Source organism: Enterobacillus tribolii (assembly GCF_003363015.1).
GTDB classification, from domain to species: Bacteria; Pseudomonadota; Gammaproteobacteria; order Enterobacterales; family Enterobacteriaceae; genus Enterobacillus; species Enterobacillus tribolii.
The window spans coordinates 519,044-615,755 of sequence record NZ_QRAP01000002.1; the positions used below are offsets into that span (position 1 = coordinate 519,044).

Genomic DNA, 96,712 nt, shown 5'->3' on the forward strand with positions numbered 1-96,712 from the left:
GAAACGTTCAACGAGGCAGTGGCTGAACTGGACGTCCTGGAAGAGAAGCTGGGCCAGCTGGAGTTCCGCCGTATGTTCTCCGGCGAGTATGACAGCGCTGACTGTTATCTCGACATTCAGGCCGGTTCCGGCGGCACTGAGGCGCAGGACTGGGCCAGCATGCTGCTGCGTATGTACCTGCGCTGGGCGGAAAGCAAAGGCTTCAAGACCGAAGTTATTGAAGAATCAGAAGGCGAAGTTGCGGGGCTGAAATCCGCCACGATCCGGATTGCCGGCGACTACGCTTATGGTTGGCTGCGTACCGAAACCGGCGTGCACCGTCTGGTGCGCAAGAGTCCGTTCGACTCCGGCGGTCGTCGCCACACCTCGTTCAGTTCCGCGTTCGTGTACCCGGAAGTGGACGATGATATCGATATCGAAATCAACCCTGCCGATCTGCGCATCGACGTATACCGCGCCTCCGGCGCCGGCGGGCAGCACGTTAACCGTACGGAATCCGCGGTGCGTATCACCCACCTTCCGACGAATATCGTGACCCAGTGTCAGAACGATCGTTCCCAGCACAAGAACAAAGATCAGGCAATGCGTCAGCTGAAAGCCAAGCTGTACGAATATGAAATGCAGAAGAAAAATGCCGAAAAACAGGCGATGGAGGATAACAAGTCCGACATTGGCTGGGGCAGCCAGATCCGTTCTTATGTGCTGGACGACGCCCGCATCAAAGATTTGCGCACCGGGGTTGAAACGCGCAATACACAGGCCGTGTTAGATGGCGACCTGGATAAGTTCATTGAGGCAAGCTTGAAAGCCGGGTTATGAGGAAACAATATGTCTGAACAACAGTCACAGGGTGCCGAACAGGCACTGGATCTTAATAACGAAATGCAAACCCGCCGCGAAAAACTGGTGGCGCTGCGTAAGGAGGGAATCGCGTTTCCGAACGATTTCCGCCGTGATGCTACTTCGGACAAGTTGCATAGCCTGTACGGTGAAAAGGACAACAAGGAACTGGAAGACCTGAACGTCACCGTTTCCGTGGCCGGCCGTATGATGACCCGTCGCATTATGGGTAAAGCCTCTTTCGTGACTTTGCAGGATATGGGCGGCCGCATTCAGCTGTACGTCGCCCGTGACGATCTGACGGACGGCGTCTATAACGAGCAGTTCAAAAAATGGGACCTGGGCGACATCATCGCCGCGCGCGGCAAGCTGTTCCGCACCCAGACCGGCGAGCTGTCGATCCACTGCACCGAGATCCGTCTGCTGACCAAGGCCCTGCGTCCGTTGCCGGATAAATTCCATGGCCTGTCCGATCAGGAAACCCGCTATCGTCAGCGTTATCTGGACCTGATCGCCAACGAAGAGTCGCGTGAAACGTTCCGCACCCGTTCTAAAATCCTCGCCGCCATCCGCAGCTTCATGGTGGGCAGAGGCTTTATGGAAGTTGAAACCCCGATGATGCAGGTGATCCCGGGCGGCGCTTCCGCGCGTCCGTTCGTTACGCATCACAATGCGCTGGATATCGATATGTATCTGCGTATTGCGCCGGAGCTGTACCTGAAGCGTCTGGTGGTGGGTGGCTTCGAACGCGTGTTCGAAATCAACCGTAACTTCCGTAACGAAGGGGTTTCTCCGCGTCATAACCCGGAGTTCACCATGATGGAACTCTACATGGCGTACTCAGATTACAAAGACCTGATCGAGCTGACGGAAGATTTGTTCCGCACCATCAGCCGTGACGTGCTGGGCAATACCGTGGTGCAGTACGGCGATCAAACCTTTGACTTCGGCAAACCGTTCACCAAGATGACCATGAAAGAAGCGATTGGTCACTACCGTCCGGACATCAACCTGGCTGATTTGGATGATATGGAGAAGGCGTGCAAGATTGCCGAATCTCTGGGCATCAAGATCGAGAAAAGCTGGGGGCTGGGCCGCGTGCAGTGCGAGATTTTCGAAGAGACTGCCGAAAGCCAGCTGATTCAGCCGACCTTCATCACCGAGTACCCGGCGGAAGTTTCCCCGCTGGCGCGCCGCAACGATGACAATCCGTTCATTACCGATCGTTTTGAATTTTTCATCGGCGGCCGTGAAATTGGTAACGGTTTCTCCGAGCTGAATGATGCGGAAGATCAGGCCGAGCGTTTCCTGGATCAGGTGAAAGCCAAAGATGCCGGCGACGACGAAGCCATGTTCTACGACGAAGACTACGTGGTTGCGCTGGAGCACGGCCTGCCGCCGACCGCGGGCCTGGGCATCGGTATCGACCGTATGATGATGCTGTTCACTAACAGCCACACCATCCGCGACGTGATTCTGTTCCCGGCGATGCGCCCGGTGAAATAAGCAAAGCGGCTGGTATTTATACGCGCAGAAGCCCCGCCGTAAACGGCGGGGCTTTTCTTTGTGCATAAAGGTTTAACTGCCTAAATTCTATGCGGTTAGTGCGTCTCTTCGCTTGCCGACGGGCAAGAAGTGATTATAATGGTTGGCAGCTTCCCGATGCGGGCGTAGTTCAATGGTAGAACGAGAGCTTCCCAAGCTCTATACGAGGGTTCGATTCCCTTCGCCCGCTCCAGACTTCTCTCTTTTCTACTGATAATTATAAAATTATATTTATCAGCTAGTTATCATCAACCTCATTCTGAGGTACAACAATAACTACCCATTGAACTACGCCCGCACCTGTCGCATTTGTTGTGAGTAACGGCTTGGGCATACCATCAAGACGATAATGGTTAAACATGTTTAAGTATCATCTTATTGCTTTGCTGACTAAAAAACGCTCTTATCATCGTTTCCATAGGACTAGGCGATTTCTTGATGGGACAGGAGCACAAAGAGGGAACACAACGACCACTCACAATTGGTGAGGTAGCGTTAGCCCGGTCTGTATACGGCAATTCTATCGATTACAGACGTGTAGTTGTGCATTGTGATTCATATTTTCCTTTCGGACAGCAGCCATCTAATTACGCAATGGCTCCGAATGGTGAGTTGTGGTACAGGAAAGAAAGATATTTCACCGACTTTTCAACAGCTCCCCGTGTTGATCAACATGACTATATCCACGAAATGGCTCACGTTTGGCAACATCAAAAAGGTATGTGGGTTAGAACCAGAGGGCTTTTTAGTCGGCTTGTTGATTACCGTTACCGTCTCGACGGTAAAAAGGTATTGAAAGATTATGGGATGGAACAACAGGCTTCAATCATTGCAGACTATTGGTTCCTAAAAACCTTTGGGCATAAAGAATGGTTAGATGCCATTGGGTCTGGAGTACGTTTCCAAGGGGTAACTGATAAAGATATGATTAAGAAATATGAGTACACTTTATCCCAGTTCCTCAAGCAACGAGGGTAATCGAATGAAAAGGACTTTATTGATTAGTGCATTAAGCTTTTCTATTACCGGTTGTGGGCTTATGTATGACAACAGGCAACCTCCTCGTCTAAATGCTTCTATCACTACCATTAATAACAATGTATGTGTTTTGGTTCAGCCAGAAAGCGATGAGATTGTAGCATCCGTCTATATTGAAGAAGCCGGTAGTGATAAGAATAGATTCTCTAAAAACAATCTAAATGCGCCTATCAAAAGTGACCAGTGTGTTTCAGATTTTGGTTATAAATTTGAACCAGGGATCATTTACCATTTCACTACAACACTTGAGTCTCCTAGCAAAAAGAAACAAGGTGCTGAACCATATGCTCGTTTCTATGTTGTCAGTTTCATCTTGCAGAACAACAACGGTAAACTAGAAGCGACTACCCCATACTAACTTTTTGATTTATCATAAGAACCGGGCTAGGTGTGACCTACGATCCGGTTTTTTTGTAGCTATATGAAACTTCTCAATATCTGAGGGACTACAATAAGACTAAATTCTGGAGGGACTACACAAGGGCTTCCCACTTCGCCTTTACGCAGGAGTAACTCACAGCCGCAACTGGCGCATGTCCAGTGCCCGGTGATATAGGAGGCCTCAGCGGCTTCCTTAGCGTTCACATCTTGATTGCGGTCGTTAAGGATTCATTACTTGTGTGAATATTACCATTCTAACATAAAATGTTAGAATGGTGACTTTTTGGCGCTATCTGTTTGCACTGTTGTGATCTTTGTCACTTTAAAGATATTCATTGTTGTTATAGTTCTAACATTGATTATGTTGATGATTCAGATGTATCTAACGGACATCTTCAGGAATCCGTCAGCTGAAGCTGAAGATTGTTAGGGAAAAAGATGAAGTATCTTATTGGTTTTACGAGTTTTTTAGTGATTTTCGTTCTCGCGGTCCTGGCCAGTAATAACCGAGGAGCTATCCGTTATCGGCCATTGGTTGTGATGCTAATCTGTCAGTTCATTTTTGCCGGTTTGTTGTTAAAAACAAGCGCGGGTAACCAAGTGATAGCTGTTATTGCTGGCGTGTTTGCCAATTTAATGGCCTATGCGAGTGAAGGCGTTAACTTTGTCTTTGGCGGTTTGCAAAACAAAGGTGAGCTCTCTTTCTTTATTGGCGTGCTCTTACCTATAGTTTTTATTTCCGCTCTTATTGGTATCCTTCAACACCTGAAGATACTGGGCTTCCTTATTCGTTACATCGGACTGGGACTAAGTAAGATTAATGGCATGGGGCGTCTTGAGTCTTATAATGCGGTTGCCTCTGCAGTACTAGGTCAATCAGAAGTCTTTATTTCAGTTAAGCAACAACTGGGGCTTCTTCCTCAGCATCGTCTCTATACACTGTGTACATCTGCGATGTCGACTGTATCAATGGCTATTGTCGGTGCTTATATGGCAATGCTGGAACCTCGCTATGTAGTAACCGCTCTGGTGCTTAACCTGTTTGGCGGATTTATAATTGCATCGGTACTTAATCCTTATAAGGTCGAACCCAACGAGGATATTCTCACTGTATCCAAAGGCCATCAGAGCTTCTTCGAAATGTTAAGTGAGTATATTTTAGATGGTTTTAAGGTAGCGCTCATTGTTGGGGCTATGTTAATTGGTTTTATTGCGTTAATCACGATGATGAACGCTATATTTACCGCTATATTCGGTATCTCATTTCAGGCTCTTCTGGGATATCTGTTTGCTCCAATGGCCTATCTGGTTGGGGTTCCATGGTATGAAGCCGTGGATGCAGGTAGCCTGATGGCAACCAAGATTGTGAGTAATGAATTTGTAGCGATGCTGAGCCTGCAAAATATGGCAGCTGAATTCTCCGTTCGTACTATGGCTGTTCTTTCGGTATTCCTGGTATCGTTTGCTAACTTCTCATCTATCGGAATTATCGTTGGTGCGATTAAGGCTCTGAATAATGATCAGGGTAACAGTGCTGCTCGTTTTGGCTTAAAATTATTATATGGGGCAACGTTGGTCAGTTTCCTCAATGCGACGATTGTTGGCTTGTTTTTCTAAAGCTTACAAAGCAATCAAATAATAATGTGTAATCATTATGTCTCAACATGTTAAATGTTGGGCCCTTACTCGGCTTTAGTAATGAATAAGCAATACAAGGGATTGTCGATATGTTAAATTACTGTTTTTCAAATAAGCCTCTGGCTATATTTTTATTAATGTCTGCATCAATTTCACCGACATATGCAGCTGAGGAATCGAGGGGTGGAATATCAAATAGTGTAAATAAAATTATAACTGACAGTAGTGCAGATATTTCATTAAGAAATCAATTCAAAAACCTTAACACTTCTGACTATGGCGAAAGGTCAGTACAAACTGCCTGGGGGCAGGGGGTAACATTAGATTTCCGTTCTGGGTATTTAGCTGATGTCATCGGTTTTGATACATCGTATTACCAGGTTTTTAAATTGGCGGCGAGTGATGAATTCGCTGGACGTAGTATCTTATATAATGATAATGGAAAAGCGAAGGGGTTTCATAAATTTGGCCAGCTATATGCTAAATTGAAATTTGACGGTGAAGATAGTTATTTCAGGCTATATTCTGGTTGGCAGATTATCAATAAATGGGGGGCGTTGACGAATTCGAGTCGTGCGATACCCAGTACCTATCAAGGTTGGAGGATGGATAGCGAACTTGGACGAGTCGCTTTTCGGGGCGCATGGGTTGACCGATACAGCGATCGTGGTTCCCCTGATCAGGTTCATTTCCAGACTGCCGATCGTAAGAAAAATATAAGCTACTTAGCCACCGGAGAACTCAGCTATAAACAAAAAGATTACAGCGTGCTCTATTTCTATGGCGAAAGTCATAACTATATGCAACGGCATGGCGTAGAAGTAGGCTGGCAACCTCAGTCTTTAGCTAAGAATCAGGGCCGGGTACTTACAATGTTATATATGAACCATGGTCTCAAAGATTTCAAAGCGATGAGTTCTGATTATCGTCCATTCAATAATGATGCATGGCACGCTGCATTTTACCTGGACTGGAAACAGAATAAATGGAAAAATAAGTTGGGTGCATCCTGGACGAAGGCTAATTCTTCAGATGATCACCTTGGATATTTTGAGCGACATATGGCGAAAAATAGTCGTGGTAGATTTAATTCCATGGCTGATGCATGGGGTAATGACTACGTCGGTAATAATGAAAAATCAGTAGCGTGGACGACGGAATATAAAATATCACCAGAAGTTAACATCGGTTTACAGAGCGCCATTGGTTGGGGGATGAAATACCACTCCCGATCAATTGAGCGTGGTGAGACTATTTTCTTCTCCAGATGGAAACCCTCATGGGAAAATAATTTAAGTTTCCAGTTGTCCGGAGGTCCTTCATGGAATTATCAAAGTAAAAAAAATCGACCAATTCTGACTGATGATGGTAGGCCAAAGCGTGCTGTTAACCATTCTGTTGAATTCCAGATCGATTATGCATTTAATCTATTCTGATTGTTAACCTGTTTGAGGGAAAATATCCATGTATAAATATAAAATGGCTCGCTCTGCGGCATTAATTAGCGCTCTTATTTTCACTGCGCCAGCTTTTTGTGCTAATCCGACTTCACCTGTTGCCAGCATCGGTGCAACGTTGCAACAGATGACCAAACAATATCCGATTCATCTCATTTCAATAGAACAAATTGCAGAGGAGTTAAAGAATAAACCGCCGATGGATATCGGTTTTGATATTGATGACACCATCTACTATTCTACCCCTGCATTTATCCATGGTCAGCGAGCGTTATCGCCTGAGAGTAATGACTTTCTGAAGAAAAGTGAGTTCTGGGATCAACTTAGTAACGGTTGGGATAGTTTTTCCGTTCCCAAAAAATCTGCATCTGCATTGATTAAGCTGCATATGGATCGCGGAGACCGTATTTGGTTTATTACCGGCCGCCCGAAACCTACAAGCGGAAAAGAGACTGTGACTGAGCTGTTGGGAAAAGATTTCTCCATTCCGCAGGAAAAGCTGAATAAAGTTATTTTTGCCGGAGAAGACAAAGGGGCGAAAATACAATATATCCGTGATCGGAACATCAAATATTATTATGGGGATTCTGACGGTGACATTAAGGATGCCCGTGAAGCTGGCGCAGAACCTATTCGTGTGATGCGTGCACTGAATTCCTCTAACCAACCGATGCCTCGCAACGGCTCATTAGGCGAAAAAGTATTGATTAACTCTGACTACTGATTGATTCATTTTCCTGTTAGTCCCCCACCAGTCAGGGTGGGGGATTATTGAGAACTGAGAAAACTATTTCTGGGACGCTGCTAATTACTCTCGAATTTAGCAAGTATGGAAACACTCGAACCATTGGAGCAACAGGCAAGCATAATCGCCGATTACTGATTCTTGAAAAAGTATGGCTATCAATGAAATTGGTAATGATAAAAATAGATTAAGCAAATATGATCTAAACGAAAAAATCACGACTGGTGATTGCGTACCAACGTTCGATTACAAGTTTGACGCAGGGAAGATATATACCTTTGATATTTATCTTACTTCAGAAAACAAACTAAAGAACCATACAAAACCAGCTGTGCGTTTTTATGGAGCGAGTTTTACTCTGCAAGATAATAATGGAAAGCCGGAGGCGACGACACCCTACTAAACCGCTAGAGTCATGCCTGGTCGTTTACCTCTATCCACTGAAATCCTTGCGCTATCGCATTCCGTAACCGTGCTGGCGACATACCAGACATTGCGCGGTGTGCTCATCCCATGAAAGAAATGTCCGGGAGCATGTCTTACACTGTGTATTGTGCAGAGGGTAAACAATTTCCTCTGCTTTACGCGCCTCAGGCGTAATGGTGATGGCATCGGCTGGGCATACCGCCTTGCATGCATTACAACCATTGCAAGCATTGGTTATAACGCTCAGGCTTTCACCCCCAAGTAACAAGGCTTTTTGCGGGCACACCCGTACACATGCCGCACATAAAACACAATCTGCGGTATCTAACTGTGGTGTGTGAGTGCTGAACTCGGGGAAAATATTCCATGAATCATCAGGATCCATCGCCGCAGAGCAGGCTGAGGCGTCGCGTACATGGAGCAGGTTACGCCGGCTGATATTTAATCCATTACTTTGCGGTGGATAAATCTGCCAGCCATGTTCCCCAAATTCACGCAACTTAAGATTCAGTGCTGCGATGGATAATCCCCACTGCGGAAAATCATCGAGTTCGATCGCCACCCCCCGGATATGCTGTTTCGTATGCCACAGTAAGAGTTCGTTGAGTGTGGGGGGCAGTAGCGTAAAGGGCTCCACCAGGCACTGATCCCGAAAATATCGCACCGGCGGTTTCAGGTTCACCAATGCTTTTCCGGGGCATACATATAAACAATTTCCGCAGTGAAGGCATTGCTCATCAGTCAGTGAAATGCCCTGGGGGGTTACCGTCAGGGCTCCGACAGGGCAAACATCAACACAGGCGCGACAGGAAGCGCGCCGAAATTTGTGGTAGAGACAAGACTCACCCACCCGGGCAGGTGGGGAGTCTGGCAAAGAGAAGCGAATCATTAGCTGATGCTAAAAAAGGCAAATCGCAGCAAAACTTCCGCCACTACCAACATTGCCCCGCCCAGGAAAAGCGATCCCTTACGGGCGCGGAATACCCCGCCAACAAAAGCGCAGGCCCCGACAACAGACAGAACCCAGCCGGTCAGACGTACATAACTCGTGGCGTGGAATGCTGCCAGAGGGTTGTGCGGAAACGTCAGGGCATCGTTGAGTCCGGCCTCAGAGAGCCAGGTCATGTAGGGGATCTGCGTCAGCAAGCGAACCAGCACGACACCAACGATTATCACCACCATCAGGCGCGACATTCTGGCATTGGATGGCGATAGCAGTAAACTGGCCATCACCGCACCGATAATTCCCACCGAGCCATAGAACATCACCAGAGTATTAAAATGCATCCATGTCGCCACTGAGGTATGGATGTAGATCTCACTCATGCAGAAAACATCTATCAGGCCCAGCAGCAGCGCTAACGGAATAAAACCTTTCCACAGTCTACGCTTAAACAGCAATGCCAGCAGGCTTATCCCCGCCGCAGCAAGAAACAGACTGGCAAAAACGATTTCACGGCTCAGCCACGAACTGCTGATATGCCGCAGCGCATTGAAAGCGTTAAGCGGATACCCAAGATGGAATACTGATGCCAGCAACCCGCAGCCAGCCATGACACAGGCTGAAAATACCGGCAAAAGCAGCCGTTTTTGCTCCCCATCAGAAACATTTCCGCAGCACGGTTTCAGCGAAAGAAACAACGTAAGCCCTACCGCGCCCTGCAAAAGGAGCGTAAAAATCAACAGCGGCCATTCATGCATTGCGTTTCTCCTTTTTTTCCGCTCCCTGATGCGCTTTGATCACCAGATTAGGCCGCGTGATCGCAGAATCTGGCAGCCCGTTGACATCGCAAAGGGCGCCGAACTTCTTACGCAATTCATCAATAGGGCCAAACTGAATGGCACCAAGCGGACACGTCGCCACGCATATGGGTTGCTCTCCCTGCGCCTGAAGATCAACACAAAAATCGCATTTGGACATTTGTCCGGTTTGCTCATTCAGCTGTGGCGCGCCGTAAGGGCAGGACCATGCACAATAGCCGCAGCCAACGCATTTGTCCGTGTTTACTCTGACGATGCCGTCGCCGGGTCTTTTATGCATTGCCGTCGTCGGGCAATTTTTGGTACAGATGGGGTCTGCACAGTGGTTACAGGAAATTGACAGGGTATATGCGAACACGTTGTTCTGCATTCCCCCCTGTCCGGTTGGCATGAAGCCGCCGCCTTTCACTTCGTACACCCGGCGAAAGCGGCGACCCACTTCGAGATTATTTTTATCTTTACAGGCCACCTGGCAGGCTTTGCACCCGGAGCAACGTGACGAATCGATAAAAAAGCCCAGCTGTTTATCACTTACCGGGGCATAATCCTTAAACTGATTCATGCTTCCCTACCTCCACCAGCATGGTTTGATGTGAATTACCTTTCGCCAGAGCAGTTATTCTCGACGAGCTCAGTACGTTGGCGCACCCGCCATGGTCCACGCCTTGCGCATCAGGTTGCCACCATGCCCCGGCCTGCATGGCCACCACGCCAGGCATTATGCGCTGAGTGACTTCAGCATCCACAAGGCTGACTCCGCGCTCGTTATGGATTCGGACCTTATCGCCCTGTTGAATGCCCCGCGGTTGCGCATCCAGTGGGTTTATCCACAATTTTTGCGTCTGAACCTCCTGCAGCCAGGGGTTGGCATACTGCGTCGAGTTTGCGCGATTTTTCCCTTTCCAGGTGATCAGCTGTAACGGATATTGTTTCGCCAGAGGATCTTCCGGCCCTTCGTGCGCCGGCACATAGTGCGACAGCGCCGGAATTTCCGGATGTTGCATGTCATAGAGCCGTTTTGAGAAGATCTCTATTTTTCCGGAAGGCGTAGGGAAAGGATGATTTTGCGGGTCGCGGATGTTTTCTTCAAAGGCGATCCAGGGAGCGCTTTTGAACAGATGGCGACGTTTGACCTGCAACTCTTCGAAAGTTGGCAGTTTCTCATCAGGCATCGCCTGACGCGTTTTTTCCCAGATATGCTCAATCCACTGCTTCTCGTCACGCCCCTGGCTAAACTCGGCTTCCACCCCGAGTTTCGCGGCCACTTCACGCTGCCATTCATAGTCGCTCCGGCGTTCGAATTCCGGCTCAATCACTTTTTCAGACAGTACCAGATAACTTCCCGTCCCCCAGGTTTCACCGATGTTCCAGCGCTCCATAAAGCTGGTTTCAGGCAGGAGCACGTCGGCATAGCGGGCACTTGGCGTCATATACAGGTCGCTGACGACGATAAACTCGATTTTCGACTCATCTTCAAGCACTTTAGCCGCTTGATTGACATCCGGATTTTGGTTGGCAAGGTAGTTACCCGCCAGTGAGAAAAGGATACGAATATTACTTTTCAGTTTTTCCGCACCGACCAGGCCATCTTCCTGAGTCACTTTGCTGGCATCATCCGCCGCCTGAACCCAGTTCATGATGGAAATCTTTTCTTTCACTGGATTATCCAGGGTTTCCGTTCCCGTGGTAAATTTACGGTTTGCGCATCCGCCGTAGCCGGCTGCCCACCCGCCCATAATTCCCACATTACCGGTGATCGTCGCCAAAATCGTAGAGCCGCGGGCTGAACGTTCCCCACAGTTATGCCGCTGTGGCCCCCAGCCCTGAATAAGCGCAGCGGGTTTGGTCGTCGCATAATCCCTGGCTAACTGGCGAATTGTCTGTGCGGGGACGTGGGTTATTTTTTCCGCCCATTCGGGCGTCTTGACCACGCCATCTTTCTGTCCCATCAGATAGGCGACCAACGACTCATTTTCCGGAACGCCTTCAGGCATCGACGCTTCATCAAATCCGAGCGTGTAGCGGGTAATGAACGCTTTATCGTGGAGGTTTTCGCTGATGATGACGTACATCATTGCGTCCATCAGCGCATTGTCGGTCGTGGGTAAAAGAGGGATCCACTCGTCAGCAAGTGAGGAGGCCGTATCCGAATAGCGCGGGTCCACCACGACAAAACGTGTGCCGTTTTGCTTCATCTGCTGAAAATAGTGGTTGGTATGGCCGAATATACTTTCAGTAGGATTATGCCCCCACAGAATAACCAGTTTAGTCTCTTTCAGGGTATCAAGAGAGTTACCACTTGCCGCTGCACCATATGTATACGGTGTTGCCGCAACGGTATTGCCCAAACTGACGGAGTGATAGTAAGAGAGATACCCTCCGGTTATATTCAGCAGGCGTTTCATCATTCCGTCACCGGAAAACGCGCCGCCGCTTGTCGCGGTATTGTTATGCATAAAACGCGACTCAGGGCCATACTTGGCCGTAATGCGCTTCAGATTATCCGCAATCAGCGTTGTTGCTTCATCCCATGAAATCCGCTGGAATTTTCCTTCACCACGCTTACCCACGCGCTTCATCGGATATTTAAGACGATCAGGGTGATAGACGAACTTCCGGTATCCACGCCCACGCACGCAGGCCCGCATAATCGGCATCTCAGGATCTAGTTCATTATCAGGGCGGGTAGTAATTCGGGTTACTATCCCCTCTGAGACATGTGCACGGATATCGCATTTGCCCCCGCAATCGAAAGTGCTGCACGTCGCAATCACTTTTTCTGCGGGGACAGTGTTGGATTTCTCTGGTTTTTCTGAAGCAGAAGCTGCACCGGCACTTACTGAGACGAAGGGCAAGGTCAGAAGTAATGACCCTGACTTAAGGGCATCCCGGCGCGAAAGACGTAGAAAATTCTCGTCTTCTGTTGTTTTATTTTGTTCTCCCACAATCACTCTCCGGTATTAGGTCAGGAGAGGATTTTTGCTTACTCCTCAGGGAAGACTATTGATGCGCGTCAATGGTGCTTAAATAATAATTCTTTTCGGGTAGTTCTCCTATAAAAGCGACACGGCAGGACTGTGGTGGTGAAGTCTAATTTATTGTTCCGGCGGATATGATTATTTATAAACATTCAGTTTTTGTATGTAAATGGGGATGTTCAGACTGAGTGCCTCAATGGGGGCAATTGCCTATTGTTGGCGCGATGCCCATTAAGGGCGCAACCGGTATGATATCCCGGTATTAAATGCATTGCTGCCGGTATTCGGATTCCTGCTGGTTCTGCAAATAATGTTTAAGAATAAAACGTTGGCTATTCGCGCAGCAGATAAAGCGATAAAAGTACAGCACTAAAAACATCTCAAACTAACATCAGGAAAATGAGCTTCTGCACAGGGCCGGAGCGTCATGGATTGAGGGAGTATTTAGGATGCAACCGTGACATCCCTCTTTTTTCATTATTTTTACCACGTGCTGATAGCCCGGGAAGAGAGCCGTCAGCAGACCCTTCCCGTCTTCTATAGGCATGCAAAACGAAACAGGTATTCATTTATCGATAATTTGTGCCTATTTTTCGCAACAGGTTTCCATCCCTCAACGGAGTTGTTATAACACTATCGTTGGAAGCACTTATCTAATAATTACAAATACCCTATATAAAGGAATAGCCATGTCTGTAATACGTCAACGTATTCTGGCGGATATGCAAAGATTCTCCAGAGCAATGATCGGGGCTGTCTTGTTCTTGCCGGTTATTGGATTAATTCTGGCATTAAGTTCAGTATTAACCAATCCGACGCTTATTTCTGAAACCAGTTTCTTACACCAGGTCGGTCAACTCCTTGGCGATACCTTCTGGCCATTGTTTGGCAACCTGGGCCTGCTTTTTTGCGTTGGCATCAGTTATGGCCTGGCGAAGGATAAAAAAACCGAGGTCGCGCTGGTTGCCGTCATGTGTTTTATCATGTTTTTAGGTGCGAACCACTCCTGGCTGGAATACACTCACACCATTGCTGAGAAAGTAAACGGCGAATATTACGGCACCGGGCAAACACAAATATTGGGTTTTGTGGTTGTCGATATGGGAATGTTTTTAGGGATTATTCTTGGCTGCACCATTGCCTGGGTACACAATAAAGTCTCTGAAATAGAACTGCCCGGCGCACTGTCTATGTATGGTGGGGCAAAACTCACCTTAATTGTCATGACGCCGGTAATTATCTTATATGCCATTGCCTTTACCTGGTTCTGGCCGATCATGACCCACGGTATTGCCGCCTTAACCGGTTTTATGAAAAATGCCGGGGTCGCCGGTGTTTTCGTTTACGGCTTCTTTGAAAAATTCCTGATCCTGACGGGCCTGCACCACTTCGTCTGGTCGCCGTTCCAGTTAACCCAGATTGGCGGAAGCCTGAGCGTTGACGGGCAGACGGTTTCCGGTACTCAGGCCATCTTCCTGGCTTATATGCGCCATCCGGATCTTACGCCGATAATGAATGAAGCACTGCGTTTTTCACAGCAGGGCATGACCACTATCTTTGGCCTCTCCGGCGCGGCGCTGGCGTTCTATCATACCGCCAGTCCTGAGAAGAAAATGATGGCGAAGGCAATTCTGCTGCCGGCGATTATTACCTCGATCCTGACCGGAATTACGGAGCCCATTGAGTTTACATTCTTATTTATTTCACCGCTGCTGTGGCTGATTCACTCCACGCTGACTGCGGCCTCCCAGGCGCTCTGCGACCTGCTTACCGTACGCCCGTGGGGAGCTTCCGGCCTCATTGAGTTCCTGGTTTATAACCTTCCGCTGCCGGTAGCCCTAACTCGCTGGCCGGTGTACGTCTTGATTGGTATCGGACAATTCGCCGCTTACTATGTGATATTCCGTACCCTGGTCATCAAACTGAACCTGAAAACGCCGGGTCGCGAAGATGACGGTGAAGTGAAGCTCTACAGCAAAGAAGATTACCGCAACAAAAAGGCCAATGCAGGTCAGGCCGTTACCGATGAGATTATTAGAGGATTAGGCGGTAAAGAAAACATTATATCTGTTGATAACTGTTTTACCCGGTTACGCGTCGCGCTCCATCATCCCGAACATATTGATGAGGCTTTATTAAAAAGTACCGGAGCCAATGGTGTCGTGCGTAATCAAAATGAAGTTCAGGTTATTTACGGTGTGAAAGTTGGGCAGGTCCGAGCCCGGGTAGATAACTGGCTGGCAAATAATTAATCAGGAGTTGTTATGAAATTGACCGTATTAGGCGGGGGCGGCGTTCGTTCCGCATTCCTGGCGAAATCACTGGCATATAATGCGCATCGTATTGGTTTACAAGAAGTTGTATTTCTCGACAACTCGGAAGAGAACCTGAAAAATTTTGGTGAAATCGCCCGCTATGTATTTGCCGCTATTCGCCCTGATATTCATTTTAGCCTGACGACAGACCCGGTATCCGCATTAAAGGACACCAATTATGTCATCACCACTCTGCGCGTCGGCGGCGATGAAAGCCGCGTGCGTGATGAGCGTATTGCGCTGAACCATAATACGCTGGGGCAGGAGACGACGGGAGCGGGCGGTTTTGCCATGGCGATGCGCTCAATTCCTGCCATTCTCAATTACTGCCGTCTGATTGAAGAACATGCTGCGCCGGATGCCATTCTGTTTAACTTTACGAACCCCTCCGGGCTGGTAACCGAAGCCATTATTAAATCCGGATTTAAACGCCGGGTTTACGGCATCTGCGACGCGCCTTCAGAACTGATTCGCGAGCTTCCGAGTATCCTCGGCTGCGACGAGTCGGATCTGAAAGTAGAATGCTACGGTCTGAATCACTTCTCATGGTTCACTCACTTCACTGTAAAAGGCGAGGATGTGACTGACAAGCTGGTGAGCAACCCGGAACTGTACAGCAAAACGGCGATGCAGTACTTTTCGCCGGAGCTGGTTCAGCTTTGCGACAAACAATTGCTGAACGAATATCTCTATTACTACTATTATCGCGAAGTGGCTCTGAAGGCGATTCAGGACGCGCCGGAAACGCGCGGTGAGACGATCGCGCGGATCAACCATGAAATGCGTGAAGAACTCCGGCGCGTTGATGCGAAAAAGGATCCGGAAGCGGCATTTGATATCTGGATGAAACACTACCTGCGTCGTGAAAATAGCTATATGCAGAGTGAGTCGCAGCAGGAAAAATTCAACACCCGTGAGCCGCTCACGCTGCAGCAGTTTATCGAAGAGCCGGATACCGGCGGTTACGCCGGGGTGGCGCTGGATATTCTCGAAGCCGTCAACAGCCCCACCACTAAACGCATCGTCGTTTCACTGCAAAACAACGGAACACTGGATTTCCTGCGCCCGGACGATGTTATTGAGATCAGCTGTGACCTCAGTAAAGAGGGGTTGAAGCCTGTTACGCCTGTTCACGTACCGGATGCTCAGAAAAATATGATTTCCTGCGTGAAAGAATACGAGCGCCTGGCCGTGGCCGCCATTATGCAGAAAGATAAGTCACTGGCGATCCGTGCATTAATGGCGCACCCGCTGGTTGGCTCCTGGTCGCTGGCGAAAGAACTGGTTACCGAATACCTCAGCGAAGCGCATTTCAGCGACTGGAAATAATCGTTCCCGGGGCGTCGGCTGGCGCCCCGGAAGGATTTTGCATAAACCACAGCTTCAGCAGATGTTCGAAACCCAGGATGCAGTAGCCAAAGAAAGGATTGCTCCAGTAAATATCATCATCAAATTTTTGCGGGTCATGGATGATGACGGCGGTGTCCGCAGCCTGCGCCAGCGGGCTCTGATAGTCACCGGTAAAGCAGACAAGGTCGGTATTTTTGCCTGCCAGCGCCTTTACCCAGTTCAGTGCCGAGCTGCTGCGCCCTGATTTAGACACCAGCCAGATAGAGTCAAATTTTGCTGCTGTTTCTTGTTCGAGTATTTCATAGTCCGGCCACAGCGCCAGACTGGCATTCACGCCAATCACCAGGAATTTATTATAAATATATTGTGCAATAAGTTGAGAGAAGCCGCTGCCATGAATAAGAATGCGATCGTGACGCAGGCGGTTTAATAACGGAGTCAGATTTTCGGCCGGCTGGATATTCATAAAATTAACATCGTTAGTGACGTCAAGCTTCGGCATTGTGATATTAAACTTGATGAAATAGACCAGCTCCAGCCAACCGCTGAACTTGAGCTTCTTCGCTAACCTGACCAGCGAGGAGGGATTGCTGTAGCAGCGTTCCGCTACGGTTCGGATGCCCTCGCGAATGCATTGCTCGGGGTCATCCTGAATGAAGCGCAAAACGGTTATTTCTGTCTTACTCAACTTAACATCACGAAATACGTTTTCCAGTTCCATGCTCTGCTCCTGTGTGTGCAGAATAAATTTATCACTAATTTAAGCCATTGGTCTGTGCAATGGGTCACTGCATAATGCATCTCATCGTGAATAGTTAAAATGAATAAAAATCTGACATTACTGGGTACGGTATTTTTCTTGTGGGGAAATATAACAGCAATTAACAGCGTGCTGATCATTTTTTTCTATCAATATTTTCACCTTTCATGGCAGCAATCTATTTTAATCACCGTTATTTTTTACGTAGCTCCCTTTCTCACCTGTTTGCCTTGCTCAGCGCTGATTGCGCGCCGGGGATACCGGACGGTGCTACTGCTGTCGTTAGCGCTGTCGGCCATAGGATGCCTGATGTTGACGCTGGCGTTACAGCAGGATTCATTTATCCTCTCACTGATTGCGATGTTTGTCGTCGCAACCGGCGTGGCGGCAATGCAGGTTGTCGCGAACCCTTACCTGACGCTGCTCAGCGCGCCGCATAAACGCATTGGTAATCTCTGCCTGGCCTCCGCCGTCAATTCACTGGGAACAACACTGGCTCCGCTGCTGGTTGCGCTGCTCCTTGAACTTTCCCCTGTCGATATCCCGGCGCGTGAAGAACCTATCAGCATGCTCTGGCTTTACCTCGCGGGCTTCTCGCTGGCACTCATTGCGGGCGTTTTTTTGTTGCGTTTGCCGGACGTGGAGCGCCCGGAGAAAACCGCGTCAGGCACGCATCACTCCTGGCATAACCGGGAATTAATGTTCAGTGTGGCAGCGATTTTTGTGTATGTCGGCGTCGAAGTGGCCCTGGCGACCAGCCTGGTGAAATATCTCGTCACCATCAGCGGATGGAGCACTACGATCGCCATGTCACTGGTTTCCTTCTACTGGGGTGGTGCGCTGGCAGGGCGTTTTTTATATGGGCTGTTTGCAGACAGGATCGGTAATTATTATCCATTTCTGGTAGCGACTCTTACCTGTGCGATCGCCGTCGTCATGGCGATGTATCTGAACGATCTTTCTGGCGGGTATTTACTGATCCTGACCGGCTTAGGGAATTCGATTCTGTATCCCATTATCTTTGGGCACACCATCAACAAAAATCCGGCTATCGCCAACCTCTCAGCGGCAGCGATGGTAATGGCCGGTATTGGCGGTGCTGTTATCCCCTGGTTACAGGCGATCTGCATTGACGAAATCAATCTGCGGGCCAGCTTTGTATTGCCGGTGGTGCTATACCTGATACTGGCGCTATGGGGGCAACGGAATCTGCGCCCCGGTAATGCAGTGATATGTGCGGAGAAGGGGAGAGCTTAGTTATTACTGTAAATGCATGGCAGCTACTTTGTTTTGAGACTCGTTAAAAGAGCTGAGAAGCATTATGTAATACCTCTCAGCCTGTTTTCCTACCTTACCAACGGAACTTTAATTTAAGAGCGGATGAATGCAAGCAGGTCGGCATTAATGACATCTGCGTGAGAAGTATGCATGCCATGCGGATATCCAGGATAAATTTTGAGGGTACTGTTCGTTAACAGTTTATCCTGCAACAACGCGGCATTTTTATACGGGACAACCTGGTCATCATCGCCCTGCATAACCAGCGTCGGTACTGTGATAGCCTTCAGATCTTCGGTCTGGTCCGTTTCTGAAAACGCCTTAATGCCTTCGTAATGGGCTTTAGCGCTTCCCTCCATCCCTTGCCGCCACCAGTTACGAATAGTGCCCTGAGAAACCTGTGCGCCCTCCCGGTTAAAACCGTAGAAAGGCCCGGAAGCCACATCCAGATAAAATTGAGCGCGGTTGGCGGCCAGCGCCTTACGGAAATCATCGAATACCGCGAGAGGCGTACCTCCGGGATTGCTTTCAGTCTTGAGCATCAGTGGCGGAACCGCGCTGATCAGAACCGCTTTGGCAACGCGTCCCTGAGGCTGGCCATATTTAGCTACGTATCGTGCAACCTGACCGCCGCCAGTCGAGTGCCCGACATGTACGGCATTTCGTAAGTCTAAAAATTCAACAACGGCCGAAACGTCTGCGGCGTAGTGATCCATGTCGTGACCGTCGCTGACCTGATCTGAACGACCGTGACCCCGGCGGTCAGTGGCAATAACCCTGAAGCCTTTTGCCAGGAAGAAGAGCATCTGCGTGTCCCAATCATCCGCGCTTAACGGCCATCCATGATGAAAAACAATAGGTTGCGCATCTTTCGGTCCCCAGTCCTTGAAGAAAATATTAACGCCGTCTTTGGTCTTAACAAATGACATAGTATGTACTCCTCGATGAGGTGAAGCGGGATATTGCTTGTTTGGGTCAGTATGCTGTGTTGTTAAACGATGATTTCCCGAACATTTCATGGGATTCTTTAGCTTGCATTAAGTCAAAATAGCGGTCGTAATGGCGTAGTTGTCGCGGATACGCATGACGATCACATCGTGAATCCCGATGAATAGCGTAGTTAATAAAACACGGTGTTGCCATAATGTATGTGCGCATTCCATGCTTCATTCCGGAGTTGAAGACCCATTGTTACGGTATCCGCTCTCCACTGGCGATTAGGGGAAATAAGTTATATCAGTAAGCGCTTTCTATACAGCCGGCCTCATACTGCGGTGGAAGATATTATCGATATAGTGGTATCTGAATAGATGGCGACCGAAAAATACATAAGAATTGAGAAATGATTGGTGTTGTAATTATTCACATATTTATCAGGTATTCTTGAGTGAAACAATAGACCACCTGCATATTTTACGAATAAAGATATGACTTGAGGATGGCACTGAAATGCGTGGTTTTTTCTTTAATAACGGTAAATATTAACATTAATATGTTTTTAAAAGTAAAATCATCAGCATTAAATTGGAAGTGCTGCCATATTTGCGATGTTGGGAATAATACGCCAACCCTCTGTTTTGATGACAAAATGATTGATTACAGGTTCTGTTATCCTGTTCAAAAAAAATAAATTCAGGATTAATTTAGCATTCAATTTTTTTACTTCATGAATTATCATATTTAACTAATGGATAATGCATACATATGGTAGGTTGGTCCCCTAAATCACCAAACATTTCGTCTGACTTGAAACAAGGGGTAGTTCCGGAGTGATGTTTAATACGTTTCACAGCAATAAGATAAACGATGATCTTTCAGCGCCTGAGGGATATAAGAATCTTACTCCTTTGGACAGAATAGCTTTTATCCTGCAAATGAGAGTGACCGTGATGAACATGGCTGATGGTTTTCGCATCAGTGCCAATCAAAATGCTGAGTGGCGCAGGCGACGACTTTTTAATGGCTGTTAGCATGCCTTCGCCTTAAAACTGACCGCAGTAACCAAGTCTGTTCGTGAACTGCGGCTTAGCTAAAAAAAGACAATGGAAGTCAATACTCTCTAAAAGTAGTCATGCGTAGCCATGATAAGAGAGTGCTTTGTTTTTTTTACGAGAAAAATCAGGTGATTTTTTGAGATAACAAATTTCAGTATATAGAGTAACATACAGATGGAGTAATGATAATGAAGATCTTGTTTGTCGATGGAATACAAAAAACTCTGCATTGTGACAATAAAAATATCGCCCTGACAACAAAGGAGTTTTTAATGTTGGAATTCCTATTAAACAAGAGAAAGCATCGCTGTATTCCTATAGAGGAAATCATTAACCACGTTTGGAATGGAAGAGGGAGTACGATAGGCAAGGGGAATATCTCACAGTTATCTTATCGCCTGAGAAATAAGCTGTCGATTATAGGAAATACGATTCAAATATCAATCTCAATGAACGGTGGTGGGCGATGTAAAGTACATCGGAATACAATAACCATCATTACAACAAATGACGGTATTTTGTATTCTTTACTTAAGCTGTTTCTAAATATCAACAGGGGCGAGGTCATGTAGCCTTAATCATAGGCAATCTTTAGCCTCAAGTAATAAATCCGTACTGAGCGTGGCTAAATATTACTGAAACAACAGGGTTGAATTGGCGCTAACGTAACGCGCACTGTCCATTATCTGTCGAAATGATGGAGGTGTAAATATTGTACATAATAAATGGAGGCACACCATGTCACCAAAGACACCAATAGATACACAGTTTATTATATGGGTTATTATTGGTATCTTTTCTGCCTGGGGAGGATTGGTTAGATACCTTATGGACATTCAAGGCGCCCGCTATAAATGGCGTTGGATGGGAGCAATCAGCCAGGTAATTATATCAAGCTTTACGGGCCTGTTAGGCGGATTATTAATTTTTGAGAGTGGTGCCAGCTATTATATGGCATTCATTTTCTCCGGATTGTTTGGTGCAATGGGGAGTACGGCACTGAGTTACATATGGCGCTATTTATTCCATTCCTCGAAAAAGTAACTTCCTCGTCAACGACCAAATATACCACCCGAAAAAATGCTCACGGAAGAGCTCTTCTTGCATAATACATCCTTCCGCATGTTATTGTTAGAATCTATCATTCCTCAGCAGTTTTCATTCATCTCTCTCCATAAAGTAACGCCTCAAACATCGCTTAACCGGTAATTAATAATACATCAGCTCAGTGATAATGCTTTTCATGCAAGGCCAATTACCTGCCTGATACTATATTGAAAGTCTATAACCAGGTGAATGTAGTGTTATTTCAAAATTACTTCCGTTAAAAATGACGGTTATCCATTTTGACCTAATGTTGATTTTTATTTTTGTGGTTCATTGAATAATCTTCTGAGACCAACGCTACGGTTGGGATAATGTAAGGATTTTACTATGAATAAAGTGGCTGTCACGATTAACGCTGAGTCTATCAATAAAATTGATGAGGCAAGCGTTGAGAATCTGGCTTTAATTTTCAGCATGAGTGAAAGGTGGGGCGTATGCAGAAATTGCTGCAGACTCAAGCAATGAGGTTTTTATCAGAGCACGCCAATTATTCCTGAGGTCCGCCGGGATGTGCTTATTACTAATTTATCGGCAAAAATAATGAAATAAGTCAACCGGGCAATAGAGGGCTAAGATAGCTCAGCTTTCTATCCGGCTAATTAGAAAGGAAATAAAATGAATAAATTAACTCTGGCTTTATTGCTATCTTCTATTATCTCTTCCGTTTATGCGGCGGATAATGATCATTTAATATCTGAAACAAGTGTTCCGCCGGAAAAAAGCACGCTACGTGCTTTCGGTAATGGCGATACCTATACTTACATTAAATGTGTTTATCGGAAAAATAAAGATAAGGCTTTCGATGCAAGCTCCTCCTGGGAGTGGGGAAGGGCTGATAATGCGGCCAATGATTATGCGACGGTTAATGGTCATTGGTATTCAGGCGCTATTCTGACTAATATGTTCTATACAAAATCCAGTTATCAGGATATCGAAAATGTTTGTATTAATACATTAAACAAGAAGGGAATAAGCTACAGTGATATGATTCCTTATGCTTCTGATTATACGTTATCGTACTACTACTCATTTTGGAATGAAGGCGACAGCGTTCCTACGATTGATGTTGGAAATAAAAAATTGGACAGAATGGTTGTTTTCGGCGACAGCTTGTCTGATACGATTAATGTCTATAACGGTTCTTATGGAACTGTACCAAACAGCACGACCTGGTATTTAGGCCACTTTTCCAACGGCCTCGTTTGGCATGAGTACCTGAGCAAGAAACATATTAAGGTACCCAGCTATACATGGGCAACGGGCAACGCCGAGAGCGGGGGGAACCTGATATTCTCTGGTTTTGATCAGCAACTGGATTCGTTTGATGCTTATATTAAAAAATCCAGCGGATATGATATCAACAAAACGCTTTTTCTTGCCTTGTTTGGTGGTAACGACTTTATTACCGGCAATAAGTCACCTGACCATATTATTAATAACTATAAGGCATCTTTGGTTCGACTGAAAAATCTGGGCGCTAAGCAGATAGTGGTTCTCACGCTTCCTGATTTTTCAACTGTCCCGGCGGTTAAAAGCAAGAGTCAGGCAGAAAGGGACAAGTTAAAGAACAAATCTGTCGAATTCAATATGAAACTCAGTTCGCTGATTGATTCTTTAAGAGCAACTTACCCTGATGTCACATGGATTATGCCGGATCTCAACGCTGCGTTTGATAAAATCGTCAAAAACCCTGCCGATTTTGGTTACGTGAATACGACAGATACCTGCCTTAATTTATGGGGCTCAAGCATTGACTATATTGCCGGTTCATCCCCAAGAGATGAATGTAAAAACAGCAATGGCGCATTTATTTTTTGGGATAATATGCATCCGACAACTAAAACGCATGAAATTCTCAGCGATATTTTGGCGGGTGAAATTAAATCCTCTCTGTAATCACAAACGAAGGAGGTAAATAAATACGATAAACGGCGTATATTGGGTGTGCTGGATATACGCCGTTATACTTACTGTGTCACACCCGCCCAACAAGATTTTTTGACAGGCTTTTTTATCTGCCGGCGCGCATTGCCGTTTGTTGGAAGTCAGTCAGGACATGGCCTTCCTCTGCGGCCCAGCCTGGCAGATTCCCCGCAGCCTGAACGCAATCATAATCAATCACCGGGGAATGGTAATTTAATGTTTTTTATATGATTATTTTGAGAGTGGCTCCCCCGCCCAAAGAGTAAGGTCAGCCCGATTTGTTATGAAAGGGGAGGCACTCGCCACGCGGGAAAATGCGTGTCCGTGATGCGCTGCGTTAATGACGACGCCATGAAGCCGTCGCCGGTTATTAGCCTTTGGTGGTTACCCTGTTACAATATGGCTTACTATAGCCACATTCCCTGTCTTCCATCAGAGCCTTATGAAACAACCACAAACGACCCTCGCTGAATCTGTCACGCAGCACATTGCCTGCCGGATCCTGCATGGCGATCTGATCCCGGGCCTTGCTTTACCGGGGGAAAATGAACTCGCTACGGAATACAGCGTTTCCCGGACCTCTATCCGTAATGCCTTGCAGTTCCTTGCAGCGAAGGGCCTCATCTCTATCCAGGCCAAAAAGCGCACGACCATAAACAAGCGCGAACAGTGGAATTTGCTGGATGCCGATGTGCTGGGCTGGCTGGCGAAGGGGAAAGTTGACCAGCAGCTGGTTGAGCAGTTAATGGTGACCCGTTTGATCTTTGAGCCTAACATCGCCACGTTGGCGGCCCTGAACGCGACCGGCCATGATCTTGCTGCGATGGAAGATGCCCTGCAACTGATGCGCCAGGGGCAGCATACCGCTCAGGCCGATACCTTCGAACAGGGCGATCTGGCCTTCCACCATGCATTATTGCGTGCCACGCACAATCCTTTTCTGCAATCACTGGGCAATGCCCTGTCTTCCGCGATGGCGCTCTCCTTTCAGCAAACGCTGGAAGAGGACGTCCGCCAAACGCGGGATGCCGTTGATGAACACTCGCTGTTGCTGGAGGCCGTGCGCCTGAAGCAGCCGGAGCGTGCCCGCCAGCAGATGAGAACTATTCTGCTCAACGCCGCCCGTAAACATATCTGGCAGGATCAGCCTGAACTGCTCAATCTGATCGTTTAATCGCCTGTTGATGTAATTTCGATCTATTTCACAGATCGCGCTTTTCTTTTGTCTTAGCATTCTTGTAATACAAGATTGATTGATATGTATCACATGAAAGGAAAGAGCAACTGGATAGCCATTGACTGGGGAACCACTAACTTCCGCGCTTTTTTGCTCGAGGATGAGCGCATCATTGCTCGCCTTGCAGAACCGTGCGGCCTGCTGTCGGTGGAAAACAAACAGTTTGGCGCGACGCTGCAACGCCTGTTGGCTCCGTGGCTGGAAGAGCGGTGCGCATTGCCCGTCGTCATGGCGGGCATGGTTGGGTCGCAGCAGGGCTGGCAGGATGTTCCGTATGCCACGCTCCCGGCCGGCGCGCAGAATCTGGTGCGCGGGACATATACCTTCACGACGCCATGGGGCAGCCCGGCCTGGATTATTCCGGGAGTAACCGGCAACAGCCGTTACGGCCAGCCGGACGTGATGCGCGGCGAAGAGATCCAGTTGCTGGGGCTGGCGCAATGCCATCCGGCACAAGAACATTTCGCGCTGCTGCCGGGCACGCACAGCAAACATGCGCGGATGCGCCAGGGCGAGATTGTTGATTTCACCACCTTTATGACCGGTGAACTGTTTTCCCTTCTTTGCCAGCATTCGCTGCTGGGAAGGGACCTCCCGGAGCAGGAGCCGCACGACCCCAGCTTTGCGCTGGGCATTGATACCGCCAGTGAAGGCACGCCATTCAGCCATCTCATTTTTTCAGCACGTACGCGCCGCCTGGCGGGAGAGATCGCCCTGCCTCATATTCATAGTTACCTGTCCGGTTTATTGATCGGTCATGAACTGGCAACGGTTGATGGCGGTCAGCCTGCCTGGGTGGTTGGCTCTTCCGCGCTGACGGCCCGCTATCAGCAGGCGGCAGGGCGGCTGGGGCTGAAACTCAACGCCGTGGATGGCGATACCTGCTTCCTGCAAGGTCTTAACTCACTTCGTTCATTGGTTCAGGAGATTGCATGATGACCCCGGAACATTTTTTCGCCCGCTGGCGTGACGAGCCTCTGCCGTTGATCGCGATTCTGCGCGGAATTACGCCGCCGCAGGCGCAGGAAGCGGCTGAAATCCTGCTGTCATGCGGCTTTCACTGGCTGGAGGTTCCGCTGAACAGCCCGTCGCCGTTTGAGTCTATCCGTCTGATGCGGGAAATCGTTGGCGAACGCGGGTGGGTCGGCGCCGGAACCGTACTAACAACGGAGCAGGTTGACCGCGTTGCCGAATGCGGCGGACAACTGATTATTTCGCCTGACTGCAAGGCCGGCGTAATTCGTCGTTCGCGCGAACGTGGGTTAATCAGCCTGCCGGGGATTATGACGCCAAGCGAAGCCTTTACCGCCCTGGATGCCGGCGCCAGCGGGTTAAAATTTTTCCCGGCCGAGCAGGTTTCCCCGACGCTGCTCAAGGCCTTTCGCGCCGTACTGCCAGCTAACGTGGCCTGCATGCCGGTTGGCGGTATCCAGCCTGACGCGCAACAGATGCAGCGCTACCTGCAGGCCGGCGCCAACGGGTTCGGGCTTGGGGGAGGGCTGTATCAGGCCGGAATGCCCATGCCAGAACTGCGCAACCGGGCGATGGCCTATCGCTGCGCCTGGGATAGCCTGGCAGGAGCCCTCTGATGGACGGCCGCGTCAGCCGCAGAATTCAGCCCCTTGGCGACTATCGCGCGCAGCTTGGCGAAACGCCGGTGTGGTGTGGCCTCAGCCGCTCCCTGCTGTGGGTCGATATTCTGGGCGGCAAGCTGCTGCGCTACTGGCCCGGCGAGCGGGAACGCACGGAAATCCGCACGATGCCGCGTTTCACCAGCGCCGTGTTGCTGACCAGCGAGCCGGAGCGGTTTTTGGTGGTCAGCCAGAGTGGAATCAGCCTGTATCACTATGCGGCTGAACGTTTTTCTGCGCTGTGCGACTGGCCGGAAAGCGATGCGGAGACGCGCCCGAACGAAGCGGCGATCGCGCCGGATGGCGCGCTATGGTTCAGCTCAATGGACCCTGCGGCGCAGAACGCTATCGGCAGCTGGTATCGGCTGGCGGGCGGCCAGACACGCCCGCAAAAATTGCTGGGAAACCAGTGGGTGCCGAACACGCTGCAATGGTGGGGGCAACACGTTTGGTTTGCCGATTCGCTGCGCCACCGCATGTATTGCGCCAGCCTGGTCAACGAATGTCTGGATATTGCACATGCCTTTGACGTCGAAGGTATTCCTGACGGCTCCACCCTGACGCAGGATGGCATCCTGATTAACGCCCGCTGGGGCGATGCCCGCCTTGCTTGCTGTCAGCTGGGCGACGGTTCATTCCGGGAAACCGGCAGCGTCATGCTTCCGGTACAGCAGCCCAGCAGTTGTACGTTCGGCGGCGATACGCTGTCCGATCTTTATGTCACCTCCGCACGGGATGGCCTTACCACGCCTTCGCCCGTTGACGGCGCCCTACTCAGAATAACGACACAACTGACGGGCGCACCCGCCCGCCGTTTCCGCCTTTAAGGTAATAATATTTAAGGTGTTATTATGAACACACTGACATCCCCTGCACAGACGAACCGGCAGACTATCCTCGTCTGCTTCCTTGCCGCCCTCGCGGGGTTGTTGTTTGGCCTTGATATGGGGGTGATTGCAGGCGCTTTACCGTTTATCGCCACCGAATTCGACCTCAGCAGCCATAGCCAGGAAATTGTGGTCAGCGTCATGATGTTTGGCGCGGCGTTGGGCGCACTGGGCAGCGGTCCGATGTCTGCTTCGCTGGGTCGCCGTAAAAGCCTGCTGCTGGGCGCGCTGCTGTTCGTCATCGGTTCTGTTGGTTGCGCCGTTGCCCACAATCTCGAAATCCTGGTGATTTCCCGCTTCATCCTCGGCCTTGCCGTTGGCGTAGCGTCATTTACCGCGCCGTTGTACCTCTCCGAAATTGCCCCGGAGCGCATTCGCGGCAGCATGATTTCGCTGTATCAACTGATGATCACCATCGGGATTCTGGCGGCATTTCTGTCTGACACCATATTGAGCGACGGCGGTCACTGGCGCTGGATGCTGGGCATCATCACCTTCCCGGCCATCGTTTTGTTCGTTGGCGTACTGACGTTGCCGGAAAGCCCGCGCTGGCTGGCGATGAAGGACAAACACGAACTGGCGGCGAAGGTCCTGAAACTGCTGCGCAACAGCGATCGGGAAGCCCGCGAGGAGCTGGATCAGATCCGCGAAAGCGTGAAAATCAAGCAGCGTGGCCTGCAATTATTTCGCCATAACCCGCATTTCCGCCGTTCCACCTACCTGGGCGTGCTATTGCAGTTTATGCAGCAGTTCACCGGGATGACCGTCATTATGTATTACGCACCCAAAATCTTTGAAATCGCTGGTTTTACCACGACCCGCGAACAGATGTGGGGAACGGTGATCGCCGGCCTGACCAACGTGCTGGCTACCTTTATCGCGATTGGCCTGGTTGACCGCTGGGGACGTAAACCGATCCTGAAGCTGGGCTTTTCCGTGATGGCGATTTGCATGGGCATTCTCGGCTACATGTTCTTCATCGGCATTAACGGCAGCATGGCGCAGTATACCGCCGTTACCGTACTGCTTATCTTCATCGTTGGTTTTGCGATGAGCGCCGGGCCGCTGATTTGGGTGCTGTGTTCAGAAATTCAGCCGCTGGCGGGGCGCGATTTCGGCGTAACCTGTTCCACCATGGCGAACTGGATCGCCAACATGATTATCGGCGCCACTTTCCTGACGCTTATCGATACCATCGGCAGCCCGAATACTTTCTGGCTTTACGCCGTGCTGAATGCTGTCTGCATCATCCTGACCCTGGTTTTTGTCCCGGAAACGAAAAACATCTCCCTGGAACACATCGAACGCAACCTGATGCGGGGCGCACCGCTGCGTTTGATTGGCCGCCAGGACGACAGCCGGCAGCACGTGGAAAAACCGGCGCTGTAATTGATTAAGGATAAATTAGAAGGATAAATAATAATGAATAAGTCGTCTGATACCACTGCAAATAGCGTCTACCGTAAAGTGACGCGGCGGTTAATACCGTTTTTGATCCTTTGCTATTTCTTCGCCTATCTTGACCGCGTCAACGTTGGGTTTGCCAAACTGCACATGCAGGATGCATTAAACTTCAGCGACACCGTGTATGGGTTGGGCGCCGGGATCTTTTTCATCGGTTATTTTATTTTCGAACTGCCAAGCAACCTGCTGATGCAGCGCTTTGGCCCCCGTTTCTGGATCGCCCGAATCATGGCGACCTGGGCGGTGCTCTCTGCCGGCATGATGTTTGTCACCACGCCGACGCAATTCTATGTCGTTCGTTTTTTACTCGGCGTGGCGGAGGCCGGGTTCTTCCCCGGCATCGTTTTCTACCTGACGCTTTGGTTTCCCTCATGGCGTTCCGCACGCACGCTGGGATTGTTCATTCTGGTAACGCCGCTCTCGACCATTATCGGCAGCCCGTTATCCGGTTTTATCCTGAAGATGTTTGAAGAGGTCGGCAGCCTGCACAACTGGCAATGGTTGTTCCTGGTTGAAGCCATACCTTCCTTCGTGCTGGCCTTCGTTGTACTGCGTTATCTTGATAATGACGTGAAATCTGCGCATTGGCTCAGTGACGGTGAGAAGCGGCTTATCCTCAACGATCTGGCTAAAGATGCGGAAAACCGCGAACGCGTGAACCATGGCCGGGTAGATAAAAGCCTGAAAGCCGTTTTCAGCAACGGCTATGTCTGGCTGCTGGCGCTGATATTTTTCAGCTTCAACATCGGCTATTACGGTATCAACTTCTGGCTGCCGTCGATTATTAAAAGCTCAGGGATCAGTGACGACCTGAACATTGGCCTGCTGGCGGCAGTGCCCTACATTTTTGGTGCGGCATTCATGATATGGAACAGCCGTCATTCCGATCTTAAACAGGAACGCCGCTGGCATATCGCGATCCCGGCCATTATCGGCTGCGTCGGGCTGGCGCTCAGCGCCTGGTGCAGTGGTTCCACCTTCTGGATGATGGCGTGGATTTGCGTCGCGATGTCCGGCACCCTCGCCCTGATCCCAACGTACATCAGCCTCCCCGGCGCTATGTTGTCCGGCACGGCGGCGGCGGCAGGTATTGCATTAGTCAACTCGGTAGGCAATCTTGCAGGCTTCTTCGGTCCTACCGTTCTTGGCTGGCTGAAAGACGCAACCGGCAGCACCGATGCGGGGCTTTATATCCTCGCCGGATTCCTGCTGCTGTGCGCGCCCCTGATCCTGGCGCTTCCGGCCCGGTTAGCCAACCCGAAACAAGAAATTCCCCAAGAAGCCTTATCTGAACAACCTAATTCTGTCAGCAATATTTATCGCTAAGAGCTAAAGAGAACGTTATGAAGAGTCAATGTGGTGGATGCGCCAGCTGTGGCACACATTTCAGCCCGGTCCTCAGCGGTGACAACGGGGCGCTGAAACGCGCGCTGTACAAATCCATGGGGCATACGGACGAGCAACTGCGCCGTCCGGTCATTGCCGTCGTTAACAGCTATACCAACGCCACTGCAGGCCACGCCAACCTCAATGAGCTGACCGCCAAAGTTCTGGAAGGCATTGACGAAGCGGGCGGCGTCGGCATGGTGTTCGGCACGATCGCGCCCTGCGACGGTATTGCCGAGGGGCATCTTGGGATGCGCTATATTCTGGCGGCGCGCGAGGTTATTACCGCCTCGATCGAAGCCATGATGCGCGCTCACCGCTTTGATGGCATGGTGCTGCTGGGCTCCTGTGACAAAATCGTCCCGGCGATGCTGATGGCCGCCGCCCGGCTGGATATCCCGGCGATTATGGTGAACGGCGGGCCGATGTATCCGGCTGAATATAAAGGCAAACACTGGGACGGCAATATCGTAACCGAAGCCATCGGCTGGAAAGCGCGCGGTGAAATTGATGAAGCCGAATTTGCGCATATCGAAAATATCGCTGAGCCGGGGCCGGGGTCCTGCACGATGTACGGCACGGCGAACACCATGTGCAGTATCGCCGAGGTGTTGGGAATGAGCCTGCCGGGCAGCAGCATGTTGCCGGCGATCTCCGCCGCCCGTCGCGACTGCGCGCAGGAAACCGGTCGCCGCGCGGTTCAACTGGTGCTTGACGGCATCAATGCCCGCCAGATCATCACCCCGGACGCCATTCATAACGCCATGGTCTACCTGCTGGCTACCGGCGGCTCCACAAATGCGATCCTTCACCTACAGGCCATCCACTATGAGGCTGAGTTAGGCCACTTGCCCCTCGCGACGTTCGATGAACTGAGCCATCACGTGCCGTTGGTTGCCTCGCTTTACCCGGCGTCGGAATACGACATGATCGATTTTTATGAGGCGGGCGGCGTCAGGGCCGTCGAATATGAAATTGCGGGCCTGATGCGCGTGAACGCCCTGACCGTGACGGGGAAAACCAAAGGCGAGCTGCTGGCGGAAGGGCGGCCGACGTCGCGTCCGGAAGTCATTCATACGCTGGCGATCCCGGTGCGTAACGACGCGGGCGTCGCGGTGTTGCACGGTAATCTTTCCCCGCTGGGCTGCGTGGTTAAACCGGCCGCCGTTCCCGAGCATCTGATGATCTTCCGCGGCCCGGCCGTGGTGTTCAACAGCGAGCAGGAGTCGGTCGAGGCGATCTTATCCGGGCAGATCAAGCCGGGGAGCGTGCTCGTTCTGCGCTATGAAGGCCCCAAAGGCGGTCCCGGCATGCCGGAAATGTACCGCCCGATGAAGTCTCTGGAAGGTATGGGACTTTCTGACAGCTGTGCGCTGATTACCGATGGCCGTTTTTCCGGCTCCAACCGCGGGCTTTTCGTCGGCCATATTTCGCCGGAAGCCGTTGATGGCGGCGAGCTGGGGCTAATTGAAGACGGCGATGAAGTCTCTATCAACATTCCTGAACGCACCCTGACGCTGCATGTCAGCCCGGAAACGCTGGCAATCCGCCGCACCAGCTGGCAACCGGTGCATAAAGAAGTACCGCGTGGTTTCCTGCGCTTGTACCGCCGCTGGGCGCTGCCGGCCGCACAGGGCGCCGTGCTGGCGGATGGGGAGGATGAATGATGAACGTGCGCTATCAGGCCGGCCAGATCGCCGGTGTGAACCCGATTGCCGCTATGCCGTTTACCGCGCAGGGCGAGGTCGATGAACAAAGCTTTGCGGCGCTGCTGGGGCATCTGGCTGGCGTCGGGGTTCAGGGGATAACGCTGTTCGGGATTGCCAGCGAGTTTCCCAAGCTGGACGATCGCGAGCGCGAACGGCTGGCGCAGATGTTCGTTGGCGAACTGGCGGGCAGCCCGCTGTATCGCGCGATTTCCGTTACCGATCACAGCACCGAGGTGGCGGTAAAACGCGCCCGTTATTATGCCGGGCTGGGTGCGGATGCGCTGATGCTCCTGCCGCCGTTTTTCCTGCAACCTTCGCCCCAGGCCATTCAGGCGCATATTTTCGCCGTGCTCGAAGCGGTTGATATTCCGGTGATGGTGCAGTATGCGCCGGGTGAAACCGGCCTGCCCATTACCCCGGAGCAACTGGCCGCCGTCGCGGCACGTTACCCCCATGCGGTGTTCAAAATTGAGTGCAATCCGCCGGTGGACTATACCCGCGCGTTTTTGGCACAGGCGCCGCAGGCCAGCGTGCTCAACGGTTATGCCGGGCTGTATATGCTGCAAATGCTGGCCGCGGGAGGCAAAGGCGTCATGCCGGGCTGCTCGTTCAGCGAGATTTACGTTCGCATTTACCGCCACTGGCAGGCCGGCGAGTTAGAGCAGGCCCAGGCGTTACATCAGGCGCTGTTGCCGTACATTCAACGCTGGATGAGCCACTGTGAATACATCATTCAGGCTGAAAAAACGATCCTGCGGCGACGCGGCATTATCGCCAGTGACTATTGCCGCCATCCGGGCTGGCAACTGACGCCGGAAGATGAGGCGCTGATCGATCAGTTTATAGACCATTTCCATTTATAATTAACGGGCCGCATGTCAAATTGCGGCTTTAACGGGAGCTTATATGAACCGTTCACATTCCCCCCGCGTTGTACTGGTCACCGGCGCCAGCCAGGGCATCGGCCAGGCGATTGCCGACGTTTTCCTGCGTAACGGTGATATCGTGATTGGCTGCGCATTCTCAGCGTTTGAAAATGCCCGGCATGCGCAAAAAATGAAGGCCGACTGGCCGGAGCATTTTTTTTATTATTCCGTTGATGTCACCCGGACTGAACAGATCAAGCAGTTCGTCAGCGAGGCAGAACAACTGTTCGGGCGCATTGATGTGGTGGTGTCGAACGCCGGTAAAAACGTGTTTAAGGGGATCGACTGCGAAGAGAGTGACTGGGCGCATAACTTTGACCTCAACCTGCGTTCGCACTGGTATCTGGCAAAATGCGCCCGTCCGGCGTTACAGAAAAGTCATGGCGTCATTCTGGTGATCACCTCTAACCATGCCTTTTCCACGATGCCGGGCTGCGCGCCTTACAACATCAGCAAACGCGCCCTGTTGTCGCTGGTGCAGAGCCTGACCATTGAATGGGGGCCGGAGATCCGCACCGTCGGCATCGCGCCGGGCTTTATTGATACAGATGGCAATCAGGCCTGGTTTGATGCCCATCCGGATGCGCGGATTGCCCGTGAAAGAACCGTGAAAAAGCACCCCGTCGGGCGCATTGGCAGGCCGGATGAAGTGGGGGAACTGTGCCTGTTTCTTGCCAGCGATAACGCCGGGTTTATTGCCGGCACCACGATTGTGATGGATGGCGGACGCAGCGCCATTATGCAGGACGAGGACGATCTCTGAGGATGCAGCGCCCCTCAGGGAGTGAGGGGCATCCGCCAACACCCGCCGTATAAAATTGCCATCGGGACGAGATGATCGTCTGCGATGGTCAAACATCGCCTATTATTTGAGTTACGCCTTTTGACGTGATTCCCGCAAATAGCGTTCGGCTCCGCCTTGTCTGAGTTTGGCCGGACAGGAACCGGCTGTCGCCGGCAATGTCCGCACCGAACCGTGAAATACCGCATCGTTGGGAACATGCGCACGGGAGCTTATGTCAACCAGCTGATCCTCACGTTCTGAGCGGGATACTGATCCGTACCGTGATACCGGCATTGATGTCATCACGGGGAATGCATCACTTAAACGGGAGTTAATGTAATGAATATCAAAGCCATTGGCGCGTACTCCGCCGCACAACCGCTGGAACCGATGGAGATTTCCCGCCGGGAACCCGGCCCGCATGATGTGCAGATCGCCATCGCCTATTGCGGCATCTGTCATTCAGATCTCCATCAGGTCCGGGCTGAGTGGGCCGGAACGCTTTACCCGTGCGTACCCGGTCATGAAATCGTCGGGCGCGTGGTGGCGACGGGCAACCACGTTAAAAAATACGCGGTCGGCGATTTGGTTGGCGTAGGGTGCATCGTTGACAGTTGCAGGCAGTGCGGGGAGTGTCAGGACGGACTGGAAAATTACTGTGACCGGATGGTCGGCACCTACAACGCGCCGACGCCGGACGCGCCGGGACATACCCTTGGCGGGTATTCACAGCAGATCGTGGTAGATGAACGTTATGTTCTGCGGATAACCCACCCGGAGGCGCAACTGGCCGCCGTCGCGCCGCTGCTTTGCGCGGGGATTACCACCTACTCGCCGCTGCGCCACTGGCAGGCCGGGCCGGGCAAAAAAGTCGGGGTCGTCGGTATCGGCGGGCTGGGGCATATGGGCATCAAACTGGCGCACGCCATGGGCGCGCACGTTGTTGCGTTTACCACGTCGGAGTCCAAACGCGAAGCGGCGAGGGCGCTTGGCGCCGATGAGGTCGTGGTTTCGCGTAATGCGGATGAAATGAAGGCTCATCTGAAAAGCTTCGATTTCATCCTGAACACCGTGGCCGCGCCGCATAATCTGGATGATTTCATGGTGCTGCTGAAACGGGATGGAACGATGACGCTGGTCGGCGCGCCGGCTACGCCGCACGCTCCGCCGGAGGTGTTCAACCTGATTCTGAAACGTCGTGCGATTGCCGGTTCAATGATCGGCGGCATCCCGGAAACCCAGGAGATGCTCGACTTCTGTGCTGAGCACGGGATCGTCGCCGATATCGAAATGATCCGGGCCGACCAAATTGAGGATGCCTATGAACGGATGCTGCGGGGCGACGTGAAGTACCGCTTTGTTATTGATAGCAGTACGCTGACAGGCTGAAGTAATGCCCCGGTGATGCCCGCCTGATTACCTCAGGCGGCGCAGAGGGCGCTCAGGAGCGTATGCTGCTGACTGTGCTAAACAATGGCGCGATCAAGAATTTCGGTGCGGAACCGCCGGTGGCGGAAGCCCGGGCTGAAGGTTCGTACCGGAAACCGTGCCGGACGCTTCTGCGCAGCATTCACTTGACTGATGAAAAAGGATGATGGGAGTCAACGGCGTTTTATATCCGGCTCTCTGGCTATATCACCAAGCTGCCGCTGAAGGTGCCGGTATAATGAACGAACAACCGGGGAAAGCTGGCGGCGGTGAGGGCAAATAAAGTTCAGCGGAGCCGCTTCCCCCCGGACTTCCGGCAGCACAATTTCCAGGTTTCCCGCGCTCACATCGGGATAGAGATCGAACCACGATTTGTACACAATGCCTTTGTGTATCAACGCCCAGCGGCGCGCAACGTCGGCGTCGTCACACAGCAGCCTGCTGCGTATCCTGACACCCCGCGGTTTCCCGTTTTCGATAAAATGCCAATAATCATGAGCATGGTCGTTGATACTAAACAGAATGCAATGGTGGCGGGAGAGATCGTCCAGCGTCTCAGGGCGGCCATGCCGGTCTAAATACGTTTTCGAGGCGGCTAAAAACCGGCGGTTCTTATCAGCCAGCGGCAACGCAACATAGCTGCCCTGTTCCTGTACGCCATAGCGTATGGCGATGTCGACCGACGCCCGAAAAACATCACTGACCTGATCGGACAGAAAAAGCTGCAACGTCATCTGTGGATATTGCTCGCAAAATTCGGTAATCATCGGCAGCAGCAGGTTACGGCCGATATCGGAAGGGACGGTGATTTTTAACTCTCCGCGAAAGTCCTCATTTTCACCGCTGAGGATCTCTTCTCCCGCATGCATCACCTCAAGCATTTCCTGCGCATAGGGCAGGTATTTTTCGCCCTCCGATGTCAGGCGCAGGCTGCGCGTCGAGCGGGCGAACAAACGTTTGTCCAGCGTACGTTCCAGACGCTGTATGGCGGCGCTGACCTGCCCCGGCAACAGGCCAGACTCTCTGGCCGCGTTGGAAAAGCTGCCTAATGCGGCGGAGCGGACGAACAATTGGAGATCTTCCAGACGGATCATAATTTTGTTTTCTCTTGCATCATGATGAAACGGGCGTTGCTTTCCCGCAGTAACTATTTTACTCATGTGCATCTTTTTATTGCGGCTATTTTCACAATAAAAGTGAAACTCCTGACCTCCAACACCAATGTTTCTCATCCTCAACTGCTTTTAAGATGGCCGGAATGCTGGCTGACCGGCCATTGATCACTTGAGAGAGAAATTATGAAAGCCATTGTTTATAGCCAAAATGCGTTACCCATCGCAGATGAACATGCGCTGTACGAGCTGGATGTGCCGAAACCACACCCCGGCGCACACGATCTGTTAGTCAAAATCCGGGCGATTGCCGTTAACCCTGTCGACACCAAAGTGCGTATCGGTTCGCCAACGGAGACGCCGCGCATTCTCGGCTGGGATGCCGTAGGAACGGTCGAGGAGGTTGGCGAACAGGTCAGCCTGTTTAAACCCGGCGATGAGGTCTTTTATGCGGGATCTATCACCCGCCCCGGTTCCTATGCGGAATATAGCCTGGTTGATGAACGCATCGCCGGCAAAAAACCGGTTTCCCTGGACGATGCGGCCGCCGCGGCCTTGCCGTTAACCTCGCTCACTGCCTGGGAGCTGCTTTTTGATCGCCTGGAAGTCAAACCGGACGAAAAAGAGGCCATTCTGATTATCGGCGCCAGCGGTGGCGTGGGTTCCATTCTGACCCAGCTGGCGCGCAAGCTGACCAACCTGACCGTTATCGCCACGGCGTCGCGTCCGCAAACCCGTGAGTGGATTACTGAACTCGGCGCGCACCACGTTATCGATCATGCCCAGTCTTTGGCGGAGCAACTGAAAAACATTGGCGTGGCGCAGGTGCGTTACGTCGCCAGCCTGACGCACACGGACATGCATTACGCCCAGATTGTTGAGGTGCTTAAACCGCAGGGGCGGCTGGCTGTGATTGACGATCCGGATACGCTTGATGCGATGCCATTAAAACGTAAAGCCATCTCTTTACACTGGGAACTGATGTTCACCCGCTCAATGTTTCAAACGGAAGATATGCAGCGCCAGCACGACATTCTGACGAAGGTCAGCGAACTGCTTGATGACGGTACGCTGCGTTCAACGCTGGGCGAGCATTTCGGGAAGATTAACGCGCAAAACCTGCGTAAGGCGCATGCGTTAATTGAGAGCGGTAAAGCACGCGGAAAAATTGTGCTGGAAGGATTTTAATCCTGACGGAATTTGCTGCTGATTGATTTTCTTCTTCTATTTTTAGGTGGTTTCTTTATGACGCACTCTGACTTCTTTAAAACAGCCCTCGCCGCAGCGATGTCGCTCTCGTTAGCGGGAACAGCTTTGGCGGCACAGAAAATTACCCCGCTGAGCAATATTGCATTGGCGCAGTTGGCCAGCGATAAGCCGATTGGTAAAACGGACGTGGTTGCGACATTCACCGGTGCTATGCCGACTGGGGTGACGGTGACCGACAACGGACGCATTTTCGTCAACTTTCCCCGCTGGGGAGATGATGTTCCTTTTACGGTCGGTGAAGTAAAAGCGGGAAAGGTCGTGGCTTATCCGAATACCGAGGTTAATCAGCCCGATAATTCCCGCCCGGCGGATCGCTTTTTAAGCGTGCAGAGCGTTGTTTTTGACGGACAAGGCTATTTGTGGGTGTTGGATACCGCCGCGCCGAAATTTTCCACGCCGGTGCCTGGCGGCGCCAAGCTGGTGGCGATTGATTTAAAAACCAACCGCATTGCCAAAACGATCGTATTCCCGGCCAGCGTGATTTTACCGGCCACCTACGTTAACGACGTTCGTTTTGATTTCCGCGCCGGAAAAGCCGGGGTTGCCTATGTAACCGACTCCTCGCTGTCCGGAACGGGGGGTATCATCGTGGTCGATCTCGCCACAGGGGACGCCGTCAGACGCCTGACCGGGGATCGTTCTACATCGCCGGAACAGGGCTTTGTTCCCGTCGTTGAGGGAGAAACACTGCTGCAACGTCATCCGGACGGAACGACGGCGCCTTTCAGCGTTGCTTCGGACGGCATTGCGCTGTCTGCTGACGGTAAGACGCTTTACTACAGCCCGCTTTCGGGGCGTCATCTTTATGCGGTTTCCACCGCGTCATTGCGCTCACCCGACGTGAGCGAAGCGCAACTGGCGCAACAGGTGCGCGATTTAGGGGAGAAAGGCGCGTCGGACGGCCTGGAGTCGGATGCGAATGGGGCGGTGTATGCCGGTGATTACGAGCGCAACGCCATCCGCCGCATGACGCCGGACGGCAAATGGACCACCATTGCCCACGGACCGCAGATCCTGTGGCCTGATACGCTTTCCGTCGGGCCGGACGGGTACCTCTATTTCACGGTGAACCAACTTCACCGTCAGCCGGGGTTCCATGGCGGAAAAGACTTACGGCAGAAGCCTTACAGCTTGATGCGTGTCCGTATTGACGCCGCGCCGGCGCCGACCCGCTGATTTTGCCCGTGATTATCCGTGGCGGTTCTGTCGCCACGGATTTTTGGTGTGAAGAATTCCAGGTTGTTCATCAGATTTGAGTTGATATGACATCCCTTCAGCTATCTCTAGAAAATACGCTGTTAGCACTCAGCCGTCATGAAGAAAGCCGTCAATACCGGCAAATTACCGCGATGTTAAAGCAGGAACCGCTGTTCAAATATACGCTAGCGAATCATCTGTTTTCCCTGCGTGATTTGGGAATGATCACGATAGGAGAAGGGGTTGTGGTGGATTTCTGGGGATGTGACGTTAATTTGGCGGCGGTTTGCCTTACCGGGGAAGGCCGGCGGCGGCTTTTTGAACGCCCGGTTATATCCGCAGACAGGGTTTTGGTTTAATGATTATGTGAACGCGCTATCCGGAAGAAAGGGAGCGGAATAGCGCGTTCGCGTTTTATTATTATCGTGCTCTGTTGTACTTACTTGCGGTGACTGCTCACTTCCGCCATTTCCGATCTTCTTTTCTCTATCGTACGCACCCGTTTCGTTTCCTGTACTGCATTCCTGTGCTGAAACTGCAATAACGCCAACAGCGCGAGCGCAGGCAGCCAAAGCTCGAGAAACTCTTCCTGAGACGTTTGCAGGGCGACGACCCAGTCGGGCGGGATGAAGCCGGTCCATTTTTTTATGACGCTGACGGAGCGGTCGATAATATTGGTAATGATGATCAGCAGAATGAACATCCCGGCGCTGATGGCGTAATTGCGCCGCCCGCGGATTGCGTCACGCAGCGAACGCCAGCAGGTCACTATCAGGTAGAGGCAGGCGGCGGTGATGGGCAGCAGGATTAACAGGGCGCTGACCTTGGCTTCCCAGGGTAAAGAGCCGCTCCAGAAGCGCAACTTCAGCATGCTCATCTGGGCGATGGATTTGTGCAGATCGGCCTCTCTGGCCATCATATACAGCAGGATCACGGCGACGGCGAAGCGAATGCTTTTTTTCAGGCCGGGTACGGGCAAAATACAGAAGCAAAGGATCGTGATGCCATAAAGATAAAGCGTCAGCGTCTCTACGATATTCCCTTCCCCCACTAAATCAATCAGCGGGCGTGAGGGCATCAAACACCAGAGAATAAAAATGGAAAGAGAGATCAGCAGGGTGATCCAAACGGCGGACAGTGGGCGCGATAATAGCGGCATAGGAATCCCGGTAAAAACTGATAAACGATATTACGTTAACATATTATGTTTTTCAGACCGTGAACATTGAATGCTGATATCGGAAACGTGACACATAACGACAAAAAAACGTTATTGATTGTGAACTGCACTTATATTTTATGCAATATGAATAGTTTTGTTCCGGGACTAGAGAATTTTTCTGAAGGATATAAAAGGGAATTGTTTTTTATTTTAAATGCAACTATTAGAAAGTGTTTAATTAATAAATGCAGGCGCGGTGAATATACCTCACCCTAAGAAGAGCCACAAACTAAACCAAAGAACTCAACTCTTGCTGAATAACATAAAAGATATTCAGTCATAACAGAGCGCGATAGATGCCCTGAAGCAGCTCCTCATTTATTAAGGGGGCCTCTCCCGCACGACACAGGAAATACAGGAGAGGCCGGCGCAGTGGTTAGTTGGCGCGGAACGTTGTGACGGTATCCCAAGCGACCTGCTGTAACGCCCTGGCGGTTTGCTCAGTCATGTCGCTGTCGACGGGCAGCGCGCCGCCGACCGGCGAATGGTCATACAGAGTGGCGAACAGTACGCAGGCGGCCAGATAGGTCCCCGCCAGCGAAGGGTGATTGCCATCGCTGTGATACAGGTTGATTTCCGGATGCGTCTTTATTGCGTTGCTGAAGGCCAGCCCGACCGGTGCGACGTATCCTCCGGTTTTAGCGGCAATATCCAGATAGGCCTTTTCCAGCTTTTGTGTTTGCTCAGGTTTATCCTTGCTGGCCCAGGTCATGAAATACACCACGCGGGAACCGGCTTTGTGGGCAATATCCGCCATTTTGGTCGCAGATTCGCTGAAATATTGGCGTGAATCCTCTTTGGCGGAAAAAGGCTCCGTGGAGTTTCCCTGCAAAACAACCACGTCCCATTTCTGCAACGTATTCTGGAACGCCAGATTAGGCAGATGCCACCCCAAACGACCGGAGGAGATGGTTATTCCGCGGAACATATATCCTTTAGCCTCATTCGGCAGCAGCGAACGGCTGAGATCGCGCAGCCGGGTATTTACGTTATTGTTATAATGCGTATAAGAGTTTCCGTAGAGGGCTACGGCTTTATTTTCTCCGCTCAGTTTATCCTGCGGTTTGGCGGCGATAATCGTGTCGGCCTGCGCATTGACCATCAGAGCCAGCCCCGCCAGAAATAACATGCACTTTTTCATTACTCACTCCTCAGAAATCGTAGCGTAATCCGACGATAACGGCATCATCGTTGATCTTCTCGTTTTTATTTGCCAGCGTTTTTAAGTAAGTTGCTGACAAATAAACACCTTTTGCCAGGGTGAGCTGCGACTCAACCCGCCAGCCTTCACGCTCGTATACATTCTGGCCGTCTTCATCCAGGAAGCTGTATCCGCCCAGCAGCTTAAATTCTTTGGTGAATTGGTAAGAGGCGATGGAATCGAAGCTTGTGTAATCATTGTCAGACTTTTTGTCCCTTTCAATGGAGACTTTGCCGGCCGTTACGGCGAACGACAGATCGCTGTAATCGAGTTGTAACCCGCCCATCACCTGGCTGTGCTTCTTCCGGCCATCGGTGGTTTTGACATTGTCCTGACGGTTATACTGGCTGGCAGCCAGCGCCGGGGTGATTTTTACGTCACCAATTTTGATCGTTTTGCGGTAGCTGGCCATCATGCCGTCATCAAGCGCGTCATTGTCGCTGTTGCCGTTGCCGAAGACATACGCCAACTGCACCTGGTGCCCGCTAAAGTCGGCGTTCCATTGCAGGGTGCCGTCCTGACGGTTAAATTGGTAAGAGTCATCAATGGTGGTGATGCCGTAGTTATAGACGTTCGGCGTAAAGTTTTTATATTTGTCCGTCATACGCATAACCTGGTACAGCGGGTTTTTGGTACGACCGGCAATCAGTTCGCCATATTTGGCGTGGGAAAGCCCCAGATAAGCATAACGGGCGTCGAGATCCTTATCATTGGTTTTATTATCGTCTTTTTCCGTACGAACCTGCCATTCCAGGCGGCCGACCAGCTTTGTGTCTTCCAGCAAAGGTAAATCGCGCGTTAAATAAATCCCCAAACGCCCCCCGATTTGGCTGCGGGAATCATCTTTTGCAAACGAGGCATCGCCATTCGCCAATTGCCATTCAATACGGCCGTAAATATCCAGCGTCGTGGCTTTATCTTTATAGACGCTTATCGCCAGCGCTGACGTGCTTGCACCGGATAATGCAATGAATAATAGTGTGTTAGCCTTGATGTTCATGCTTTCCTTCCCCCTGGAAATAAAATCGCTCAACCCTTTTGGCAGGGTTAAATAGATGTCACCGGACGCCATTAATTTTTAGTTACACTTGTGGGGGACGGATACGGGAATTGGTTTTTCTCATATTGAACTGTGATGTTACGCGCATAAAATAGCTTAATGGTAGGTGGCTTTATTATTTAATGGTTTTTCTTTCATTAAATAAAAATAACGCTTTAATTACTCTTTTCTGAATGGGGCCGTAAATCATCCGTTTATGTTAAACCCATCACGTTTTTAATGCCGTACCCCCCATGACATACGGGAAATGCATATTCCCCTATTTATGCAAAAAGAATTGCTCCAGAATTCGGGCTATACAGATAAAATAGACGTGAATGATGCGCTGGTTATCGGCGACATACGTTACAGGAGTTCATAATGCAAGGCAGTCAAAGTTCGGTATTTGATTCAGAACTGTATTCATCTCTGTTTACGCAGCCGGAAATGAAAGAAATCTGGTCCGATGAAAACCTTCTTCGTTGCTGGCTGACCTTTGAATCAACCATCGCGCATGTGCAGGCTGAGTTAGCCATTATTCCCCGGGAGGCCGCCGCGGAAATCGCTGCCGCCTGCCAAACGCTGGATATCGACTGGCCGCGTCTGGCCGCGGAAACGCGCTCCGTCGGTATGGCGATTAAACCGCTGGTCGATCAAATTGCCGACGCCGGTTCTCCGCTGGTGAAAAAGTTTCTGCACTGGGGCTGTACGACCCAGGATCTGCTGGATACCGCGCTGGCTATGCGTATGAAGCAGACCCTGCAACTGCTGCGCAGTCAGCTGGTGCAACTGGGGGTAACGCTGAAAGCCATGGCGCTGGAGCACAAGCATACGGTGATGGTGGCCCGCACCAACTCCGTTGACGCGTCCGCCACAACATGGGGGCTGCATGTCAGCAGCTACCTGTCTGAACTGACCCGCCACCTTCAGCGCCTGGATCGCCTCTATCCGGCGGCGACCACCGGCCTCTTCGGCGGCGCGGTCGGCAACCTGGCGTCCGTCGGCGGTCAGGGAATGGAGACCCGCAAACGGCTGATGGATGCGCTGGGGCTGTCGTGCCCTGTCGGCATGAACAATGCCAGTCAGGATCACGTGGTTGAGGTGGTGCAGTTTTTCGCCCTGGTACACGGCACGCTGTGCCGCATGGCTAACGACGTTGAAACCCAGGGGCGTACGTCCGTGGCCGAACTGCGTGAAGGCGAGGGCGGCGGCGGTTCCAGCACCATGCCGCACAAAACCAATCCCCGCGCCAGCAATATGATTCAGACGCTTTCCCGCATGGGCTGGACCTACGCTTCCGGCGCGACCAGCCTGCTTGACCAGTGCGATGTGCGCGCTGCCTCCGCGCGCGTGCTTAACTGGACGCTGGTACCGGAGTCGGCGCTGACCCTGTCGGCCAGCCTTGAACGCGCCGTCCGGCTGTTTTCCCATCTGGTGGTGGATACAGAGAAGATGCGCAGCAACTTCGCCGCGTCGAAGAACTTCATTATGTCGGAATCCGTCTCCATGGTGCTGGCAGAGAAAATCGGGCGTGGCGCGGCTTATGACCTGATGAAGGCATTGTTGAAAGACGCTGATGGGTCAAAGGATCTGCTGCAGTGCGTGCTGGAAAGCCAGCCCGTACGTGCCGCGCTGACGGAGGATGAAATTGTCGCCGCCTGCGATCCGCTGTCTTATCTGGGCTGTAATGATGCGTTGATTGCTGAAACCGTCGCCGCTTTCGATGCTTACCCGCAAACCGCGGCGGCGCTGCGTTAAGCCTTTCGGTTCCCGCCGGCAAACGGATTTGCCGGCGGGAATGAACGACTAACCAGGAAGGGGAGAAAAGGTTTCAAAGAAGACAAACAGCTCCTCCAACTGCTCGAAATTTCCCTCGCCTTCGCCTTTCTCATAGGCCAGATGCAGCACCAACTCGATAAAAAAGAAACCGACGATCCGGCTTTTAAACACGGACTGCGTGTCGCTGGGCAGCACGAATTGCAGGTTACAGAATTTGCCGTACGGATTGGATTCCGCGTTGGTGATCAGTACCACCGTCGCGCCTTTTTTACGGCACCATTCGGTAATGCGGATCACGACCCGGTTGAAGCGGTAATAGGAGAACACGATCAGCACGTCCTGCTCCGTGACGGTCAGCAACGACTTCGGCAATTCGCCGACGTCCATGGAAAGCAGCGTAACCCGATCGCGGAAATATTTTATCAGCGTCGTGAAGTGTTTCGCCATGGCATGGGAAGACGCGGGTCCGATAACATATATATGCCGGTCGGTATTCAGGATAATTTCAATAAATTTATCGAGACTGTCGATATTGATGTTATTTTTAAAACTCTCAAACAAGGTCGTAACATTTTTATTGAATTCGGTGACAATTTGCGCCGTGGTAATCTTGTCTTTTACCTGAATGCGGGATGCCAGTTCAAACGGCGGCACCATTTTTTGCTGCGTCAGCGTATTTTCCAGCACGCGCCGGAAGTCAGCATAGCCGATAAATCCCAGTTTATTTAAAAAACGCCCCACCGTTGCTTTACTGACCATGGCATTACGGGCAATGTCAATGATGCCGTGAAAAGGCAGTTCGTTAAAATGCTCACGAATATAGGCATCAAGGCGGTGTTCTGACTCCGTTAGTGAAGATAAATGGGTCGTTTTTGAAATGTATTTCTCTAATGTTAAAGAGACGTTCTTTTCCATAATAGTAATCCTTGTACATCAACGGATAAATAGATACTATATTTTTTAATAAGTGATGTCTAACCACATTAATAATGTTTGGGTTGTCCTTCAGTATAGCGATTGGCATATTTTCTGTTATGAGATCGTGCGCACAATCCCCGGCGGGAAACACATTTTCTCATAGCTCATATAGCCCGACTTCGATCATGATTTCATTACGCCATCACCCTCTGATTTTATAGAACATTAGGCCCTCTAATTATAATTAGCCGCCTTAATAGAAAAATAAAAGGACGATCTCATGACCGCATTTGTAATCGCAATCGTGATCACTATCATTGCAGCATGGTTAATCATCAAGAACTTTCAGCCTCAGACGGTGTTGCTGCTGGCTGGTTTGTCGTTGCTGACCATTACTGCCGTCTTCTACCCTGAAAAGAGCATACTCTACGGTAAAGCCGCCTCAACCGGTTCTACCTGGCTGGATATTTTTGCCTTTGCCAAAGGCTCGCTTTCCACGCAGATCGCCGGTATCGGTTTGATCATCATGGCGGCGGGCGGTTTCGCCAGCTACATGGATCACATTAAAGCGTCCAACGCGATGGTGAGTATTTGTATTCGCCCTCTGCAAATCATCAGGGCGCCCTATGTGATTCTGGCGCTGGGCTATATCTGCGCGCAGCTGCTGCACGTCGCGATTTCCAGCGCCGCCGGGCTGGCGATGATGTTATTGGTGACCTTCTTCCCGGTGCTGGTGCGCCTGGGCGTGAGTAAGGCGGCGGCGGCGGCGATGATCGGTCTTTGCGCCTTTATGGACTTAGGCCCTGCGGTCGGTACGGCCAACCTGGCGGCCAAACATGCCGGTATGGAAGCCGCCGTCTACTTTGCGCATTATCAGATGCCGGTGGCCGTTGCCGTTATGCTGGTCGTTTCGGTGCTGATTTTCTTCACCGCCAAATACTTTGACAAGAAAGATGGTCATGTCGTCACCAGCCAGACGATGAACGACGCCGCGCCTGAGGACGAGAATGGGGAACGCACGCCGGGCCTGTATGCCTTCCTGCCCGTGTTCCCGGTGATCCTGGTGCTGGTCTTCAGCCCGCTGGTGATTACGTCCATTAAAATCGACGTGGTTACCGCCATGATTATCGGTACGATGCTGGCGTTCGTGTGCGAACTGTTCGTTAAACGCGACTTCCGTGCCTGCTGTAAGGGCGTGCAGGTGTTCTTCAAAGGAATGGGCGGCATGTTTACCAGCGTTGTTTCGCTGCTGGTGTGTGCGGATATCTATGCGCAGGGCATGCAGAAAATCGGCGCGGTGGATTACCTGCTTGAGATGGTGCAAAACGCGGGCTTCGGCTTTGCCAGCATGACCGTCGTGATGACGCTGCTGGTTGGCGTCACCGCGCTGCTGACCGGCTCTGGCGTTGCGGCATTCTTCTCTTTCTCCGGCATGGCGCCGGCTATCGCGACCAAATTCGGCGAAAGCGCCGTGCACATGATTCTGCCGATGCAGCTGATGGCCGGGATGGGACGCTCCATTTCTCCTGTTGCCGGGATCATCATTGCGGTCAGCAAAGCCGGCGAATGTTCACCGTTCATGATCGTGCGCAGAACCTTAATTCCGGCGCTCGGCGGTATGCTCACCATGCTGCTGGCCAACTTCCTGTTGTTCTGAAAGGCGTGTCGATAGCGCGATGGCGTTAAAAACAGAGAGTCCCGATAAAAGTCTTTCACTTTCAACATCAGGTAGCCGGACGTACGTTATGTTCAACGAAACAAGAGATAATTTGCTTTATATTCCGTATTCAGGCCCGGTTTTACTGGAATCTCCGCTGCTGAATAAGGGCAGCGGATTTACTGAAGCCGAACGCGAAACATTTAACCTGAACGGCTTGCTGCCTGCGGCGGTTGAGACGATTGAAGAGCAGTCGCTGCGGGCCTACCAGCAGTTTTTGGATATCAGGTCGGACATTGCCCGTCATATCTACCTGCGTAATATTCAGGACACCAACGAGACGCTGTTTTACCACCTGGTGAGCAAGCATCTGGTGGAAATGATGCCGATTATTTATACCCCGGTGGTCGGTCATGCCTGCGAACACTTTTCCGACATCTATCGCCGGGCCAGAGGATTATTCATCTCCTGGCCGGACCGGCATATGATCGACGATATTTTGCACAACGCCACCAAGCAGAATATTGCGGTGATTGTCGTGACCGACGGCGAGCGGATTCTCGGCCTGGGCGATCAGGGGATCGGCGGCATGGGTATCCCGATCGGCAAGCTGTCGCTGTACACCGCCTGCGGCGGGATCAACCCGTCGCATACCTTGCCGATACTGCTGGATGCGGGAACCAACAATTCCCAGTTGCTTAACGACCCGCTGTATATGGGCTGGCGTCATCCGCGCATTACCGGCGCGGAGTATTTTGAATTCGTCGACATGTTTATCAGCGCGGTCAAGCGTCGCTGGCCGAATGTGTTATTGCAGTTTGAAGACTTCGCCCAACAGACGGCCATGCCGCTGCTGAACCGCTACCGGAATGAACTCTGCTGTTTCAATGATGATATCCAGGGAACGGCAGCGGTGACGCTGGGATGCCTGATCGCGGCCAGTCAGGCATCCGGCCGCCGGTTATGCGATCAAACCGTGGTCTTCCTGGGGGCAGGCTCGGCCGGATGCGGCATCGCCGAACATATCGTCACGCAGATGGTGGCGGAGGGGCTGAGCGACGAACAGGCGCGTGCGCGCATTTACATGGTGGATCGCTTCGGCCTGCTCACCGATGACCAAACCAATCTGGCTGATTTCCAGACGCCGCTGGCGCAGCCGCGCTCGCGCCTGGCGGGGTGGGACGGCCAGCAGGAGGCTTTCTCGCTGATGGACGTGGTGCGTCAGGCGAAGCCGTCCGTGCTGGTTGGCGTCAGCGGGCAGCCGGGGTTGTTCAGCGAGGCGGTGATTCGGGAAATGTACTGTCACTGCCCGCAGCCAATCATCATGCCGCTTTCTAACCCGACATCGCGCGCCGAGGCCCGGCCGGAAGACATTCTGCGCTGGACCGACGGCAACGCGGTGATTGCCACCGGCAGTCCGTTCGAGCCGGTCAGCTATGAAGGGAAAATTTACCCTGTTGCTCAATGCAATAACGTGTATATCTTCCCCGGCGTGGGGTTGGGCGTATTGGTCAGCCGCGCCACACGCGTCACGGAAAATATGATGATGGCGGCCAGCCGCACGCTGGCAAGCTGTTCGCCGCTGGTACGCGACGGGCACGGCCCGCTGCTGCCCAGCGTGAATGATATCCGGCAGGTGACGCAGGCCATCGCCCTCAACGTTGCCCTGGCTGCCCAGCTTGATGGCGTTGCCGTCGAAATCCCGCCGGAAACGCTGCGCCACGATATCGCGGCCGGTTTCTGGCAGCCGCAGTATCTTCGGTATAAGCGGACATCGTTCTGATAATGCAGGGGCGCCTGCGTTTATGCCGCCGATAACGGCGTTGAATATCCTCGAAAAAGCAGCAGGATATTTAGCGCTCCGGCTGTTAAAGTAGGCGCTCCCTCTCCAGATAACGATGGGCCGGTGATGAGCGACGAGCCGCAGCAGGACAGATCAAAAAAGACGTGCATAAATATCGGTAACAACGTGAAACAGTTCCGGATAGCCAGGGGCCTGTCGTTAAATGAGTTATCCCGTTTATCCGGCGTTTCCAAGGCTGCACTGTCCAAACTGGAGTCGGGGAGTTCGAACCCCCGGGTTGACACGCTGGACGCCATCGCCGGCGCGTTGCGCCTTCCGCTGGGCGACCTGCTTGGCAGCAATAATGAACGTTACCCTTATCTGGAAAAAAACACCGGCTATGACGGCGAATATTCCCAGACGATGAAGTTTCGTATTGGTCAGGGAAACACCAGCGAAATATGGCACCTGCAAATGAAACCCGGCGCCATCATTAGCAGTCCGGCCCATATTACGGGAACGTATGAACATATTATGGTTCATCTCGGTACGTTAATGCTGCGTATTTCCGACGATGAAAGCATTGTCCTGTACCCCGGCGATTTCTATGCGTTTCCCGGCGACGTTCCGCATGCCTATGTCAGCGCCGACACCGCCGTGAGCGCGACGGTAATAATGTCGTACGCTGCGCACGGTTAAAAAAGCGGGGGTGGCAACGCCCCGGTTTGCAAACATACATATTCTTGCCACCGTAAATGAGGATTCAGCGACTCCGTTTCTGAATGGCGCGGCGCGTAATTTCAACGACGCCGTGTGGCCAGCCCTCAAACAGGCTCATTCTCCAATGCGATATGTCCGGCGTCGTAACTGATGCGCAGCGTGCCCTTCTTAAACTTGATCGCTTTGATAGAAAATGTGCTGATTTTATTGAGATTGTCGGTGTGCGTGCCTGCGCAGGGCATCGGCTCGGCGCCTTCAATCTGACTCATGCGCGTCGTGCCTTCATACCAGGTGTCCACCCGGCCGCCGTTGCGTAAGCGCGTGCGGATGACTTCTTCGATTTCCTCCGTTGGCAACTGTTCGGGTTGTACCGCCTGAGAGCCGGAGGCGGAAAACTCAACCCGCGACTCGCCCGGAAAATGATGGCCTCGCACGGCCATCCAGCCATAGCGGCGCATCTCCCAGTTCAGCAAGTGGCCCGCCGTATGCAATGCTGCATGACGGATGCGGTCGTCCGCAGAGAGCGCTGAAGTGACCTTTTCCTGTGCCGGAGCGGAAAACGGCGCCGCCGGATAGAGCGCTACCTGGCCTGACCCCAGTTTTCTGACGCTGACCGGGATACCGTTGACCCAGCCGCGGTCAGCCGGTTGCCCGCCGCCCTGGGGATGAAAGATGTTCTCCCGCAGGACGATCCATTGCCCCCATTCATCGGCGCCGCTGGCAATAACGTCGCTTAGTGCGCTGAAGCAATAAGTATCTTCGAGATAATGCTGGATTTGGTGCATCGCAGGGCTCTCCTTGATTGTTCGTTTTAATATATCATTGGTATTTAAAAGCGAACAAATGTTTTGTCTGTTCATTTTTGTGATGCGGCGGAAAGCAGGGGGCATTATCAGAAGCAGATCGGACTTTTTGCATTTATTTGCATTGTTGTGCGGTTTATTTTGCCTTGATTTTGCAAATAAATGCATGTGATGTTAGGCTTTGCGCATCAAGGAGAATGCCATGCTGATTGAAGACCGTTTAAATAAGATCAGAAAGATCATTCAGGAGCACAACAGCGTGTCCATCGAGTTTCTGGTGTCCCGGCTGGGCGTGTCGAAGGACACCGTGCGGCGCGATCTGATTAAGCTGGAGCAGGACAACATCATCAGGCGCACCCACGGCGGTGCGGTCATCAACCGCCGCGATGCGCTGATTTTTGATTATGACCAGCGCTCGGAAACGCTGAGCCCGGTGAAGAAACACATTGCGCAGAAAGCGGCCGGGATTATCAAAAATAATGCCAGTGTGATCTTCGACGCATCCACAACGGTGGAGGCCGTCATCCCGTATCTCAGCGATAAACACATCCTGGCGATTACCAACTCCTTAACTAACGCCAACCGGCTGGCAAAAAACAAAACCAGCGACGTGAAGCTACTGCCGGGCGATCTGCATAAAGAACAGCTGTTTTTGTACGGCAGCGAAACCATCCGGAAAATTGCGGACTACCGTGTCGATTACGTTCTGCTGGGGATTTTTGCCATTTCAACTGAAGGCATCTTTATCCATACGGAAGAGGAAGGGCTGGTTAAACGGCAAATGGTCATGCAGGGAATGAAGGTTATTGCGCTTGCCGATCACACGAAAATAAACACAACGGGATTTTTTAAGGTGTGCGATCTCTCGTCGGTCGACTGCCTGATTACCGATGTTCGCCCCGATGAAGATTTTTGCGCAGCGCTAAAAGAAAACGGCGTTGAGCTGATACTGTCTACCCGCTAACGATGAGGTCAAGGAACATGAATGCCAAGGTGATTCAGCTGCGAACGACGGATGCGCCCCGGAAGTTTACCGACGTGGCGCCGGTGTTATTAACCGATCCGACGATGCAGGAGCGTAAGGAGAAAGTGCTGGAGCGGATGCGCGCTGAAGGTTTTGACGCGATCATTATTTATGCCGATAAAGAGCACGGAAGCAACTTTGAATATCTGACAGGCTTTATTCCCCGCTTTGAAGAGGGGCTTCTGCTTCTTGAAAAGAGCGGCGCGGCTACCGTAATTCTCGGCAATGAAAACCTGAAGATGGCAAAGTACTCACGCATCCCCGTTAACCTGAAGCATTGCCCTCATTTTTCATTACCGAACCAGCCAATGAACCACGGGAAAGCGCTTGAAGTACTGTTCGAAGAAGCCGGCCTGGAGACGATGAATAAAATCGGCCTGGTGGGCTGGAAAATGTTCACCTCGGCGCATGCCGACAACCGGAAGTATTTCGATTTGCCTTATTTCATCGTCGAGGCCGTGAAAAGCAGCGTGCCGGCTACGGCCGTGCTGGAGAATGCCACCCATATTTTTATCCGCGGCGACGGCGCCAGGGCAACGAATAACGAGAATGAAATCGCCCATTATGAATATGGCGCAAACCTGGCGTCGAACTGCATTCTGGACGCCATGAACGCGGTTGAACCCGGCGTGCGTGAAACCGAGCTCGGCGGTTATCTGACGGCCGAAGGGCAGTACAACACCGTAGTAACCATCGCGGCGACGGGAGCGCGTTTTGAAAAAGCGAATCTGTACCCGACGTATAAAAAAGTTGAGCGGGGTTTTCCGCTGTCCATCACCACCGGGTTTAAAGGCGGGCTTTCCAGCCGGACGGGTTTTGTGATTTCAGAGGAAGGCGAACTCCCCGACGGCCAAAAAGACTACCTCGATCGCGTTGCCAAACCTTACTTTTCCGCCATCGCGACCTGGCTTGAGAACATCGCCGTCAACATGCCGGGCGGTGAACTTTACGATCTGATCGAAAGCGTGCTGCCGAAAGCAAAATATGGCTGGCACCTGAATCCCGGCCATCTTGGCGCCGATGAAGAATGGATGTCATCACCCGTTTATCTCCATTCCGCCGAAACCCTGAAAAGCGGTATGATTCTGCAGATTGATATTATTCCTTCCGTGCCGGGCTATGCCGGAACGGGGGCGGAAGAGTGTATCGCCCTTGCTGATGAGCCACTCCGGGAACGTATTAAGCAGGCATATCCGGCGCTGTGGGAGAGAATCACGGCACGCCGCCACTACATCACCAACGTACTCAATATCGCCCTGAGTAAAGACGTTTTACCACTCTCAAATACCGTGGCGTATTTACGGCCGTTTTTCCTGGCTAAAGACAAATCTTTTACCTGTTAACCGCACATACGCGAAAACGCTATGGAGCCGCCCTTGCCGGGGCGGCTCTGCGCATGGCGATGGGATGTTTCTTATCGTGATAATAAGGCGCGGCGATAATCATTGGCTTCATCAACGGATGAAGAAGCGCGCTTCTTTTTTAATTCCCCGTAGTCACCGTCTTTTGCCGGGGCTATGCTTACCTCTGAACTGATAACAACAACAGAGGCAATGTCATGGATAAGGAACTACTGGAGGCGGGCTACCGCGTTTATACCGGTGAGAAAATCGATGTCTATTTCAACACGGCGATCTGCCAGCATTCGGGAAACTGTGTGCGCGGCAGCGCCAGGCTTTTCAACCTGAAGCGCAAACCGTGGATCATGCCGGACGAAGTGGATGTCGCAACGGTCGTGAAAGTCATTGATACCTGTCCGAGCGGTGCGCTGAAGTATCGCCATAACTAAGTGAGATAACGATGGAAATATTGGAAGGCCACAACAAATTTTACGTTAACGACGCTCAGGGCACGCAGGTCGCTGAAATCGTTTTCGTACCGACCGGCGAGCATTTGAGCATCATCGAGCATACGGACGTCGATCCCAGCCTGAAAGGGCAGGGCGTCGGTAAACAGCTGGTGGCGCGGGTGGTGGAGAAAATGCGCCGGGAGAACCGCAAGATTATTCCGCTGTGCCCGTTTGCGAAACACGAGTTTGACAACACGCGTGAGTATGACGATATTCGTGCGTAAAACGGCGGACGCTGCTCTGAATGTGTTGATACAGGGAAGTATTAACATTGCGGCTATAATCATTATGGTTTCCCCAATTAATCAGACGGCCTTTTTCCCGGTTATCGATAGCGTACAAAAATTACTCACTAAATATTTAATATCTCCTTAAATAAAACCGCTGGCTTTTTATTTTTTGCGTGCGAAATATTTTTCGCCCTAATGATTTACGTTAAGTTAACCCGATGGCTAAATTAAATTTCAAAAAATACAGCTAAGTTAACCGCTTATCGATGGTCATAAATTATTAATGATGAAAAATTTGTATTCCTGTTTATGATCGTCTAAATAATACAGTGCAGCTGCAATGTAATATGTTTTAACATTTATTTGTGTCTTGAGTTAATTTGTCTTTTCATGTTACTGGAGATATTCCAATGAAAGAACTTACACATAGCGAAATTGAAGCCGTGAGTGGCGCTGGTTTTGTCAGTGATTTGATCAACAATGCGCTGGACGGCCCTGCGCGTGCGATTGGTGCCGCTATCGGTGAGTCCCTGGGGAAAAAGGTCAATCAGGTTGTTGATGGCGTTACCGGCGCGATTAATAAGGTATTTGAAGATATTTCATCGTTTATCGGTGGGATTTTCGGGCGCTAATAATATAGCCAAAAGATTATCCATTCGCATTGGGGTGTGGTATGAGAGAATTAACGGTATATGAAGTTGAAGATATTAGCGGCGCCGGCCCTATTCAGGATTTCCTGACGAAAGGGGCTTCCGATATTGGCGGAATGATTGGTAATATCCTGGGCTCCGGTATTCTGGAAAGTCTTGGCGCCGATAACGTCAGCGCCCTGGGCAAAGATATCGGTAGCGTGCTGGGCCATACCGCAGGTGCGGTTATTGAAGGTGGCGTTTCCGCTTTCTTTAAAGAGCTGGGTATTGACGTCGGTTGGTAAGACAAAAACAGATACCAAACAGAATGCCGCAACGTACCGAAATACGTTGCGGCACTTTTTTATTCTCCCAGTTGAATAATGCGATCTGCGCTGGCAATTGTTGAAGGGCGGTGTGCGATAAAAATGCGGGTGATCTGTAAGGCGGAGATGGCGTTATTGATGTGCGCCTCGTTCTCCAGATCCAGATGGCTGGTCGCTTCATCCAAAAACAGAATGCTGGGCTGACGGTACAGCGCCCTAGCAATCAGCATGCGCTGTTTCTGACCGCCGGAAAGGCTCCCGCCCAGTTCGCTGATCAGGGTTTCATAGCCCATCGGCATCTGCATGATCTCCGCATGGATATTGCTGTGCTCCGCGCAGGCGATAATGCGTTCCTCATCTTTCTGCACGTCAAAGCAGGCGATATTGTCCGCGATAGAGCCGGCGAACAGCTTGTCATCCTGCAACACGCAGGCGATGCAGCTGCGGTAGTTGTTCAGGCCCACCGTGGTGATGTCCAGGCCGTCGATCAGCACGCTGCCCTGTGAAGGGGTCAGCAACCCTGACATCACCTTCATCAGCGTCGTTTTACCGATGCCGGAAGGGCCGGTGATCGCCACGCTTTCGCCTGCGGCAACGGAGATGTTCAGGCCGGCGAAAATCGGTTTGGAGAGGTTGTCATAGCGAAACGCCACGTCGCGGGCTTCGAAGGCGACGCCCTGGTTCGGCAATATTAACTGCCGGGCCGGCAACTGCTGCTCCGCATCGGTGAAGACGATGTCGGCCACGCGATCGCTGTGCAGTGCCAGCATCCGCAGTTGAAGCGCCATGTTGATCAGGTTGGCGGCGCGCTCGGAAAACTGGCCGCGATAGGCATTGAAGGCGACGAACATCCCCAGCGTCATATTTCCGTCGATCACCATCGACGCGCCCAGCCACAGGATCACGATCTGATCCACGGTGCTGATCAGGGCGTTTACCCCGCTGAACAGCATATCCAGCTTGGTGAGGCGGATCCCGGCGTTGGTGGTGTCGATGTTCAGGTTCAGCCAGAACTGCGAGCGCGTGGCGGAAAGCCCCAGCGCCTTGAGCGTGCTGATGCCGTACAGCGTTTCCATAAAGTGCGAGTTGGCCTTGGCGCCTTTGACGATCTGCTCCTCCGTCGCCTCGCGGTAACGGTTGTAGGTGGCGAGGCGCAGAATCATATACAGCGTGGTGAACCCGACCACCACCCACATCAGCCAGCCCCCGTAGAGCATCATCATTATCAGCAGGCCGATCGACATCAGGCTGTCGATGATGCCGTTGACGATGTTGGTGGTCAGCGTGGTGCGAATGGTGTCGAGCGAGCCGAAGCGTGCCTGAATATCGCCCAGCCGGCGCTTTTCGAAATAGGCGAGGGGAAGCCTGAGCAGATGATCGAACAGCCCGGCCTTCCACTGCACGTCGATTAATGCGCCCATCACCAGCGAGGTCCAGGCGCGCAGCATGCTGATGAAGGTGCGGAAAAGGATAAAGGACAACAGCCCGATGCAGATGAGCGCCAGCAGATCGTGATCTTTTGCAAAGATGACGTGGTCCATGACCAACTGGGTGCCGATCGGCGTCAGCAGGTTGATGGCTTCGATCACCAGCGAGAAACAGAAGATCTTGATGAGGAATCCCGGCAGGCCGGTGACGTTACGCATCAGCTTCGTGAAGCTCAGGTTCGTGCGTTGCTTCACGCGGGAAAATTCGCTGTCGGGCCACAGTTCGAGGGCGACGCCGGTGAAGTGTTGCGACATCTCGCCCAGGCCGATCGTGCGCCGGCCAAAGGCCGGATCGTGAATGATAAAGCTGGAACGCCTCACCGCGACCAGCACCACAAAGTGGCTCATATCCCAGTGCAAAATGCAGGGCGTTTTCAGCTGGCGCAGCTCATCGAGCGACAGCGACAGCGCGCGGGTTTTCATACGCAACTGCGCTGCGATGTTTACCAGCAGCCCCAGCGTCGCGCCATGGGAGGAAATGCCGAAGCGCTGGCGCAGGTTAAACAGATCGATATCCATGCCGTGGTAACGGCATACCATCGTCAGGCTTGCCAGGCCGCACTCCGAGGCTTCGGTCTGGATTACCTGCGGCACCTTGCGCCGGAAGCCGAAGTTCAGGCGGTTTCTGATTTCATTAAAGTGCGTTTGATTCATCAATAGGCCCCATCACGCTTTTTCTGATGTCGTAGAAAGGAGAGAACATCCACTGGTACAGCGGACGTTTTTCGAGGAACAGCGTGACCTGTGCCTTCAGGCCGTTAGAGAGCGTCAGCGGCCCTCCCTGATAGCGGAAACTGTCGTTTTTCAGCGTGACCATCACCTTGTAATAAGGCTCGCTGATGCCGCCGGAGGCGGTTTGCGGAATGTTGTTGTAGAGCGCCATCTCCTGGGGCGAAGCCGGAACGTTGGAGATTGACGCGATCCGACCGGGAAACTGACCGAACTTCTCAAACGGGAACGCTTCGTAACGGATGTTGACGCTGTCACCGGCGTGTACGTAGGGCAGGCTGCTGTTCGGCAGCCAGAGCAGCAGCATATAGTTGTGCTCGCCGGCGGGCGTGAGCTGGGCCAGGCTGTCGTTGGCTTTGACCATCTGCCCCTGGGTGACGCTCATGTTCTCGATCTTGCCGCTGCTGGGGGCGTTGATATACAACATTCCGCCGGCGTCGGCCTCCGCCAGCTGGCGCTGCAGGTCGCTGCGCTGGTAGAGGTACTGCGAGATCTGGTTATCGAAGTCGGCCGAGCGTGTAGAGAGCTCGCTTTCCAGCGTCGCCATCTGCAACCCTTCCTGAATAACCTGGGTATTCAGGCTTTGGTAGATGCTTTGCTGCTGGTAATAGAGGTAGCGCTGATTATTAAGCTGGTCTTTGTTGATCAATCCCTTCCGTTGGTAGTCGGTGTAGTTGGTCATGGTATTGCGCATCTCTTCCATGCCCGTAGCGGCATTCGCAACCAGAGTCTGCGATTTCTGATGATTGGCGCGGTATTTTTCCAGCTGACGCCGGAGATTATCCAACGTGACGGCTTTATTCTCCTGAAGCTTAATAATAATTCCGTCAATTTGCGTCAGCTGATTATTTATTGCTTTCAGCGCGGTCGCACTGACGTTTCCGGAGCTGGTGGTCCGGCTGACGTCTATTTGATAAAGCGGTTGTCCTTTGGCTACGCTGTCGCCGGCGTTAACCCATTTTTTAATAATGAATCCTTGTTGCGGAGAAAAAACGGTTATGGGATGCGGTTGAGAGAGCACTTCGCCATTGACATTAATTCTGCGGGTATAATTTCCGAAGATAATAATAGCCAGCAACAGAATAAAAAACATCAGCGACAGCGCGGCTACGCTGCGTGATGAGTACCCGGAAATCAGCAGTGCCTTTCCCAACCATTTTGCTTTAGCGTATTCAACCGCTTCCTGACGGAATAGTTGATTTCTGCTCATATCTGTTTCGCTCCATATAATTATGAATTATGGTGCTAACGTAAATTTTTGGACTTATAACGTGCGTGTGGTTAATGAATAAACTGAAGAGTGACGGCAATATATTTCATTTATATTGCAGTCATCTTTTTTCGGCTCTATAGATAAATGCGATGTCAATAAATTTGCGTTAGTGTCGCCCTGTTGCTGTGTCGGTTAATTACACCATAGTCGTATTTTTTATCAGGTACAAACGCTGCTGGGAATAAGTTTATTAAAATAGATTTATACGGATTTAAAACGGATGGGTTCAGGCTGGGCGACGAGGGGGAAATGTTGGCAGCGCACCGCCGTCCTGCGGCGCGCTGCCTGAGCGGTTACTGCATAAAGTCTTTATCCTTTACGACGATCAACGGCTCAATATCACTCTCTTTCTTTATCACCAACGATTCATCGCCGCGCAGGCAGGTGCCGCCGTAGCTGCCGCCGACGGTGAAAGTGCAAACCTGGATGTATTTCCCGCTTACGTTTGGCAAGCACCACAGCTGCTGGTAGATATTTTTGCGGTCGGAGAAATTGCCGCTGGTTTTGTCCAGCAGCTCGTCGTGGTGGCTGATGAGATCGATATTACTGCCGCAGCGGCCCGAAATGGGCTTGACAGCATAACCGGTTTTCGACAGTTCGTCGTTGACGCTGAAGTCGGTGTCCAGCAAATACCGGTGATGCGGGAACAGCGACCACAATACCGGGAGAATAGCTTTGTTGCCGGGGACTACCGTCCACAGCGGTTCGAAGACCATCACTTCCGGGCGCAGCAGAACGTCGATCAGGCGCACCTCGTTCTCCGGATGCCCGGTGCGGATCGGGACGGCGGCGTATTCCGTTTCACTGACTTCGCGAACCTGCTCAATGGCCGTCTCCCAGGCCCAGGTTTTCCATACGCAGTTGACTAACCGCCCGTCGGCATCGATCAGTTGCCCGGTGGCGTCCCAGCGCAGCTCATCCAGGCCGTAAAGGATTTTGCTTTCAAACCCGGCCTGCGTCAGCGCGCGCTGCATAAACAGCGCGTGATAGTTCTCCTCCAGATCCTTGTCCTGCATGATATGCACGAACGGACGGGCGCGGCTGTGTTTCCAGGCATCGGCCAGTTCGCTGAGCAAGTCTTCCGCCGGGTTGTGGCCCGTGCCGGTGTAGCCCTGTTTGGCCCACTGCTCAAGGATGATGCCGCCTTCCGTATGGCAGGAGGCCGAGTCGGCATTGTATTCGTAGACCTTCAGCCCCCGTTCGTCCATACAAAAATCCATGCGGCCGGTGATCATATGGTGACGCCGGCGCTGCCATGAAAGCCGCAGACGGGGCCAGAGGATTTTGGGGATGTCGAACAGCGCCAGCAGGTTGTCGTCCTTCATGACCTTATCGGTGGCGTGCAGGTACATCAGATGCAGCTCGTTGGTCGCTTTGATCAGCTCCTGCTCGGCGCTTTTCGAGATGGTGAAATACTGGCACGGGTCCTGATTGATGACGTGGCCGTTGGCGCGTACGTAGGCGAGTTGCAACGGATCCTGCTCATTAAGCCATTTCCCGTCGAATTGCCCTTTGTCCTCCAGGCGCGCGCCGTGGATCGCCATCGCTTTTTCCGGCAGGACGGGCTGCGGCAGGCTGTAGCGCGTATCCCCGTGCTGATTCATCCAGCCGAGAATCGTCGTGTCGTCAAAGGTATCTTCGATCGTGTAGTTTCCGTCGCTGACTACCAGGTTAAGTTCGCGCGTCCACTGCTGCCCCTGCGGCAACGGTTGGTGGATGACGTTTTGCTCTGCGATGCGAACCTTGTTGCCCGCCAGTTGCGTGATCACCGCGACGTGGCCGGTGTCCTTAAACTCGCCGCCTTTCTGCCAGATCAGCAGCGAACCGACGAGCGGAGGCTGCCGGGAACCGTTGGCGAAAGCATGCAAAGGATGAATGTTGTCGTTGACGACCTCGCGCAGGAAGCGCAGCGAAAATATCTCGTAGGCCATGCCCACGTCGGTGAAAACATAACCGTAGGTGAGGAAGAGAAAGCGGCGGGCGAACTCAACGCACTGCCATTTGTGCCCCATGTATTCGTTGCCGATGTAGCTGTAAAAAGAGGCGTCATCGGGATAGTTTTGGGGATCTAAACTGCTGTAATTCGATGAATAAATTGCCACGCCGCCGGGGGCGTACCCTAACAGCGTGCCGAAAGGGGCATCGCTGCCCGTTGTACCTTTGCTCATGAAACTGACCTCGAAATAATGCCGCCTGAGCAGGTGGATAGGGAGAGTTCCTCTTAGAATTCTGCTCCAGGCAATGACCTGCCAGAGGTGGCTTTATGATAGCACTCCTGTTTCCGGCGCAGCGGAAATTTACACCTGCGGCGCCGGGCGATCGCACTTAATTCATTGGTTATGGCTATTCAGTATGGAGGGCTATGTGGCGGATCCGGCACAGCCGTCCGGCGGGATGAATCTGGTATGAACCGGGACCGTCACCGGAAGGCGAGTTCCGGAAAGGCTGAATAAATCATAGCGGCAGGATGCGCCGGCGCTGTATCGGCACCGATGACCCGGCAGCGCCTGAATACGTCATAAACAGACGGACTTATCGCTTTTACCTATCAGTTTTACCTATCAGTCCCGTTTTTCCTCCAGGTTGAACATGATGTTGTGTTTTTTCACTTTGTACTGCAACGCCCCGCGGGAAACGCCTAACGCCCTTGCCGCTTTCGCCACACAGCCTTGTGACGCCTTCAACGCTTCGATTAAAAGCTGGTGTTCATATTCTTCAAGTTTATCGGTTAACGTAGCTCCCTGGCTGAATGAACTTTCACGACCGGTTTCTTTTTGGGGCTGGCTTTGCGGTTGGGTTTCGGCAGAAAAATGAGGGATGATGTCGGTTTCATTGTTAAAAATGAGTTCATTCAATGGACCTGGTTTTTTCTGCAGAATCAGACTCCGTATAATGACGTTCTCCAGCATCCTTACGTTGCCCGGCCAGTCATACTCCAGTAATTGCTGTTCAACCGATGCCGGGAAAGGATATACCTGCATGTTGCTGCTGGCCTGGTGTTTGACCATAAAGTGGCGCGCCAGCGGAATGATTTCATCTTTTCTGTCCCTGAGGGGAGGGATCACAACCATACCGATTTCCAGCCGGTAGAACAGATCGTTACGTAATCTCTTCTGCCTGATCATTTCATAAGGGGATTCGTTCATTGCAACGATAATGCGGATATCCGCCTTCAGCTCTTTACTCCCCCCGACTTTCCAGAACGTTTTTTCCTGAAGAAAACGCAGAATCTTCCCCTGAACATCGATGGGCAGCGCATTCAGCTCATCCAGAAATAAGGTTCCGCCATTGGCCAGTTCGAGGTAGCCACGGGTATTTTCTGCACCGGTAAACCCTCCTTTCACCGTACCAAAAAGCGTACTTTCGATTAAGGTTACGGGCAATGCGCCGCAGTTAAGCGCAATAAAGGGCTTATGGCGACGGGGGCTGTGATTGTGAACGAAATTGGCCAGTAATTCTTTCCCGGTCCCTGTTTCACCAATCACCATAACCGGTACATTACTCGCCGCCAGTCGGGCGGCGCGATCGAGCACCTGCTGCATTGCATCTGAATTATGAATGATTTCGGGCTGCTCGCCTTTCTCCTTACTAAATAACTTTTCATTCAATACGGACAAATGACGCTGTAATTTACGGAAACGGGAAAGATCCTGGCCTGACTCGATGACTCCCATGACCTCGCCCGCGGAATTGAAAAGGGGAACCGTGGTGTGTTGGTAATCAATCAGTTTACCGCTGGGTGTGAAATAGCTTTTCTGATGATTGATTGATTCCTCTCCATACTTCAATGCCTTGAGCATTTCATTATCTTCGGCGCGAATGGAAGGGAAAACATTCAGCATATGTTTGCCCAAGACGTCTTTACGCTGACATTCGTCCAGATCCGCGTTTTCCTGATTGTAATAAATATGTTGCCCTGCGGTATTTAAAACAGAAAAAGGTTGCCCAAGAACATCGAAGAAATGACCAAATATTTTAATTGCCGCCTGTAATTCAGGATCAATTTCAACGTCCATTTTCTTTTCCTTCTGTTCGATGAAAATCTGGCGCCATGCTTAAATTTAAGCACATCGATGATTTTTAGTCATGCGCTATTTCATTTGTTGTTAATTAATTCAATAAGTTAAGTTCAAAAAAATTATGGCACAAGCTTTGCTAAATAAACCGTAGTGTTCAAGAGGATAAACGACAATGCATTAATGGCACACCAATGGTGTACCGGGAAAATCATAAACCGTCAATTATTACAGGAAGCCCGTTATGGACTCTCAAATCAATAAGGGAAAGATGGGAATATCACAAATCGCACTGTTTTGTATGTGCGCGGTGATTGTCCTTGAAACGCTTACCGCTTCAGCATCAATAGGCCCCAGTGGTTTGTTTTGGTGGGGGATAACATTAATATTCTTTATTGTACCTTACTCCCTGATCACTTCAGAGCTTGGCACAGCTTACCCGGCGGAAGGGGGTATTTATGACTGGATCCGCCGGGCATTTGGCGCGCGGATGTCTACCCGGGCTGTTTATTTATACTGGTTAGCCGGTGGTTTGTGGATGCCCGCGGGATATATTCTTTTCGCAGGGATGTTCGCCCGTGTTTTTATGCCGGAATTATCCCTGATGGGGCAGGTGGGGATTGTTTTGGTGATGAGTTGGTTAACCATTGCCTTTATTAACTTTAAAACCAGTGTTGGTATCTGGCTGACAGTATCCGGCGCTATTTTTAAAATTACGGTTATTATGATCCTCGGCATCGCCGGTTTTTACCATCTGTTTGTGCATGGCCCCGCGAACGAGTTTTCGTTTGAGACAATGCTTCCTTCCGCTTCATCAGGCATCGGATTTCTGGCTGTTATCGTTTATAACCTGGTCGGGCTTGAACTGGTTGCCTGTATGGGGAAAGAGCTGCGCAACCCGGTAAGGGATATGCCGCGGGCGATTCTTCTCGCCTCACTGGCTATCGCTTTCCTTTATGTGTTTGGCTCCATGGGGATTCTGATGGCGATTCCGCTGGAAAACCTGAACCTGGTTTCCGGTATTGTTGATGCGCTTGGTCCGTTGCTTGGCGAAGGTAGCCCGTTAATTATTCTGGTCTGTGTCTTCTTTATGCTTTCTATTGTGGGGAACCAGGTGACCTGGGCCATGGCTCCCAGCCGTGCAGCCGCGGAAGCGGCAAGGGAAGGGGAGCTCCCCGCGTTCATCGGTCGCTGGCACCCCAAAAATAACACGCCTTATTGGGCCAACCGTATTCTCGGTATCGTATCGACCGTAATTACATTGGTTTATGCCTGGTTTGCTCAGGGCGATAACGCCAATATGTTCTGGTCAATATTCTCTTTCTCCAGCGCCTGTATCATCATCAGTTATCTGTTGTTCTTCGCCTCGTTTATTAAATTACGGATTTCTGATAAATCAACGCCCCGTCCATTTAAAGTTCCGGGGGGAATGCCCGTCGCTATCAGTTGCTCACTGTTGTGTATGGCATTCATTTTCATGTGCGCCATGCTGTTTATTTTCCCGGATATTCCCAAAGGCATGATCGACTGGAATCACAGTGGCCCGATCCTGGCCGGCGTCATTATTGTACTGACGGTGGGTGACATTATTATCCGCCGGGCTGAGAAAGCGCACTTAAAACTCAGCCATGCGGTGCAATAACAAATTCATACGCGGTGAACCTATAAATCAGACAGTAAACCCATTACCTGAATAAATAAACGTGAAAAGTACCAACCAAGGAGACCATAATGACCAGAAATGGCGCTATTGCTGCAATACGATTAGCCTGTCGTTGGGATTTACAGGCTAATATCAGAAACAATAAAAATTACGATGCATCCGTCCCGCGTGGTGGAGACAATCAACCCTTTATCTCCCGGCAGGAGGTGGCAGCATGATCGAAGTTACCGAGGTTTCTATTGCCGAGCTGCGTGACGCGCTCGAATCCGGTCGCACTACGTCGGTTGAACTGGTTAAGTCCTATCTCGCCCGTATCGATGCCTATGACGGCCCTGACACGCAGACCCGGCTGAATGCGGTCGTGGTGCGCAATCCTGACGCGCTCAGGGAAGCCGAAGCTTCCGACGCACGTCGTGCCCGTGGTGAAACGCTTGGCCCGCTGGACGGCATTCCCTATACCGCCAAAGACAGCTATCTGGTGAAGGGGCTCACCGCCGCTGCCGGCAGCCCGGCCTTTAAGGATCTGATCGCCTATCGCGATGCGTTCGCCGTTGAGCGCCTGCGCGCCGCCGGCGCTATCTGCCTGGGCAAGACCAACATGCCGCCGATGGCGAATGGCGGGATGCAGCGCGGCGTCTATGGCCGTGCCGAGAGCCCGTACAACGCCAACTACCTCACCGCGCCGTTCGCCTCGGGTTCCTCCAACGGGGCAGGCACCGCCACCGCTGCTAGCTTCTGCGCCTTCGGGCTGGCTGAAGAAACGTGGTCGAGCGGTCGCGGCCCGGCTTCGAATAACGGCCTGTGCGCCTACACCCCGTCGCGCGGCGTGATTTCCGTGCGCGGCAACTGGCCGTTGACGCCGACCATGGACGTGGTGGTGCCGTACGCCCGAACCATGAGAGACCTGCTCGAAGTGCTTGACGTTGTGGTCGCGGACGATCCGGACACACGTGGCGACCTGTGGCGTCTGCAACCCTGGGTGAAGATTCCCAAGGCGTCGACGGTACGCCCGGCGTCCTACCCGGACCTCGCCGTTCAGGCCGACACGTTCAAGGGCAAGCGCCTTGGCGTACCACGGATGTTCATCAATAAGGATGAACTGGCCGGCACCAGCGAAAACCCCGGCATCGGTGGCCCGACCGGCCAGCGCATCAACACCCGTGCTTCGGTCATTGACCTCTGGGAAGCCGCGCGCAAGGCGCTGGAAGCGGCCGGCGCCGAAGTGATCGAAGTGGATTTCCCGCTGGTTTCCAACTGTGAGGGCGACCGCCCCGGCGCGCCGACCGTGTTCAACCGCGGTATAGTCTCGCCGGAGTACCTCAATGATGAGTTGTGGGAACTGTCTGGCTGGGCCTTCGATGACTTCCTGCGTGCCAACGGCGACCCGAAACTGAACAAACTGGCCGACGCCAACGGGCCGCTGATTTTCCCGCACGATCCGGGCACGTTGCCGAACCGGGAGGGCGACCTGGCCGCCGGCATGGACGAGTATGTCAATATGGCCAAGCGCGGCATCAAACCGTACGACCAGATTGCCTCCGTGCCGGACGGTCTGCGCGGCCTGGAGAAAACCCGCAAGCTGGATCTGGAAGACTGGATGGACGCGCTCAAGCTCGACGCCGTATTATTCCCCACCGTGGCCGACGTTGGCCCGGCGGATGCGGACGTCAACCCGGTTTCGGCTGATATCGCCTGGAGCAACGGTATCTGGGTTGCGAACGGCAATCTCGCCATTCGTCACCTGGGGGTGCCGACCGTGACCGTACCGATGGGCGTGATGGCCGACATCGGCATGCCGGTGGGCCTGACCTTCGCGGGCCGAGCCTATGACGACAACAACCTGCTGCGCTTTGCGGCTGCCTATGAGGCCACCGGCAGCAAGCGCCTGGTGCCGCCGCGTACGCCGCCGCTCGCTTGATGTGCGTGGGCTGAACGGGGCGTTATTTTTAGTACGCCCGGTTAAGAGGTTATCAAAGCCATCTGTTTGCAGGTGGCTTTTTGCTTTATATGCCGGGTACGCTTGCCGTTATCTGATGCTTATGAAAAGGGGGATTTATTTCTTACAGAAACAACAGGTTACTCTCGCGATGCCTATCGCTGTATAGGGCAGGCGCTGGGTTACAGCGTACAGGGGAGTGATGGTGGGCTATGGGGTGTTGCGGCGGTCTGTATGATTCTGGATGTCAAATCAGCGGAGGGCTATAAATAATGGATGATGTGACGATCGTAGCTCTCTTTGCCTTCATTATCTGCTGGTAGCGGGGGGCAATTATTTTACGCATTGCACTTTCCTCTTATGCATGGTTTACCCGCTATTGGTTTGGTATTAAAAAGCTTCTCGTTTCTCACTGCTATTTTTAGTAATGTTTTTTCTATTGGGAATCAGGTAATTCTGCCTGTTTTCTGCACGGAAAAGCAGGGCGGCAGAGTGTTTGCGACCGATTATCATTGTTGCTGAATGGCAGCAACATCACGTTTCCCTTTCTGTGTGAGAGGAACCTGTTTGGTGGCCACCATTGTCACGAACACATACGGTTGTTCACCACATTCATTAACCCCCATCTTCATCCAGAATAACGGGTATCCCCAGAAACCGTCCCACGCGCCCGACGTCATTGATAGCAATCTGGATTGCGGTATAGCGGTTGGGACGATAAACCAGTGAAGCCTGTTCGTTTCCCTTGCTGTTATGTTCGCCCGCATACTGGCGCAGTTCCCACTCGACGGTATTAACGACGATGCTGAACTGGTGGCAACTCACCAGAATATGATTTTCGCTGAGTTTATCAAACAGCAGATTATTACTCGTCTCTAAATGATCCATGACAATATCTCCATGTTGTCCGATTTTTTCATTCCTTAAAATCTGAGCTGGCTGCAACCATGATGTCTGCGGTTATTATTATAAAAATGAGCTAGGGGGGAGAGGCCCCCCCTATCCCCTTTCAAACGGCCCCATAAGGAAAGCATAAAAAAATGGCCGGAAAGAAAGCGTGTTATGGCCCATTGCGCCGGGCCATTTTTATAAGGTTATTTTGCTGTGTATTTTCTTGTCATTATCCGTTGGCTTTTACCGCCGCCTCATCCTCAAAGGGAACAAAGCTGTTGATTATTTTAACGTAATGCTTTCTTTGCGACTCCGTGAAGTCTTCGTCCACCGCCAGCGTGAAGATAATCAGGTTACGCTTGGCCGGGTTAATGCGCGGATGGTAGGGCAGCGTGATAACGGAGATAACCTGCTTAACCCATTTTCCGTCTTCCAGATATTTGTTCGCCATCTGGATAAGCGGTAATTTTGCCGGCCCGATTTCGTGCGTCAGGCGTTTACCTTCTTCTGAGAAACCGGGCACGAAGCGCTGCATCCGCTCCACCTGATCGTCGCAAAACTCTTCCGGTGTTTTTCCTTCCAGCAGCGTTACGCGGTTGATCAGGATGTTATACGGGTTTTGTTCTTCATCGCGGAAGCGGAGAATATTAATAGACTGATCCACCACAGGGGCGACGGTCATAAAGTGCCCCTCATAAATGGGGAAATTAATTTGTTTATTGTTCATAGCAAATAGTCTCTCTGTTGTTATTGGTCTGCTCTTTCCTTGGATAACGGAATAATTTCAACACGGCGGTTTTGGCTTCGCCCTTGTTCTGTGTCATTGCTGGCTATCGGCCGGGAACTGCCGGCGCCTTCGGCTTTGAAACGGTCCAGAGGCAGTCCGCTTTGCGCCATGAGCCAATCCCGGACAACCAAGGCCCGCTGCGTGGAGAGCTTGAGATTGATCTCCGCCGAGCCGGTGTTGTCGGAATGACCGATAATCAAAATGTCAGTTTCGGGGTGATTGATAATTACCGGCAGTATTTCCTCAAGGGCTTTTTCACTGCCGGGAATTAACGTGATGCTGCCGTGTTCAAATAACGGAGTTACGCTGGACAAAATAAAGTCGTACGAAGGCTGCGCCTCTTCCGCGAGGTTTGGGTTTCCTTCGGCCGTGCCGTCAGCGCTTTGAAGATCTTTGGCATTAACATCCCAGTGCTGGATGATGCCCGGCGTCGTAAATTCCGGATAACGAACTTCCGTCCGGTTGACATAAAGGTAAGCTGCTGCGGCAATAGCTGCTGCGACGGCAGCGGCGAGGATGCAGGGCCATATTCTGCGCGCCGGCTTCGCTTCGTCGTGATGAACCGGCGCAGCCGCGGTTTCTGCCGTCTCCTCCTCTTCCGGGGGATATTGATAAACCACCGGCAACGGCGGCAGCGGAATCGATGAGGCTAATCCCGGCAGAATGCCGTATTTCTCTCCCAGCCAGGCGGACCAGGCGCCGTGGCGGACAAAGCCGTTGCTGTAGTCTGACAAGGCGACGCCGGCGAAGCTCAGCGGCGTAGCGTCAAACAGCTTCTGCAATAGCGAAGTGACCTTGTTTTCCGTCAGCCAGGCGAAAAGCGTGCTGGCTAACGCATGGCGCTGGGTGACGTAAAAATCCCGGCCATGATCGCGTGCGGCCAGCCCGGCGATCAGGGACTCCAGCGTCCGCTCGAGTTTTTCCCGCGGCTCATCACGGGTGCTGAACTGGCCGGTCCATACCGCGCGGTCCTGATCGTGGGAGAAGCGCTCCTGGCTGAGGCGCGCATAAAAGGCCACCATGCAGGGAATGCGTTGCGGCAGGGCGATGGCCGACAGCGAATGCTGCCAGTCGGCGATTTGTCCCATCAGGATTGATACGTTTTCAAACCCTTCGGGAATAATCGGGAAATAGGCCATGACCGTGATGCCAGGATCGTTTCCGCGCACGCTCTCCAGGCGTTTTTCCAGCGTTTTGGCGTCGGACGCCAAAAGCCACAGCGTGCCGTTGCCGCCGTGAACTTCGGAAGAGCCGTCGTTTTGTTTAAACCACCTGGTGGCGAACGGACCGATGATAAATACCACCAGCTGCGGTTTTACGGCGGGCTGCGGCGCGGCGTCTTCCTCATCCGGCTCAGGTTCCTGAGCGGCGGCGATGACGTCGGCGCGTTCCCCGGCCGGGCGCCACTGATAATAGCGCTCGCCGTAGGTGGTTTGCAGTTCGGCCAGTTCGGCGCTCTTGCCGTCCAGGCGAATCAGCAGGGAAAGCAGCTTATAGGCATAGGCGAAAATCGTTTCGCTCCGGGTGTCCATCAACTGCTCAAGCTGTTGCTCGGGCGAATCTTCTTTGCCGGTATAGCCGTAAAAATAGTGCATTAACGAATAGCGCTGGCCGAAAGCCTGGCTATCGCCGTAGCGTGCGTTGATATGCCGATCGAAGTAGCCGCAGATGATTTTGCACAGCCCTTCGCACTCATCAAACGGTTTGTCTTCGGCAACCAGCTCATTGCCGAACTGTTCAATCAGCGTGGTGAGCTTCAGGTGGAATTCAGCCAGAGACGGGATCACGCCGTCAAAGGTCAGTAATGTATCAATGCTGATGATTCGGTTAAATATTTTGGTACTTTTCACCACGCCTTCTCCGTTACGCTTCCCCATCCGGAATCGTTCAGCCAGGGGCACAAACGTACGCTGACGGGGCGAACCTGCGGCGCTGTATGAAATTCGATATCAACGGAGAACTCGCCGTTTCCTTCGTTGGCGGCGCGCAGTTTTTTAATTTCTTCCAGCGTGACCGTTTTTTTATACAGCAGCGCATTCTGCGAACCGTAAATGCCGATATGCAGGTGATCGAGATCGGGTGCGGTATCGTCAAAGTCCGTCTTGCCGATCTTCAGCATTTTCTTGTTGTAGGTAATCTGCTTATTCAGCCACGCAGCCTCATCTTCCGGCGGAGTAGCGAAGTAGCAGACATGAGCCGGCCCGACGACCTCCGGCAGCACCGTTTTTGCCGCGAGGCAAATTCCGGCCCGGTATTCGAACTGCCTGATGCTGCGCTGCGTACCGCAAGCGTAGCGTCCCAGATCGGCCGGTGTTTCCTCTATGCCCAGAACCGTGCGGACCCGCGTTTTGGAAATCTTGTCGCGCTCCCACCAGGCCTGTTCGATGGCGCCTTCTTTTTTCGCGTCGTTGTTATGATCGCCCCATACCTTGTTGCACTCCTTACGTTGGTAGTAGTGCCACACCAGCGGCTTATGGGGGTGATAAATGTCGTAGCCGTGGGTGAAGGCGCGCACCGCCATGGCGATCTCTTCGCCGGAAAAGAAGATCTGCGGATCGTTGGGCACGTCTTGCAGGAATGAGGCCGCAGCGAAAATAAACCCGCCGGCCAGGTAGCTGCCGCGCAACGGCGCGTCTTCTTTTATCGGCGCGGAGGTCAGCATCGGAAAACCGTCCGCGACGAACTCGCGAAACAGCATACGGCTGACGTAGAACTGGCGGTTTTCTTCCTCGCCGGGCGTATACGGCGGCGGGTAGGCGCTGAGGATTGGTTTATCGCTTTGCGTAAGAAGCTGCCGCCACATCGCGATGAGTTCCCGATCCCAATCTTCGGCAAAGCGACAGTGCGAGTCGATTTGCAGAAAATAGTCTTCCCCGTCGTACAGGGTTTCCGCCAGGTGGCGCGCCCAGCAGGCGCCCTGACTGGCGTAATAGTGAACGCTGATAACGTCTATCCGCGCCCCGTTGTAGTGATAAAACGAGGTCGCCCGCCCATCGGTGTGCGTAGTTTGTGTATGGGTGAAACCCGCGTCCGTGAAGACCGAGAGATCTTCGTCATCCTGCCAGCAAACGGCAATGTGCAGTCGCTGCGGATCGGACGCGCTTTCCGCCATATTTTTTAGCGTGGGGATCAATTCCGGATCACGGTAACTGGCCACGCTGATAAAAATACCCGATCTGTTATCCATACATTCCCTTGGATTTTTCCTTGTTATCTGTTTCTTTCCGGCCCAGGGCGCTAATCAATGTTGAAGACAATTTCCGCCTTGGCATTGAACGGGCCGGGCTGCGGCGCTTCGGTGCTGGTGGAAAACAGCGTGGCCTTCCACTGATATTGCGCGTTGCTGCCGCTGGCGACGTTATACAACTGCTCGCTGCTGGTGCTGTCGTTCATCCTGATCGTCTGGGTTTTTCCGTCGGTGATCCGGATGCCGAGACGATCCTTATTGCCGCTTGCGTCGGTAACCTTGATGTAGGTGGAGTCCGCGGATGCGTCTGCGGCGGTCATCATGGCCTTGGCGGAATAAGTGCCATAATCGGTCCGGCAGTTCACGAAGAAGTTAAGCGGTTTTTCGACGCCGCTTTTTAAGGCGCCGGCCGTAACCTGAGTGAAGTCGATAACCTTGGATTGATCAACGGTACATACCGGCGTGCTGATGATGGTGATGTTGCCGATATTCAAACGCGCATAGGCTTCACCCACGGCATCGGTGTTGAAGTAGTTAAAGGCGCGCAGCGCGGAAGGCAGCACGAGATCGCCGGCCTTATTGCTGAGCACCAGATTGTCGGTCAGCTTGAAAAACTGCGCCCGGAAGTAGGAACCGGCGGCGATTTTCATGATGCCGCGGTTGGTCGGTAGCTTAACGGTGGTAACGGAAGGGAAGTTCCCCGTAGCGCCCAGGCCGTTATTCCACAGCAGCTTGACGCCGATGCCCGGAACATTGGTTTCATAAATATACGTAGCCGGATTTTGGCCGTTCAGTCCTACGGTGGATTTACCGTAAGGCGTCCCGTTGTCGCAGCCGTATTCGAGCTGAACGCCCAGCGCATCGCTGTCATAGGATGCAATGGGGTTTGATGCATCGGCCGGGGCGTCAGCGGCAACCCGGATAATCTGGCTGCCGATGGCTTGATCCCGCAGCGCGCCAGACTCTAACAGACAGAGAGCCGCCGCTTCAGGGATCGCTATGGCGCCGAGAGCCAGAACAATCAGATTCCTTATCATCTCTTACTCCTTTTCGCTCTTTTCCCCATCCAGCATGGTGATGATTTCAGGGGGGTACATTTTCAGCAAATCGGCAAAATTCTTACCGATGCTCTCCTCTGCATATTTCAGCATCAACACTACGGGGCTGCTGGGTTCGGTCATCGCAAACCAGCTGCGTACTTCCTGCAGACGGCGCAGTGCATCCGTCCGGTTTTCAATACCGCGTCGCGCTTGTTGTTTGGCGGGGCGGGGAATAGAGGGTGCGGCGGCGGCCTCTTCGGCGACGTCATCGTCGCCATGCTCCGCCCCGGGGGCTTCCGTCTCTTCGACCGGCTCCGCATAGTCCGCGTCATCGGTATAGGCTTGTTCGGCCGGCACGGCTGCTTCTTCCGCTTCCGAGGTGTCGGCGAATTCGTTGGAGAAGAGGCGCAGTATGCCGTCAATCAGGCCAAGCAACGGGGCCTCGAAGGCGAGCGACTCATCCAGTATTTTTTTGATGTCGAGCAGATAGCGCCGGGCGCGTGTCAGCACGGCGATTTCCTGCGCCGCGTTGGTATGCCAGTCGTGGATCAGGGCGGCGACGGTGGTGTCCGCCAGCGCGCCTTCTTCACGCGGGATGACGTGAGCTTTTTCAAAATCTTTAATGGAGATTTGCAGCCCGGCGGCCTTAGGCAGCGGCTGGTTACGCAAATCGGCCAGCAGGCCGTTGGTATCTTCCAGCTCGGCGAACGCATTGGCGCGCATGAACGGTTCGAATTCGCCTTCGTCCATGGTTTGCGGATGGAGGTCGTCGGGCCACCGGCGCAGTAATTCCCGCAGCGCTTCCAGACCTTCGCTCAGCGCCACGAGGCCTTTCTGGCGGATACGGCAACGCATCAGGATGATGATCAGGCGCACGTCTTTACTTTTTTGCAGCAGCGATAAACATTCCCGTTCAACTTCCGACCAGTTGACCGGTTCCGCCGCTTCGAAAAACGTGCCGTATTCCGCGCCCAGCTTGGGCTGGAGTTTACCCAGCAGCATGATAAATGCAGGGTCGTATTCCAGGCTTTCCCCGCATGGATGCTCGCCGGGGATCGGCTGCATCACGCTCTGGTAGTAACCCGTAATTTCTGTCGTCATTGTCTCGTTCATCATGAATCGCTTCTTGTTATTATTCCTGCCCGGCGCATATCTGCGCGGAACACGGCGAACACGTCGCCGTGCGTTAATGCGTTAATACTGATAGGTTTCCGGTTCAAAGCTCATGCCCGACACGGGCGTTTCGCGCTCCTCGCGATCCAGCCAGCTGGTGTAGCCCAGTTGATGACTGCCATCCAGATTCGCCGTGGGAACTTCCTCGCCCGCCAGCACCAGCTGAACGTCCCAGGCATACTCAAAACCGACGAAGTTACGTACCCACTCCCGCAGTACCGGCAGGTCGTTGCCCCAGGGGCTGAAACGCACGTACTGGTCGAGGTTGAGCGGCCCCAGAATCAGTTTGAATTTATGCTGACGGTCCTGCACCGTATTGCCGAGGATCGCGCCGTCGCCCAGCAGCATGGCGCACTGGTCATTGCCTAAAATGGTTTGTTCTTTCGGCTCAAGGAAAATCCATTGCAGTTCGTACTCTTCCATCTGCACCGGCAGTTGGAAGTAGTAGTGCAGCGCGCCCAGCAAGCCCGCCGGGTTACGCGCTTCGCGCACCAGATGGGCGGAAGAGGCCAGGCGGGCATGGATCGGCAGGCACGATGAGGTCAGTTCGGCAGGGTCGATCCCCGAGAGGCTGCCGATGTAAAACGAAAAACGTTCGTCGTCTTTTCTGTCCAGCGAGGCGGTATCCTGCGACACGAACCAGGCCCGGTAAAACAGGGAAAGCGCCCGGTGATGGAAGATGTCGAGGAAGTTGGTCAGCGTGTGGTCGTGCTGCTCATGGCGCGAGTAGGCCTGCTCGGAAAAGTGCAGCGGCATGGCGCCCTGCGCGCCCCAGACGCCCAGGCTGTACAGCTGCAGCTTGAGCTTATCGCCCTGCCAGCTGAGCCGGGAGATTTCACGCGGCGAAAAAGCCATATGCGCGGTTTGACCCAGGCGGAAAGGCTCCTGGGAAGGCAACTCAGCCTTGCCCGGCGCCGGCATATCGGGAAGTCGCGCGGCGATGGCACGCATGATGCTGAGGAACCCGGAATTCCACGGCGCGTCTTCGTCGTACCAGGCATCCAGATTCAGGGACAAATCGCCGCTCTGCATTGCGTTCCGTTCCATTATAGCGCTCCCCGCCTCCCGGTCCGGGCGCCCCAGCGCGCGATGAATCCGCGTTGCATGGAGTGCAGCTCCGTCTCGGTGAAGATGTTGATGGCGGCGTGGCGGGAGAAGTAGTTCTCCATAATGAGGCCGAACAAATAGGGGCTGATGCCGGAGAAGCCGTCCTCGTCTACGGTCAGGATGCAGCGTACGCCGCGGCCGTAGACCAACAGGCCATCGCCGGGAAGGCGGCGTACTACCGGTTCGGTTTTGCATCCGACGATGCTGTTGATTTGGGTAATGGACTCCATATCGGCGCTGTCGGTAAAGAGCTTAAGCATGTTGCGTAAGGATTCGCCGCCGACGGAATGTTCCATGTCCGACAGCGGCAGGTAGTTAAAGCTCAGCTGACGGATCAAACGCCAGGCAGCTTCGCCGGTGGCGAACGGCGGGCGCGGTACGCTCGGCGGCGTGACGAAGGTAGCGCCTTCAATCGGCACCGCGTCGGTCATCGTCAGGTCAAAACTGCCGCTGCGGGTGATCAGCCGGGGCAGGTCGCGGTTGGTGACCATTGCCTCAACCAGCAGGTAGCGGATGTGGTCGCCGTACGGCGCTTCAAGCTGATCGACCAGGGAGATGAACACTTCCGTGCCGAGGTAGGATGTCCGGGTATCGTATTTTCGTTCCGTATTGCCCTTGGTGCGCGGGTCCCTTCTGACGGAGAAATAGCGGCTGAAGTTGCCGGCGTCGCTGTGCCGCGTCTGATACAGGGGGTTAAACACCACCTCTTCGCTTTTTTCCGCCTGCTGGCCCAGGACCTTATCGACGGAAAACACCTCGTAGTCCAGCGGCCGGCTGCGGTCGGGAACGATGTGGAAGTTATTCAGCGCGCGGTTCACTTCGATGCGGTCTACGCGTTTGGGGAACAGGTTAATTACCGGCGTACAAAACAGCATGAAGCGTGAGGCATCAATGTGGCCAATCAGATCCTGTGGCAGCTTATCCAGCAGAATGATGATTTCGGCTTCATTGGTCTGATTGTTTTTCAAACCTTCAGCCAGTTGGGTCAGCGTGAAGAAGTAGAAACGCTCGCGACAGCAGATGTATTCATGGATCAGGGTATGCCCGTGGAACATGTTCCATGCCAGCGGCAGCAGGGTCTGATCGGGGTCAAGGCCTTCGAACTTCAGGGGCTGGTTGTTGACGATCCGGTACTGCGAATCGTCGCCGCTGCCGGAGCGAACCACAACGGCGACATGGCTGTTATGCAGGAGTTCGAACGTATGCGAGACGATACGCTCGTCGCCCTGGATATAGAAAGGCAACTGATCCAAACCATTCAGTTCGGAGAAAACGGTTTCCCCCTGAATACGCAGCTTAATACGCAGCGCGCCCTTCAGGCGGTTGTGCGCAATGCGGTATCCTTCCAGGTTCGGCAGGTCCGGCGGCACGGAAGTCAGACGCGCGTCGGCGATTTCCAGCGGCCACAGGGTAACGCTCTGGCTGTTGCGGAACTCGCAGCGCGTCATCTCACCGGGCAGGATACGGCTGAAAAAGGCGCTGTCCTTGGGAATACGATACCCCTGGGTCAGGTCGCCTTCTTTCTGATTGGGTTTGAGCTGCACCACGCCCATGGAAGGGGTCGGCGCATTGTAGTTTGGGTAAACGATATCCAGCAGACGCTGGGTGAATTTAGGAAATTCGGCATCCAGCTTTATCTGCGTACGGGCGGATAAAAAACAGAATGCTTCGATCAGGCGCTCTACATAAGGGTCGGCGACATCGATACCGTGCATTCCTAACCGGCCGGCTATCTTCGGGTGTTTCTCGGCGAACTCACGCGACATTTCCCTGATAAACGTCAGTTCCCGGTTGTAATAATCAAGAAAATTGTGATCCACTTATCTGTCCTGTAAATTCCATTTCGATTACACGCTATTCATTTTGGTTTTCATCGTGTGAAAGACTGCTGTGTAGTCGCACACGTTAAACTAAGGCAGGTCAGAATATTAAAGTGACCTGAATGTTAATTTCGGGCTTAATTCCGAAATTAACGCACATGTATTGATATAGGTAATTACCACGTTCTCCAGAGTCCGAATTGGAAATAACCATTCTAATACTTGCTAAAACGCGGCGAATAGCCGTTGCTGGATATTTGCATCTCGTAAAAATCTGACGATTGCAGTGATGTTTCTTATCATGTAATGTGAAGCAGGTTCACTTTCCTCCATTTTTTGGAATATATCATGACGAAATCAGTGACTCAACGTCATTATAAAATGGTTGTGTTTGTGGATCATTGTTGTATGTATTTTAATTGTGATAATGCCATTAAAAACAATGGCTTAAATTCAATTAAATTATCTATTTAAGAATGATGTCCGGCTGTTATTCCTAAAAAGCCAGAGTTGAAACAGTTAGTGTTTTATTTTTCTGATTATTTTAATTAGCATGCCAAAAGTAAAAGGACATTTAGTCGTTCTGGAATTATTGTAATTAAGGTATTAGCAAGCTTCGCAATATTCAGAATGATCCAAACCACAAGGGCGAGAAGCATCGTGGCGATAACAAGACAAAACTTATTTGGGAAACTTGACACTTCCCTTTTTAAAAGCATTGAAAGTGCAACTACACTTTGCAAGTTACGCGGCAATCCTTATGTCGAAATGGCGCACTGGCTGAATCAATTGTTTCAGCAAGAAGATAATGATATCCGACATATTTTACGCCATTTTGAAGTTGATGCGGAATTGCTGGAGCGTGACTTCTCACAGGCGCTGGCGCGTTTACCCGCCGGTGCGAGTTCTATTTCCGACTTTTCCTATCACATTGAGCTGGCCATTGAGCGCGCGTGGATCTTCGCCAGCCTGGAATGCCAGGACAGCCGTATCCGCAGCGGTCATTTGCTGATCGCAATATTGACGACGATGGAACTTCGTCGCGCGCTGTTTTCCATCTCTTCGACCTTCGAGCGTATTTCGTTGGAGCATCTGACCAAAGACTTCGGCTATATCACGCGCGAATCGCCGGAAGCGGAAGAGAGCGCCAATGACGGCTCCCTGCCGGGCGGCGCCGGCGTTCCCGGCGAAGCCAGTAATGCCATCGGTTCCCCGAAGGCGGGCGGCGGTCTGGCGCAATATTCTACCGATCTCACCGCTCTGGCGCGTGAAGGCAAGATCGACCCGGTATTGGGTCGCGACAAAGAAATCAACACGATGGTGGATATCCTGCTGCGCCGCCGCCAGAACAACCCGTTGCTGACGGGCGAGGCGGGCGTAGGGAAGACTGCCGTGGTGGAAGGGTTGGCGCAGGCCATCGTCGCGGGAGAAGTTCCGCCGGCGTTGTCCCGGGTGCGTTTGCTGACGCTGGACGTCGTGGCGCTTTCCGCCGGCGCCAGCATGAAAGGCGAGTTTGAAGCGCGCCTGAAAGCGGTGCTGGAAGAAGCCGTGGCTTCTCCGGACCCGGTAATTCTGTTTATTGATGAAATTCACACCCTGGTAGGCGCCGGTGGTGCCGCAGGGACCGGCGATGCCGCGAACCTGATGAAACCGATGCTGGCGCGCGGTCAACTGCGCACTATCGGCGCAACTACCTGGAGTGAATTTAAACGTCATATTGAGAAAGATCCTGCGCTGACGCGCCGCTTCCAGGTATTGCAGGTGGAAGAGCCGGACGAAGGCACGGCGATTTCCATGCTGCGCGGTTTGCTGCCGGTACTGGAGAAGCACCACGGCGTGTGGATCATGGACGAAGCGTTGCGCGCAGCGGTACGCCTGTCGCATCGTTATATTCCGTCCCGCCAGCTGCCGGACAAAGCCATCAGTCTGCTGGATACCGCCTGCGCCCGCGTTGCGGTTGCCCAGCACGCGGCGCCGGATGAGTTACAGATACTGCGTTTTCATACCAAAACCGCCCGTACTGAGCTGGCGCTGGTAGAAAAAGCGGTCAACTTCGGTAAAGAAGACGGCGAACGCGCGCAGGGTATTCAGAGCGCTATCGCAGAACATGAAGCCGAGGCGGAGCGCCTCGATCAGCGCTGGTCGCAGGAGCGCGATTTGGTCGCCGCTATCGTTGAAATTCGTCAGGCTTTGCAGGAGGCGGTAGCGCAGGAAGAGCGGGATGAAGAAGAAATCAGCCGCCTGCAGGCGCAGCTGAACGAGCAGGAAACTGCGCTCAGCGCCGCCCGTAAGGAGCAGCCGCTGGTACAGGCGGAAGTTAACGCCGGCGTTGTGGCCTCTATCGTTGCGAAGTGGACCGGCATTCCGGTAGGTCAGGTGCTGAAAGACGATCGTAACGCCGTGCTGGAACTGCCGCAGCGTCTGGCTGCCCGGGTTATTGGTCAGCGTCATGCGCTCGACCGCGTATGCGAAAGCATTCAGACCGCGCGTGCCGGTTTGGCCGACCCGCGTAAGCCGTCCGGCGTATTTATGCTGGTGGGGCCGTCCGGGGTAGGGAAAACGGAAACCGCGCTGGCGATTGCCGAGCAGTTATATGGCGGCGAACAGAACCTGATCACCATCAACATGAGTGAATATCAGGAAGCGCACACCGTTTCTTCGCTGAAAGGTTCCCCGCCGGGGTACGTCGGTTATGGCGAAGGCGGCGTGCTGACCGAAGCGGTGCGTCGTAAGCCGTACAGCGTGGTTTTGCTGGATGAAATCGAAAAGGCGCATCCGGATGTTCATGAGTTGTTCTTCCAGGTATTCGATAAAGGTTCGATGGAAGACGGCGAAGGGCGCCAGATTGATTTTAAAAATACAATAATATTATTAACCAGCAACGTTGGCAGTGACGTATTAACCAACGTATGTGCCGATCCGGACACCATGCCGGAGGAAGACGGTCTGCTGGCTTTATTGCAGCCGGAATTATTGAAAGTTTTCCCGGCGGCATTTTTGGGACGGGTTAGCATTGTTCCTTATTTACCTCTGGAGCAAAGCTCACTGCAATACATTGTTCGTCTGCATTTGAACCGTGTGGTGAGCCGCGTAAAAGAGCAACATGAAATATCACTTAAATACAGTGATGAGCTGGTGCAACACATCGTTGACCAATGCCCGGTTGCAGAAACAGGGGCAAGGATGCTGATTCGTTTTATTGAGCAGAATATTTTGCCCAAGATTGGAAGCATCATATTGAATCAGGAAGGTTCATTGTCTAACCACGAGATGAATATGACGTTCTCGGCGGAGAAGGGGTTAGATATTTTCATGCAACGGGAGGAGGAATTACTCGCAAGTTAGTTTAGGAAGTAGGAATAACAGGATTTAACTGGATTTTTTATAGTAGGAAACTAGAGGATTTATTAAACATGCGTAATTTTAAACTTGCTATTTGTGCACTGGCTATGTCTGCTGTATCTACCGCTGCTTTCGCTGAAGGTCAGGGTCAGGTTCGTTTCGAAGGTGAGCTGATCAACGAAACCTGCAAACTGGCTGACGACAGCAAAGACATCCTGGTAACCCTGCCGAAGCTGTCTACCAAGACGCTGGACGCAGAAGGCAAAGAAGCCGGTTCTAAAGGTTTTGACATCAACGTTATCGACTGCCCGAGCAGCATCACCAAAGTGGCCGCTCACTTTGAAGCTATCGGCAGCTCCGGTGTGAACTCTGCAACCGGTAACCTGAAGAACGCCTACACCGCCGCTGATAAAGCCGGCAACGTAGAAGTTCGTCTGTATGACGCTGATGAGTCTCACCTGAAGCTGGGCGACACCGGCCAGTCTTTCACCGTTAAATCTGACGGTACTTCTACCCTGCGTTACTACGGTGGCTACTATGCAACCGCAGCGACCACTGCAGGTAAAGTAGAAGCTAAAGCTCTGTTTACTCTGGCTTACGAGTAATAAATCAGTCGTAGTTTGACTGATTCCGGAGCAAATAATTATTTTTGCTCCGGTTAAAGGACATTACCTGCAGCCCTGAATGGGTTGCAGGTAATTAAATACGCTATCGCGTTCAGGTTATTGGGAATGGAAATCGGTAATCTAATGTTTTCTAAAATAACAGGTATATTTTTCACGTTCGCGCTGTTGACGAATGTTGCATCCGCCGGAATGACAATTACCGGAACGCGCATAATTTTCCCCAGCGACGAGCGTGAAGTCACCGTAAGAACGAATAACCGCGGGGCGTCGCCTTCACTGGTCCAGGTATGGGTGGATGACGGGAAAGTTGGCGGAGATATTAATAAGGTTAATACGCCTTTCGTCGTAACGCCGCCGGTTTATCGTGTAGAACCGGGTAAAGGGCAGAGCGTACGTCTGGTCTATAATGGCATGTCATTGCCTCAGGATCGCGAATCCGTCTTTTGGTTTAATATGCTGGAAGTTCCGCCGGTAGACAAAAAAGCAAAAAATGCCGACGTGCTGGAACTGGCATTCAGAACGAGAATTAAGATTTTTTACCGTCCTTCTTCATTGAAAAGCAGCAGCATAAATGATTTAGATAAACTCACCTGGCAACAAGTGAATACTAATAAAGGGCGTGGGATTAAAGTTTCCAACCCAACGCCTTATTACGTCTCCTTTGAGTCCGCCTCCATTGAAGCGGGTAACCGAAAGTATGCCTTAGAGACCGAAATGGTCGAGCCGTTCGGAAGCAAAACGTTCAGCGTATCGGGCAATCAATCGGTAAGCACAGCAATCAACAGTATTGATATTAATATACTGAACGATTATGGCGCGACGGTAAATCAAAAGCTTGTTGCACAAGGGGGCGGGTTTATTCATCGCAACGCCATAAAAGGTTGAGTTCCGTATACGTAATATCTCTTGTTTCAGGTATAGGGTAAATGCCTGGGTGCGTTATGAGAAATAATGTATCCGTGTGAAAGGAGTCTGGGAATTGAGATCTTTAGGAATCAGTAAACGTAGACGGTCAAAAAAAGCTGAAGCGCTATTTTCATCTGCGATGAAAAAACTGCTTATTGCTTCATTGGGCGTATGCAGCCCGATGGCAATTGCCCAGGAAAGCGAATCGGTTTTGGCTAATAACGCTGGCGAGGATGCCGGTGTTCCGACCATCGAATTTAACGCCGGGTTTTTACGCGGCGATAACGTGGATGTGTCCAGATATTCCGAGGGTAACCCGGCTCCCGCAGGGACTTTTTCGGTAACGCTGAGCCTGAACGGAGAATACCGTGGGCAGCGCAGTATTTTGTTCGTGCCGGTATCCGGTAACAGCAGCGCACAGCCGTGTTTTACACGTGATGAACTGATGGCGCTGGGGATTATTATCCCGGCGGAGAAAGGACAAAGCATTGCATTCGGTGAAGGGCGCCAGTGCGCCACGGTCGATAAATGGGTTGCAGGCAGTACCGCGAATTACGCGGTGGGCGATCTGCACCTTGATCTGGTGGTGCCGCAGGCCTTCCTGACCAAGCGTCCGCGCGGTTATACCGATCCAAACTCCTGGAACGAAGGCGTGACGGCAGCATTGCTGGACTATAACAGCAACTTTTACACCCAGCGCAATCAGGGGAAAGACCTTAACAGCGCAAACCTGGGGGTAACGGCCGGCTTTAACTTCCAGGGATGGCGTCTGCGTAAACGCATCAATACCTCCTGGACCAACGAATCCCACCGCCATACCGAGAGCCTGTACGGCTACGTCCAGCGGGACATTACGGCGCTGAAAAGCCAGCTGACGCTGGGCGACAGCGTCACCAGCGGCGATCTGTTCGACAGCCTCAGCCTGCGCGGCGTGCAGTTGCAGTCTGACGACCGGATGTTGCCGGAAGGGCTGAGAAACTACATTCCCGTTCTGCGCGGTACGGCGGACACCAACGCCCGCATACGTGTCACCCAGCGCGGACAGACAGTCTATGAAACCGTCGTTCCTCCGGGACCGTTTGAAATTTCTGACGTGGGCGCCCTGGGATACGGCGGCGATCTGGAAATGACCATCACGGAATCGGATGGCCGCGAACGTACTCAGGTAATCCCGTTCTCGGCGCCGCCGATGCTGTTGCATGCCGGCGTATCGCGCTTCGGCTTTGCCGCCGGTGAGTTGCGTGACGAGATGATCAAAAAACGTCCGAAAATGGTGCAGGGCTTCTATCAGTACGGCATCGGCAACATGTACACCCTGTACGGGGGCGGGCAGTGGAGCGAGGACTATCATGCTCTGGCGATCGGCCATGCCTTTAACACGCCGATCGGCGGGATCTCAATGGACGTAACGCGCGCGCACACCAAGCTCAAAGACGGTAAAACGTCGGAAGGCAACAGCGTGAACGTCGGCTTCAGTAAGTATCTGGCGCCGACCGATACGGATGTGACGCTGGCCGCCTATCGTTACTCATCCAGCGGTTTCTACTCTTTCCGTGACGCCGCGATTGAGCGTTATGGTTCCAAGAACAACTATACCAGCACCGACTACCGGACCAAGCAGCGTCTGACGCTGACTATGGGACAAAATCTGGGCGATATCGGTCGTTTAACGTTCTCGGGCAGCCTCTATAACTATTGGGACGATCGTTCGACGACGAAACAGTACACGATGACCTTCAACCGTTCAGAGCGTTACTTTGCCTGGGCGCTGTCGGCTTCGCGTTCTTCCAGCAGCGACGGCCGCAGTTCCAATGATTTCATGCTGTCTTTCAACGTTCCGCTGGGACGTTACAACAATGCGCAGCGGCCGGCATTCAGCTCGCTTTACACCAACATGGGCTTTGATAACCAGGGCAACATGTCGATGCAGAGCAGCGTGGTCGGCAGTCAGGGCGAGAACAGTGAACTGACGTACAGCGTTGGGGGAAGCCTCAACAGAACGAAACGGGTTTCCGAGCAGAGCGCCGACGTTAACTTTGCCCAGCGTAAGAACAAGCATTCTGATCTGAATGAATCGCTTAACGGCAGCGTTAACTACAACACCGGATTCGGGCAACTCGGCTCCACGGCGTCGGTCAGCAACAAATCCAAGCAGTTGTCCCTGTCCGCCAGCGGCAGCGTCGTGGCGCACCGTGGCGGCGTAACGCTGGGGCCGCGTCTTGGCGACAACACGCCGTTCGCGCTGGTTCATGCGCCGGGCGCCGGTGGGGCGAAATTGCTCAACGGTTATGGCTCCCGGATTGATGGCAATGGTTATGCAATCATGCCGTCGCTGACGCCATACCGTGAAAACACGGTTGCCGTGAGCACGCGCGGATTGCCGGATACCGTTGACCTGATGGAAAACGAAACCATCATTATTCCGCGCGTAGGGGCGGCGGTGCCGGTGAAAGTGAAAACGATCGTCGGTGCGCCGGTGGTATTAATCGTGCGTGATGAAAACAATGATTATTTGCCGATTGGTACTGAATTGTTTGATTCAAATAACGTTAGCATGGGAATTATTGGGCAGGGCGGTATGGCGTTTATCCGCGGATGGAATGCTGCGGAAGACTATTTATATGTTAAAGGCACCTCTGGCTCACAATGCCGGATTTATCCTGACAAAGCCCTGGCGCAAAGAATTAACAATGCTACTGGTAATATGATTAGAGTGGAGGTCGCATGTCGTCGTTAATTAAGAAAGTGATTAGCGCTAATTTTATTGCGGCGCCTCTGTGTGCTTTCGGTATATTATTATCGCAGGCGGCATTGGCTACCTGCTCAAATACCGATTGTTCTATTGATGTTTTTTTTAAGGGTGTTTATACTGACGAAACTTGCAATATAAGCATTAATGGGGCGAGTGCCAATGAAACGGTCACTTTACCCACTTTGTCTACAGCAACCCTGAAAAAAGACGGTACTGAAGCCGGCTCCAAATTGTTTGATATTACGTTAAAGGATTGCCCGGTCAGTCGCACGGTGACGTTATTCTTTAACAGTGATTTCTCCTCGGCGGATTCGGCAACAGGAAACTTAATTAATAGCGTAGGTTCCGATCACAGCCAGAATGCACAAGTCCGGCTGCGGAAAGAGGATGGTGCATTAATTAAGATTGATGATGCGACAACGGGACAGGATTATGTCATATCTCCGACAGGGGATGCTGTGACGCATCATTATACGGCGAGTTATTATGCCAAAGGCGATTCGGCCGTTACTGCAGGGAAAGTACGCGCAGCAGCGGGCGTGGAACTTGTTTATAAATGACAAGGAGGTAAATATTAATTCGTCATACGGCGTAATAATCTTTAATGTTTAAACGTACCGGGTTTAATAAAATTTAATTTTACACACAACAAATTTTATTTTATACATAATAGTGCCTGTGAAAGAGTAATCATAAATATGAGCAAAAGTAACTCTCAAAAATTTATTGCGCGAAATCGTGCGCCCCGCGTTCAAATTGAATATGACGTAGAGATTTATGGTAGTGAAAAGAAAGTTGAGCTGCCATTTATCATGGGCGTATTAGCCGATCTGTCTGGTAAGCCGCTTGAGCCGCTGCCGCCCGTCGCTGACAGAAAGTTCCTTAACATCGACATCGATAATTTCGATGAGCGTATGAAGGCAATGAAACCGCGTGTTGCATTCGCCGTTCCGAATACGCTGACCGGTGAAGGGCAACTGATGGTGGATATGACTTTTGAAAGCATGGACGACTTCTCTCCTGACGCCATTGCCAGAAAAGTGGATTCGCTGTCGCAACTGTTGGATGCGCGTACGCAACTCGCCAACCTGCAAACCTATATGGATGGTAAGGCGGGCGCGGAAAGCCTGGTCATGAAGGTACTGAACGATAAGTCGCTCCTGAATACGCTGGCTTCCGCTCCGAAACCGAAGCAGGCGGATAACGCCGACAACAAATGACGCCGCGCGTCCAGAGTGATTTAAAGAGGGATTAAGATGGCCACTCACCACCACAACGCAAATAAAAACAGACAACAAGCCGCCACAGAGACGGTAGAAACTCAGAATGATTTTAACGCGCTGTTGACCAAAGAATTCAAGCCGAAGTCCGAGCAGGCGAAAACGGCGGTTGAAACGGCGGTAAAAACGCTGGCAGAGCAGGCGCTCGCCAGTTCGGTAACCATTGCGGATGATGCCTACAAGAATATCGCCGTCTATATTGCCGAAATCGACCGTAAACTGTCTGAGCAGATCAACCTGATCCTGCATCATCAGGAATTCCAGGCGCTGGAAAGCGCATGGCGCGGCCTGCATTATCTCGTGTATAACACCGAGACCGACGAGAAGCTGAAGCTGCGCTTTATGGATTTGTCCAAAGAAGAGCTGCGCCGCAACATGCGTCGCTTCAAAGGCATCGCCTGGGATCAGAGCCCGCTGTTCAAACAGGTTTATGAAGAAGAATATGGTCAGTTGGGCGGCGAGCCGTATGGCTGCCTGGTTGCCGACTATTTCTTTGACCACAGCGCGCCGGACGTTGACCTGCTGTCTTCCATCGGTAAGGTTGCCGCTTCTGCCCACGTACCGTTTATTACCGGCGCTTCCCCGGCCGTTATGCAGATGGATTCCTGGCAGGAACTGGCGAACCCGCGCGACCTGACCAAGATCTTCACGCAGAACCTGGAATATGCAGCATGGAACTCGCTGCGTCAGTCTGAAGATTCACGTTATATCGGCCTGGCGATGCCGCGCTTCCTGGCGCGTCTGCCTTACGGCATCAAAACCAACCCGGTTGACGACTTCAACTTTGAAGAAACCACCGACGGCGCCGATCACAGCAAATACGTTTGGTCCAACGCGGCTTACGCGATGGCCGTTAACATCAACCGTTCGTTCAAACACTACGGCTGGTGTACCCAGATCCGCGGCGTAGAAAGCGGCGGCGTGGTGGAAAACCTGCCGTGCCACACCTTCCCGACCGATGACGGCGGCGTGGACATGAAGTGCCCGACCGAAATCGCGATCTCCGATCGCCGTGAAGCGGAACTGGCCAAAAACGGTTTCATTCCGTTGATTCACCGTAAGAATACCGACTATGCGGCGTTTATCGGCGCGCAGTCCCTGCAGAAACCGGCTGAATACTACGATCCGGACGCTACCGCGAACGCCAACCTGTCTGCGCGTCTGCCGTACATGTTCGCGTGTTCCCGTTTCGCGCATTACCTGAAGTGCATTGTGCGCGACAAGATCGGTTCTTTCAAAGAGCGCGAAGACATGCAGCGCTGGTTGAATGACTGGGTCATGAACTACGTGGACGGCGATCCGGCGAACTCCTCTCAGGAAATTAAAGCGCGTCGCCCGCTGGCTGCCGCTGAAGTTGTGGTTGAGGACGTGGAAGGAAATCCGGGTTACTACCAGGCGAAGTTCTTCCTGCGCCCGCACTTCCAGCTGGAAGGCCTGACCGTGTCGCTGCGTATGGTTGCAAAACTGCCGTCGCTGAAAGGCGCTGCGTAATCAGGATAGTCGCTTAATTACCGGATTAATGTCGTTAATATAAGCGATAAACCTAATCTGTGTTTTTTAAAAGGAATTACGATAATTATTGCGTTCCTCAGTAATTATCGTGGATGAAAGCCAGGGTGTAGATTTATTTCAGTTTATAGGGAACTGAGACTCTGTCTTTATTTTTGGTTGTTGCACATTGTGTAACTTTATTTAAAAGAGCTTAAGAAGGGAAATATCATGGCTCAAGATATGTTTATCAAAATCGACGGCATCGAAGGTGAATCACTGGATGCTATTCATAAGAATGAGATCGAAGTTCTTTCCTGGCGCTGGGCCGGCTCACAGCACTCTAACATGCACAGCGGTTCTGGCGGTGGTGCCGGTAAAGCAACGGTTGAAGATTTCATGTTCACCCACTACACCGATAAGGCTAGCCCGAACCTGCTGAGCTACTGCCTGACCGGTAAGCACATCAAAAACATCGTATTCGTTATCCGTAAAGCCGGTGGCGATCCGCTGGAGTACATGACCATCAAATTTACCGACGTCATCATCACCCGCGTTGGTATGGCTGGTTCTGTTGAAGACGAGTCCCGTCCGCGTGAAGAAGTTACCTTCTCCTTCACCAAAGTTACTCAGGACTACGTTATGCAGAATGCTGAAGGTAGCAAGTCTGGCGTTGTTTCTGCTAGCTACGACGTTAAAGCTAACCTGCACGGCTAATTTGGCCCGTGGTTAGTTAATTAAGGTTTGCCGCCGTTATGGCGGCAGACCTTCCTTCGCCGCGTCATTAAAAAAGATTAAAAGAGGATGCTGCGAAACTTAATAACAATAACCAAAGGATGCTAATCGCATCATTTTTGCGCTCCGTGCGGCGTAAATATTGACGTTATGTCTGCTTCAACTGGTATGACTACGGTGGCTATATGCTTCACGCTAATAAATATAAAAACATGAATGGTCGGGGCAGAACGTTACGTTGTTTTCTCGTTGTCTTTATCGCAGTGCTTTTGGTTGCCTGTAGCAGAGGGAAGTCTGAGCCAAAGAAAGCCGTTAAGGCGGAGAAGGCTGACGCGGTGCAGATGACGCTGGCGGCGGAAAAGGACATTAACCCGAACGAGCGCGGGAATCCGGCGCCGTTAAACGTCTTTGTCTACGGGATTAAGTCGGTTGACGCTTTTGAGAACAGCGACTACTTCACGATTACCGAAGGCAACAGCGCCCAGATGCAGACAGCGGCCTCCAAGATATATGAAGCCATCCTGCAACCCGGCGAGTCGCGCGTCATCATGATCAATCCGGGTTCCGACGTCAAAGCGTTCGGCATCATCGGCGCATACCGGAACATCAGCCATGTCGTCTGGAATCAGGTCTGGGAGATACCGGACAAACCCAAACTCACGTGGTGGCAGTGGCTTATTGGCTCGGAACCCGATCCGGTTGAAGTGAATGTGGGTTTACGAAAAACGTCAATTACAATTAATAAAATGGATTAATCTGTGAAAACAAATAAAGTCGTATGGAGTGAAGGACTGTTTTTGCGCCCGCAGCTTTTTCAACAGCAGGAGCGCTATTTAGAATACTACGCACATAAAAGAGCTTCGACGAGCAATCCGTTTTTTTGGGGTTTTTCCCAATACGAGATTGACCGGGAGGCCCTCTCTTACGGGAAGCTGGTACTGCGCACCGCGCGGGGCGTCCTGCCCGACGGTACGCCGTTCGACATTCCCGATCATGCCGATCTTCCGGAACCGCTGACCATTCAACCTGAGCACTTGGGCAAGATGATTTATCTTGCGGTGCCGCTGCGTCTTGATAACAGCGATGAAACCGTTTTTAGCGCGCACGACACCGGTTCGCTGGCGCGTTTCCAGGCTGCGGAAGAGATCCTGTGTGACACCAACGCCATCCGCCAGGGGCCAAAGCCGGTACAGCTGGCTAAACTGCGTTTGCGCCTGGTGTCTGAAACGGAGATGACCGAGTCATGGATCGGTCTGCCGCTGATGCGGGTTAAGGCTATTCAGCCGGACGGCAGCGTGCTGTTGCATCTGGAAGACTATATCCCGCCGGTGACGGGCTACGCCGCGAACCCGCTGTTGAGCGAATGGCTGACCCACCTTAACGGCCTGGTGAAAATGCGTGCCGAAATGCTGGCGAACCGTCTGTCGTCAACCGATGGCAAGGCCAGCGCCAGTGCGGAAGTGGTCGACTATCTGCTGCTGCAGATTTTCAACAAGTATGAGCCGATCCTGGACCATCTGCGTCACCTGCCGGAGCTGCCGCCCATCGCGCTGTATGAAGAGCTGGCGAAGCTGTCCGGTGAGCTTTCGACGTTCGTGCGCACCAAAACGCGCCGGCCGAAGCCTGCGCCGGGGTACGATCACGCCCGTCTTTATCCTTCTATCCGCCCGTTGGTGGATGACGTTCATGACCTGCTGAACCAGATTCTGGTCAGGGCCGGTCAGCTCATCGATCTCCAGGCCAAGGGCAACGGTATCTGGTCGGCGTCTGTTCTGCCGAGCGAACTGCGTTCCTTCTCCAACCTGGTGCTGGCGGTTCATGCCCAGCTGCCGATGGACGTGCTGTCGCAGCAGTTCCACGCCCAGGCCAAGATCAGCGCCCCGCAGCAGTTGCACGAACTGGTACGTTCGCACCTGCCGGGCCTGATCCTGCAGGGTCTGCCCGTGCCGCCGCGTCAGATCCCGTACAGCTCGGGCTACGTCTACTTCGAATTGCAGAAAAACGGACCTTTCTGGGAGAAAATTTCCGGCACGGGCGCGGTTGCGCTGCACGTGGCGGGGGATTTCCCAGGCTTAAAAATGGAACTCTGGGGCATTAGGAACTGATGAAAGATGAATTCGATCAGGACGGTGCCGTTGAGTTAAACGACGAGCCGATCCTTCCCGAACCAACGGAAGACACCAATCCCCAGGCGATGGGGATGTTCCTGCTTGATGAGCAGGGGGAATGGGCGCAGGAGCCGGATAACCGCAGCCCTGCGTTGGATCCGTTCTTTCCGTACCGGCAAAACAAAAACGATGTCCGGCTGAAAAGCGAAGGCGTTCAGCAACGGGTGCAAAAGGTGAAGGCAGCGGACAATCCGCTGCTGGAGGCCGTTCAGCCGCTGCTGCGCGCGCTGAGCGATATGCCTGCTCAGATCATTGACGTTTCACACACGCTGACGCTGAAGAACAGCCTGAAGAACGAAGTTAACCAGTTCAGCATCGTGTGCGATGAGGTGGACATTCCCTGGAAGAAGATGGCCATCGTGCGTTACTGCATCTGTACCGCGCTGGATGAAGCCGCGCACGCCACGCCCTGGGGGCTGGCTTCCGGCTGGTCGCAGGACAACCTGTTGAACCACTTCGAAGGCGACAACGACGGCGGTAATAAATTCTTCCTGTTGGTGGGACGTCTGTCGATGAACCCCCAGGAATTTGCGGACGTGCTGGAAGTGCTGCTGCGTATTCTGGGGCTGGGCTTCGAAGGGCGTTACAGCATCATTGAAGACGGCGAACGGCACCTGACGAAAATCCGCCAGCGTTTGCTGACCATTCTTCAGAGCACGCGCGAAACCACGGCGCCGATCCTTTCGCCGCACGGCCTGGTGACGCGCGGCCCGAGAAAGCGCGAGCGCCTGGTCATTCCGGTACGTATCTCCGTCATGCTCGTCACTCTGCTGGTCGGCTCATTGTTCATCTGGAGCAAATATTGGCTCTCTATGTACAAAGACGGCATCGAGCGACGCATTTTCGCCATGCAACGGGTGAATACGCCGCCGCCGCCGCCGGTCAAGATCCGGCTCCGTCTTGCCGTTCTGCTGAAAGAAGAAATCCGCAAGCAGTTGGTCAGCGTGGATGAAACCCAGAGCGAGAGCAAGGTCATCCTGAGAGGCGACTCCCTGTTCATGCCGGGTTCCGTCGTGGTACGTCCGGAAATGATCCCGGTAATTGAGCGGGTGGCGAAGGAAGTGCATCGCGTGGACGGCCATATCGTCATTGTGGGTCATACCGATTCTCAGCCGATCAATAAACCGGGTCTGCCCAATAACGTTGTGCTTTCCGAGAAACGCGCGCTGGAAGTGGCGAGATATTTCCTCGATGCAGGTACGCCTTATAACCAAGTGAAAATCAAAGGCGTCGGGGACACTCAGCCAGTGGCCGGCAATAACACTCCGCAAGGACGCGCACAGAACCGTCGCGTGGAGTTTTTCGTAACGTATCAATGAGTTTGCCAATGTATTATTTGAATAGACTCTTTTCATCCAGATTTTTAAAGGTGTTGCTGATCATAGCCTGTATTGCGCTGTTGATGGCCGCCATCTGGTACCTGGGGCCGATGTTCGGCTTCGGGGAGACGCGCCCGCTGGAAAGCGTGGAATCGCGCATCATCCTGATCGTACTGGCGACGTTCTGCCTGCTGTGTTTCTGGCTCAGACTACCGCTGTTTATCGTCACCGTTGCCGCCCTGTGCGTGCTTGTCTGGGTAATCGGCCCCTTTATTCTGATCGGGGAGAGTTACCCGCTGGCCGGCGTCACCGCCCGTTTGGTGGTGATCGGGGTGATTTTGTTCGTTGCCCTGCTGTACGGCATCTGGCGTTTGTTGCTGGCGTTGCGCCACAACCCGACGCTGCTGGATTTGTTCATCAAAAAACGGGACGTTAAGCAGGAAACCGACGTCTCCGAAGTCAGCATGGTTATCCGCAAAGCGGTTAACTACGTAAAAAAAACGCGTAAGAACACCTCGTTCTTCCAGCGTGTATTCCTGGCGCGCAAATCGCTGGATGTGCTGCCGTGGTACATGATGATTGGCACCGCCGGTGCGGGGAAAACCTCGGCGATCCTCGCGTCCAGCCAGGACTTCCCGATGCCGGAGCAGTTGAACCAGGTAGGTAAAGAGTGCCCGGCGACGCGTAACTGCGAATGCTGGTTCGCCAATGACGCGGTTTACATTGATACCTCCGGTAAGTACGTCAATGAGCCGAAGGAGAGTCAGGACGAGTGGCGCGGCATTCTGAAGGCGCTGAAGCGTTACCGTCCGGTCAAGGCGATTAACGGCACCATCGTAACCCTGGCCGCTGCGGACATCATGGGGCGCAGCAAAGCTGAGCTGTTCGAGCTTTCCGCCACCCTGCGCGGACGTCTGGAAGAATTGCGCCAGACGCTGGGCGTACGCTTCCCGGTGTACGTCATGATCACCAAACTCGATCAGTTGCCCGGTTTCGCTGAGTATTTCCGTATCCTGACCGAGCAGGAGCGCGAGCAAATCTGGGGAACGACGTTCCCGTACGGCGATGAAATGAAAGCCGGCGCCGCGGAACTGCACGAACACATCAAGAACGAGTTTGCGCTGCTGGAGCACCGTATCGATCGCGACATGACCGTGCGCCATCAGGAAGAGTACGACGTTGACGATCGTAAAAGAATGTACTCCCTGCCGCAGGACTTTAACTTGCTGACCGCGGCCGTCGCCGATGTGGTACAGAACATCTTCTTCGCTTCGCGCTACGACGATACGCAGAGCTACACCACGCTGCGCGGCGTGTACTTCTGCAGCAGCCGCCAGCCCATCGACTTTACGGTGCTGAACAACGGCACGGTGATTCAGCGCTGGTCCAACTATGTTTCCAACAAGGCGCCGGAAACCATCGTCCCTGCTTCTCGCCGCGACAGCGACGTTGATTACCTGGTCACCGATGTGGCGTTCGGGCGTCAGTATTTCCTCAAACAGTTGTTCAGCGAAATCATCGTGAAGGATGACGACCTTGCGCGCCACAACTTAACCAATGAGTCGAAATACCGTTTCCAGCGCTTCATCGGCCATACGCTGTGCATTCTGCTGGCCGTCTTTTTGCTGAACGGCATTTATAACAGCTACCACAACAACAGCGACTATCTGGTTGAGGTTGAGCAGAAAGCGACGCACCTGGAAGGTGAGGTGGACAGCTTTGTTAAAACCACCAACGACACTCTGTTACCGACGTTGCTGAGCCTGACGCAATACCTGCCTGAGACGCGGTTAGTGAACGTTTACGATCCCGATATGTCCTGGCGTTACGGGCTGTATACCGGCAACGACGTCATCAGGGCTTCCGACGGTCTGTACGCCTACTTCCTGCAACGGCTGCTGTTGCCGCAGATGGAGCATCAGGTCGCCAAATCGCTGCAGGAAGCGGTGTACCAGAACAGTACGGACAAGGTCTATTCCTGGCTGAAACTTTACCTGGTCATTACAGGGCAGGGGAAATTTGACAAGGATTACCTGATCAGCAGCCTTACCCAGCTGTGGGAAGACAACGGCAACCTGAGGCTGTATGCGGATCGTCGTGACTTCGTTTCCCATCTGAACAACCTGTTCAGCCGTCAGGACTGGCGCCGCTACGGGCAGGAGCCTGACGAGCAGCTGATCAAACATGCGCGCACCATGCTGGAGCGCAGGGACATGGCGGATCGTCTTTACGATCGCATTAAGGGGCTGGCCGAGGCGGAAGCGCCGCCGGACCTCACCCTGAATGAGATGACAAAGTCGCAGGCGGGCGAAATCTTCACCGTCGCCGGCTCCGAACAGACGATTCCAGGCTTGTACACCTACGCCGGTTACCACCAGGTGTTCAAAAAAAAAATGAGCGACGTCCTGGCGCCTTTGAGCAGTGAAGACGCCTGGGTGATGGGAAAAAAGGAAGCGACCGGGGAAATCCCCGATCTGCTTCAGACCGGAGTGGCAAAGGGCGGCGCGGGCAGCCTGGCCAATCCGGTGCAGGAAAAAATTCTGACGCGTTACCTCAGCGAGTACACCCGCCATTGGCAGAACTATCTGCGCAATATCCGGGTTAAGGGCAACATGCTGGGCGCGTATTCCGGGGACTCCGGGCTGACGTCGGACGTTTACATGCTGCGCACCCTGGTGTCGGCGGATTCACCGCTGACTAACCTGGTCAGGCGCGCCGTGAAGGAAACAACGCTGTCGGAAAAAGAGAAGTCAGTGGTGGCGGATGCGCTGAAAAACAGCAATGTCACCCACGGGCTGGGCATGAGCGGCCGCAGCCACATGCTTGACGTCGCGGCGCGGCTTAATCAGGCGTTCAAAGAGCTGGAAAAGCGCGTGCTCTGGGACAGCGTCGATCGCCATTTCGCGCCGTTGCGTGAGTTTGTCGTCGGCGACGCGCGGGCCAGCAGCGGGGATTTACCCCCGGGCAGCGCGGCGAATTCCCCGTACAGCAAGCTGATGGGGGTGCTGAACGACCAATATACGCTGTTCGTGATTTACGACGATGCGATTAAAAACGGCAACACGCCGCCGGTGTCGGAGTCCGCACAGAAGTTGAGCGCGGAGTCCCGTACCTGGCCCGATCCGCTGCGGGATCTGATTGGACCGTTGCTGGACGGCGCGCGCAAGCGGGCAAGCCAGAAGGTGATTGAAAAGACCAACGAAACCATTGATGAGAGCCTGGGATCAATATGTCGTCGCACGCTGAAGGGGCGCTATCCCTTCGCTAACGTACAGCAGGAAGTGAAGGTTGCCGATTTTGAGCGCTTCTTCGCCGCCGGTGGGGTGGTGGATGAGTACTTCAAAAAGAACCTGGCGGACAAAGTGGACACCTCGACCCGTCCGTGGCGTTACAAAGGCAGCGCAGACGCCATCGGCGGCGCCAGGCTGGACATCTTCGAGCACGTTGAAGATATCCGCAGCGCGTTCTTCCAGGGCGACAGCGGTAAACGCATGGAGCTGAATTTCGCCGTCTCGGTTCCCTACATGGACCCGTCGGTGACGCAACTGAACATGAATGTGGACGGTACGAAGATTAACTATGCGCACGGACCGGTGATGCCCACCTGGCTGAAGTGGCCCGGTTCGCGCTCCGGCTCGATGATCACCATTAATGCGACGCTGCGTTCGCAGTCGCCGGGTGCAGGACTGGTGTTAACCGGACCATGGGCGCTGTTCCGCTGGCTGGAAAGCGCGAAAAAGGTGGTTTCCACCGACTCAGGCAATACGGTTCTGGTTTATGCGCTGAACCAGCAAAACGCCAACATTGAGGTGGCGGGGCTGACGCATAACGACGAGCTGATCGTGGATTTGCTGAGAGGGTTCCGCTGTCCGTAACCCCGGCCGGGATTGTGATTCATCCGCCATTGCTACAGGGAGGCGAATATGGCGATACGTATCTTACTACTGAAGGATAACGCCGGTTCCGGGCTTTTTCGCCTGGGTGGGTTACGTGGCCGGCGTATCCGTACGTTTATCAAAAACAGGGTATTGCCCGGCATGCATGATGCGCTGCCAGGCAAAAGCCTACCTAAAAACTATCCCTGGTGTTTTATCTTGCCCCCGGCGTCCCTGCGCCGGAAAACGTATTACATCGGTGCGTTTGTTCCTTTTGATAATGCGCGCGGCGAGAGAAGCTTTATCGCGCTTTATTCTGCCGTTTCTTATAAATGGCTGCAGAGTAATCTTGCGTTGGAATTTCCTGCCGCGTTCTGGATGGCACGCATTTTAGCAGGCATGAAACATGAGGAGATAACCAGCGGGAATTATGTCTATGTACGCCCATGGATAAAGGCGTTACAGAGATCATTTTCCTGGTTCTGGGAATCTATCGCATTGACCGAAAATTTCAGATTCAGGAATCGTTCTAAGTTCCTTCTCCGTGAATGTACCGATTTAGACTATGAAATTTGTGGTGATGATGGCGTCGATATAATGCCATGGAAGAACTGGCCTGAATGTATTCAGGCCGGAGATTGCGTATGGCTCTGGCGACAAAGTAGGCATAACCGGCTTATTGAGTCTCAGAGAATTTTATTAAAGCACGATGAGGGCCGTGAGGTCTGATTCGTCATTTTAGGATATTAACCACGCATTAGGTGATAACATGTCGCGTACTATCAAATTAAGCAGTCCGGCGATGCCGCTTCTGTTGGGGGAACCGGCGCTGGTAATATCGGGTTTGGACGGCGAAGAATCGTTTTCTTCGTTGTATACTTACACGATAGTCGCCAAAACGCCGGCTAACCCTATGATTCCGTGGCAGTCCGCCTCGAATGTCGATTTAAAATCGCTTATCGGTAAAGATATGACGGTTGAAATCGAGTTGGATGGCAACGGGCTGGAGGAGTTAACTAACGTTGGCAAAGGAACTCGTGAGATTTCTGGTCTGGTGGAAAAGGCCCGATATATCGGGCGCGACGCCAATCAGGCTATGTATGAAATTATCATTCGTCCCTGGCTTTATCTAAGTACGCTAACGAATGACTACAAAATATTTCAGCAAAAAAGTGCTCTTCAAATTATTGAAGACGTGCTCGGTGACTATAATTTCTCATTCGAAAAACGTCTTGCCGGCAGCTATCCTATTCTTGACTACCAGGTACAGTATGGCGAAACCGACTTCGACTTTATCCAGCGTTTAATGGAAGAGTGGGGAATTTATTGGTTCTTTGAGCACAATGGCCAAAAACACACCCTGATTTTGGTTGACCATGTGGGGGCGCATAAGCGTTTCCCCAGCGAAGCGTATCACGTTATTAAATATTCTCCGGACGATCCTAAACTGGACGAAGAATATATTCATACGTTCCATTTCCAGGAGAAAATTACCTCCGGCCGGTGGGTCACGAACGATTATGACTTTACCAAGTCTCGTGCCGATATTATGGCGCTGGACAGCAAGCCGAGGAAAACCAGCTTCAACCAGATGGAAGTCTTCCAGTGGCCCGGCGACTATGAGCAACCTCAGATCGGTGAGCAGCTGGCCCGCGTCCGTATGGAAGAGCGCGGTGCCGAAGGCTCGCGTTGTTCCGGTTCCGGTTCATTGCGCGGTATTGCCTGCGGTTCGAACTTCGAACTGAAAGGGTATCCGGTTGATAAAGTTAACCGCGAATACATGATACTGAGCAGCCACCTGAACGTTACCGAAGTTGAGCAATCTTCCGGCGGCGTGGAGTTTGAGTATCACTGTGACTTCAGCGTTCAGCCGACGACCAAGATCTACCGCCATCCGATGACCATTCAGCGGCCGAAAACCAGCGGCCCGCAGACGGCGATCGTGGTTGGCCCGCCGGGTGAAGAAGTGTGGACCGACGAATATGGCCGGATCAAGGTTCGTTTCCAGTGGGACCGCTACGGCAAAAACCGTGAATCAGACTCCTGCTGGATCCGCGTCAGCCAGGCGTGGGCGGGAAATAACTTCGGCGGCATTCAGATCCCCCGCGTGGGTCATGAGGTCATCGTTGACTTCCTGAACGGCGACCCGGACCGTCCGCTGGTTACCGGCAGCCTTTATAACAACGTGACGATGCCGCCGTGGGATCTTCCCATGAACGGTACGCAAAGCGGTATGGTCACCCGTACCATCGGCGGTGGCCGCAACAACTACAACGGCGTACGTTTTGAAGATAAACCCGGCCTGGAACAGTATTGGGAACAGGCCGAACGTGATATGTCGCGTTTAACCAAGCGTAATGAATCGCAGGTTATCGGCGTTAACTCCGATCTTACCGTCGGTGTGTCGCGTACTGAGTTTGTGGGCGCTAACTTTACGTCCGACGTTATCGGCAACAGTTCCAACATGGTCGGCGCGACCTACGGCCTGCAGGTTGGCGGTTATGCCGCGTTTACCGTGGGTGGGGCGATGGCGTTTAACGTTGTCGGGCCTGTGTTAACGAACTACTCCGCAAACTACGGCTTCACCATCGGCGGCGCGCACAGCGAAAACGTCGGCGGGGTGAAGGGCGTAAACGTTGGCGGCGCCTATATGACGACCGTTGGCGGATATTACTCGCTGGCCGTTGGCGGTGCGCACCATACCGTTGTCGGTGGGGCGATGAGTTCAGTCGCTGGTGGCTATATGTCAATGACTGCCGGTGGCGAAATGGTTCTTTCCGCCGGTAAAATCCGCATCATTGGTAAGCATGTCGTCATTCAGGGCGACCAGGTGGACATCAACCCCGGCGATGGCTGCTGCGATTGCGGCGGTGGCGGCGGTGGCGGCGGTGGCGGTGCTGGTGCGGGCGCATTTGTCGGCCTGCCTGGCCTGCCGCCGATGCCTGGCTTGATCGGCTACGTATTGCCGCTGCCGTGCTTGCCGATCTTCGTTCCGCCAATTCCGATTCCGACGCCGGCTCCGCCGCCGACGCCAAGCCCGACGATGCCGCCGCTCCCGACGGATACACCGTTCCCGACGGATACTCCGTTCCCGACGACGACACCGCCAGTAACCGAGACGCCGACACCGACGACGACACCGCCGGTAACGGAGACACCGACGCCTCCGGTAACACCGACGACGACACCGCCGGTAACCCAGACGCCGACGCCGCCGGTAACGGAAACACCGACGCCGCCGGTAACGGAAACGCCGACGCCGCCGGTAACAGAAACGCCGACGCCGCCGGTAACAGAAACGCCGACGCCGCCGGTAACAGAAACGCCGACGCCGCCGGTAACAGAAACGCCGACGCCGCCGGTAAC

Annotated in this window: 79 protein-coding genes, 1 tRNA gene and 1 pseudogene (1 of these 81 only partly in view); 55 read left to right on the forward strand and 26 right to left on the reverse strand. The window is 52.6% G+C overall.

Annotated elements, in window-relative coordinates:
* The 9 genes from prfB to C8D90_RS07075 form a co-directional block, all read left to right on the forward strand.
* Nucleotides 1-819, forward strand: a protein-coding gene (prfB, locus tag C8D90_RS07035; protein ID WP_115457712.1) for a peptide chain release factor 2; it begins 280 nt to the left of the window's first position. Within the gene, nucleotides 1-819 belong to an annotated coding region that runs on past the window's edge; the region does not span the whole gene.
* 9 nt (nucleotides 820-828) lie between these two features.
* Nucleotides 829-2,346, forward strand: a complete 1,518-nt coding sequence (gene lysS, locus C8D90_RS07040) for a lysine--tRNA ligase (protein WP_115457713.1) — start codon at nucleotides 829-831, stop codon at nucleotides 2,344-2,346.
* 158 nt (nucleotides 2,347-2,504) lie between these two features.
* Nucleotides 2,505-2,578: transfer RNA gene (locus C8D90_RS07045), tRNA-Gly, on the forward strand.
* A gap of 245 nt (nucleotides 2,579-2,823) precedes the next feature.
* The gene (locus C8D90_RS07050; RefSeq protein ID WP_115457714.1) at nucleotides 2,824-3,363 is read left to right on the forward strand and encodes a type IV secretion protein Rhs; all 540 of its coding nucleotides are present in this window, start codon (nucleotides 2,824-2,826) and stop codon (nucleotides 3,361-3,363) included.
* Nucleotides 3,364-3,367: 4 nt separating this feature from the next.
* Nucleotides 3,368-3,781, forward strand: a complete 414-nt coding sequence (locus C8D90_RS21950; RefSeq protein WP_147291338.1) for a putative T6SS immunity periplasmic lipoprotein — start codon at nucleotides 3,368-3,370, stop codon at nucleotides 3,779-3,781.
* A gap of 461 nt (nucleotides 3,782-4,242) precedes the next feature.
* The gene (locus tag C8D90_RS07060) at nucleotides 4,243-5,421 is read left to right on the forward strand and encodes a NupC/NupG family nucleoside CNT transporter (protein WP_115457810.1); all 1,179 of its coding nucleotides are present in this window, start codon (nucleotides 4,243-4,245) and stop codon (nucleotides 5,419-5,421) included.
* 110 nt (nucleotides 5,422-5,531) lie between these two features.
* Nucleotides 5,532-6,878 carry an OprD family outer membrane porin gene (locus C8D90_RS07065; protein WP_230472965.1) on the forward strand — a complete coding sequence of 449 codons (1,347 nt, stop codon included), beginning with the start codon at nucleotides 5,532-5,534 and terminating at the stop codon, nucleotides 6,876-6,878.
* A 28-nt stretch (nucleotides 6,879-6,906) separates the two neighbouring features.
* The gene (aphA, locus tag C8D90_RS07070) at nucleotides 6,907-7,623 is read left to right on the forward strand and encodes an acid phosphatase AphA (protein WP_115457716.1); all 717 of its coding nucleotides are present in this window, start codon (nucleotides 6,907-6,909) and stop codon (nucleotides 7,621-7,623) included.
* Between the two features lie 172 nt (nucleotides 7,624-7,795).
* Nucleotides 7,796-8,047, forward strand: a complete 252-nt coding sequence (locus C8D90_RS07075) for a putative T6SS immunity periplasmic lipoprotein (protein ID WP_115457717.1) — start codon at nucleotides 7,796-7,798, stop codon at nucleotides 8,045-8,047.
* A gap of 51 nt (nucleotides 8,048-8,098) precedes the next feature.
* Here the strand turns inward: C8D90_RS07075 and C8D90_RS07080 are convergent, their stop codons facing one another.
* From C8D90_RS07080 to C8D90_RS07095, 5 genes and pseudogenes are all read right to left on the reverse strand, one after another.
* A complete protein-coding gene (locus tag C8D90_RS07080; protein ID WP_230472966.1) occupies nucleotides 8,099-8,752 on the reverse strand; it encodes a 4Fe-4S binding protein in 654 nt (217 codons plus the stop codon).
* Between the two features lie 15 nt (nucleotides 8,753-8,767).
* Nucleotides 8,768-8,959 (reverse strand): annotated as a pseudogene (locus C8D90_RS22480) (4Fe-4S dicluster domain-containing protein); the annotation flags it as partial.
* Nucleotides 8,959-9,771 (reverse strand): dimethyl sulfoxide reductase anchor subunit family protein, encoded by an 813-nt coding sequence (locus C8D90_RS07085; protein ID WP_115457719.1) that lies wholly within the window; start codon nucleotides 9,769-9,771, stop codon nucleotides 8,959-8,961. The gene C8D90_RS07085 and the pseudogene C8D90_RS22480, both read right to left, overlap by 1 nt.
* Nucleotides 9,764-10,393 (reverse strand): DMSO/selenate family reductase complex B subunit, encoded by a 630-nt coding sequence (locus C8D90_RS07090; protein WP_115457720.1) that lies wholly within the window; start codon nucleotides 10,391-10,393, stop codon nucleotides 9,764-9,766. Before C8D90_RS07090 ends, C8D90_RS07085 begins: the two co-directional genes overlap by 8 nt.
* Nucleotides 10,380-12,776: a DMSO/selenate family reductase complex A subunit gene (locus C8D90_RS07095; protein ID WP_162844372.1), complete on the reverse strand. Its 2,397-nt coding sequence runs from the start codon at nucleotides 12,774-12,776 to the stop codon at nucleotides 10,380-10,382. The genes C8D90_RS07090 and C8D90_RS07095 overlap by 14 nt, the downstream gene beginning before the upstream one ends.
* A 722-nt stretch (nucleotides 12,777-13,498) precedes the next feature.
* On the opposite strand from C8D90_RS07095, the gene C8D90_RS07100 reads away from it, so the two are divergent.
* Together C8D90_RS07100 and C8D90_RS07105 are read left to right on the forward strand one after the other, a co-directional pair.
* Nucleotides 13,499-15,061, forward strand: coding sequence for a PTS transporter subunit EIIC (locus tag C8D90_RS07100; RefSeq protein ID WP_115457722.1), 1,563 nt, complete (start codon nucleotides 13,499-13,501; stop codon nucleotides 15,059-15,061).
* 12 nt (nucleotides 15,062-15,073) lie between these two features.
* Complete coding sequence (locus tag C8D90_RS07105) at nucleotides 15,074-16,453, forward strand: family 4 glycosyl hydrolase (protein WP_115457723.1); 1,380 nt, start codon at nucleotides 15,074-15,076, stop codon at nucleotides 16,451-16,453.
* Here the strand turns inward: C8D90_RS07105 and C8D90_RS07110 are convergent.
* Nucleotides 16,437-17,195: a MurR/RpiR family transcriptional regulator gene (locus tag C8D90_RS07110; RefSeq protein ID WP_115457724.1), complete on the reverse strand. Its 759-nt coding sequence runs from the start codon at nucleotides 17,193-17,195 to the stop codon at nucleotides 16,437-16,439. The two genes, C8D90_RS07105 and C8D90_RS07110, sit on opposite strands and share 17 nt — an antisense overlap.
* Before the next feature lie 99 nt (nucleotides 17,196-17,294).
* On the opposite strand from C8D90_RS07110, the gene C8D90_RS07115 reads away from it, so the two are divergent.
* The gene (locus C8D90_RS07115) at nucleotides 17,295-18,491 is read left to right on the forward strand and encodes an MFS transporter (RefSeq protein ID WP_115457725.1); all 1,197 of its coding nucleotides are present in this window, start codon (nucleotides 17,295-17,297) and stop codon (nucleotides 18,489-18,491) included.
* 113 nt (nucleotides 18,492-18,604) lie between these two features.
* Here C8D90_RS07115 and C8D90_RS07120 read toward each other — a convergent pair whose 3' ends face one another.
* Both C8D90_RS07120 and C8D90_RS22385 read right to left on the reverse strand, forming a co-directional pair.
* A complete protein-coding gene (locus C8D90_RS07120) occupies nucleotides 18,605-19,441 on the reverse strand; it encodes an alpha/beta fold hydrolase (RefSeq protein ID WP_115457726.1) in 837 nt (278 codons plus the stop codon).
* 108 nt (nucleotides 19,442-19,549) lie between these two features.
* The gene (locus C8D90_RS22385; protein ID WP_260503203.1) at nucleotides 19,550-19,675 is read right to left on the reverse strand and encodes a hypothetical protein; all 126 of its coding nucleotides are present in this window, start codon (nucleotides 19,673-19,675) and stop codon (nucleotides 19,550-19,552) included.
* A gap of 1,019 nt (nucleotides 19,676-20,694) precedes the next feature.
* Between C8D90_RS22385 and C8D90_RS22485 the strand changes: the two genes are divergently transcribed.
* From C8D90_RS22485 to C8D90_RS22095, 14 genes are all read left to right on the forward strand, one after another.
* Nucleotides 20,695-21,078: a winged helix-turn-helix domain-containing protein gene (locus C8D90_RS22485; protein WP_162844373.1), complete on the forward strand. Its 384-nt coding sequence runs from the start codon at nucleotides 20,695-20,697 to the stop codon at nucleotides 21,076-21,078.
* A gap of 166 nt (nucleotides 21,079-21,244) precedes the next feature.
* Nucleotides 21,245-21,550 (forward strand): phage holin family protein, encoded by a 306-nt coding sequence (locus C8D90_RS07135; RefSeq protein WP_115457729.1) that lies wholly within the window; start codon nucleotides 21,245-21,247, stop codon nucleotides 21,548-21,550.
* A 678-nt stretch (nucleotides 21,551-22,228) separates the two neighbouring features.
* A complete protein-coding gene (locus tag C8D90_RS07140; protein ID WP_115457730.1) occupies nucleotides 22,229-23,509 on the forward strand; it encodes an SGNH/GDSL hydrolase family protein in 1,281 nt (426 codons plus the stop codon).
* A 469-nt stretch (nucleotides 23,510-23,978) separates the two neighbouring features.
* The gene (locus C8D90_RS07145; protein WP_115457731.1) at nucleotides 23,979-24,710 is read left to right on the forward strand and encodes a FadR/GntR family transcriptional regulator; all 732 of its coding nucleotides are present in this window, start codon (nucleotides 23,979-23,981) and stop codon (nucleotides 24,708-24,710) included.
* Between the two features lie 84 nt (nucleotides 24,711-24,794).
* Nucleotides 24,795-25,709, forward strand: coding sequence for a 2-dehydro-3-deoxygalactonokinase (locus tag C8D90_RS07150; RefSeq protein ID WP_230472967.1), 915 nt, complete (start codon nucleotides 24,795-24,797; stop codon nucleotides 25,707-25,709).
* On the forward strand, nucleotides 25,706-26,362 hold the full coding sequence (locus C8D90_RS07155) for a 2-dehydro-3-deoxy-6-phosphogalactonate aldolase (protein WP_230472968.1): 657 nt from the start codon (nucleotides 25,706-25,708) through the stop codon (nucleotides 26,360-26,362). The genes C8D90_RS07150 and C8D90_RS07155 overlap by 4 nt, the downstream gene beginning before the upstream one ends.
* Nucleotides 26,362-27,231, forward strand: coding sequence for an SMP-30/gluconolactonase/LRE family protein (locus C8D90_RS07160; RefSeq protein WP_115457732.1), 870 nt, complete (start codon nucleotides 26,362-26,364; stop codon nucleotides 27,229-27,231). The genes C8D90_RS07155 and C8D90_RS07160 overlap by 1 nt, the downstream gene beginning before the upstream one ends.
* Nucleotides 27,232-27,255: 24 nt before the next feature.
* Nucleotides 27,256-28,680: a sugar porter family MFS transporter gene (locus tag C8D90_RS07165; RefSeq protein WP_115457733.1), complete on the forward strand. Its 1,425-nt coding sequence runs from the start codon at nucleotides 27,256-27,258 to the stop codon at nucleotides 28,678-28,680.
* 33 nt (nucleotides 28,681-28,713) lie between these two features.
* Nucleotides 28,714-30,081: an MFS transporter gene (locus C8D90_RS07170; protein WP_115457734.1), complete on the forward strand. Its 1,368-nt coding sequence runs from the start codon at nucleotides 28,714-28,716 to the stop codon at nucleotides 30,079-30,081.
* A gap of 17 nt (nucleotides 30,082-30,098) precedes the next feature.
* Nucleotides 30,099-31,808, forward strand: coding sequence for a dihydroxy-acid dehydratase (gene ilvD, locus C8D90_RS07175; protein WP_115457735.1), 1,710 nt, complete (start codon nucleotides 30,099-30,101; stop codon nucleotides 31,806-31,808).
* Nucleotides 31,808-32,713, forward strand: coding sequence for a dihydrodipicolinate synthase family protein (locus C8D90_RS07180; protein ID WP_115457736.1), 906 nt, complete (start codon nucleotides 31,808-31,810; stop codon nucleotides 32,711-32,713). The genes ilvD and C8D90_RS07180 overlap by 1 nt, the downstream gene beginning before the upstream one ends.
* A gap of 43 nt (nucleotides 32,714-32,756) precedes the next feature.
* Nucleotides 32,757-33,539, forward strand: a complete 783-nt coding sequence (locus C8D90_RS07185; RefSeq protein ID WP_115457737.1) for an SDR family oxidoreductase — start codon at nucleotides 32,757-32,759, stop codon at nucleotides 33,537-33,539.
* 360 nt (nucleotides 33,540-33,899) lie between these two features.
* Complete coding sequence (locus C8D90_RS07190; RefSeq protein ID WP_115457738.1) at nucleotides 33,900-34,949, forward strand: NAD(P)-dependent alcohol dehydrogenase; 1,050 nt, start codon at nucleotides 33,900-33,902, stop codon at nucleotides 34,947-34,949.
* 62 nt (nucleotides 34,950-35,011) lie between these two features.
* Entirely contained in the window at nucleotides 35,012-35,155 is a 144-nt protein-coding gene (locus tag C8D90_RS22095; protein ID WP_162844374.1) for a hypothetical protein, read from the forward strand.
* Nucleotides 35,156-35,161: 6 nt separating this feature from the next.
* Here the strand turns inward: C8D90_RS22095 and C8D90_RS07195 are convergent, their stop codons facing one another.
* On the reverse strand, nucleotides 35,162-36,082 hold the full coding sequence (locus C8D90_RS07195) for a LysR family transcriptional regulator (protein WP_115457739.1): 921 nt from the start codon (nucleotides 36,080-36,082) through the stop codon (nucleotides 35,162-35,164).
* 204 nt (nucleotides 36,083-36,286) lie between these two features.
* On the opposite strand from C8D90_RS07195, the gene C8D90_RS07200 reads away from it, so the two are divergent.
* From C8D90_RS07200 to C8D90_RS07210, 3 genes are all read left to right on the forward strand, one after another.
* Nucleotides 36,287-37,288 carry a zinc-binding alcohol dehydrogenase family protein gene (locus C8D90_RS07200; protein WP_115457740.1) on the forward strand — a complete coding sequence of 334 codons (1,002 nt, stop codon included), beginning with the start codon at nucleotides 36,287-36,289 and terminating at the stop codon, nucleotides 37,286-37,288.
* 57 nt (nucleotides 37,289-37,345) lie between these two features.
* Nucleotides 37,346-38,545 carry an L-dopachrome tautomerase-related protein gene (locus C8D90_RS07205; RefSeq protein ID WP_115457814.1) on the forward strand — a complete coding sequence of 400 codons (1,200 nt, stop codon included), beginning with the start codon at nucleotides 37,346-37,348 and terminating at the stop codon, nucleotides 38,543-38,545.
* 86 nt (nucleotides 38,546-38,631) lie between these two features.
* Nucleotides 38,632-38,925, forward strand: coding sequence for a hypothetical protein (locus C8D90_RS07210; protein ID WP_147291339.1), 294 nt, complete (start codon nucleotides 38,632-38,634; stop codon nucleotides 38,923-38,925).
* A gap of 80 nt (nucleotides 38,926-39,005) precedes the next feature.
* On the opposite strand, the gene C8D90_RS07215 is transcribed toward C8D90_RS07210, so the two are convergent.
* The 3 genes from C8D90_RS07215 to C8D90_RS07225 all read right to left on the reverse strand — a co-directional run bounded on the left by C8D90_RS07215 (nucleotide 39,006) and on the right by C8D90_RS07225 (nucleotide 41,989).
* Nucleotides 39,006-39,725, reverse strand: a complete 720-nt coding sequence (locus C8D90_RS07215) for a hypothetical protein (RefSeq protein ID WP_115457742.1) — start codon at nucleotides 39,723-39,725, stop codon at nucleotides 39,006-39,008.
* Nucleotides 39,726-40,164: 439 nt separating this feature from the next.
* Complete coding sequence (locus tag C8D90_RS07220; RefSeq protein WP_115457743.1) at nucleotides 40,165-40,929, reverse strand: DUF4886 domain-containing protein; 765 nt, start codon at nucleotides 40,927-40,929, stop codon at nucleotides 40,165-40,167.
* Between the two features lie 10 nt (nucleotides 40,930-40,939).
* Nucleotides 40,940-41,989 carry a porin gene (locus C8D90_RS07225; protein WP_115457744.1) on the reverse strand — a complete coding sequence of 350 codons (1,050 nt, stop codon included), beginning with the start codon at nucleotides 41,987-41,989 and terminating at the stop codon, nucleotides 40,940-40,942.
* Nucleotides 41,990-42,409: 420 nt separating this feature from the next.
* Here C8D90_RS07225 and C8D90_RS07230 point away from each other — a divergent pair, with 420 nt between their 5' ends.
* The gene (locus C8D90_RS07230) at nucleotides 42,410-43,786 is read left to right on the forward strand and encodes a class-II fumarase/aspartase family protein (RefSeq protein ID WP_115457745.1); all 1,377 of its coding nucleotides are present in this window, start codon (nucleotides 42,410-42,412) and stop codon (nucleotides 43,784-43,786) included.
* A 48-nt stretch (nucleotides 43,787-43,834) separates the two neighbouring features.
* Here the strand turns inward: C8D90_RS07230 and C8D90_RS07235 are convergent, their stop codons facing one another.
* Entirely contained in the window at nucleotides 43,835-44,722 is an 888-nt protein-coding gene (locus C8D90_RS07235) for a MurR/RpiR family transcriptional regulator (protein WP_115457746.1), read from the reverse strand.
* A gap of 283 nt (nucleotides 44,723-45,005) precedes the next feature.
* Between C8D90_RS07235 and dcuC the strand changes: the two genes are divergently transcribed.
* The 3 genes from dcuC (at nucleotide 45,006) to C8D90_RS07250 (ending at nucleotide 48,864) form a co-directional block, all read left to right on the forward strand.
* Nucleotides 45,006-46,382 (forward strand): C4-dicarboxylate transporter DcuC, encoded by a 1,377-nt coding sequence (gene dcuC, locus C8D90_RS07240; RefSeq protein WP_115457747.1) that lies wholly within the window; start codon nucleotides 45,006-45,008, stop codon nucleotides 46,380-46,382.
* A gap of 88 nt (nucleotides 46,383-46,470) precedes the next feature.
* Nucleotides 46,471-48,165, forward strand: coding sequence for an NAD-dependent malic enzyme (locus tag C8D90_RS07245; RefSeq protein WP_115457748.1), 1,695 nt, complete (start codon nucleotides 46,471-46,473; stop codon nucleotides 48,163-48,165).
* Between the two features lie 126 nt (nucleotides 48,166-48,291).
* Nucleotides 48,292-48,864 carry a helix-turn-helix domain-containing protein gene (locus tag C8D90_RS07250; protein ID WP_115457749.1) on the forward strand — a complete coding sequence of 191 codons (573 nt, stop codon included), beginning with the start codon at nucleotides 48,292-48,294 and terminating at the stop codon, nucleotides 48,862-48,864.
* 125 nt (nucleotides 48,865-48,989) lie between these two features.
* Here C8D90_RS07250 and C8D90_RS07255 read toward each other — a convergent pair whose 3' ends face one another.
* Complete coding sequence (locus C8D90_RS07255) at nucleotides 48,990-49,670, reverse strand: alanyl-tRNA editing protein (RefSeq protein ID WP_115457750.1); 681 nt, start codon at nucleotides 49,668-49,670, stop codon at nucleotides 48,990-48,992.
* A 220-nt stretch (nucleotides 49,671-49,890) separates the two neighbouring features.
* Between C8D90_RS07255 and C8D90_RS07260 the strand changes: the two genes are divergently transcribed.
* The 6 genes from C8D90_RS07260 to C8D90_RS07285 all read left to right on the forward strand — a co-directional run bounded on the left by C8D90_RS07260 (nucleotide 49,891) and on the right by C8D90_RS07285 (nucleotide 53,725).
* Nucleotides 49,891-50,652, forward strand: a complete 762-nt coding sequence (locus C8D90_RS07260) for a DeoR/GlpR family DNA-binding transcription regulator (RefSeq protein WP_115457751.1) — start codon at nucleotides 49,891-49,893, stop codon at nucleotides 50,650-50,652.
* 17 nt (nucleotides 50,653-50,669) lie between these two features.
* Complete coding sequence (locus tag C8D90_RS07265; protein ID WP_115457752.1) at nucleotides 50,670-52,055, forward strand: M24 family metallopeptidase; 1,386 nt, start codon at nucleotides 50,670-50,672, stop codon at nucleotides 52,053-52,055.
* 215 nt (nucleotides 52,056-52,270) lie between these two features.
* A complete protein-coding gene (gene yjdI / locus C8D90_RS07270; protein ID WP_115457753.1) occupies nucleotides 52,271-52,501 on the forward strand; it encodes a 4Fe-4S mono-cluster protein YjdI in 231 nt (76 codons plus the stop codon).
* A gap of 11 nt (nucleotides 52,502-52,512) precedes the next feature.
* Nucleotides 52,513-52,785, forward strand: a complete 273-nt coding sequence (locus C8D90_RS07275; RefSeq protein ID WP_115457754.1) for a GNAT family N-acetyltransferase — start codon at nucleotides 52,513-52,515, stop codon at nucleotides 52,783-52,785.
* A gap of 416 nt (nucleotides 52,786-53,201) precedes the next feature.
* Nucleotides 53,202-53,423, forward strand: a complete 222-nt coding sequence (locus C8D90_RS07280) for a hypothetical protein (protein ID WP_115457755.1) — start codon at nucleotides 53,202-53,204, stop codon at nucleotides 53,421-53,423.
* Between the two features lie 41 nt (nucleotides 53,424-53,464).
* Nucleotides 53,465-53,725, forward strand: a complete 261-nt coding sequence (locus tag C8D90_RS07285; protein ID WP_115457756.1) for a hypothetical protein — start codon at nucleotides 53,465-53,467, stop codon at nucleotides 53,723-53,725.
* A 59-nt stretch (nucleotides 53,726-53,784) separates the two neighbouring features.
* On the opposite strand, the gene C8D90_RS07290 is transcribed toward C8D90_RS07285, so the two are convergent.
* The 4 genes from C8D90_RS07290 to C8D90_RS07305 all read right to left on the reverse strand — a co-directional run bounded on the left by C8D90_RS07290 (nucleotide 53,785) and on the right by C8D90_RS07305 (nucleotide 61,251).
* Nucleotides 53,785-55,887, reverse strand: coding sequence for a peptidase domain-containing ABC transporter (locus tag C8D90_RS07290; RefSeq protein WP_115457757.1), 2,103 nt, complete (start codon nucleotides 55,885-55,887; stop codon nucleotides 53,785-53,787).
* Entirely contained in the window at nucleotides 55,868-57,172 is a 1,305-nt protein-coding gene (locus C8D90_RS07295) for an HlyD family secretion protein (protein ID WP_115457758.1), read from the reverse strand. Before C8D90_RS07295 ends, C8D90_RS07290 begins: the two co-directional genes overlap by 20 nt.
* A 356-nt stretch (nucleotides 57,173-57,528) precedes the next feature.
* The gene (gene gss, locus C8D90_RS07300; protein ID WP_115457759.1) at nucleotides 57,529-59,403 is read right to left on the reverse strand and encodes a bifunctional glutathionylspermidine amidase/synthase; all 1,875 of its coding nucleotides are present in this window, start codon (nucleotides 59,401-59,403) and stop codon (nucleotides 57,529-57,531) included.
* A 393-nt stretch (nucleotides 59,404-59,796) separates the two neighbouring features.
* Nucleotides 59,797-61,251: a sigma-54 interaction domain-containing protein gene (locus C8D90_RS07305; protein ID WP_115457760.1), complete on the reverse strand. Its 1,455-nt coding sequence runs from the start codon at nucleotides 61,249-61,251 to the stop codon at nucleotides 59,797-59,799.
* 244 nt (nucleotides 61,252-61,495) lie between these two features.
* Here C8D90_RS07305 and C8D90_RS07310 point away from each other — a divergent pair, with 244 nt between their 5' ends.
* On the forward strand, nucleotides 61,496-62,893 hold the full coding sequence (locus tag C8D90_RS07310; RefSeq protein WP_115457761.1) for an APC family permease: 1,398 nt from the start codon (nucleotides 61,496-61,498) through the stop codon (nucleotides 62,891-62,893).
* A 235-nt stretch (nucleotides 62,894-63,128) separates the two neighbouring features.
* Nucleotides 63,129-64,832, forward strand: a complete 1,704-nt coding sequence (locus C8D90_RS07315; RefSeq protein ID WP_115457762.1) for an amidase — start codon at nucleotides 63,129-63,131, stop codon at nucleotides 64,830-64,832.
* A 633-nt stretch (nucleotides 64,833-65,465) separates the two neighbouring features.
* Here the strand turns inward: C8D90_RS07315 and C8D90_RS07320 are convergent.
* The 8 genes from C8D90_RS07320 to tssF form a co-directional block, all read right to left on the reverse strand.
* A complete protein-coding gene (locus C8D90_RS07320; RefSeq protein WP_115457763.1) occupies nucleotides 65,466-65,738 on the reverse strand; it encodes a hypothetical protein in 273 nt (90 codons plus the stop codon).
* Nucleotides 65,739-65,970: 232 nt separating this feature from the next.
* A complete protein-coding gene (locus tag C8D90_RS07325; RefSeq protein WP_115457764.1) occupies nucleotides 65,971-66,468 on the reverse strand; it encodes a DcrB-related protein in 498 nt (165 codons plus the stop codon).
* A gap of 20 nt (nucleotides 66,469-66,488) precedes the next feature.
* Nucleotides 66,489-68,405: an OmpA family protein gene (locus C8D90_RS07330; protein ID WP_115457765.1), complete on the reverse strand. Its 1,917-nt coding sequence runs from the start codon at nucleotides 68,403-68,405 to the stop codon at nucleotides 66,489-66,491.
* Nucleotides 68,375-69,715, reverse strand: a complete 1,341-nt coding sequence (locus C8D90_RS07335; RefSeq protein ID WP_115457766.1) for a GlcNAc-transferase family protein — start codon at nucleotides 69,713-69,715, stop codon at nucleotides 68,375-68,377. The genes C8D90_RS07330 and C8D90_RS07335 overlap by 31 nt, the downstream gene beginning before the upstream one ends.
* Before the next feature lie 50 nt (nucleotides 69,716-69,765).
* Nucleotides 69,766-70,752 (reverse strand): fimbrial protein, encoded by a 987-nt coding sequence (locus C8D90_RS07340; protein ID WP_115457767.1) that lies wholly within the window; start codon nucleotides 70,750-70,752, stop codon nucleotides 69,766-69,768.
* A 3-nt stretch (nucleotides 70,753-70,755) separates the two neighbouring features.
* A complete protein-coding gene (locus tag C8D90_RS07345; RefSeq protein ID WP_115457815.1) occupies nucleotides 70,756-71,868 on the reverse strand; it encodes a type VI secretion system protein TssA in 1,113 nt (370 codons plus the stop codon).
* An 81-nt stretch (nucleotides 71,869-71,949) separates the two neighbouring features.
* A complete protein-coding gene (gene tssG / locus C8D90_RS07350; protein ID WP_115457768.1) occupies nucleotides 71,950-72,975 on the reverse strand; it encodes a type VI secretion system baseplate subunit TssG in 1,026 nt (341 codons plus the stop codon).
* Complete coding sequence (gene tssF / locus C8D90_RS07355) at nucleotides 72,975-74,855, reverse strand: type VI secretion system baseplate subunit TssF (RefSeq protein ID WP_115457769.1); 1,881 nt, start codon at nucleotides 74,853-74,855, stop codon at nucleotides 72,975-72,977. Before tssF ends, tssG begins: the two co-directional genes overlap by 1 nt.
* Before the next feature lie 660 nt (nucleotides 74,856-75,515).
* Here tssF and tssH point away from each other — a divergent pair.
* The 14 genes from tssH to C8D90_RS07425 form a co-directional block, all read left to right on the forward strand.
* On the forward strand, nucleotides 75,516-78,200 hold the full coding sequence (tssH, locus tag C8D90_RS07360) for a type VI secretion system ATPase TssH (protein WP_115457770.1): 2,685 nt from the start codon (nucleotides 75,516-75,518) through the stop codon (nucleotides 78,198-78,200).
* 68 nt (nucleotides 78,201-78,268) lie between these two features.
* Nucleotides 78,269-78,802, forward strand: coding sequence for a fimbrial protein (locus C8D90_RS07365; protein ID WP_115457771.1), 534 nt, complete (start codon nucleotides 78,269-78,271; stop codon nucleotides 78,800-78,802).
* A 144-nt stretch (nucleotides 78,803-78,946) separates the two neighbouring features.
* A complete protein-coding gene (locus C8D90_RS07370; RefSeq protein WP_162844378.1) occupies nucleotides 78,947-79,708 on the forward strand; it encodes a fimbria/pilus periplasmic chaperone in 762 nt (253 codons plus the stop codon).
* Nucleotides 79,709-79,940: 232 nt separating this feature from the next.
* Nucleotides 79,941-82,466: a fimbria/pilus outer membrane usher protein gene (locus tag C8D90_RS07375; protein WP_230472970.1), complete on the forward strand. Its 2,526-nt coding sequence runs from the start codon at nucleotides 79,941-79,943 to the stop codon at nucleotides 82,464-82,466.
* Nucleotides 82,454-83,041 (forward strand): fimbrial protein, encoded by a 588-nt coding sequence (locus C8D90_RS07380; protein WP_115457773.1) that lies wholly within the window; start codon nucleotides 82,454-82,456, stop codon nucleotides 83,039-83,041. The genes C8D90_RS07375 and C8D90_RS07380 overlap by 13 nt, the downstream gene beginning before the upstream one ends.
* 138 nt (nucleotides 83,042-83,179) lie before the next feature.
* Nucleotides 83,180-83,701: a type VI secretion system contractile sheath small subunit gene (gene tssB, locus C8D90_RS07385; protein WP_115457774.1), complete on the forward strand. Its 522-nt coding sequence runs from the start codon at nucleotides 83,180-83,182 to the stop codon at nucleotides 83,699-83,701.
* Between the two features lie 36 nt (nucleotides 83,702-83,737).
* A complete protein-coding gene (gene tssC, locus C8D90_RS07390) occupies nucleotides 83,738-85,252 on the forward strand; it encodes a type VI secretion system contractile sheath large subunit (protein WP_115457775.1) in 1,515 nt (504 codons plus the stop codon).
* A 228-nt stretch (nucleotides 85,253-85,480) separates the two neighbouring features.
* Nucleotides 85,481-85,966 (forward strand): Hcp family type VI secretion system effector, encoded by a 486-nt coding sequence (locus tag C8D90_RS07395; RefSeq protein ID WP_115457776.1) that lies wholly within the window; start codon nucleotides 85,481-85,483, stop codon nucleotides 85,964-85,966.
* Nucleotides 85,967-86,196: 230 nt separating this feature from the next.
* Nucleotides 86,197-86,739 (forward strand): type VI secretion system lipoprotein TssJ, encoded by a 543-nt coding sequence (gene tssJ, locus C8D90_RS07400; RefSeq protein ID WP_230472980.1) that lies wholly within the window; start codon nucleotides 86,197-86,199, stop codon nucleotides 86,737-86,739.
* Between the two features lie 3 nt (nucleotides 86,740-86,742).
* Nucleotides 86,743-88,089: a type VI secretion system baseplate subunit TssK gene (gene tssK, locus C8D90_RS07405; RefSeq protein ID WP_115457778.1), complete on the forward strand. Its 1,347-nt coding sequence runs from the start codon at nucleotides 86,743-86,745 to the stop codon at nucleotides 88,087-88,089.
* Nucleotides 88,089-89,471: a type VI secretion system protein TssL, long form gene (gene tssL / locus C8D90_RS07410; RefSeq protein ID WP_115457779.1), complete on the forward strand. Its 1,383-nt coding sequence runs from the start codon at nucleotides 88,089-88,091 to the stop codon at nucleotides 89,469-89,471. Before tssK ends, tssL begins: the two co-directional genes overlap by 1 nt.
* Before the next feature lie 50 nt (nucleotides 89,472-89,521).
* Nucleotides 89,522-93,346 (forward strand): type VI secretion system membrane subunit TssM, encoded by a 3,825-nt coding sequence (gene tssM, locus C8D90_RS07415; protein ID WP_230472971.1) that lies wholly within the window; start codon nucleotides 89,522-89,524, stop codon nucleotides 93,344-93,346.
* A gap of 48 nt (nucleotides 93,347-93,394) precedes the next feature.
* On the forward strand, nucleotides 93,395-94,075 hold the full coding sequence (locus C8D90_RS07420; protein WP_115457781.1) for a T6SS protein Cts1T: 681 nt from the start codon (nucleotides 93,395-93,397) through the stop codon (nucleotides 94,073-94,075).
* A gap of 73 nt (nucleotides 94,076-94,148) precedes the next feature.
* The coding region (locus C8D90_RS07425; RefSeq protein WP_115457782.1) for a type VI secretion system Vgr family protein at nucleotides 94,149-96,712 on the forward strand (2,564 nt) is incomplete at its 3' end.

Excerpts from the sequence above, each read along its gene's own strand:
- C8D90_RS07050 (WP_115457714.1), top strand. The coding sequence starts at position 2,824 with ATGGGACAGGAGCACAAAGAGGGAACACAACGACCACTCACAATTGGT.
- C8D90_RS22485 (WP_162844373.1), top strand. The coding sequence starts at position 20,695 with ATGAAGATCTTGTTTGTCGATGGAATACAAAAAACTCTGCATTGTGAC.
- C8D90_RS07200 (WP_115457740.1), top strand. The coding sequence starts at position 36,287 with ATGAAAGCCATTGTTTATAGCCAAAATGCGTTACCCATCGCAGATGAA.
- C8D90_RS07220 (WP_115457743.1), bottom strand. The coding sequence starts at position 40,929 with ATGAAAAAGTGCATGTTATTTCTGGCGGGGCTGGCTCTGATGGTCAAT.
- C8D90_RS07065 (WP_230472965.1), top strand. The coding sequence starts at position 5,532 with ATGTTAAATTACTGTTTTTCAAATAAGCCTCTGGCTATATTTTTATTA.
- aphA (WP_115457716.1), top strand. The coding sequence starts at position 6,907 with ATGTATAAATATAAAATGGCTCGCTCTGCGGCATTAATTAGCGCTCTT.
- C8D90_RS07255 (WP_115457750.1), bottom strand. The coding sequence starts at position 49,670 with ATGCACCAAATCCAGCATTATCTCGAAGATACTTATTGCTTCAGCGCA.
- C8D90_RS07090 (WP_115457720.1), bottom strand. The coding sequence starts at position 10,393 with ATGAATCAGTTTAAGGATTATGCCCCGGTAAGTGATAAACAGCTGGGC.
- C8D90_RS07225 (WP_115457744.1), bottom strand. The coding sequence starts at position 41,989 with ATGAACATCAAGGCTAACACACTATTATTCATTGCATTATCCGGTGCA.
- C8D90_RS07155 (WP_230472968.1), top strand. The coding sequence starts at position 25,706 with ATGATGACCCCGGAACATTTTTTCGCCCGCTGGCGTGACGAGCCTCTG.
- C8D90_RS07320 (WP_115457763.1), bottom strand. The coding sequence starts at position 65,738 with ATGGATCATTTAGAGACGAGTAATAATCTGCTGTTTGATAAACTCAGC.
- C8D90_RS07165 (WP_115457733.1), top strand. The coding sequence starts at position 27,256 with ATGAACACACTGACATCCCCTGCACAGACGAACCGGCAGACTATCCTC.
- tssL (WP_115457779.1), top strand. The coding sequence starts at position 88,089 with ATGAAAGATGAATTCGATCAGGACGGTGCCGTTGAGTTAAACGACGAG.
- C8D90_RS07205 (WP_115457814.1), top strand. The coding sequence starts at position 37,346 with ATGACGCACTCTGACTTCTTTAAAACAGCCCTCGCCGCAGCGATGTCG.
- C8D90_RS07115 (WP_115457725.1), top strand. The coding sequence starts at position 17,295 with ATGAATAAAAATCTGACATTACTGGGTACGGTATTTTTCTTGTGGGGA.
- C8D90_RS21950 (WP_147291338.1), top strand. The coding sequence starts at position 3,368 with ATGAAAAGGACTTTATTGATTAGTGCATTAAGCTTTTCTATTACCGGT.
- C8D90_RS07235 (WP_115457746.1), bottom strand. The coding sequence starts at position 44,722 with ATGGAAAAGAACGTCTCTTTAACATTAGAGAAATACATTTCAAAAACG.
- C8D90_RS07275 (WP_115457754.1), top strand. The coding sequence starts at position 52,513 with ATGGAAATATTGGAAGGCCACAACAAATTTTACGTTAACGACGCTCAG.
- C8D90_RS07230 (WP_115457745.1), top strand. The coding sequence starts at position 42,410 with ATGCAAGGCAGTCAAAGTTCGGTATTTGATTCAGAACTGTATTCATCT.
- tssG (WP_115457768.1), bottom strand. The coding sequence starts at position 72,975 with ATGGAACGGAACGCAATGCAGAGCGGCGATTTGTCCCTGAATCTGGAT.
- gss (WP_115457759.1), bottom strand. The coding sequence starts at position 59,403 with ATGAGCAAAGGTACAACGGGCAGCGATGCCCCTTTCGGCACGCTGTTA.
- tssB (WP_115457774.1), top strand. The coding sequence starts at position 83,180 with ATGAGCAAAAGTAACTCTCAAAAATTTATTGCGCGAAATCGTGCGCCC.
- yjdI (WP_115457753.1), top strand. The coding sequence starts at position 52,271 with ATGGATAAGGAACTACTGGAGGCGGGCTACCGCGTTTATACCGGTGAG.
- C8D90_RS07345 (WP_115457815.1), bottom strand. The coding sequence starts at position 71,868 with ATGAACGAGACAATGACGACAGAAATTACGGGTTACTACCAGAGCGTG.
- tssJ (WP_230472980.1), top strand. The coding sequence starts at position 86,197 with ATGAATGGTCGGGGCAGAACGTTACGTTGTTTTCTCGTTGTCTTTATC.
- C8D90_RS07075 (WP_115457717.1), top strand. The coding sequence starts at position 7,796 with ATGGCTATCAATGAAATTGGTAATGATAAAAATAGATTAAGCAAATAT.
- C8D90_RS07380 (WP_115457773.1), top strand. The coding sequence starts at position 82,454 with ATGTCGTCGTTAATTAAGAAAGTGATTAGCGCTAATTTTATTGCGGCG.
- C8D90_RS07295 (WP_115457758.1), bottom strand. The coding sequence starts at position 57,172 with ATGAGCAGAAATCAACTATTCCGTCAGGAAGCGGTTGAATACGCTAAA.
- C8D90_RS07325 (WP_115457764.1), bottom strand. The coding sequence starts at position 66,468 with ATGAACAATAAACAAATTAATTTCCCCATTTATGAGGGGCACTTTATG.
- C8D90_RS07420 (WP_115457781.1), top strand. The coding sequence starts at position 93,395 with ATGGCGATACGTATCTTACTACTGAAGGATAACGCCGGTTCCGGGCTT.
- C8D90_RS07195 (WP_115457739.1), bottom strand. The coding sequence starts at position 36,082 with ATGATCCGTCTGGAAGATCTCCAATTGTTCGTCCGCTCCGCCGCATTA.
- C8D90_RS07215 (WP_115457742.1), bottom strand. The coding sequence starts at position 39,725 with ATGCCGCTATTATCGCGCCCACTGTCCGCCGTTTGGATCACCCTGCTG.
- C8D90_RS07365 (WP_115457771.1), top strand. The coding sequence starts at position 78,269 with ATGCGTAATTTTAAACTTGCTATTTGTGCACTGGCTATGTCTGCTGTA.
- C8D90_RS22095 (WP_162844374.1), top strand. The coding sequence starts at position 35,012 with ATGCTGCTGACTGTGCTAAACAATGGCGCGATCAAGAATTTCGGTGCG.
- dcuC (WP_115457747.1), top strand. The coding sequence starts at position 45,006 with ATGACCGCATTTGTAATCGCAATCGTGATCACTATCATTGCAGCATGG.
- C8D90_RS07290 (WP_115457757.1), bottom strand. The coding sequence starts at position 55,887 with ATGAATCAAACGCACTTTAATGAAATCAGAAACCGCCTGAACTTCGGC.
- C8D90_RS07285 (WP_115457756.1), top strand. The coding sequence starts at position 53,465 with ATGAGAGAATTAACGGTATATGAAGTTGAAGATATTAGCGGCGCCGGC.
- tssC (WP_115457775.1), top strand. The coding sequence starts at position 83,738 with ATGGCCACTCACCACCACAACGCAAATAAAAACAGACAACAAGCCGCC.
- C8D90_RS22385 (WP_260503203.1), bottom strand. The coding sequence starts at position 19,675 with ATGGAATGCGCACATACATTATGGCAACACCGTGTTTTATTAACTACG.
- C8D90_RS07120 (WP_115457726.1), bottom strand. The coding sequence starts at position 19,441 with ATGTCATTTGTTAAGACCAAAGACGGCGTTAATATTTTCTTCAAGGAC.
- ilvD (WP_115457735.1), top strand. The coding sequence starts at position 30,099 with ATGAAGAGTCAATGTGGTGGATGCGCCAGCTGTGGCACACATTTCAGC.
- C8D90_RS07330 (WP_115457765.1), bottom strand. The coding sequence starts at position 68,405 with ATGGGGAAGCGTAACGGAGAAGGCGTGGTGAAAAGTACCAAAATATTT.
- C8D90_RS07210 (WP_147291339.1), top strand. The coding sequence starts at position 38,632 with ATGACATCCCTTCAGCTATCTCTAGAAAATACGCTGTTAGCACTCAGC.
- lysS (WP_115457713.1), top strand. The coding sequence starts at position 829 with ATGTCTGAACAACAGTCACAGGGTGCCGAACAGGCACTGGATCTTAAT.
- C8D90_RS07280 (WP_115457755.1), top strand. The coding sequence starts at position 53,202 with ATGAAAGAACTTACACATAGCGAAATTGAAGCCGTGAGTGGCGCTGGT.
- C8D90_RS07370 (WP_162844378.1), top strand. The coding sequence starts at position 78,947 with ATGTTTTCTAAAATAACAGGTATATTTTTCACGTTCGCGCTGTTGACG.
- C8D90_RS07150 (WP_230472967.1), top strand. The coding sequence starts at position 24,795 with ATGTATCACATGAAAGGAAAGAGCAACTGGATAGCCATTGACTGGGGA.
- C8D90_RS07260 (WP_115457751.1), top strand. The coding sequence starts at position 49,891 with ATGCTGATTGAAGACCGTTTAAATAAGATCAGAAAGATCATTCAGGAG.
- C8D90_RS07340 (WP_115457767.1), bottom strand. The coding sequence starts at position 70,752 with ATGATAAGGAATCTGATTGTTCTGGCTCTCGGCGCCATAGCGATCCCT.
- C8D90_RS07305 (WP_115457760.1), bottom strand. The coding sequence starts at position 61,251 with ATGGACGTTGAAATTGATCCTGAATTACAGGCGGCAATTAAAATATTT.
- C8D90_RS07145 (WP_115457731.1), top strand. The coding sequence starts at position 23,979 with ATGAAACAACCACAAACGACCCTCGCTGAATCTGTCACGCAGCACATT.
- C8D90_RS07315 (WP_115457762.1), top strand. The coding sequence starts at position 63,129 with ATGATCGAAGTTACCGAGGTTTCTATTGCCGAGCTGCGTGACGCGCTC.
- C8D90_RS07250 (WP_115457749.1), top strand. The coding sequence starts at position 48,292 with ATGAGCGACGAGCCGCAGCAGGACAGATCAAAAAAGACGTGCATAAAT.
- C8D90_RS07265 (WP_115457752.1), top strand. The coding sequence starts at position 50,670 with ATGAATGCCAAGGTGATTCAGCTGCGAACGACGGATGCGCCCCGGAAG.
- C8D90_RS07100 (WP_115457722.1), top strand. The coding sequence starts at position 13,499 with ATGTCTGTAATACGTCAACGTATTCTGGCGGATATGCAAAGATTCTCC.
- C8D90_RS07160 (WP_115457732.1), top strand. The coding sequence starts at position 26,362 with ATGGACGGCCGCGTCAGCCGCAGAATTCAGCCCCTTGGCGACTATCGC.
- C8D90_RS07135 (WP_115457729.1), top strand. The coding sequence starts at position 21,245 with ATGTCACCAAAGACACCAATAGATACACAGTTTATTATATGGGTTATT.
- C8D90_RS07180 (WP_115457736.1), top strand. The coding sequence starts at position 31,808 with ATGAACGTGCGCTATCAGGCCGGCCAGATCGCCGGTGTGAACCCGATT.
- C8D90_RS07110 (WP_115457724.1), bottom strand. The coding sequence starts at position 17,195 with ATGGAACTGGAAAACGTATTTCGTGATGTTAAGTTGAGTAAGACAGAA.
- C8D90_RS07245 (WP_115457748.1), top strand. The coding sequence starts at position 46,471 with ATGTTCAACGAAACAAGAGATAATTTGCTTTATATTCCGTATTCAGGC.
- C8D90_RS07395 (WP_115457776.1), top strand. The coding sequence starts at position 85,481 with ATGGCTCAAGATATGTTTATCAAAATCGACGGCATCGAAGGTGAATCA.
- C8D90_RS07185 (WP_115457737.1), top strand. The coding sequence starts at position 32,757 with ATGAACCGTTCACATTCCCCCCGCGTTGTACTGGTCACCGGCGCCAGC.
- C8D90_RS07140 (WP_115457730.1), top strand. The coding sequence starts at position 22,229 with ATGAATAAATTAACTCTGGCTTTATTGCTATCTTCTATTATCTCTTCC.
- C8D90_RS07085 (WP_115457719.1), bottom strand. The coding sequence starts at position 9,771 with ATGCATGAATGGCCGCTGTTGATTTTTACGCTCCTTTTGCAGGGCGCG.
- C8D90_RS07190 (WP_115457738.1), top strand. The coding sequence starts at position 33,900 with ATGAATATCAAAGCCATTGGCGCGTACTCCGCCGCACAACCGCTGGAA.
- C8D90_RS07310 (WP_115457761.1), top strand. The coding sequence starts at position 61,496 with ATGGACTCTCAAATCAATAAGGGAAAGATGGGAATATCACAAATCGCA.
- C8D90_RS07105 (WP_115457723.1), top strand. The coding sequence starts at position 15,074 with ATGAAATTGACCGTATTAGGCGGGGGCGGCGTTCGTTCCGCATTCCTG.
- C8D90_RS07060 (WP_115457810.1), top strand. The coding sequence starts at position 4,243 with ATGAAGTATCTTATTGGTTTTACGAGTTTTTTAGTGATTTTCGTTCTC.
- C8D90_RS07170 (WP_115457734.1), top strand. The coding sequence starts at position 28,714 with ATGAATAAGTCGTCTGATACCACTGCAAATAGCGTCTACCGTAAAGTG.
- C8D90_RS07335 (WP_115457766.1), bottom strand. The coding sequence starts at position 69,715 with ATGGATAACAGATCGGGTATTTTTATCAGCGTGGCCAGTTACCGTGAT.